At 55.7% G+C, this 115,343-nt stretch carries 109 protein-coding genes and 2 tRNA genes (2 of these 111 cut by a window edge); 37 read left to right on the top strand and 74 right to left on the bottom strand.

Annotated features, from left to right (window positions below; translation table 11 throughout):
• The 5 genes from FHR99_RS02375 to FHR99_RS02355 all read right to left on the bottom strand — a co-directional run.
• Nucleotides 1–509, bottom strand: the 5' portion of a protein-coding gene (locus tag FHR99_RS02375) for an XdhC family protein (protein WP_183408936.1). It extends 445 nt beyond the left edge of the window; only the first 509 of its 954 coding nucleotides appear in the window; the start codon lies at nucleotides 507–509; the stop codon falls past the left edge of the window.
• Nucleotides 510–580: 71 nt separating this feature from the next.
• Nucleotides 581–3,085, bottom strand: a complete 2,505-nt coding sequence (locus tag FHR99_RS02370; RefSeq protein ID WP_183408935.1) for a TonB-dependent receptor — start codon at nucleotides 3,083–3,085, stop codon at nucleotides 581–583.
• 225 nt (nucleotides 3,086–3,310) lie between these two features.
• A complete protein-coding gene (locus tag FHR99_RS02365) occupies nucleotides 3,311–5,800 on the bottom strand; it encodes a TonB-dependent receptor (protein WP_183408934.1) in 2,490 nt (829 codons plus the stop codon).
• 69 nt (nucleotides 5,801–5,869) lie between these two features.
• Nucleotides 5,870–8,371 carry a TonB-dependent receptor gene (locus tag FHR99_RS02360; RefSeq protein ID WP_183408933.1) on the bottom strand — a complete coding sequence of 834 codons (2,502 nt, stop codon included), beginning with the start codon at nucleotides 8,369–8,371 and terminating at the stop codon, nucleotides 5,870–5,872.
• Between the two features lie 151 nt (nucleotides 8,372–8,522).
• On the bottom strand, nucleotides 8,523–8,981 hold the full coding sequence (locus FHR99_RS02355; protein WP_343067338.1) for a flavodoxin family protein: 459 nt from the start codon (nucleotides 8,979–8,981) through the stop codon (nucleotides 8,523–8,525).
• 112 nt (nucleotides 8,982–9,093) lie between these two features.
• Here FHR99_RS02355 and FHR99_RS02350 point away from each other — a divergent pair, with 112 nt between their 5' ends.
• Nucleotides 9,094–9,525, top strand: coding sequence for a nuclear transport factor 2 family protein (locus tag FHR99_RS02350; RefSeq protein WP_183408931.1), 432 nt, complete (start codon nucleotides 9,094–9,096; stop codon nucleotides 9,523–9,525).
• Here FHR99_RS02350 and FHR99_RS02345 read toward each other — a convergent pair.
• On the bottom strand, nucleotides 9,522–10,661 hold the full coding sequence (locus FHR99_RS02345; protein ID WP_183408930.1) for a CaiB/BaiF CoA transferase family protein: 1,140 nt from the start codon (nucleotides 10,659–10,661) through the stop codon (nucleotides 9,522–9,524). The two genes, FHR99_RS02350 and FHR99_RS02345, sit on opposite strands and share 4 nt — an antisense overlap.
• A 145-nt stretch (nucleotides 10,662–10,806) precedes the next feature.
• Here FHR99_RS02345 and FHR99_RS02340 point away from each other — a divergent pair, with 145 nt between their 5' ends.
• The 4 genes from FHR99_RS02340 to FHR99_RS02325 all read left to right on the top strand — a co-directional run bounded on the left by FHR99_RS02340 (nucleotide 10,807) and on the right by FHR99_RS02325 (nucleotide 18,577).
• Entirely contained in the window at nucleotides 10,807–11,832 is a 1,026-nt protein-coding gene (locus FHR99_RS02340; RefSeq protein WP_183408929.1) for an NADP-dependent oxidoreductase, read from the top strand.
• A gap of 58 nt (nucleotides 11,833–11,890) precedes the next feature.
• Entirely contained in the window at nucleotides 11,891–12,331 is a 441-nt protein-coding gene (gloA, locus tag FHR99_RS02335; protein ID WP_183408928.1) for a lactoylglutathione lyase, read from the top strand.
• A 155-nt stretch (nucleotides 12,332–12,486) separates the two neighbouring features.
• Nucleotides 12,487–13,704, top strand: a complete 1,218-nt coding sequence (locus tag FHR99_RS02330) for a cytochrome P450 (RefSeq protein WP_183408927.1) — start codon at nucleotides 12,487–12,489, stop codon at nucleotides 13,702–13,704.
• 85 nt (nucleotides 13,705–13,789) lie between these two features.
• The gene (locus FHR99_RS02325; RefSeq protein WP_183408926.1) at nucleotides 13,790–18,577 is read left to right on the top strand and encodes an NAD-glutamate dehydrogenase; all 4,788 of its coding nucleotides are present in this window, start codon (nucleotides 13,790–13,792) and stop codon (nucleotides 18,575–18,577) included.
• Nucleotides 18,578–18,584: 7 nt separating this feature from the next.
• Here the strand turns inward: FHR99_RS02325 and FHR99_RS02320 are convergent, their stop codons facing one another.
• Both FHR99_RS02320 and katG read right to left on the bottom strand, forming a co-directional pair.
• A complete protein-coding gene (locus FHR99_RS02320; RefSeq protein ID WP_183410092.1) occupies nucleotides 18,585–19,184 on the bottom strand; it encodes a DUF924 family protein in 600 nt (199 codons plus the stop codon).
• A gap of 115 nt (nucleotides 19,185–19,299) precedes the next feature.
• Nucleotides 19,300–21,477: a catalase/peroxidase HPI gene (gene katG / locus FHR99_RS02315; protein ID WP_183408925.1), complete on the bottom strand. Its 2,178-nt coding sequence runs from the start codon at nucleotides 21,475–21,477 to the stop codon at nucleotides 19,300–19,302.
• 235 nt (nucleotides 21,478–21,712) lie between these two features.
• On the opposite strand from katG, the gene FHR99_RS02310 reads away from it, so the two are divergent.
• Entirely contained in the window at nucleotides 21,713–22,066 is a 354-nt protein-coding gene (locus FHR99_RS02310; RefSeq protein ID WP_183408924.1) for a nuclear transport factor 2 family protein, read from the top strand.
• Nucleotides 22,067–22,071: 5 nt separating this feature from the next.
• On the opposite strand, the gene FHR99_RS02305 is transcribed toward FHR99_RS02310, so the two are convergent.
• From FHR99_RS02305 to ttcA, 26 genes are all read right to left on the bottom strand, one after another.
• Nucleotides 22,072–22,359: a hypothetical protein gene (locus FHR99_RS02305; protein WP_183408923.1), complete on the bottom strand. Its 288-nt coding sequence runs from the start codon at nucleotides 22,357–22,359 to the stop codon at nucleotides 22,072–22,074.
• Between the two features lie 19 nt (nucleotides 22,360–22,378).
• On the bottom strand, nucleotides 22,379–23,626 hold the full coding sequence (locus tag FHR99_RS02300) for a sulfotransferase family protein (RefSeq protein WP_183408922.1): 1,248 nt from the start codon (nucleotides 23,624–23,626) through the stop codon (nucleotides 22,379–22,381).
• 25 nt (nucleotides 23,627–23,651) lie between these two features.
• Complete coding sequence (locus FHR99_RS02295; RefSeq protein ID WP_183408921.1) at nucleotides 23,652–24,854, bottom strand: DUF1214 domain-containing protein; 1,203 nt, start codon at nucleotides 24,852–24,854, stop codon at nucleotides 23,652–23,654.
• A 78-nt stretch (nucleotides 24,855–24,932) separates the two neighbouring features.
• Nucleotides 24,933–25,985: a 2-oxoacid:ferredoxin oxidoreductase subunit beta gene (locus tag FHR99_RS02290; RefSeq protein WP_183408920.1), complete on the bottom strand. Its 1,053-nt coding sequence runs from the start codon at nucleotides 25,983–25,985 to the stop codon at nucleotides 24,933–24,935.
• 5 nt (nucleotides 25,986–25,990) lie between these two features.
• Nucleotides 25,991–27,835: a 2-oxoacid:acceptor oxidoreductase subunit alpha gene (locus FHR99_RS02285; protein ID WP_183408919.1), complete on the bottom strand. Its 1,845-nt coding sequence runs from the start codon at nucleotides 27,833–27,835 to the stop codon at nucleotides 25,991–25,993.
• Between the two features lie 9 nt (nucleotides 27,836–27,844).
• The gene (locus tag FHR99_RS02280; protein ID WP_183408918.1) at nucleotides 27,845–29,620 is read right to left on the bottom strand and encodes an FAD-dependent oxidoreductase; all 1,776 of its coding nucleotides are present in this window, start codon (nucleotides 29,618–29,620) and stop codon (nucleotides 27,845–27,847) included.
• A 251-nt stretch (nucleotides 29,621–29,871) separates the two neighbouring features.
• A complete protein-coding gene (locus FHR99_RS02275) occupies nucleotides 29,872–30,477 on the bottom strand; it encodes a transglycosylase SLT domain-containing protein (RefSeq protein ID WP_183408917.1) in 606 nt (201 codons plus the stop codon).
• Nucleotides 30,474–32,498 (bottom strand): NAD-dependent DNA ligase LigA, encoded by a 2,025-nt coding sequence (gene ligA, locus FHR99_RS02270; protein WP_183408916.1) that lies wholly within the window; start codon nucleotides 32,496–32,498, stop codon nucleotides 30,474–30,476. Before ligA ends, FHR99_RS02275 begins: the two co-directional genes overlap by 4 nt.
• Nucleotides 32,499–32,528: 30 nt before the next feature.
• Nucleotides 32,529–33,605 (bottom strand): cell division protein ZipA, encoded by a 1,077-nt coding sequence (gene zipA / locus FHR99_RS02265; RefSeq protein WP_183408915.1) that lies wholly within the window; start codon nucleotides 33,603–33,605, stop codon nucleotides 32,529–32,531.
• 147 nt (nucleotides 33,606–33,752) lie between these two features.
• Nucleotides 33,753–37,244: a chromosome segregation protein SMC gene (gene smc, locus FHR99_RS02260; protein WP_183408914.1), complete on the bottom strand. Its 3,492-nt coding sequence runs from the start codon at nucleotides 37,242–37,244 to the stop codon at nucleotides 33,753–33,755.
• Nucleotides 37,245–37,443: 199 nt separating this feature from the next.
• Nucleotides 37,444–38,631, bottom strand: coding sequence for a c-type cytochrome biogenesis protein CcmI (gene ccmI / locus FHR99_RS02255; RefSeq protein WP_183408913.1), 1,188 nt, complete (start codon nucleotides 38,629–38,631; stop codon nucleotides 37,444–37,446).
• A complete protein-coding gene (locus tag FHR99_RS02250; RefSeq protein ID WP_183408912.1) occupies nucleotides 38,624–39,091 on the bottom strand; it encodes a cytochrome c-type biogenesis protein in 468 nt (155 codons plus the stop codon). Before FHR99_RS02250 ends, ccmI begins: the two co-directional genes overlap by 8 nt.
• Nucleotides 39,091–39,648: a DsbE family thiol:disulfide interchange protein gene (locus tag FHR99_RS02245; RefSeq protein ID WP_183408911.1), complete on the bottom strand. Its 558-nt coding sequence runs from the start codon at nucleotides 39,646–39,648 to the stop codon at nucleotides 39,091–39,093. Before FHR99_RS02245 ends, FHR99_RS02250 begins: the two co-directional genes overlap by 1 nt.
• A gap of 1 nt (nucleotide 39,649) precedes the next feature.
• Nucleotides 39,650–41,593, bottom strand: coding sequence for a heme lyase CcmF/NrfE family subunit (locus tag FHR99_RS02240; RefSeq protein WP_183408910.1), 1,944 nt, complete (start codon nucleotides 41,591–41,593; stop codon nucleotides 39,650–39,652).
• Nucleotides 41,594–41,611: 18 nt separating this feature from the next.
• Nucleotides 41,612–42,073, bottom strand: coding sequence for a cytochrome c maturation protein CcmE (ccmE, locus tag FHR99_RS02235; protein WP_183408909.1), 462 nt, complete (start codon nucleotides 42,071–42,073; stop codon nucleotides 41,612–41,614).
• Nucleotides 42,073–42,249: a heme exporter protein CcmD gene (gene ccmD, locus FHR99_RS02230; RefSeq protein ID WP_183408908.1), complete on the bottom strand. Its 177-nt coding sequence runs from the start codon at nucleotides 42,247–42,249 to the stop codon at nucleotides 42,073–42,075. The genes ccmE and ccmD overlap by 1 nt, the downstream gene beginning before the upstream one ends.
• A gap of 3 nt (nucleotides 42,250–42,252) precedes the next feature.
• On the bottom strand, nucleotides 42,253–42,990 hold the full coding sequence (locus FHR99_RS02225; protein ID WP_183408907.1) for a heme ABC transporter permease: 738 nt from the start codon (nucleotides 42,988–42,990) through the stop codon (nucleotides 42,253–42,255).
• A gap of 105 nt (nucleotides 42,991–43,095) precedes the next feature.
• Complete coding sequence (gene ccmB / locus FHR99_RS02220) at nucleotides 43,096–43,776, bottom strand: heme exporter protein CcmB (RefSeq protein WP_183408906.1); 681 nt, start codon at nucleotides 43,774–43,776, stop codon at nucleotides 43,096–43,098.
• The gene (ccmA, locus tag FHR99_RS02215) at nucleotides 43,773–44,402 is read right to left on the bottom strand and encodes a cytochrome c biogenesis heme-transporting ATPase CcmA (protein ID WP_183408905.1); all 630 of its coding nucleotides are present in this window, start codon (nucleotides 44,400–44,402) and stop codon (nucleotides 43,773–43,775) included. Before ccmA ends, ccmB begins: the two co-directional genes overlap by 4 nt.
• A gap of 109 nt (nucleotides 44,403–44,511) precedes the next feature.
• Nucleotides 44,512–45,000 (bottom strand): hypothetical protein, encoded by a 489-nt coding sequence (locus FHR99_RS02210; RefSeq protein ID WP_183408904.1) that lies wholly within the window; start codon nucleotides 44,998–45,000, stop codon nucleotides 44,512–44,514.
• Entirely contained in the window at nucleotides 44,997–45,398 is a 402-nt protein-coding gene (locus tag FHR99_RS02205; RefSeq protein WP_183408903.1) for a chemotaxis response regulator CheY, read from the bottom strand. The genes FHR99_RS02210 and FHR99_RS02205 overlap by 4 nt, the downstream gene beginning before the upstream one ends.
• 228 nt (nucleotides 45,399–45,626) lie before the next feature.
• Nucleotides 45,627–46,127 (bottom strand): hypothetical protein, encoded by a 501-nt coding sequence (locus FHR99_RS02200; protein WP_183408902.1) that lies wholly within the window; start codon nucleotides 46,125–46,127, stop codon nucleotides 45,627–45,629.
• A gap of 224 nt (nucleotides 46,128–46,351) precedes the next feature.
• Nucleotides 46,352–46,726: a flagellar motor switch protein FliN gene (gene fliN, locus FHR99_RS02195; protein ID WP_183408901.1), complete on the bottom strand. Its 375-nt coding sequence runs from the start codon at nucleotides 46,724–46,726 to the stop codon at nucleotides 46,352–46,354.
• The gene (fliM, locus tag FHR99_RS02190) at nucleotides 46,719–47,699 is read right to left on the bottom strand and encodes a flagellar motor switch protein FliM (protein WP_183408900.1); all 981 of its coding nucleotides are present in this window, start codon (nucleotides 47,697–47,699) and stop codon (nucleotides 46,719–46,721) included. The genes fliN and fliM overlap by 8 nt, the downstream gene beginning before the upstream one ends.
• A complete protein-coding gene (locus FHR99_RS02185; protein ID WP_183408899.1) occupies nucleotides 47,696–49,333 on the bottom strand; it encodes a FliG C-terminal domain-containing protein in 1,638 nt (545 codons plus the stop codon). Before FHR99_RS02185 ends, fliM begins: the two co-directional genes overlap by 4 nt.
• Nucleotides 49,334–49,431: 98 nt before the next feature.
• Nucleotides 49,432–50,274 (bottom strand): tRNA 2-thiocytidine(32) synthetase TtcA, encoded by an 843-nt coding sequence (gene ttcA / locus FHR99_RS02180; RefSeq protein ID WP_343067334.1) that lies wholly within the window; start codon nucleotides 50,272–50,274, stop codon nucleotides 49,432–49,434.
• A 223-nt stretch (nucleotides 50,275–50,497) separates the two neighbouring features.
• On the opposite strand from ttcA, the gene FHR99_RS02175 reads away from it, so the two are divergent.
• The gene (locus tag FHR99_RS02175; RefSeq protein ID WP_183408898.1) at nucleotides 50,498–51,820 is read left to right on the top strand and encodes a sialidase family protein; all 1,323 of its coding nucleotides are present in this window, start codon (nucleotides 50,498–50,500) and stop codon (nucleotides 51,818–51,820) included.
• Between the two features lie 548 nt (nucleotides 51,821–52,368).
• Here FHR99_RS02175 and FHR99_RS02170 read toward each other — a convergent pair.
• Both FHR99_RS02170 and FHR99_RS02165 read right to left on the bottom strand, forming a co-directional pair.
• Complete coding sequence (locus FHR99_RS02170) at nucleotides 52,369–53,886, bottom strand: sodium:solute symporter family transporter (RefSeq protein WP_183408897.1); 1,518 nt, start codon at nucleotides 53,884–53,886, stop codon at nucleotides 52,369–52,371.
• Nucleotides 53,883–55,931 (bottom strand): LTA synthase family protein, encoded by a 2,049-nt coding sequence (locus FHR99_RS02165; protein WP_183408896.1) that lies wholly within the window; start codon nucleotides 55,929–55,931, stop codon nucleotides 53,883–53,885. Before FHR99_RS02165 ends, FHR99_RS02170 begins: the two co-directional genes overlap by 4 nt.
• Nucleotides 55,932–56,190: 259 nt before the next feature.
• On the opposite strand from FHR99_RS02165, the gene FHR99_RS02160 reads away from it, so the two are divergent.
• Nucleotides 56,191–57,171: a malate dehydrogenase gene (locus FHR99_RS02160; RefSeq protein WP_183408895.1), complete on the top strand. Its 981-nt coding sequence runs from the start codon at nucleotides 56,191–56,193 to the stop codon at nucleotides 57,169–57,171.
• 86 nt (nucleotides 57,172–57,257) lie between these two features.
• Here the strand turns inward: FHR99_RS02160 and FHR99_RS02155 are convergent, their stop codons facing one another.
• Nucleotides 57,258–58,031: an SDR family oxidoreductase gene (locus tag FHR99_RS02155; RefSeq protein WP_183408894.1), complete on the bottom strand. Its 774-nt coding sequence runs from the start codon at nucleotides 58,029–58,031 to the stop codon at nucleotides 57,258–57,260.
• A gap of 237 nt (nucleotides 58,032–58,268) precedes the next feature.
• Here FHR99_RS02155 and FHR99_RS02150 point away from each other — a divergent pair, with 237 nt between their 5' ends.
• On the top strand, nucleotides 58,269–58,886 hold the full coding sequence (locus FHR99_RS02150; RefSeq protein ID WP_183408893.1) for a TetR/AcrR family transcriptional regulator: 618 nt from the start codon (nucleotides 58,269–58,271) through the stop codon (nucleotides 58,884–58,886).
• A gap of 21 nt (nucleotides 58,887–58,907) precedes the next feature.
• Here the strand turns inward: FHR99_RS02150 and FHR99_RS02145 are convergent, their stop codons facing one another.
• Together FHR99_RS02145 and FHR99_RS02140 are read right to left on the bottom strand one after the other, a co-directional pair.
• Nucleotides 58,908–61,379, bottom strand: coding sequence for an ABC transporter permease (locus FHR99_RS02145; RefSeq protein WP_183408892.1), 2,472 nt, complete (start codon nucleotides 61,377–61,379; stop codon nucleotides 58,908–58,910).
• Nucleotides 61,376–62,059 carry an ABC transporter ATP-binding protein gene (locus tag FHR99_RS02140; protein ID WP_183408891.1) on the bottom strand — a complete coding sequence of 228 codons (684 nt, stop codon included), beginning with the start codon at nucleotides 62,057–62,059 and terminating at the stop codon, nucleotides 61,376–61,378. The genes FHR99_RS02145 and FHR99_RS02140 overlap by 4 nt, the downstream gene beginning before the upstream one ends.
• Between FHR99_RS02140 and FHR99_RS02135 the strand changes: the two genes are divergently transcribed.
• A complete protein-coding gene (locus FHR99_RS02135; protein ID WP_183408890.1) occupies nucleotides 62,058–62,690 on the top strand; it encodes an arylesterase in 633 nt (210 codons plus the stop codon). The genes FHR99_RS02140 and FHR99_RS02135 overlap by 2 nt on opposite strands.
• Before the next feature lie 26 nt (nucleotides 62,691–62,716).
• Here the strand turns inward: FHR99_RS02135 and FHR99_RS02130 are convergent, their stop codons facing one another.
• Nucleotides 62,717–63,163 carry a TM2 domain-containing protein gene (locus tag FHR99_RS02130; RefSeq protein WP_183408889.1) on the bottom strand — a complete coding sequence of 149 codons (447 nt, stop codon included), beginning with the start codon at nucleotides 63,161–63,163 and terminating at the stop codon, nucleotides 62,717–62,719.
• Nucleotides 63,164–63,351: 188 nt separating this feature from the next.
• On the opposite strand from FHR99_RS02130, the gene FHR99_RS02125 reads away from it, so the two are divergent.
• On the top strand, nucleotides 63,352–65,997 hold the full coding sequence (locus FHR99_RS02125; RefSeq protein WP_183408888.1) for a TonB-dependent receptor: 2,646 nt from the start codon (nucleotides 63,352–63,354) through the stop codon (nucleotides 65,995–65,997).
• Nucleotides 65,998–66,008: 11 nt separating this feature from the next.
• On the opposite strand, the gene FHR99_RS02120 is transcribed toward FHR99_RS02125, so the two are convergent.
• Nucleotides 66,009–67,028 (bottom strand): AraC family transcriptional regulator, encoded by a 1,020-nt coding sequence (locus FHR99_RS02120; protein ID WP_183408887.1) that lies wholly within the window; start codon nucleotides 67,026–67,028, stop codon nucleotides 66,009–66,011.
• Nucleotides 67,029–67,100: 72 nt separating this feature from the next.
• On the opposite strand from FHR99_RS02120, the gene FHR99_RS02115 reads away from it, so the two are divergent.
• Nucleotides 67,101–68,021, top strand: a complete 921-nt coding sequence (locus tag FHR99_RS02115) for a sterol desaturase family protein (protein WP_183408886.1) — start codon at nucleotides 67,101–67,103, stop codon at nucleotides 68,019–68,021.
• Nucleotides 68,022–68,049: 28 nt separating this feature from the next.
• Nucleotides 68,050–68,808 carry an SDR family oxidoreductase gene (locus FHR99_RS02110; RefSeq protein WP_183408885.1) on the top strand — a complete coding sequence of 253 codons (759 nt, stop codon included), beginning with the start codon at nucleotides 68,050–68,052 and terminating at the stop codon, nucleotides 68,806–68,808.
• Between the two features lie 25 nt (nucleotides 68,809–68,833).
• Here the strand turns inward: FHR99_RS02110 and FHR99_RS02105 are convergent, their stop codons facing one another.
• Nucleotides 68,834–69,085, bottom strand: a complete 252-nt coding sequence (locus FHR99_RS02105; protein WP_183408884.1) for a hypothetical protein — start codon at nucleotides 69,083–69,085, stop codon at nucleotides 68,834–68,836.
• Nucleotides 69,086–69,252: 167 nt separating this feature from the next.
• On the opposite strand from FHR99_RS02105, the gene bioA reads away from it, so the two are divergent.
• The 8 genes from bioA to FHR99_RS02065 all read left to right on the top strand — a co-directional run bounded on the left by bioA (nucleotide 69,253) and on the right by FHR99_RS02065 (nucleotide 77,422).
• On the top strand, nucleotides 69,253–70,542 hold the full coding sequence (gene bioA / locus FHR99_RS02100) for an adenosylmethionine--8-amino-7-oxononanoate transaminase (RefSeq protein ID WP_183408883.1): 1,290 nt from the start codon (nucleotides 69,253–69,255) through the stop codon (nucleotides 70,540–70,542).
• The gene (locus FHR99_RS02095) at nucleotides 70,539–71,351 is read left to right on the top strand and encodes an ion transporter (protein ID WP_183408882.1); all 813 of its coding nucleotides are present in this window, start codon (nucleotides 70,539–70,541) and stop codon (nucleotides 71,349–71,351) included. The genes bioA and FHR99_RS02095 overlap by 4 nt, the downstream gene beginning before the upstream one ends.
• A gap of 7 nt (nucleotides 71,352–71,358) precedes the next feature.
• Complete coding sequence (gene ygiD / locus FHR99_RS02090; protein WP_183408881.1) at nucleotides 71,359–72,183, top strand: 4,5-DOPA-extradiol-dioxygenase; 825 nt, start codon at nucleotides 71,359–71,361, stop codon at nucleotides 72,181–72,183.
• A 149-nt stretch (nucleotides 72,184–72,332) separates the two neighbouring features.
• Entirely contained in the window at nucleotides 72,333–72,740 is a 408-nt protein-coding gene (locus FHR99_RS02085) for a secondary thiamine-phosphate synthase enzyme YjbQ (RefSeq protein ID WP_183408880.1), read from the top strand.
• A 115-nt stretch (nucleotides 72,741–72,855) separates the two neighbouring features.
• On the top strand, nucleotides 72,856–73,419 hold the full coding sequence (locus FHR99_RS02080) for a YtfJ family protein (protein WP_183408879.1): 564 nt from the start codon (nucleotides 72,856–72,858) through the stop codon (nucleotides 73,417–73,419).
• A 180-nt stretch (nucleotides 73,420–73,599) separates the two neighbouring features.
• A complete protein-coding gene (locus tag FHR99_RS02075) occupies nucleotides 73,600–75,195 on the top strand; it encodes a GMC family oxidoreductase (protein WP_183408878.1) in 1,596 nt (531 codons plus the stop codon).
• 3 nt (nucleotides 75,196–75,198) lie between these two features.
• The gene (locus FHR99_RS02070) at nucleotides 75,199–76,647 is read left to right on the top strand and encodes a coniferyl aldehyde dehydrogenase (RefSeq protein WP_183408877.1); all 1,449 of its coding nucleotides are present in this window, start codon (nucleotides 75,199–75,201) and stop codon (nucleotides 76,645–76,647) included.
• Between the two features lie 205 nt (nucleotides 76,648–76,852).
• On the top strand, nucleotides 76,853–77,422 hold the full coding sequence (locus FHR99_RS02065; RefSeq protein ID WP_183408876.1) for an outer membrane beta-barrel protein: 570 nt from the start codon (nucleotides 76,853–76,855) through the stop codon (nucleotides 77,420–77,422).
• Between the two features lie 22 nt (nucleotides 77,423–77,444).
• Here the strand turns inward: FHR99_RS02065 and FHR99_RS02060 are convergent, their stop codons facing one another.
• A complete protein-coding gene (locus FHR99_RS02060; RefSeq protein WP_183408875.1) occupies nucleotides 77,445–78,464 on the bottom strand; it encodes a TIGR03617 family F420-dependent LLM class oxidoreductase in 1,020 nt (339 codons plus the stop codon).
• A gap of 108 nt (nucleotides 78,465–78,572) precedes the next feature.
• Between FHR99_RS02060 and FHR99_RS02055 the strand changes: the two genes are divergently transcribed.
• On the top strand, nucleotides 78,573–79,202 hold the full coding sequence (locus FHR99_RS02055; RefSeq protein WP_183408874.1) for a TetR family transcriptional regulator: 630 nt from the start codon (nucleotides 78,573–78,575) through the stop codon (nucleotides 79,200–79,202).
• Here the strand turns inward: FHR99_RS02055 and FHR99_RS02050 are convergent.
• Nucleotides 79,199–79,975: an alpha/beta fold hydrolase gene (locus FHR99_RS02050; RefSeq protein ID WP_183408873.1), complete on the bottom strand. Its 777-nt coding sequence runs from the start codon at nucleotides 79,973–79,975 to the stop codon at nucleotides 79,199–79,201. The genes FHR99_RS02055 and FHR99_RS02050 overlap by 4 nt on opposite strands.
• Before the next feature lie 95 nt (nucleotides 79,976–80,070).
• On the opposite strand from FHR99_RS02050, the gene FHR99_RS02045 reads away from it, so the two are divergent.
• On the top strand, nucleotides 80,071–80,865 hold the full coding sequence (locus FHR99_RS02045; protein WP_183408872.1) for a hypothetical protein: 795 nt from the start codon (nucleotides 80,071–80,073) through the stop codon (nucleotides 80,863–80,865).
• Here FHR99_RS02045 and FHR99_RS02040 read toward each other — a convergent pair.
• From FHR99_RS02040 to FHR99_RS02030, 3 genes are read right to left on the bottom strand one after another with little or no spacing between them, the layout of a single operon-like run.
• Entirely contained in the window at nucleotides 80,839–81,828 is a 990-nt protein-coding gene (locus FHR99_RS02040) for a HupE/UreJ family protein (protein ID WP_183408871.1), read from the bottom strand. The two genes, FHR99_RS02045 and FHR99_RS02040, sit on opposite strands and share 27 nt — an antisense overlap.
• Nucleotides 81,825–82,751, bottom strand: a complete 927-nt coding sequence (locus tag FHR99_RS02035) for a peptidyl-prolyl cis-trans isomerase (RefSeq protein ID WP_183408870.1) — start codon at nucleotides 82,749–82,751, stop codon at nucleotides 81,825–81,827. The genes FHR99_RS02040 and FHR99_RS02035 overlap by 4 nt, the downstream gene beginning before the upstream one ends.
• 6 nt (nucleotides 82,752–82,757) lie before the next feature.
• Nucleotides 82,758–84,665 carry a DUF3604 domain-containing protein gene (locus FHR99_RS02030; protein WP_183408869.1) on the bottom strand — a complete coding sequence of 636 codons (1,908 nt, stop codon included), beginning with the start codon at nucleotides 84,663–84,665 and terminating at the stop codon, nucleotides 82,758–82,760.
• Nucleotides 84,666–84,875: 210 nt separating this feature from the next.
• On the opposite strand from FHR99_RS02030, the gene FHR99_RS02025 reads away from it, so the two are divergent.
• Entirely contained in the window at nucleotides 84,876–85,253 is a 378-nt protein-coding gene (locus FHR99_RS02025) for a hypothetical protein (RefSeq protein WP_183408868.1), read from the top strand.
• Between the two features lie 105 nt (nucleotides 85,254–85,358).
• On the opposite strand, the gene FHR99_RS02020 is transcribed toward FHR99_RS02025, so the two are convergent.
• Complete coding sequence (locus FHR99_RS02020) at nucleotides 85,359–85,982, bottom strand: glutathione S-transferase family protein (protein WP_183408867.1); 624 nt, start codon at nucleotides 85,980–85,982, stop codon at nucleotides 85,359–85,361.
• Nucleotides 85,983–86,123: 141 nt separating this feature from the next.
• On the opposite strand from FHR99_RS02020, the gene FHR99_RS02015 reads away from it, so the two are divergent.
• Genes FHR99_RS02015 through FHR99_RS02000 form a run of 4 tightly spaced genes read left to right on the top strand, consistent with a single transcriptional unit; the run spans nucleotide 86,124 to nucleotide 88,952 of the window.
• The gene (locus tag FHR99_RS02015) at nucleotides 86,124–86,615 is read left to right on the top strand and encodes a glycine zipper 2TM domain-containing protein (protein WP_183408866.1); all 492 of its coding nucleotides are present in this window, start codon (nucleotides 86,124–86,126) and stop codon (nucleotides 86,613–86,615) included.
• Nucleotides 86,616–86,621: 6 nt separating this feature from the next.
• The gene (locus tag FHR99_RS02010) at nucleotides 86,622–86,918 is read left to right on the top strand and encodes a PepSY domain-containing protein (protein WP_183408865.1); all 297 of its coding nucleotides are present in this window, start codon (nucleotides 86,622–86,624) and stop codon (nucleotides 86,916–86,918) included.
• A gap of 19 nt (nucleotides 86,919–86,937) precedes the next feature.
• On the top strand, nucleotides 86,938–87,618 hold the full coding sequence (locus FHR99_RS02005) for a response regulator transcription factor (protein ID WP_183408864.1): 681 nt from the start codon (nucleotides 86,938–86,940) through the stop codon (nucleotides 87,616–87,618).
• Nucleotides 87,615–88,952: an ATP-binding protein gene (locus FHR99_RS02000; protein WP_183408863.1), complete on the top strand. Its 1,338-nt coding sequence runs from the start codon at nucleotides 87,615–87,617 to the stop codon at nucleotides 88,950–88,952. Before FHR99_RS02005 ends, FHR99_RS02000 begins: the two co-directional genes overlap by 4 nt.
• A 9-nt stretch (nucleotides 88,953–88,961) precedes the next feature.
• Here the strand turns inward: FHR99_RS02000 and FHR99_RS01995 are convergent, their stop codons facing one another.
• Complete coding sequence (locus FHR99_RS01995; RefSeq protein ID WP_183408862.1) at nucleotides 88,962–89,822, bottom strand: hypothetical protein; 861 nt, start codon at nucleotides 89,820–89,822, stop codon at nucleotides 88,962–88,964.
• 197 nt (nucleotides 89,823–90,019) lie between these two features.
• Between FHR99_RS01995 and FHR99_RS01990 the strand changes: the two genes are divergently transcribed.
• Nucleotides 90,020–91,078, top strand: coding sequence for a GGDEF domain-containing protein (locus tag FHR99_RS01990; RefSeq protein WP_183408861.1), 1,059 nt, complete (start codon nucleotides 90,020–90,022; stop codon nucleotides 91,076–91,078).
• Here FHR99_RS01990 and FHR99_RS01985 read toward each other — a convergent pair.
• On the bottom strand, nucleotides 91,075–92,217 hold the full coding sequence (locus FHR99_RS01985; RefSeq protein WP_183408860.1) for a PilT/PilU family type 4a pilus ATPase: 1,143 nt from the start codon (nucleotides 92,215–92,217) through the stop codon (nucleotides 91,075–91,077). The two genes, FHR99_RS01990 and FHR99_RS01985, sit on opposite strands and share 4 nt — an antisense overlap.
• Nucleotides 92,218–92,349: 132 nt before the next feature.
• Here FHR99_RS01985 and FHR99_RS01980 point away from each other — a divergent pair, with 132 nt between their 5' ends.
• Both FHR99_RS01980 and FHR99_RS01975 read left to right on the top strand, forming a co-directional pair.
• The gene (locus FHR99_RS01980; protein WP_183408859.1) at nucleotides 92,350–93,774 is read left to right on the top strand and encodes a glutamate-cysteine ligase family protein; all 1,425 of its coding nucleotides are present in this window, start codon (nucleotides 92,350–92,352) and stop codon (nucleotides 93,772–93,774) included.
• On the top strand, nucleotides 93,768–94,793 hold the full coding sequence (locus FHR99_RS01975; RefSeq protein WP_183408858.1) for a M14 family metallopeptidase: 1,026 nt from the start codon (nucleotides 93,768–93,770) through the stop codon (nucleotides 94,791–94,793). The genes FHR99_RS01980 and FHR99_RS01975 overlap by 7 nt, the downstream gene beginning before the upstream one ends.
• Nucleotides 94,794–94,812: 19 nt before the next feature.
• Here the strand turns inward: FHR99_RS01975 and FHR99_RS01970 are convergent, their stop codons facing one another.
• From FHR99_RS01970 to FHR99_RS01955, 4 genes are read right to left on the bottom strand one after another with little or no spacing between them, the layout of a single operon-like run.
• Nucleotides 94,813–95,991, bottom strand: a complete 1,179-nt coding sequence (locus tag FHR99_RS01970; RefSeq protein ID WP_246386440.1) for a pyridoxal-phosphate-dependent aminotransferase family protein — start codon at nucleotides 95,989–95,991, stop codon at nucleotides 94,813–94,815.
• Between the two features lie 22 nt (nucleotides 95,992–96,013).
• The gene (gene queF / locus FHR99_RS01965; protein WP_183408857.1) at nucleotides 96,014–96,832 is read right to left on the bottom strand and encodes an NADPH-dependent 7-cyano-7-deazaguanine reductase QueF; all 819 of its coding nucleotides are present in this window, start codon (nucleotides 96,830–96,832) and stop codon (nucleotides 96,014–96,016) included.
• The gene (locus FHR99_RS01960; RefSeq protein WP_183408856.1) at nucleotides 96,832–97,605 is read right to left on the bottom strand and encodes an ABC transporter permease; all 774 of its coding nucleotides are present in this window, start codon (nucleotides 97,603–97,605) and stop codon (nucleotides 96,832–96,834) included. Before FHR99_RS01960 ends, queF begins: the two co-directional genes overlap by 1 nt.
• Nucleotides 97,602–98,528 (bottom strand): ABC transporter ATP-binding protein, encoded by a 927-nt coding sequence (locus FHR99_RS01955; protein ID WP_183408855.1) that lies wholly within the window; start codon nucleotides 98,526–98,528, stop codon nucleotides 97,602–97,604. Before FHR99_RS01955 ends, FHR99_RS01960 begins: the two co-directional genes overlap by 4 nt.
• A 122-nt stretch (nucleotides 98,529–98,650) precedes the next feature.
• Between FHR99_RS01955 and FHR99_RS01950 the strand changes: the two genes are divergently transcribed.
• Nucleotides 98,651–99,034, top strand: a complete 384-nt coding sequence (locus FHR99_RS01950) for a PA2817 family protein (protein WP_183408854.1) — start codon at nucleotides 98,651–98,653, stop codon at nucleotides 99,032–99,034.
• Nucleotides 99,035–99,169: 135 nt separating this feature from the next.
• On the opposite strand, the gene FHR99_RS01945 is transcribed toward FHR99_RS01950, so the two are convergent.
• The 3 genes from FHR99_RS01945 to msrB all read right to left on the bottom strand — a co-directional run bounded on the left by FHR99_RS01945 (nucleotide 99,170) and on the right by msrB (nucleotide 99,907).
• A tRNA-Gly gene (locus tag FHR99_RS01945) sits at nucleotides 99,170–99,245 on the bottom strand.
• A 9-nt stretch (nucleotides 99,246–99,254) separates the two neighbouring features.
• Nucleotides 99,255–99,330, bottom strand: a tRNA-Glu gene (locus tag FHR99_RS01940).
• Between the two features lie 154 nt (nucleotides 99,331–99,484).
• Nucleotides 99,485–99,907 (bottom strand): peptide-methionine (R)-S-oxide reductase MsrB, encoded by a 423-nt coding sequence (gene msrB / locus FHR99_RS01935; protein WP_221200382.1) that lies wholly within the window; start codon nucleotides 99,905–99,907, stop codon nucleotides 99,485–99,487.
• 56 nt (nucleotides 99,908–99,963) lie between these two features.
• Between msrB and FHR99_RS01930 the strand changes: the two genes are divergently transcribed.
• Nucleotides 99,964–101,181, top strand: coding sequence for a pyridoxal phosphate-dependent aminotransferase (locus FHR99_RS01930; protein WP_183408852.1), 1,218 nt, complete (start codon nucleotides 99,964–99,966; stop codon nucleotides 101,179–101,181).
• A 7-nt stretch (nucleotides 101,182–101,188) separates the two neighbouring features.
• On the opposite strand, the gene FHR99_RS01925 is transcribed toward FHR99_RS01930, so the two are convergent.
• Both FHR99_RS01925 and FHR99_RS01920 read right to left on the bottom strand, forming a co-directional pair.
• Nucleotides 101,189–102,094, bottom strand: a complete 906-nt coding sequence (locus FHR99_RS01925; RefSeq protein ID WP_183408851.1) for a class I SAM-dependent methyltransferase — start codon at nucleotides 102,092–102,094, stop codon at nucleotides 101,189–101,191.
• Nucleotides 102,087–103,208 carry an ATP-NAD kinase family protein gene (locus FHR99_RS01920; RefSeq protein WP_183408850.1) on the bottom strand — a complete coding sequence of 374 codons (1,122 nt, stop codon included), beginning with the start codon at nucleotides 103,206–103,208 and terminating at the stop codon, nucleotides 102,087–102,089. The genes FHR99_RS01925 and FHR99_RS01920 overlap by 8 nt, the downstream gene beginning before the upstream one ends.
• Nucleotides 103,209–103,388: 180 nt before the next feature.
• On the opposite strand from FHR99_RS01920, the gene FHR99_RS01915 reads away from it, so the two are divergent.
• Nucleotides 103,389–103,586, top strand: coding sequence for a PA1571 family protein (locus tag FHR99_RS01915; RefSeq protein ID WP_246386646.1), 198 nt, complete (start codon nucleotides 103,389–103,391; stop codon nucleotides 103,584–103,586).
• Here the strand turns inward: FHR99_RS01915 and FHR99_RS01910 are convergent.
• The 4 genes from FHR99_RS01910 to FHR99_RS01895 are packed head-to-tail and all read right to left on the bottom strand — an operon-like array spanning nucleotide 103,551 to nucleotide 106,630.
• Nucleotides 103,551–104,669, bottom strand: coding sequence for a 4-phosphoerythronate dehydrogenase (locus tag FHR99_RS01910; RefSeq protein WP_183408849.1), 1,119 nt, complete (start codon nucleotides 104,667–104,669; stop codon nucleotides 103,551–103,553). The two genes, FHR99_RS01915 and FHR99_RS01910, sit on opposite strands and share 36 nt — an antisense overlap.
• A complete protein-coding gene (locus FHR99_RS16535; protein WP_183408848.1) occupies nucleotides 104,660–105,559 on the bottom strand; it encodes a 5'-3' exonuclease H3TH domain-containing protein in 900 nt (299 codons plus the stop codon). The genes FHR99_RS01910 and FHR99_RS16535 overlap by 10 nt, the downstream gene beginning before the upstream one ends.
• Nucleotides 105,556–106,143, bottom strand: a complete 588-nt coding sequence (locus FHR99_RS01900) for an elongation factor P hydroxylase (RefSeq protein WP_183408847.1) — start codon at nucleotides 106,141–106,143, stop codon at nucleotides 105,556–105,558. Before FHR99_RS01900 ends, FHR99_RS16535 begins: the two co-directional genes overlap by 4 nt.
• Nucleotides 106,136–106,630, bottom strand: a complete 495-nt coding sequence (locus FHR99_RS01895) for a gamma-glutamylcyclotransferase family protein (RefSeq protein ID WP_183408846.1) — start codon at nucleotides 106,628–106,630, stop codon at nucleotides 106,136–106,138. The genes FHR99_RS01900 and FHR99_RS01895 overlap by 8 nt, the downstream gene beginning before the upstream one ends.
• A gap of 114 nt (nucleotides 106,631–106,744) precedes the next feature.
• Between FHR99_RS01895 and FHR99_RS01890 the strand changes: the two genes are divergently transcribed.
• On the top strand, nucleotides 106,745–107,428 hold the full coding sequence (locus FHR99_RS01890) for a hypothetical protein (protein ID WP_221200381.1): 684 nt from the start codon (nucleotides 106,745–106,747) through the stop codon (nucleotides 107,426–107,428).
• Between the two features lie 23 nt (nucleotides 107,429–107,451).
• Here FHR99_RS01890 and tusA read toward each other — a convergent pair whose 3' ends face one another.
• The 4 genes from tusA to FHR99_RS01870 are packed head-to-tail and all read right to left on the bottom strand — an operon-like array spanning nucleotide 107,452 to nucleotide 109,063.
• Nucleotides 107,452–107,691 (bottom strand): sulfurtransferase TusA, encoded by a 240-nt coding sequence (gene tusA / locus FHR99_RS01885; RefSeq protein ID WP_246386439.1) that lies wholly within the window; start codon nucleotides 107,689–107,691, stop codon nucleotides 107,452–107,454.
• A 2-nt stretch (nucleotides 107,692–107,693) separates the two neighbouring features.
• Nucleotides 107,694–107,924, bottom strand: a complete 231-nt coding sequence (locus FHR99_RS01880) for a YheU family protein (RefSeq protein WP_183408844.1) — start codon at nucleotides 107,922–107,924, stop codon at nucleotides 107,694–107,696.
• Nucleotides 107,917–108,762 carry a methyltransferase gene (locus tag FHR99_RS01875; protein WP_221200380.1) on the bottom strand — a complete coding sequence of 282 codons (846 nt, stop codon included), beginning with the start codon at nucleotides 108,760–108,762 and terminating at the stop codon, nucleotides 107,917–107,919. Before FHR99_RS01875 ends, FHR99_RS01880 begins: the two co-directional genes overlap by 8 nt.
• Complete coding sequence (locus FHR99_RS01870; RefSeq protein ID WP_183408843.1) at nucleotides 108,755–109,063, bottom strand: MTH1187 family thiamine-binding protein; 309 nt, start codon at nucleotides 109,061–109,063, stop codon at nucleotides 108,755–108,757. Before FHR99_RS01870 ends, FHR99_RS01875 begins: the two co-directional genes overlap by 8 nt.
• 91 nt (nucleotides 109,064–109,154) lie before the next feature.
• On the opposite strand from FHR99_RS01870, the gene FHR99_RS01865 reads away from it, so the two are divergent.
• Nucleotides 109,155–109,664, top strand: a complete 510-nt coding sequence (locus FHR99_RS01865) for an ACT domain-containing protein (RefSeq protein ID WP_183408842.1) — start codon at nucleotides 109,155–109,157, stop codon at nucleotides 109,662–109,664.
• A 3-nt stretch (nucleotides 109,665–109,667) separates the two neighbouring features.
• On the opposite strand, the gene FHR99_RS01860 is transcribed toward FHR99_RS01865, so the two are convergent.
• From FHR99_RS01860 to prmB, 5 genes are all read right to left on the bottom strand, one after another.
• Nucleotides 109,668–109,883 carry a hypothetical protein gene (locus FHR99_RS01860; protein WP_183408841.1) on the bottom strand — a complete coding sequence of 72 codons (216 nt, stop codon included), beginning with the start codon at nucleotides 109,881–109,883 and terminating at the stop codon, nucleotides 109,668–109,670.
• A gap of 11 nt (nucleotides 109,884–109,894) precedes the next feature.
• Entirely contained in the window at nucleotides 109,895–110,314 is a 420-nt protein-coding gene (locus FHR99_RS01855; RefSeq protein ID WP_183408840.1) for a hypothetical protein, read from the bottom strand.
• A gap of 86 nt (nucleotides 110,315–110,400) precedes the next feature.
• On the bottom strand, nucleotides 110,401–111,546 hold the full coding sequence (locus tag FHR99_RS01850) for an MFS transporter (protein ID WP_183408839.1): 1,146 nt from the start codon (nucleotides 111,544–111,546) through the stop codon (nucleotides 110,401–110,403).
• A 3-nt stretch (nucleotides 111,547–111,549) separates the two neighbouring features.
• Nucleotides 111,550–112,662, bottom strand: coding sequence for a chorismate synthase (gene aroC / locus FHR99_RS01845; protein ID WP_183408838.1), 1,113 nt, complete (start codon nucleotides 112,660–112,662; stop codon nucleotides 111,550–111,552).
• A gap of 55 nt (nucleotides 112,663–112,717) precedes the next feature.
• On the bottom strand, nucleotides 112,718–113,602 hold the full coding sequence (gene prmB / locus FHR99_RS01840) for a 50S ribosomal protein L3 N(5)-glutamine methyltransferase (protein ID WP_183408837.1): 885 nt from the start codon (nucleotides 113,600–113,602) through the stop codon (nucleotides 112,718–112,720).
• Between the two features lie 142 nt (nucleotides 113,603–113,744).
• Here prmB and folE point away from each other — a divergent pair, with 142 nt between their 5' ends.
• Entirely contained in the window at nucleotides 113,745–114,293 is a 549-nt protein-coding gene (gene folE / locus FHR99_RS01835; protein ID WP_343067329.1) for a GTP cyclohydrolase I FolE, read from the top strand.
• Here the strand turns inward: folE and FHR99_RS01830 are convergent.
• Nucleotides 114,290–115,126 (bottom strand): alpha/beta fold hydrolase, encoded by an 837-nt coding sequence (locus FHR99_RS01830; RefSeq protein ID WP_183408835.1) that lies wholly within the window; start codon nucleotides 115,124–115,126, stop codon nucleotides 114,290–114,292. The two genes, folE and FHR99_RS01830, sit on opposite strands and share 4 nt — an antisense overlap.
• Nucleotides 115,123–115,343 carry the final stretch of a phosphohistidine phosphatase SixA gene (gene sixA, locus FHR99_RS01825; RefSeq protein WP_183408834.1) on the bottom strand. The gene runs 259 nt beyond the window's last position, so 221 of the gene's 480 nt are visible here — the last part of the coding sequence; its start codon lies off the right edge, out of view — the gene reads right to left on this strand; its stop codon occupies nucleotides 115,123–115,125. Before sixA ends, FHR99_RS01830 begins: the two co-directional genes overlap by 4 nt.

Below are 115,343 nucleotides of genomic sequence, written 5' to 3'. Positions count from 1 at the left end.
ACCAGCAACAGGTGCAGGCGCGGGCCGAAATCCTGCCGCACGCCACTGTCTTTTTTCTCAAGGGGTTCGGTCCGGTCGATTGACGATACCTGCCACCCCCCCTTATCAAGATCAACGACACGGCGAGTGCAACGCCGCTCCTGCAGCGCAGAAACAATACGTCCAATCGCTTCGCGATGACGCTCAAACAGAGGTTCAATCAAAACCTCAAGCCGACCGCCGCAGGGCAAACCCAGGCGCTCGTTTTCTTCCGGGGTGACGCCATAGGGGTGAACCAGCACCTGATCCGACGCTAGGTCTCCGGCCCTGACCCGCTGCAGTAGATCATCTTCAATACAGCCACCAGACAGCGAGCCAATCAACTCTCCCTCCGCCGAAACCCCCATCAGTGAGCCCAGCGGTCTGGGTGAAGCACCAACGGTTTTAACGATTGTGCACAGCCAGCAGCGCTCTCCGACGGCCAACCAGTCCAGAACCTTGCTTAACACAATTTCGTCTACTGTCTTCACAACACAACCTTCAGCTTTTTACAGGCAAAAAAAAACGCCGCATGAAGCGGCGTTATAGTGTAGCTGAGAACTCAGTACCAGCGGTAAACCGCTTGCAGGCCTATGCTGCGAGGACGAGCAACGAAGCCGTAGTGGTTAACCGAACCGAAGATACTGTTGGCCAGCGGGGTGTCGTTGGCATAGTTAACGACTTCCTCGTCAGTCAGGTTCTTACCGACCAGCGCCAGCTCCCAACCATCTTCGAAGTCAGACAGCGCAAGACGACCATTGATCATCGCGTAGCCATCCTGCTCCTGAGTCGGATCCAGGTTCTGGGTGGGGTTGTAGTCGTCAGTGAATACGATGTCCAGACCGCCACGGAACTCGAGGCTATCAGCAACCGGAGTGGTGTACACCAGACCGATGTTGCCCGAGAAATCAGCTACGTACTGGTTGGTTTCGCCGGTGAAGTCACACAGGCGGTCACCGTCAGGATCCTGACCGTTACGCACTTGAACGTGGTTACACTGACCGTTTTTAAAGTCGGTGAATTCGAAGTCGAGGAAGGCCAGCGCGCCGGTCATCATCAACTTCTCAGTGATCGCCAGACGACCATCCAGTTCCAGACCCATGGTCTCAGCTGCACCGGCGTTACCCACGTTAAAGCCCAGAGTACCGTCGAAGATACTGATTTGCAGATCGTCGAACTCGGTATAGAACATGGCGATATTCAGCTCAGCCGCGCCATCCAGCAACGTCGTCTTAGCACCGATTTCATAGCTAGTAGACTTTTCCTCTTCGTAGGCAAAGCTACCAATGATCGTCGGTGGGTTTTGTACGTTGCCCGGATCTGGGTTGTTTGCAGCCGGAGAACCGTTGGAGCGCGCATCAAAACCACCGGACTTGAAGCCCTTGCTCCAAGTAAAGTAGCTCATGCCCCAGTCGGAGAAATCCCACTGCAGGTTAACCGATGGCGAGAAATTGCTCTCGTCACGCTTGCCTTCCAAGTTATGGCGCTCAGCGGAGAAGTTTATGGCAACAACGCTGTCAACCTCACCGTTCGGCAGACGCTCTCCGGTTTTGTTGTTTTCAAAATCTAAGCTTCGACTACCCTCTTTGGTCTCACTTGAGTAACGACCACCTACATTCAAGCGCAAAGTGTCACTTAGATTGAACGTCAGCTGCAGGAAGGTTGACCAGAGCTCTGTATCAGTCGTGAACTCTCTAGGCGTACCGAGGTCGCGAATTTCATCACCCGCATCTCCAGCACCATCCTGAATACGCCCACGCGAACCGGGCGGCGGACCAATAGCATCCGCAAAGTTAATCAGGTCAGGCAATACATTGCTCGTCACCAGAATGGAGTCGTAGAAGTCTAGCTCGCTCTTGTGAAGATACAAACCACCAATGTATTCCACAAAATTACCGACTGGCGACGCAATGCGGAACTCCTGGCTGATCTGGGTGTATTCTTCCTCGAACTCTACTTTGAACAGTTCTGCGCCGGTGAAGTCACAGTCACACAACTCTTCGTACTCATAGGACATGATGCCTGTGATTGCTGTAAGGGTATGCTCGCCCCAAGCGTAATCCAGATTCATCGTGAAATTTTGAGTATCGTTGTTGCTGAAATCACCATTTGAAGAGCGCTTATAGTCCAACTCATTGTTTAATACAGATGAATCAGACGAGATGCTAACTCCAACACCGGGAGCAAGCGCAGCGTTAGTGTTGAAAAGAATTTCACTGTAATTCCGACCGCCATCACCATTCACATCCGGGCCGAATGCTGAATTACCGAACACTGGGCTGGTGGAGTTCTGGTCATTGATGATCTCAATCTGACGACCGGTAACATCAAACTTGCCGACCTCGAACTTGAACATGGCTTGCAGGTCATCGGTCGCTGCCCAGTCCAGGATCAAGCGCGCAGTGCCTTCGTCACGCTCAGGCTCATCCTGATCCAGGGTCAGGTTTTCGATGTAGCCATCCATGTCACGCTTACGGATCGCCAGACGGGCACCCAAGCGATCGGTGAGCGGGCCAGACAGTACAACGTCAATAGTACGTTCGCCATGGGTCGGCTCGTAAAGACCGGAGACCATGCCTTCGAATTCCATACCCGGACGCTGGGAGTGGAGACTCAAAGCACCGGCTACGGAGTTCTTACCGAACAGGATATTCTGCGGTCCACGCAGAACTTCCACCCGGGCAAGGTCAAGGAAAGGAGCACGGGACAGCTGTGCACGACCATAGCTGACGCCGTCAAAGTACATACCAACCGACTGCTCAAAACCCTGATTGATACCAGAACCAATACCACGCACGTAAATATTAGTACCGATACCGGTCTCAGACATGGTCAGGTTGGGAACGTAGGCCTGCAGATCTTCGATCTTATCGATGCCGGCTTCCATCATTTTCTCACCGGACACCGCGTTAACCGACACAGGTACATCCTGCAGGCTCTCGGCACGCAGTGTGGCCGTGACTATCACCTCTTCGAGCACCGCTGCGGCCTGAACGCTGCCAGCGGCAATACCCGCTACCAGCGGCAACAGGGCTACGCCGTGCCGAAACCTCGGTTTATTTCTCATTGCTTCCTCCCGGACTCACTCGTTATGAGCAGTTTTATTGAGTGTTACTTTGTAATTCGGTGGTCGTGCTACTGATAGTTAGACTATTAGCTGAGTTTAGACAATTTTTTACAGTTTTCATGTACATAAAGCCAATATGGAATATTTATGTGGACTATTGCCTTCACAAATAGGTGTTAACCCCTACTAGCGCTGCAAAACTGGTCACGAAATCACCAAAACACATTACCAGCGGTAGCCAAATTGCAGGGCGACACTGCGCGGCGCCTCTAAAAATCCATAATGGCCCTTGTTGCCGAAAATCGTATAGGCCGTGGGTGTATCACTGGCGTACATGACAATTACTTCGTCGGTCAGGTTTTTGCCCACCAGGGCCAACTCCCAGGTCTTGTCGATGGCTGCGATCCCTACCCGACCGTTAAACTTCACGTAGCCATCCTGCTGCACGATCGGATCGAGATTTTGCGCCGGGTTATAGTCATCCGTAAATATCGCGTCCAGCGACAAGCCAATACCCACCTCCGTGCTGATGGGGCGAATATAGGTCAGCACCAGATTTCCTGCAAAATCGGCGACGTATTGGTTGGTTTTGCCGGTGTAGTCGCAGTTTATCCCGTCCGGTGCCGTAGGCTCCTGCCCCGCCAGACACTGGCCATTTTGAAAATCATCAAACTCGAAATCAAGAAAAGCCAAGGCACCCGCCAGCATCAGGTATTCGCTAAGCTGAATCCGGCCATCCAGTTCCAAGCCTTGGGTCGTGGCGCTCGCGGCATTGCCCACATTAAAACCCAGCGTCCCGTCAAAAATACTGACTTGCAGGTTATCGAACTCAGTACGAAACAAAGCCGCGTTTAGTTCAGCTGCCCCGTCGAGTAAAGTGGACTTAAAGCCCAGCTCCAGACTGGTCGCTTCTTCTTCCTCGTACTCGAACGTACCAATCAACACCGGCCGTCCTTCCGGCCTCGCAGGGTTGGGCGCCGCACCGGGCGGCAGAGGGACGGGCTCCGCAGACGGAGACGCATTGGAGCGCGCGTCATAACCACCCGACTTGTAGCCGCGACTCAAGGTGGCGTAAGCCATCACATCGTCAGTGGCATCCCACTGAAGATTGATCAGCGGCGAGAATTGCGACTCATCGCGACTGCCCTTCAGGTTATGTCGCTCGGCAGCAAAGCTGACGGCAGCCACCGTATCGGTTTCGCTGAAAGGCCGCACGTTGTAATTCAAATCGCCGAATTCAAAATGCCGCGAGCCCTCCTTACTCTCAATGGAATAACGGCCACCCAAGGTCACTCGAACCGTATCCGTCGCATTCCAGGTAGATTGCAGAAACACCGAGTACAGTTCGGAGTCGCTGCTGAAATATCGCGGTGAGGTCAAATTGGCAATCGCATTACCCGCGTCGCCAATACCCGCCACTTCTTCCGGCGAGCCACCCAGCGGGTTCGGGTCATTGTCGCCGCGGGCACCGCCTTCTGTCGCGTCAGCGGCATTTAACAACTGAACAATCAGGTTGGAGTCGACGATGATGCTGTCAAAAAATTCCAGTTCGCTTTTTTGATAATAAAAGCCGCCAATAAACTCAAAATCTTCGCCCGCAGGTGAAATCCAGCGCAGTTCCTGGCTGATCTGGCGATAGTCTTCCACCAGCGACACCTTAAAGCCCTCGGCACCAGTGAAGTCGCAGTCACACAGGTCATCGTAGTCATAGGCCATATACCCGGTGATCGAGGTAAAGGTGTGATCACCGCGAACCCAGTCAGCGTTAATCGTCAGGTTTTCCGTATTGTTGATACTGAAGTCACCGTTAGAGGAGCGCTTGTAGTCCTGAAAGTTATTCAACACCGAGGAATCCGCATCGATATTGATCACCTGCCCCGAGGGGTCACGAGTGTTATCCAGAATCTGGCCATGGGTCCGGCCTTCAAACAGCGGATTGGTACTGTCCGAGGGGAAATCATCGATAATTTCAGCCTGTCGCCCGGTAACATCAAAGCTACCCAACTCCCCTTTTACGCTGACAGTCAGCGCATCCGTTGCATCCCACTGCAATTTGAGGCGATAGGTTGCCTCGTCATAGGCTGGCTCATCCCGATCCAGTGTCAGGTTTTCCATAAACCCGCCGTAGTTTCGAAGGCGAGCCGAAAAGCGATACCCCAGCGTGTCACTGATGGGGCCGGACAAAATCAAATCGAGAATTTCTTCTTCAAAACGCGGTTCGTAAGTGGCCGACACCGAGCCTTCAAACTCCTCACTAGGACGCGAGGTGACAATACTGATGGCACCGGCAATGCTGTTTTTGCCGTAGAGAATATTCTGCGGACCACGCAGCACTTCTACCCGCGCCAGATCCAGAAACGGCGCTCGCGCTAACTGTGCACGACCGTAGTAGATGCCATCCACATACATGCCGACGGACTGCTCAAAACCCTGATTAATGCCAGAACCAATACCGCGAATGTAAATCGACGTGCCGATGCCGTTTTCAGTCATCGTCAGGTTGGGAATATAGGCCTGCAGGTCTTCAATTTTATTCAGGCCTGCAGACATCAGCTTTTCACCGGAAATCGCACTGACCGATACCGGCACATCCTGTAGGGATTGCTCGCGCAACTGGGCCGTGACAATGACCTCCTCCAATACGGCCCGGCGCTCCTGAGCACCGGCCGCAGCCGCAACGAATAGCAGCGACGCCACCCAACGTCCTTTTTTCATACCGCCTCTCCGAACTTTGTCATTATTGTGTGGAGCACAGTGTAGAACGATAGTATGGAAGCCCTCCGGTTACCAGCGGTAGCTGAACTGAAGGGCTACAGTTCGCGGCGGATTCACAAAACCGTGATGCGTCGCCGCCTCAGTAATGGTGTACGCGGTAGGCGCATCAACACCGTAGACAATAATGACTTCATCACTAAGATTTTTACCGAGCAGCGCCACTTCCCAATCACCGGCTATATCGGACAGTGCCAGTCGTGCGTTGTACACCACATAACCATCTTGCTTGATCCGGTCATCAAGGTTAGGCGACGGGTGATACTCGTCAGTAAAAATCGCATCGACATTGGCACGCACTATCAGGCTATCCAGCACCGGACGCTCATAGGCCAGCAGTATGTTACCGGAGTAATCGGCAACGTACTGATTGGTTTTGCCACTGTAATCACAGTTGATGCCATTGGGACTATTAGGGGTCTGCCCCTGAATACAGGTACCGGCCAGATGGTCGACGAATTCGAAGTCCAGAAACGCCAGACCGGCCATCAGCATCAGGTTTTCGGTCAGCCCCACTCGACCATCGAGTTCCAGACCTTGAGAAATTGCGCTCGCGGCATTGCCCACGTTAAAGCCCAGTGTTCCGTCAAACACACTCACTTGCAGGTCATCAAATTCGGTTCGAAAAAGCGCTGCATTCAGTTCGGCAACCCCGCCAAACAGAGTCGACTTCACCCCCAGCTCATAACTGGTGGCCTCTTCTTCTTCGTACTCAAAGGTACCGATTAGCACCACCTGATTGGGAGTCGCTGCATTCGGGTTGCGCGGTGTTGGTTCGGCACTCGGCGACGCATTGGAACGCGCATCAAAACCGCCGGATTTAAAGCCGCGACTGGCGGTAAAGTACGCCATGGCATCATCAGAGAAATCCCACTGCACATTGATTAGTGGTGCAAACTGGGTCTCTATCCGCTTGCCTTCGAGATCGTGTCGCTCCGCTGCAAAACTGACCGCCGCTGCGGTATCGGATTCACCGATGGGGCGAATACTGAAATCCGGGAAGGCAAATTCCAGCTTGCGACTGCCCTCTTTCTTCTCCCAGGTTAGGCGTCCGCCAAAGGTCAGTCGTACATCCTGAACCACGTTCCAGGTCGCCTGCATAAAGGCTGAGGCCATGGTGGAATCACTGTGGAAGTCACGCGGTGAGCGGAAGTTGCGAATGGCGTTACCCGCATCACCGATACCAGCGACTTCTTCCGGACCACCGATGCCGCCCGGATCGAAATCACCGCGAGCACCGCCTTCCGTTGCATCCGCCGCGTTCACTAGATCGGGGATGATATCCGAGTCCACACGAATGGAGTCGTAGAAATACAGTTCGCTGTAGTGCAGATAGGCGCCCGCAATATACTCCCAGGATTCGCCAACCGGTGAGATCCAGCGAAACTCCTGACTGAACTGCTTGTAGTCCTCAAGCAAATCGAGTTGAAACAGCTCGCCACCGGTAAAGTCACAGTCGCAATACTCGTCGTAGTCGTAGGCCATGTAACCGGTGATAAACGAGAACTGACTCCCGTCGCGGTACCAGTCAACGTTCAAGGTAATGTTCTGTGTATTGTTATCGCTGGTATCGCCATTGGAATGTCGCTTGTAGTCAGCCTCGACATTCAGCACGCCCGGGTGAGAATCAATCGTGACAACTCCGGGCACATTGGTATCGTTAAGGATCTCGCCATAGGTACGCCCGCTAAAAAACGGCACGTCTGACACAGAAGGCGAATCGAAGATAATTTCCGAGTGACGCCCTACAACGTCAAAACTGCCATGTTCCAGCTTGAGTGAGGCGACGACGTCATCACTCGCATCCCACAGGAACTTCAGTCGGTAGGTGCGCTCTTCACGGTTGGGCTCATCGCGATTACCCAGCACAAGATTTTCTATATGACCATCGTAGTCTCTAATCCGTGTGGCAAAGCGGTAGGCGAAGGTATCTGTGATTGGCCCAGACAAAACGCCATCAAGAATTCGCTCGCCGACTTTACCTTCCCAGGTCGCTTGCAAATACCCCTCGAATTCCTGCGTTGGCTTGGCGGTCGAGATGTTGATCGCCCCGGCAATACTGTTTTTACCAAGCAGAATATTCTGGGGGCCGCGCAGTACTTCTACCCGGGAAAGATCAAGAAAAGGAGCCCGAGCCAACTGGGCGCGACCGTAGGAAATACCGTCGACATACATGCCCACTGACTGCTCAAAGCCCTGATTTTCGCCGGAGCCGATACCGCGAATATAGATATCCGTACCAATACCGGACTCAGACATGGTGAAATTGGGGACATACGCTTGAAGGTCTTCGATGCGAGACAGGCCGGCTTCCATCATCTTGTCGCCGCTGATGGCACTCACGGAGACCGGCACATCCTGTAGACTCTGTTCACGAAGTTGGGCCGTAACCACCACCTCTTCGAGAACGGCGGCGGCAAAAGAGGCCGAAGATGCTGCAGAAAGACAACCAAAGATAACCAGCTTTGCCAGTCGGTTCGCCCGCACTGGCGCTACGCTGCGCAGTTCTCGCATGTTCTACCCTTATTATTATCGGCTGCGGCTGAGCTCAACCGTTTGCAACCCGTAACCTATGCTGAATCGCCCATGTGGACGCCGAAAACATCCGGATGATGCTGGTTTTCGAGGGTGAATTCAAGCTTTTACGGTCAGAATGGCAGACCGATTAGAAAATCCCCATGCCCAAACCCGCAGCAAAGCTCAAGCCCAGATCACTCGCCGCCTCAAGGTGCTCCGCCGAGGGCTCACCGCGAACAATCAGAGGCTCTGCCGCCGCCTTTAAAGGATAGCCTTTGACGATGCGCTCAAGCTGCCTCACCGCACCGCTGCCGTCGTTTCCACAACTGACGATCAACATATAGGGCCGTGCCAGCGAGCCCGGATCACAGGGGTAGTAGGTGCGGTCAAAAAAATCCTTCATACCGCCGGACAGATAGCCGAAATTTTCCGGCGTGACAAACAACACGCCATCGCACGCGCGAAGGTCATTGGCATCGGCCTCCATAGCGCGCTTCAGCTCAACAGTAACCCCCTCTTCGGCTGCTGCACCGCTGGCCGCAGCCTCCGCGAGCGCCTGAGAGCTGCCAGATTGGGTGTGGTAGACAATGAGTAAGGCTTTCAACACGTATCCCCGTTCAGGCTCCATTCGGACGATTTCACCAAGGTGCAGTTGCGCCGTATACTGACCGACCTCATATTTCCACTAATAAAAATCGACGACACTGCAAGGTATTCTGATGTCTGCCACCCACGATATTCAAGCCAACAAAGCCCTGCTAACTGAGTTTCAGAAAACGCTGGCGCAGCGCCTTCGCGGTGAGCCTGCGGACATACGGGCCTATTTTCATAACGATATCGCGTGGCATTTCCCCAAGTCGACCGCCGAAGCCGCGAGTGGCAGCGATCATTACGGAATAGATGCGGTCATGGCTATGTTCGGTGACGACGTGGGGCAGTTCTACCAGCAGGACACCATGACCTTTCACTACCACGCCATAACCGCCGAGGAAGATCGCGTACATCTGCACTTCAGCCTGGAGGCAAAAACCGCGACCGGCGAAGATTACTACAATGACTACCAGAGTCTGTTTCGCATGGCCGACGGCAAGATTATCGAAGTCTGGGAATACTTCGATACCGCCTACCTGTTCAGCCTCTTTACCCTCTAGCCAGCGGTGCTGACAACGCCATTGGCAATCAGCTCTCGCTGATCCTGCTCACTGTAGCCCAATTCAGTCAACACCTCGCCACTGTTGGCACCGACAGCGACGGCATCCCCTGGCTCACCGCCATCCGTGCGACTGAAGCGCGGCGCCGTGCGCGGCTGCCAAACCCCGTTGCGCTGAACAATCGAATTGCGCGCCCGGTGGTGCGGATGATCCTTTAACTCGCCTGCGGCCAACACCGGCGTGACACAGGCGTCACAGTCCGCAAACAGCTCTGCCCACTCGTCGCGAGTGCGTGTGGCGAAAACCTCGGCAAAACGCTCTTTCATCGCCGGCCACTGTTCCATGTCGTATTGATTCGGTAGCGAGTCGGCCAGCCCTAAGCGCTCAACCAGCACCTGATAGAACTGGGACTCCAACGCGCCCACGGCGAGGTACTTGCCGTCTGAGGTCTCGTAAACCTCATAAAAAGGCGCTCCCCCGTCAATCATGTTGGTGCCCCGCTCACCCCAGTAGCCCGTCTGATAGGCGGAGAACAGACTCGTCATTAAGAGTGACGCCCCATCAACCATCGCGGCATCGACGACCTGCCCTTTACCCGAGGTTTTCGCTTCGAGCAGCGCGCAAACCATGCCGAAGGCAAGCAACATACCGCCGCCACCAAAATCGCCGACGAGATTAAGCGGAATGGCGGGTTTTTCACCGGCCCGGCCCATCGGCTCAAGGGCACCGGCCAACGCAATGTAGTTGATATCGTGACCAGCTCGATTGGCCATCGGCCCTTCCTGCCCCCAGCCAGTCATGCGCCCGTAAACCAGCTTCTGGTTGAGCGCGAGACAGTCATCGGGGCCAAGGCCATATTTTTCCAGCACACCTGGGCGAAAACCTTCAAGAAAGCCATCAGCTCTGGCGACCAGTTTTTCCACCAGGGCCACCGCGCCCTCTTTTTTGAGATCAATGCAGATGCTGCGCTTGCCACGGTTGAGAAAATCCAATTCCGTCTGATTGGCAAACATCGGGGTTTCGGGCCGGTCGATCCGTATAACATCGGCCCCCATATCCGCCAGCAACATAGCGGCAAAAGGTCCGGGGCCAATACCGGCAATTTCCAGTATCCGAATTCCTGAGAGTGGTCCCATCCACAAGACTCCTGTGACTAAAAACGTAAAACGCGCGTCGGGCAAACACCTTACCTGACGGAAATGTTATTTGAATAATGGCCGTGCTAGTGTTTCTGGCAATTCATACCCCAGTATTATCGAAAAAGCCTACGGAATAAAAACAATGAGTGAAAAAAACCGCCAATGGATTTTTAACGAACGCCCAAAAGGTTTCGTCAGTGACAGCACCTTTCGCTATCAGGAAGCCCCGGTCCCGCAGCCGAACCTCGAAGCCGGAGAAGTTCTGGTTAAAACTCTCTACCTGAGTTTCGACCCCGCCATGCGCGGCTGGATGGACGACAAGCCAAGCTACTTGCCGCCGGTCGAACTCGGCACACCGATGCGTGCATCTGGTATTGGTCAGGTGGTTGCGTCACAGCGCGACGATTTGCCAGAAGGCACGTTGGTGATGGGCTTTATGAACTGGCAGGACTACTCCCTCTACGACGCCAATAGCGCAGGTAGCCTCAGCGCCCTGCCAGCGGGCACCCCGCCGGCTATGGCCCTGTCTGCCTTTGGTGGCACCAGCATGACGGCCTACTTCGGTCTACTCGATGTCGGCCAGCCCAAAGCCGGAGAAACAGTGCTCGTTTCCGGCGCAGCCGGCGCTACCGGTTCGGTTGTCTGCCAGCTGGCCAAGCTCAAAGGTTGCCGTGTCATTGGCATCGCCGGCGGCAAGGAAAAATGCGATTGGCTGAAAGCCGAATGCGGCGTCGATGACACCATTGATTACCGCAGCGAAGACGTTGGCGAGCGACTGGCTGCACTGGCTCCCATGAGCATTGATCTCTTTTTTGACAATGTGGGCGGCGAGATTCTGGAAGCGGCTCTGGACCAAATGGCAGATCACAGCCGCATTGTGCTGTGCGGTGCCATTGCCGGCTACAACGACAGCGAGCCGAGCCCCGGCCCCCGCAACCTGATGAACATTATTGCCCGCCGTATACGGATGGAAGGCTTTATCATGCTCGACTATCTGCATCGCATTGAAGAGTTTCAGAGCGAGTTTGGAACCTGGGTTCTGGAAGGCAAAATCAAAACCCGCGAAGACATTCAGGAAGGCTTCGAAAATATCCCCGCAACACTCCACCGCCTCTTCGAGGGCCGCAATCAAGGCAAACAATTGCTAAAACTGGCTGATCCGGTTTGACACTCGGGAAGGCTGGCACTAGTTTTCCAGCTTTCCACCGAATCACGCCGAGGCCAACATGAAGTATCTGCACACCATGGTTCGCGTCAGCGATATCGACGCGAGCCTGAATTTCTACTGCGATCTGCTGGGGATGAAGGAAATCTCCCGCTACGATAACGACAAGGGCCGCTTTACTCTGATTTTCCTCGCCGCACCGGATGATGAAGAGCAGGCCCAGAAAGAAAAACGCCCCACCCTCGAACTGACCTACAACTGGGATCCGGAGAGCTATTCCGGGGGCCGAAACTTTGGCCACCTAGCCTTTCTGGTCGAGGATATTTACGCACTCTGCGACAAACTCCAAAAAGGCGGCGTCACCATCAACCGTCCACCGCGTGATGGCCATATGGCTTTTGTGCGCTCGCCCGACAACATCTCCATTGAGCTGTTGCAGAAAGGCGACGCCCTGCCCCCTAAAGAACCCTGGCAGTCGATGCCCAATAGCGGTGAGTGGTAGCGAGGCTTTCCGGCAGCATCAGCATTAAGAAAATTTCATGGGCAAAACGGTTTCTGGGCTGACTTTCTGGACCGGCGGGATTGCAAAACTAATGGTCATTAGTCAGTATCAAGGCAGCACTAAAACCAATAACACCTGCCTGCACGGAGACCGCCATGAGCTGCCCGCACCTGAACCTCCTTGACCCCGACACCTACAAAGACGGGATACCGCACGAGCACTTTGCCCAGTTGCGAAACGAGCGCCCGGTTTACTGGCAGGAAGACCCCATCACTAACGTGGGCTACTGGGTGGTCAGCAAATACGACGATCTGCAGTATATTTCGAAGCACCCTGAGATATTCTCGTCCGCGGCTCGCACGGCGCTGTCCAATGAAATGACCGACGAAGAAGTGGCCATGCAATCCATGATGATTCTGAACATGGATCCGCCTGATCATCTGAAATACCGCCGCATCGTTAACAAGGCGTTTATTCCTCGCGTGGTCGAGGCCAAATTGACCCATATCCGCGAAATGGCGAAAGCCATCATCGACAAAGTCGCACAACGGGGCGAGTGCGAATTTGTCTCTGAAGTCGCCGCCGAACTGCCCCTGCAGGTGATCTGCGAGTTGATGGGCGTGGCCCAGGAAGATCGTCATATGATCTTCCATAACACCAACGTGATGATCGGCGCCGATGACCCGGACCTGTCTACCTCGGCCGAGGAAGGCATGGCAGCCGCCGCCGAAATTTACACCTATGGCTACAAGATTCTCGAAAACCACCGCGCCAACCCCGGCGACAACCTGGTAGATATGCTGGTAACAGGCACCGTCGACGGTGAACAGTTAACTGACGATGAATTTGCCCAGTTCTTCCTGATGCTGCTGGTAGCCGGCAATGAAACGACCCGTACGGTCACCGCCAACGGCATGAAACTGCTGATCGAGCACCCGGACCAGCTGCAGGAACTGGTGGAAAACCCCTCACTGATTCCCAATGCCGTGGAGGAGTTTCTTCGCTACGAACCGGCAGTCATGCAATTCCGTCGCACGGTCATGCACGATGTCGAGCTTGGCGGCCAGCAAATGCGCAAAGGCGACAAGGTTGTGATGTACTACACCTCAGCCAACCGCGACGAAGATTATTTTAGCGACCCCAACCGCTTTGATATTCACCGCAGCAATGCCAAGGAACATCGATCCTTCGGCATTGGCGAACATTTCTGCCTAGGCTCTCACCTTGCCAGGCTGGAATTGAATGTGATGTTTGAGGAATTGATTCCACGATTGCGCAACCCCCGCTTTGCTGACAAGCCAAACTACATGCGCTCCAGCTTTCTCAACAGCATGAAGACCCTGCACATCACCTTTGACCCAGAGCCCGCCTAAGCGCGGGCCCTGCCTCACCAAATGAGGTTGAAATCGCGGCGTCTTCTACTAAGCTCATGCTGTGGAAGACATTTTTGGGCACGCGATGAAATCACCTCTGAGCAAGCTGCACACCTATATCCGCAAAACTGTCTCCTCAAAAAGGGAACAGCAACAGCTCATCCGGATCGCCGACCGGTATTGGGATGTTATCGACCAACAGGAGCTGAAGCGGCGCACCGGCGCTGAGCTGTTTCAGATTACCCAGCACCACCTCGATCTCGCTGCCACCCGGCGCAATAACAGTGTAAAACTTGAGATCACGGAAGATGAAAGCCGTGGCACCCTATTATTTGAAATGGTCGCCACAGACACTCCTTTTATCTTCGATTCCATCTCAAATCTGGTTTACGACTGCGGCTACAACCTCCTCCAATCCAACCACCCCATACTCTGGGTCAAGCGCGATGGCCGCGGGCGGCTACAGAGCATTACGGCGTTGGATAAAAAAGATCAGGGGAAAACCGACTATCAAGCGGAATCCTTTGTCCGCTACGAATTGGAACCCACCGCAAACGCCCTACCGCCAAACAAACTCAAACAACGGGTTAAGGAAACTCTGGCTAATATTCAGGTGGTTGTGGACCATTGGCAGCCGATGCGTGAAAAAACCCACGAGCTCCGCGAGTATTATCAGAACAGCAAAGCGCCTTTGAAACCCCGCGCCCGTCGTCAGGTCACCAATTTTCTGGGCTGGATAGCCGAAAACAATATTACCTTTATCGGCTATGTGAAATTGAATTTGCTGGAGCGCGACGGCAAACCGTTTCTGCAAGCGGTTCCCCAATCCCGTCTCGGCCTGAAACTCGACACCGCCCCTTGGGAACATATCCGTGATAGCGAAGAACGACAGCAGACGCTGGAGCGTTATCTCAACAGCAGCCGCGTGCTCACCATTACAAAATCCACCGATATCTCGCCCGTGCGCCGCTTTGTGCCCATGGATTACATTGCCATCAAGGACTACGACGAACAGGGCAAGCTGATCGGCGAACACCGTTTCTTTGGGCTGATGACACGCGCTGCGTACAACAGTCGCGCACTGGATATTCCGCTGCTGGCAGATCGCATCAAAGCGGTCATGGATATGGCGCATTTTCCTGCGGGCAGTCACAACGCCAAAATGCTGCTGCAGATTCTGGAAACCTTTCCTCGGGACGAGCTGTTCCAGAGCAGCACCAAAGGGCTCTACCGCACGTCGATGGGCATACTGGCGATTGAAGAACATAATCGTGTGCGAGTATTCAGTCGCGCCGATCCCTTCCAGCGCTACTACTCCATTCTGGTCTATATCCCGAGAGAACATTACAGTCAGCAGGTCCGCGAGCGCATTCAGAATGTGGTGTCCACCGCACTGAACGCCGCCAGCTGTGAATTCAATATTTTCTTCACTGATTCGCGGATGGCGCGCCTGCAATTAATCGCCCGTCTGCAACCGGATTCACCCTTGCGCGTTGACAGCGAATCACTAGAATCGCTCGTCGCCGGGATCACAGAAAGCTGGCACAGCCGCCTTAAAACTCTGATCTACGAGCGCTACGATCGCAAGCAGGCGCAAGCCATTTACCGTTATTACGCTGACGGTTTTTCCGCGGCCTATACCGCCAAAACGCACCCGGAAAAAGCACTCTCTGACATCGAACATCTGGAGAAACTACATCGCGCCGAAGAACCCGTTTCCGTTCGCCTTTACCGGGATATTTCACGACTCGAAAACCGTGTCGAGCTGCGCTGTTACTTTAAAAGTCAGCCCCTGCCGCTGTCTGATGTTCAGCCACGGCTAAACAATCTTGGCTTGCGACTGTTATTGGAAGACCTCTATCCCGTCGCCGCAGCCGATGGCACCTGTTACTGGGTGCAGGACTTCCGCGCCCAGATGGCGGTAAATGTGAATCAGGTGTTCTGGAATGATTCCAGCCACTTTGAGGAAGCCTTTGTTGCCATTCACCAGGACTACTGCGACGACGATGAGTTCAACCGCCTGCTCGTTAGCGCAGACGTTAACTGGCGTGAGGCCGCCCTGCTCCGCGCTTATTGTCGGTATCTGAAACAGCTGGGCAACAACTTCGAACAACAATATTTGAGTCGCCTGCTCGTGGAAAACGGTAGTCTCGCACGGCTGCTAATTGACCTGTTTCATGCCCGCTTTTCACCTCAGGTAAAAGACCGCGACACTCGCTGTCAAAAGCTGATAGAGCAGTTGCATATCGGTTTGGAAAGCGTACAGAGTCTGGATGCCGATCGCCTTATCCGGTCTATCAAGCATCTGATACTGGCGACCTTGCGGAGCAACTTTTTTCTGGAGGATCAACAATCCGTTTACGTGTTTAAATTTTCCCCGCGCGATATTCCGGAAGCCCCAGCCCCGCGCCCACGCTACGAAATCTGGGTCCATTCACCCAAGGTCGAAGCGGTTCATCTGCGCGGAGACAAGGTTGCACGCGGTGGCTTGCGTTGGTCAGATAGGCCGGAGGATTTCCGCACCGAAGTGCTCGGGCTTGTGAAATCGCAGATGGTAAAAAATGCGGTAATCGTGCCTGTCGGCGCCAAGGGTGGTTTTGTCTGCCGTGACCTGCCGGCGCAGGGAGATCGCCAGGCGATTCAGGACGAAGTGATCGAGTGCTATAAAACCTTTATTCGCGCCATGCTGTCCATCACCGATAATCTGGTGAAAAATAAGGTCACCCGCCCAGACAAGCTGGTCTGTCACGACGATGATGACCCCTATCTGGTCGTTGCCGCCGACAAAGGCACTGCCACCTTCTCCGATATAGCCAATAGCATTTCAGCGGAATTTGATTTCTGGATTGGCGATGCCTTCGCGTCCGGCGGTTCCAACGGCTATGACCACAAGAAAATGGGCATAACCGCTAAAGGTGCCTGGGAAGCCGTCAAACGGCACTTCCGCGAACTCGGCAAGGACATCCAGCGCGAGGATTTCAGCGTACTTGGTATCGGTGATATGGCGGGCGATGTATTTGGCAACGGCATGTTGCTGTCCAAGCATATCTGTCTGAAAGCAGCCTTTAATCACCTGCATATATTTATCGATCCCAACCCGAACCCCGAGACGACCTGGAAAGAACGGGAGCGCCTGTTCAAATTGCCCCGCTCCAGCTGGGAGGATTACGACAAGCGCCTGTTGTCTAAAGGCGGCGCGCTGTATTCACGCAAAGAAAAAAGCATTTCCCCCAGCCCCGAAGCCTGTGAATCACTCGGCCTGGAACCCGGCAATTACACCCCGGATGAGCTGATTCATGCGCTGCTCAAGGCACAGGTCGACCTGTTATGGAATGGCGGTATCGGCACCTACGTCAAAGCGGAGACGGAAACTCACCAGCAAGTCGGCGACCGCGCGAATGACGCCATTCGCGTCAACGGCAGCGAACTGCAATGCGCCGTTGTCGGCGAAGGCGGCAATCTCGGTCTAACCCAAGCCGGTCGCATCGAATACTGTCGACACGGCGGACGCTGCAACTCTGACTTTATCGACAACTCCGCGGGCGTCGATTCCTCGGATAACGAAGTTAACATCAAAATTCTGCTTAACCAGATTGTCGCTGAGGGCAGACTCAAACAGAAAGAGCGCAATCAATTGCTGCGCCGCATGACCTCGGCCGTTGAACACAATGTGCTGCGCAACAATTACTTGCAGACACAGGCCATCAGTATGCTGTCCATGCAGGCCCCGGAGCGGCTCGGCGAACAATCTGAACTGATTCGTATACTGGAGCGCGACGCAGGGCTCGACCGCAAGCTGGAAAACCTGCCCGACGAAAAAGGCCTGCAAACAAGGCGCTCTGCGGGGGAAGGTCTTACCCGGCCGGAACTGGCTTGCCTGATGTCCTACGCAAAAATCCACATCAACAAGCTGCTGCTGAATTCCTCGGTACCGGAAGATCCCTACCTTGCTCAGGAATTAGTGCACTATTTCCCGCCGCTACTGGTGGAAAAGTTCGAAAAGCAGATTCCGAAACACCGACTGTGGCGGGAAATCATCTGCACGGTCATTACCAACAGCCTGGTAAATCGCATGGGCAATGCCTTTGCCCACCGGCTCAACGATGAACTGGGCAACAGCTTTGAGGATATGGCCCGAGCCTACACCATCGCTAGGGATCTATTCGGTTTGCGCGATCTCTGGAAGGAACTGGAAACTCTGGATAACCAGATCGACGCAAGTTTGCAGCTGAAAATGATGCTGGAAACTCGCCGTCTGATCAAACATGTCACCCTCTGGTTGCTGAACAGCAAGCTGCCGCTGACCGATATTCGTTCACTGATCGACCGTTACCAGCCGGAAGTTCAGCTGCTGGCAGATAACATTGATCGCTACCTGAGCCGAGATGAGGTCAACCTGCTCAACGATAAACTTCAGCATTACCAAAGCGAGGGGGTTCCGGAATCATTGGCCCGTCGAGTCGTTACGCTCAAGGCCCTTTACGCCGCCCCGGACATTACCTGGCTCAAGGAGCAGACTCAGGCGGATGCTGAGCTGGCGGCCACCCTGTATTTTCAGCTGGCAGATTCACTGGAAATCACGTGGGTACGACGCCAAATTGAACAGCTTGAGGCGGAAACCCGGTGGCACGCCCTCGCCCGCAATGCCTTGCGCGACGATCTGTATCAACGACACCGCGATTTGTGTGCGCGCGTGGCAGGCGAGATCAAACGCAAGGGCGACCCGGTGAAAGAAATTCAGGGCTGGGTGGAACAACACAGCGTGCAAACCGACTATCTGCGAGACTTGATCGCCGAAGTGCGCAGTGGTCAACAGGCAGACTATATGAGTCTATCCGTTATTCTGCGTCAACTTGGACGTCTGGCTGCCTGATCTGAAGTCAGAAAGACGAACCCGGTTGCCGCAGAAAGGCAATTTCTTCTGGCGTCGAATCGCGGCCGAGAACGGCATTGCGATGGGGAAAGCGTCCAAAGCGCGCGATGATGTCGTAGTGACGACGCGCAAAGTCATAAAAATTATCAAACAACGGGCGCAAAGGCGGGGCTGATTCATCTCGCAGGCGCGCGAATTGGCGCATGGACTCCTCCTGATCACTGATCGACTCAGAGTGCTCCAACGGCAAATAAAAAAACACCCGCTCTATCGGCCTCAACAATGAATCCACGTTCTGCGCCAAACCTTCTCGACACCAGCGTAAGGCTAGAGAGTCCTCCGCAAAGGCCTCGGGCTTGTCGCGATAGATATTGCGCCGGAACTGGTCAATCAGAATAATTGCGGCCAAGCGCCCTTCCGGTTGTTCCAGCCAGTGTGTCAGGCTACCCGCACTGGCTTGCTCAACCCGATGGGAAAACTTGGCCCAGATCAGATGGTCGTTGTCCTCAGATTTTCCCCACCACAGCTGGCTGAATTCGGCCGCCACCTGACCATCATCAGCTGACTCGCCAAACCAGAAACTGAGTACATATTGCCAGTCATCTATCAGGTCGTTCACTGTCGAACAGCCCTCACAGGGAAAACCGCAGTATAGCGCGTTCCCGCGACCGGAATTGAGCGACAGCGCTCAACCCGCTCGGTTTCCCCGGTAAGACAGGCGTTCAGGCAATATCGAAGCGATCCAGATTCATCACCTTGTCCCAGGCGGCAACAAAGTCTTTAACAAACTTCTGATTCGCGTCCGAACTGGCGTACACCTCCGCCAAAGCTCGCAACTGAGAATTGGAACCGAACACCAAATCCACCCGGCTGGCTCTATATTTCACCTTGCCGGTTTTACGATCGACACCTTCATATTCCGTGCGTTCCTCTGAGGTCGGCTTCCATTCCGTACTCATATCCAGCAGCTTCACGAAAAACGTATTGTTCAGCACACCGGTCTTGGATGAAAACACGCCGAGCTTTTTATCACCGGCGTTGGTACCGAGAGCCCGCATACCGCCAACCAGCACAGTCATTTCCGGCGCAGTCAGGGTCAGCAATTGCGCCCGATCAACCAGCAGCGCTTCCGCTTTGGCCGCGTAGCGACCGCTTTCATAATTACGGAAGCCATCAGCGATGGGTTCTAACACCTCGAAGGCCTCTACATCCGTCTGCTCCTGGCTCGCATCCATACGCCCGGGCGTAAACGGCACAGTGACTTTCACACCCGCCTTGAGAGCAGCCTCTTCTACGGCAGCGCACCCACCGAGCACGATCAGGTCCGCCAGCGAAATCTTTTTGCCACCTTTGGCCTTTTTGTTGAAGTCGACCTGAATCCCTTCCAGCACTTTCAGGACTTTCTTCAGTTGAGCGGGTTTGTTCACCGCCCAATCTTTCTGGGGCGCCAGTCGAATTCGCGCGCCATTGGCACCACCCCGCTTATCGGAACCGCGAAAGGTCGAGGCTGAAGCCCATGCCGTTGACACCAGCTGGCTTACGGTCAGCTTGGAATCGAGAATGGTTTTCTTCAGCTCTGCGATATCTTTTTTCGTGACCAGCTTGTGGTCTAGCGCCGGAATCGGGTCTTGCCAGATCAACTCCTCCTTCGGCACTTCAGGACCGAGGTAGCGAGCGCGCGGCCCCATATCCCGGTGGGTCAACTTGAACCAGGCACGGGCAAAGGCTTCCTCAAACGCTTTCGGGTTTTCCAGGAAGTGTCTCGAGATCTTTTCAAACCCTGGATCAAAACGCAGGGTGAGATCCGTCGTCAGCATGGTGGGCTTGTGCTTTTTCGAGGGGTCGTGGGCATCGGGAATAATCGCGGGAGCATCTTTAGCCACCCACTGCTTGGCACCTGCAGGCGAGGTGGTCTGCTCCCACTCGTAGTTGAACAGGTTTTCTAGGTAGTTGTTGCTCCACTGCGCAGGCGTGGTCGTCCAGGTGACTTCGAGACCGCTGGAAATGGTATCGGTGCCGTGTCCGCTGCCGTAATTACTGGCCCAGCCGAAACCCTGCTGCTCCAGATCCGCGCCCTCTGGCTCAGGCCCCTTATGGGCCTCGGGCGCTGCACCGTGACATTTACCGAAGGTATGGCCACCGGCGATTAGCGCGACTGTTTCTTCGTCGTTCATGGCCATGCGACCAAAGGTATCCCGAATATCCTTGGCGGCAGCCATATAGTCACCACTGCCATTGGGGCCTTCCGGGTTTACGTAAATCAGCCCCATATGGGTGGCACCAAACGGTTGCTTGAGGTCGCGGTCACCGCTAAATCGCTGATCATCGTCCAACCAGCCCATTTCTGAACCCCAGTTCACATCCTCATCGGGCTCCCAGACATCCGCCCGACCGCCTGCAAAGCCGAAGGTCTTGAAGCCCATTGACTCCAGCGCCACATTGCCCGCGAGAATCATGAGGTCAGCCCAGGAAATTTTATTGCCGTACTTCTGCTTGATCGGCCACAACAAACGACGTGATTTATCGATGTTCACATTGTCTGGCCAGCTGTTGAGCGGGGCAAAACGCTGCTGGCCACGGCCACCACCACCCCGACCATCGGCGATACGATAAGTCCCGGCGGCATGCCAGGCCATACGAATAAACTGCGGGCCGTAGTGACCGAAATCTGCCGGCCACCAGGGCTGGGAATCCGTCATCAGGGCAGTGAGATCTTTTTTGAGTGCCTTGTAGTTCAGGCTCTTGAAGGCCTTGGCGTAGTTGAAGGAGTCCCCCATGGGATCGGATTTGTTCGAGTGTTGATGCAAGAGCTCCAGTCGTAGCTGATTGGGCCACCAGTCACGGTTGGTCTGGCCCACTCCGGCGGTATGATTGAACGGACATTTGCTTTGCTCTGCCATCGTATCTCTCCATGGGTCATTGTTGTCTGTCTCTGCCTGATGCTTTGGTCTACTCACAGACAAATGCTGCGCGCAGCCGCATTTATTTCGAGTCTAGTAAAAAACTTTTACCGTCGCTGTGTGCAGATTTCGCCAAACCTGAGCTTGCATACGTGCCAGTCAGGCTGGCCGATTTCGCTATTTTGGTGAATTGGAGGCGTCTCTATACTGAAGTGAACCATCAGAGGAAGAAGACATGGAAAATACCGATAAGATTGCTGCCGTACACCGCTACGTCGAGGCTTTTGCCAGCGGTGATATGAATATTATTCGAGATTTGTATGCCGAAGATGCAACGGTCGAAGACCCGGTAGGCTCTGACATCCACAAGGGCATGGAGGCAATTGTTAAGTTCTACGAGCCCAGCCTTGGCAAAATCAAGCTGAACCTGTCAGGCGACCCGCGTTGCGCCGGCGATGAGGTAGCTTTCCCCTTTCAGGTCGATGCCTCCGGTATGACCATTGATGTCATTGACGTGTTCAAATTCAACGCCGACGGCAAGGTCTGTTCAATGCGAGCCTTCTGGGGCCCTGAGAATATGAAGTCCTGAGCGCGCTAGCGCGGTACAGCCTCGTACACAGTATTAAAAAACAGGGCGCCGCGCTTAACCAAAACATTTATGGTCTCACTGCCCTGGCAATCTGCCAGCTTGGCGATTAAATATTGTCCATTCTCGGTGCGAACCGTCGTGTGATAGACAGTATCCGTTGCCCCAGCCAACTGCTCACACCGAACAATCGTGCCAAGCTGGGATTGCAATACTTCACCCGTTTTCATGTAGCACAACACGCCGTAGGCAATCAGAATCAGCATGCTGCCTATCAGTGAGTAACGTAAGCTCATCGCCTCATTTATTCCGTCATCAAACTTCGTCTGGCACCCGATAACAGGCTTGATAGCGCTTAAACAAAACGCGCTCACTGCTTCGAGACTCGTCAACAGTATAACTGTGCTGACCGAACTTGCCTTTAGGCTTACGCTCGAGATAGCTCAACATGCGCTGCTCTGTTTCTGGCTCAAGCGCCAGACCAAAATGTTTATAGATGCCTCGAATACACGCCATCGGCTGATCCATCAGATCTTGATAACGAGAGTCCGTGATATTTTTTGCAAGCACGATGCCTTGCTCACGCTGATCCATCACGTTTTCGAGCCGCTTCGCCGTCGCCTCACCCATAATGATATTTTCAAACACAGCCGCATTGAAGACTTGATCACTGCGCATGTAATACAGCGTACCCATGAGGCTGGTCGTGGACGCCATGCACTTGATGGGGTCACGGTGAGTTTGCACAATTCTCGCGTCGGGATACACCTTCAGCAAGGTCTGCAAATGGACCTGATGTTCGGGCGCCTTGAGCAGCCAACGCTTGCGGGGGTTGCGATACTGCAAAATCTGCAAAACGGTTTTGTGGTAGCGGTAAACGGGTTCCATATCAGCTTGGGTGCACCAGGCGGCATAAGACGGCGTCTGGTGTAGCGACGCAATATGATCGCTAATAAAAGTGCCCGCCATAATCAGCCCGCACTCAGCGGGTATATGACCGCGCATTTCGTGCATGGTATTGAACTCCGGCGCCACCCTGCCCCACTGAGTCACCAATCGATCGGCGACATCAATACGCGGGTCGGTGCGATAAGTCGCTGCTTCTGGCGGAGGGCACGGCTGCATAGCCTCCCATATCAACGGTACTCCGACATCCGGGTCCTGCGACAAAAGTTCGAACAGAATGGAGGTACCCGATCGCGGCAAACCGACAATAAACATGGGTGCTTCAACCGGCTGCTCCAGTATGTCGGGGTGCCGTTTCAGTATCTTAACAACCTGTAAGCGAGCTGACAGCCAGCAAATAATATCGCTGCGTGCCATCAACCTCCCCATCAAGGTCAGCTCCGCCTCACCCTCCAGCGAATCGAGTAAGACGCCGAAGGGCTCTCGCCAGGCTTCGTCACCAAAATCCCTTAACCCGGTTTTGCTACAGGCTGCGCTTAGAAGTGAAGCCTGATCCAACGGCACAACAGAAGGTAAATCAAAGCAATCCCCTTCACGATTTATCTGTTCCACCCAATCCGGGTGTGGCGGCGGAGTCCAGTCTGGTTTATTGCCCATGACACAAGCCTTTTGAACGGAGGTTTCAGTAGCCGAAGCGGCGAATGACGCCCAGTCTGCGCTCGCGAAGCTGTTGCGCTCTCATCTCGGCGTTTACGGTTTTACAACCCTTTGGCAGTGCTCGCTGCAATGCGTTTTGCTTCACTACCTCTAAAGTAGGACGGGGGTAACTGTCGGCGCCCACCCAACGAAAGGTGATATAGCCTTCGCGATAAGCGCTTCGATCGAGCCAATTCGGCACGCCGGGATCCTGGTCTGCAATCACCAAAATCAACTCACCCGAGGATTCCAATACCGCGTGATGGCAATTCGTGCTGCACAGCCGGTAACGATAATCCATGCTTTCCCACCAGAAATTACCAAACTCCACGGCCCAGTATTGTGCCTGCGGAGGGGTCACCCGCACGATCGCGACTTCATCACTGGCCAAGCGCCAGTTGGCAATAAGCGGTAAGCCACCGGGCGTCGCGTCGATGGTATTGTTATCCAGTTCGTTGTAGGCGAAAAACGCGTTGGGCTGCGCTCGCCATTTATTGATCTGTTCTACCCAATACGAGACTGACCAACGCAGCCATTGAATCGCTTTTTGCAAACGTTCGCTCTGCAGCTCACTCTTCGGAGGCTCTGGGGGTGCGCTTACACTAAGGCAGTCAATTACCGCCTGCATTGGCTCTTCGTTAAGCCAATCTGCGAAGAACTGACGGATGGTAAGCCGATAGGTCCGGTGGGTGGTTTGAATCCAGTTCCCCTGGAAGTCCTCGGGTTTCGGCTCCGGACTCAAGTGCAACTCAAAAAAGCCCTCGGAATCTGTCGCGATATCATCGCGAAAAAGGCTGGCAATAACCTTACCACCCCAAGGAGTCTCCCCCTCTTCAAGGACGGTAATCGCAATAAAGCGGGCACTGCCCAGAATGCCGTGCAGACGGTAAGTTTCCACGCCGTTAACTGGCGCACCGAGATACAAGGCATCCGGATTATCTCCGCCCTGCTTGCGCAGAGGATCGAAGTAATGGAGTAACTCAGGGTGTCGGGGATCGTTGTTTTCCGACTCGAATTGCAGGGCAAGGGCTATATTGCGGGACAACAATCGCATACCCGTCGTACGGGTGATTTCGTCGTCAGGGACGGCGTCCGTAAACAGCAGCTCACCCGCGCTTTTCAGCTCCTCGCAGAAACGGTCCCAGCCCGCCTTCAAGGTATGGTTATACTCAGCAGGATGGTCAGCCATCGGGTCAGCCCTTTAAGCCGGTTTCGAACAAAAGAGCATTCGCACAGCACAAACGCTCTTCTGTGACAGAAAATGCTGCTAGCGCAAACTCTCGTTCAGGTTATCCAAAACCTTTTGCCCCGGGCACAAATCACTTTCATTCAGTGAACGCAGCGGTTTGTTGCTGGTACCGATTATCTCGTGGAGATCTCGGGAATCTTCATCCATAAACAGCAGGCCCGTGAGAATCTGATCCTTGGCTTTGTAGTCCTTGATCAGCCTCAGAGCCGAGCGACGGCTATTGATATCCAGTTCCGGATCAGCTTTTTGCAAGTGAACCACAGAACCGTCGTGCAGCGTCACTTCCTGAGATTCCCCTTCCGGGTAGCTGGTTGTGATTTCCTGTTTTACCGGAACAAAGTCCACGGTACCGGTCGCTGCCAGGTGGTCACGCACATGCTCATAGCCCTTGGTAGAGGCCGGATTATTGTTGAAGGTGACGCAGGGCGAAATCACATCAATAAATGCAAAGCCCCGATGAGAAATTGCGGCCTTGATCAACGGCACCAGCTGGGCGCGGTCGCCCGAAAAGCTCCTCGCGACAAAGGTCGCCCCGAGCTGGAGCGCAACACTGGCCAGATCGATGGGTTCGAAGGGGTTAGGCTCACCTTTCTTGCTGGCAGAGCCCACATCAGCCGTCGCCGAATCCTGACCTTTGGTCAGGCCGTAGCAACCGTTGTTCTCCACCACGTACATCATGTTCAGGTTGCGACGCACCGCATGGGTAAATTGCCCCATACCGATAGAGGCCGTGTCGCCATCACCTGAAACGCCCACATAAATCATTTCGCGATTGGCCAGATTGGCACCGGTTGCGACCGACGGCATACGGCCGTGTACCGAGTTAAAACCGTGGGAGTTCCCGAGAAAATAGGTTGGCGTTTTTGAAGAACAACCAATACCGGATAATTTTGCGACCTTGTGCGGCTCAATCGACATCTCAAAACAGGCCTGCACGATGGCGGCACTGATGGAGTCATGGCCACAACCGGCACACAGGGTCGATAGCGCGCCTTCGTAATCCTTTCGGGTATAACCCAGCTCATTAACCGGCAGGTTGGGATGACGAAAATTCGGACGTTGATAAGTCATCGAGTTTACTCCTTGTTACCGGCTTTTTTATGTAGTGGTGTGACATTGTCACCCCGTACAACGGCGACGATACGCTCGTGGATTTTGCGCGCGGTAATCGGCATGCCGTCGTAATTCAGAATCGAGATAAGATCTTTCGGTGAGACCTCGCATTCGTTCACCAAAAGGGATTTCATCTGGGCATCGCGATTCTGTTCAATCACAAATACAGTGTCGTGACTGGCAATAAAGTCGTCGACGGCTTTGTTAAACGGAAAGGCCTTGAGTCGCAAGCTGTCGACCTTGATGCCCTCTTCCGCCAGATAGTCGATAGCCTCCATGGTGGAGTCGGCACTGGTGCCGAAATGGATGACACCCACCGAATTGCCCGTGCCGATAATTTCCGGTGCCGGCACGGTGTCTTTTGCGGTTTCCCATTTTTTCAGCAGGCGCTGCATGTTCTTTTCATACTCGGCACCGTCCTCGGTGTACACCGCGTACTCGTCCCGTGAGGTTCCACGGGTGAAAAAGGCGCCCTTGGTTGGGTGGGTACCGGGGTAAGTGCGATAGGGAATGCCGTCGCCGTCACTGTCGAGATAACGCCCGAAGCGTTCGCTCATATTTTCCAACTGCTCTTCGTTGAGCACTTTGCCACGCTTGTACTGGCGACCATCTTCCCAGGTCAGTGGCTCAGACATATTGTCGTTCATGCCGAGATCCAGATCGGTGAGCATGATGATCGGGGTTTGCAGCGTTTCCGCCAGATCAAATGCTTCTGCGGTCATATCGAAGCACTCTTTCGGCGTCGACGGGAACAACAACACCTGCTTGGTATCACCGTGTGACGCATAAGCGCAGGCCAGCACGTCGGATTGCTGTGTGCGCGTTGGCATACCGGTCGACGGGCCGGCGCGCTGCACATCGATCAGTACCGTCGGGATTTCCGCAAAATAGGCCAGACCGAGAAATTCACTCATCAGCGAAATACCCGGACCACTGGTTGCGGTAAAGGCACGCGCGCCATTCCAGCTCGCACCAATCACCATACCAATGGCGGCCAGTTCATCTTCGGCCTGCACGATGGCGTAGTTTTTGTTGCCACTGCCCGGGTCGATCCGCAGGCGCTTGCAGTACTTGTCGAAGCCATCGACCACGGAGGTTGATGGGGTAATTGGATACCAGGCCGCTACGGTCGCACCGCCATAGATCGCACCCAGCGACGCTGCAGTATTGCCATCGATGAGTATTTTGTCGCCCACTTCATTGCGGCGCTCAACGCGAATACCAATCGGGCACTCGTAGTTTTCACGGGCGTAGTGATAGCCGAGTTCAAGTGCGTGAACGTTCGGCACCACCAGCTTTTCCTTGCCGCGAAACTGATCGGACACAATGCCAGTCAGTACGTCGAATTCGATATCCAGCAAAGCCGCCAGTGCACCGACATAGATAATATTTCGAAACAGCTGGCGCTGACGCGGATCAGCGTATTCGCGGGTACAAATATCTGTCAGCGGCACGCCAATCATATTGATATCACTGCGCACCATGCGGATATCCAGCGGTTTACTGGAGTCGTAGAGGAAGTAGCCACCGGGCTCTACCTCACGGATATCCTTGGCCATACTTTGCGGATTAACGCAGACCATGATGTCTACACCGCCACGACGGCCGAGGTAGCCCTTTTCATTCACCCGCACTTCAAACCAGGTTGGCAGGCCCTGAATATTCGAGGGGAAGATGTTCTTCGGGCTGACCGGCAGGCCCATGCGAAACAAGGCCTTGGCAAACATGTTATTGGCACTGGCAGAACCGGTGCCGTTGACGTTAGCGAATTTAATAACGAAGTCGTTAACTGCTTGGATTCTGTTCATGATTCTGCCCTATTTCCCCGCCTTGGTAACGGAGTAGTAAAACTTCTGCATATCCCAGGCGGCTGTCGGGCAGCGCTCGGCACACAGGCCGCAGTGCAGGCAGACGTTCTCATCCTTGATCATCGCGCGCCCCGTGGGCAGATCTTCAGACACGTACAGGTCTTGTGCCAGATTGTTCGCTGGCATTTTCAGTTTCTGACGAATCTGTTCTTCTTCACCGTCATTCACCTCAAAGGTCAGGCAGTCAGTGGGGCAAATATCGATACAGGCATCGCATTCAATACAGCGATCTTCCGCAAAGACCGTCTGCACGTCGCAGTTCAGACAGCGCTGGGCTTCGCGGAAAGCGGTCTGCGCATCAAAGCCCAACTCCACTTCCAGCTTTCTATCGGACAAGGTCTGTTTCAGCTCGGCCTGTGGCACGATGTAGCGCTTGTCGTCTTCAACCGCGTTGTCGTAACTCCACTCATGGATACCCATTTTCTGGCTGACCAGATTCACGCCCGGTGCCGGCCGGGTGTCGACACTCTCACCGCGGCAAAACAGGTCAATGGAAATAGCCGCCTGATGGCCGTGCGCCACGGCGGTAATAACGTTCTCCGGACCAAAGGCTGCATCGCCACCGAAAAACACCTTTGGATTTGAGGACTGGAAGGTCACTTCGTTGACGACCGGCATGTCCCATTTGCCGAACTCAACGCCGATATCGCGTTCAATCCAGGGGAAGGCATTTTCCTGACCGATCGCCATCAGCACATCATCGCACTCGATCAGTACCGAATCTTCACCGGTTGGCACTAGCGTGCGCTTGCCCTTGTCGTCGTACTGGGCTTCAACTTTCTCGAAAACCACACCTTTGAGCTTGCCGTTCTCGACCACAAATTCCTGGGGCACGTGATTGTCGAGAATGGGGATACCCTCGTGCATAGCATCTTCTTTTTCCCAGGGAGACGCTTTCATATCGTCAAAGGGGCTGCGCACGACGACTTTCACGTCCTCACCGCCGAGGCGACGAGCTGTGCGGCAACAGTCCATCGCCGTATTCCCACCACCCATCACGACGACCCGCTTGCCAACCGTCGAGGTGTGACCAAAGGCGACACTGGACAGCCAATCGATACCAATATGGATGTTATCGTCGGCCTCCTTGCGCCCCGGCAGATCGAGGTCACGCCCGCGCGGCGCACCGGTTCCGACAAAGACCGCATCGTAGCCTTTATCAAGAATGCTCTTGAGGCTATCGACATAGGTGTTGAACTGGGTCAGAACCCCCATATCGAGGATCATGTTGACCTCTTCGTTCAGCACTTCTTCCGGCAGACGAAAGGCGGGAATCTGGCTGCGCATAAAGCCGCCACCGGCGGGCTGATCATCGTAAAGATCAATCGAATAACCCAGTGGCATGAGGTCCCGGGCAACGGTCAGTGACGCGGGGCCACCGCCAAGAAGGGCAATTTTCTTGCCGTTCTTTTCCTTGGGAATGGCCGGCAATCGATCCGCCACATTGGATTTGTTATCGGCGGCCACCCGTTTCAATCGGCAGATCGCAACGGGCTCTTCTTCGATGCGACTGCGGCGACAGGCAGGCTCACAGGGCCGGTCGCAGGTTCGCCCCAGCACACCGGGAAACACGTTGGATTCCCAGTTGATCATGTAGGCGTCGGTGTAGCGCTGGGCGGCAATCAGGCGAATATATTCGGGGACAGGGGTGTGGGCCGGGCAAGCATATTGGCAGTCAACCACCTTGTGGAAGTATTCCGGGTCTTTTACGTCTGTGGGTTTCAATGCTCTTTCCGTTATGTATTTTCAGAGTATTTACACCACCGTATGCGGGGCGTCAGAGGCGCTGCACACGGTAAAACAGAAAGATTACATCACACTGATAGTCAAAATTCAGCAAATAAATGAGTCGATCGTCAGCAAAATCCCGAAATAAATCATTGGTATAAGTAGCCAGCCATTCTGTAATAAAACAACAGAACGAGCCGATATTATGGAATTAATTTTCGTAGGAAGGAGTCGCCTGAGACGGGGCGTCAGAACCAGCCGAAGAACCAGCCGCCCCGCTCCAGCTCCTCACGGCAGGCCGCGAGCTGACGGGTGTAATTCTGCGAGCGGGCCGATACCTTGTGCGCGACACGCTTCAGCCACTCTTTATTTTTAAAGGTGCGACGGTTAAAGCCGCCGTGGCCCTCATGGTAGGCCAGATAGAGGTGGTAGGTGTCGGCGGGATTAATCTGACACATACGCGCTGACTGATTGTTGTACCAGCCGATAAAATCGATGGCATCACCAAAATCATCGCGATCGGCGCCCCAGCGCCCGCCTTTCTTCTTGTACCAATCCCAGGTTGCATCCTTGGCCTGGGGATAGCCATAGGCATCCGATATCCGGCCGGCGGGAATGATCCAGAGAAAGTATTTACGCGGTGGTTTGGCCTTGGCCCGGAACCGGGATTCCTGGTGCATGATGGCCATCATGGTGGGTATGGGCGAGCCCCAGCGCTCCGAGGCCTTCTGGGCATCCCCATACCAATCATCCTTTTCACGGAAGATCTCGCAGATATTATCGAGGTTTTTGGGCGGCGTAGCGCAGCCGGTCATCAGCACGGCGAGGCTCAGAACGGCCAGCCAGCGCTTCATCCTTCCCACTCCGCCAGTTTGGCCAAAAAGGCTTCTTCGTCGATGACCTCGACCCCGAGCTTTTCGGCCTTCGCCAATTTGGAGCCGGCACCGGGCCCGGCGATCAGGCAGTGGGTTTTGGCCGACACACTGCCCGCCACCTTCGCTCCCAGCGCCTGCAAGCGTTTTTTCGCCTCGTCTCGCGTCATGGCGTCGAGGGTCCCGGTGACGACCCAGGTCTTATCAGTCAGAGGCAGCTCCGAGGGATCTTTAACTTCAATATCCGGCCAAGTCACTCCGGCCTCACGCAGGGCCTCGATTACCGTGCGATTATGATCCTCGGCAAAAAAGTTCTGAATGTGGGAGGCGACGATCGGGCCCACGTCGTTCACGGCCAGCAGCGCTTCGTGGTCGGCCTCCATAAGCGCGTCCAGCGAACCGAAATGGGTGGCGAGATTCAGTGCCGTGGCCTCGCCTACCTCGCGAATACCCAGCGCGTAGATAAAGGCCGGCAAGGTGGTCTGCTTGCTCTTTTCCAGCGCATCGAGCAGGTTCTGAGCAGACTTCTGCCCCATCCGATCCAGTCCAGCCAAGGTTTCAAGGCTGAGCCGATATAAATCGCCCGGGTGCTTAATCAGCTCTTTTTCAACCAGTGTTTCCACCAGCTTGTCGCCGAGACCTTCGACATCCATGGCCTTGCGCGAGGCAAAGTGCTTGATCGCCTCGCTGCGCTGTGCGCCACATACCAAACCACCGGTGCAGCGCGTTACTGCCTCGCCCTCGACTCGCTCAGCCTCGCTGCCACAGACCGGACAGTGTGAGGGCATCAGAATCTCACGGGCGTCGTCCGGGCGACGCTCTATCACCACCTGAACCACCTGCGGGATCACGTCGCCAGCGCGGCGGACAACCACCGTGTCACCAATGCGGGCATCCAGTCGCTGGATTTCATCAAAGTTGTGCAAGGTCGCATTGCTGACAGTCACACCACCGACAAAGACCGGCTCCAGCCGCGCCACCGGGGTGATGGCGCCAGTGCGGCCGACCTGAAATTCCACATCACGCAGTACAGTGATTTCTTCCTGGGCCGGAAACTTATGCGCTACCGCCCAGCGCGGCGCGCGCGATACAAACCCGAGCTTCTTCTGCAGGTGAATGCTATCGACTTTAAAGACAATTCCATCGATATCGTAAGGCAGGGAATCCCGCTTTTTCAGCAAATAGTCGTAGTAGGCCAGACAGCCCTCTGCGCCCTCTTCCGTGCGCAATTCCGGACTAACCCGAAACCCCCATTCACCGAGCAGCGCCAGATTTTCGCTGTGCAAATCGCAAGGGCTTTGGTCGCCGCGCAGTGCCACACCGTAAACGCCCAATTCCAGCGGGCGCGACGCGGTGATTTTACTATCGAGCTGACGCAAGCTGCCGGCAGCGGCGTTACGCGGGTTCACAAAAACCTTCTCACCCTTCTCCCGTGCGGCTTCATTCATGCGCTCGAAACCATCACGCGGCATATAAATTTCGCCCCGCACTTCCAGCTCTTCGGGCCAACCACTGCCACGCAACTTCAGGGGCACAGAGGCGATGGTTTTGACGTTGGCGGTGATATCCTCGCCACGCTTGCCGTCACCTCGTGTGGCGGCGCGCACCAATACGCCCTTTTCATAGAGCAAACTGATAGCGATACCGTCCAGCTTTGGCTCACAGGCAAACACCACCGGTTCACTGGAATCGAGGCGACTTTTTATACGTTGCTCAAACTCACGCAGCCCAGTTTCGTCAAATACGTTGTCCAGCGACAGCATCGGCACCACGTGTTCGACTTCGTTAAACGCACTGAGCACGTCTCCGCCAACACGCTGCGTGGGCGAATCGGGCGTTTTCAGTTCCGGGTGTTCAGCTTCAAGGGCGACCAGTTCTTGAAACAGACGGTCGTATTCCACATCGGGAATGGTGGGCGCATCCAGCACGTAATAATAGTGGTTGTGCTCTGTGAGCGTTGCGCGCAAAGCCTCGGCTCGGGCGCGCACGTCGGTATCGGTCATTACAGCGTCTTATTAGGTGTCAGTTGAACTTCACACCAGCGTTAGCTGGCGACGCTCGAAATCACGAATGCGCTGACGCAGGTGTTCGAGGGTCTGGGTGGTGCACACACTGTGGACCTCGTCGTGCAATTCGCCCTTGAGATTTTTCACCACCACTTGGGCGGTTTCGACCATGCAATCAAAAGCTTTGATGGCATCCTTAGGCCCCGGCAGGCTCATGAAAAAGCTGATGCCGGGCGTGGTAAAATTTTCCATTTCATCCAGATCAAAAGTGCCGGGTGAAACCATATTCACCACACTGAATTGCTCTGCGCCTTCGCCACCGGCCTCTTCATAGCGGTGAAAAATATTCATACGGCCATAGCGCACATCGCAGGCCAGCAGAATCTGCAGCAGCGGCGCACCGGGCAGCGAGCCCCCTTGGGGCGCAACCACATGCAATACAATAATTTCTTCCGGAGGTGATTTTTTGTCGGCACCTTTTTTATCACCGACAGGCTTATCGCTGGCTGGCTTTTCACGAGCCGGCTTGGCATCGCCGGCCACATCGCGCTTGCTGACAGCACTGTCTTTTCCCTTACCCTCATCAGGCTGGCGGGGTTTGGGTTCAGGCGTGGTCTGCAGCGGTTCGTTGTGGGTAACCTTGGATGGTGACGATTTCAGGTTTTCCCGGGTGGGAGTGTCTGCCAGCTCGCCAAGCGATTCCCGAGCGCTCTTCGCGGGCTCGGACTTAGCACTGCTTACCTCGGCGGCGGGCTCAGGTTCTTGTGCGGGGCTATCGACGGGCAGTTCATCGGTGGGCAGTTCATCCGCCGGCTCCGGGTCAACTGAATCCAGCAGAACAGGAACCGGGCCATCCGTATCCAGACGGCTGTCGTCGTCCTGCACTTCATAGCTGGGGACCGCTTTCGTGCGGGACACAACACGAGCACCGCCACTGGGAAGCTCAGGGTTATTTAGCTCAAGGTCGTCATCGTCGCGCTGCTTGGCCGCCATACGCAGCTTGTCACTGTAACCTGAACGCACCCGGCGGTAGGCGTCGAGCACGAAGCCCGCAGCAACCAGGCCACCCAGAATGATCAACCAGTCTCTGACATTCAGTTCCATCGACTTCCTGTGCTCTCCCCTAAGTGACTGAAAGTGTTGTGACTGTCCGACGTTTACAGTTGGTTGGATATTCTGTCACTGCTTGCCGCGACATACCAGAGGACAATTTACCAAGCGCAGAACACCCTCTAACGCAATTAATAGCTTTTACATAGCCGCCATTTCGGCCGCTTCTTCCAGATCCACCGATACCAAGCGCGACACCCCCGGCTCGTGCATGGTGACACCCATCAGCTGTTCAGCCATCTCCATCGCGATCTTGTTGTGGGTGATGAAAATAAACTGAACCTGATCTGACATCTCCTGCACCATACGCGCATAACGACCAACGTTAGCATCGTCCAGCGGCGCGTCCACCTCATCCAGCATACAGAACGGGGCCGGATTCAGACGGAAGATAGAGAACACCAGTGCGATGGCCGTCAGCGCCTTTTCGCCCCCTGACAGCAAGTGGATGGTGCTGTTTTTCTTGCCCGGCGGGCGCGCCATGATCGCGATACCGGTATCGAGCAGGTCATCGCCGGTCATTTCGAGATAAGCACTGCCGCCGCCGAATACCCGGGGGAACAGCTCCTGCAAGCCGCCGTTAACCTGATCGAAGGTCTCCTTGAAGCGGTTGCGCGTTTCCCGATCGATACGACGAATCGCCGCTTCCAGAGTTTCAAGCGCCTCGATCAAGTCGTCATTCTGAGCATCCAGATAGCGCTTGCGCTCTGACTGGGACTGATATTCATCAATCGCCGCGAGGTTAATAGCGCCCAGGCGTTCGATTCGGCGGGCGATCTGTTCCAGCTGGGTCTGCCACTCAGCTTCAGTTGCTTCCTCCGGCAAGCTCTGCAGCACCTCATCAAGATCATGCTGGGCTTCTGCCAGCTGCTCCTGCAAAGTGCGACGGCGAACCTGTAACTCCTGATTTTCCAGGCGCGCTTGTTCCAGCTTGCTGCGCGCGGCCTGCAGGCGGGTTTCCACTTCGTTTCGCTTGCGATCCAACTCGCGCATGATGTGGTCGACACCATCCACCTTGCGGCGCGCTTCCTGCAACTCTTCTTCAACTACCAGTCGTTGTTCAAGGCGCTCTTCCAATTCCAGGCGCATCTCTTCGATGGGATCACCGCTCTGGGACAGGGCCTCTTTGATCTCTTCCCGGCGTTTTTCCAGCAGCGCAACCTGATCATTGGCTCGGGCAATGGCCTGGGCCACGGACTCAAGCTGGGCGCTAAGGCTCTGTGAGCGCATCGCCAGTTGGTGGGCGTGATCCTTATCGTGGCGGGCCTTCTGCCGCGCCGAATCCAGCGTCGCGCGCAACTCGTCGCGCTCGCGCATCAGTTCTTCACGGCGACCGGAGTCTGTTTCCATCGCCTCGATCGCCTCGGCCAGTACAGCGCGGGCCTCACTCAGGGTTTCCTGCTCCTGACGATACTGGCTACGCTGTTCCTCAAGTTCACTGCGCAGCCGCTCACGGCGAGTATTAATCTGCTCAATGCGAGCCTGCTGCGCGCTCAAACGGGAGTTCAGTTCCCCATGCTGGCGGCTGTGCTGTTGAATCTCTCGCTGCAACTGGTCGCGCTGGGCTTCCATATCGCGGATGGCATCGCGTCGCGTCTGCAGCTCTCCATCGATACGCTGCAGCCGCTCTTCTGCCTCGGCGATGCGATCGGTCAGTTCCTGCAGTTCCTGCTGGCGCTTGATTACACCCTGTTCGTTATCGTCCGGGCGAGCCACGCGAACCCAGTTTGGGCCAACCCACACCCCTTCCCGGGTAATCAGGGATTCACCGGCCTGAAGTTGCGAACGACGGGAAAGCGCATCGGCCAGACTGTCGGCGGTGAGTACGCTGCTCAGCATGGGGGCCAAGGTCTGCTCGCCCTGTAATTTGCTGGCAAGACTGCCCTCGCGGCTTGCGGTATTGGCGGAATCCACCAGCGTCAACTGACCCTTGCTCAGACTAGACAGGGATTCTGCCAACTGATCAATGGCCGCAACAGAGACCGCCTGCAGGCGATCGCCCAATACCGTTTCAACCGCTTGCTCCCAGCCGCTTTCGACGTCGAGCTGCTCCGCGGCCAGCGGTGCGTTTTTCAGGTCGTGTCCAGCCAACCAGGTTTCGACACTCTCGCCCTGCCCCATCGCTGCCTGTTGCAGTGCTTCCAGTGACGCGCGACGACCCTTCATGGTTTGCAGGTCGCTGCGCACGGTATTCTGTTCGTCATTCAGGCTTTGCAGGGTGTCCTTGGCTTCGGCAATACCCGGCAGCAAATCGTCCAGTTGCTGCTGGCGTTCTTCGCCCTGCATTTCCATTTCAGCCAGCTGCTCGCGCAGAACATCCAGCTCGCCGTCATCGTCACCGGCGACAAGGGTTTCACCCTCGGCTTCGGTTTTCTGAATCTTGTCCTGCAAGCGCTGCAGGGTCAGCTCCAGATGCTGAATCCGCGACTGCTGGACTTCGGCCTGCTGGCGTGGTGCCGCTGCGGTCTGGTTGAATTCGTCCCAGCGCTGCTGCCAGTCGCCGTGAGCTTCTTCCGCTTCGGTAAGCGCGGTCAGTGATTCTTCTTCCTGCGCCTGCGCCAGTTCCAGTTCCGGGGTAATACCTTCGAGTTCTTCCTGCCAGCGCTCAACTTTCTCGCTGTCGCTGCTCAGGTGGGATTTGGCTTCCTCGAAATCGCGATTTACCCGATCCAGATCGTCTGCCAGTTGGCGACCGCGATCCTGCTGATGCTTGATGCTCTGCTCGATACGGCTAACTTCGGCGCCGAGACTGTAGTAGCGGCCCTGAACCTGATTCAACGCGTCGTTAAGTTGGGTCAGGCTGTCGCGCTGCTTCTCGCTGTTGGTTTCAATGGACTGGCGCTCGGTGACCACCGATTCGACTTCAACTTCCAGATCGCGAATATGCGCACCGCGCCGCTCGACCTTATCGTTGATGCCGCGCCACTGCAGGGCCTGCAGCTGTGCTTTAAGCTGGCGCTCTTCAGCCTTGAATTCCTTGTACTTTTCCGCAGATTTCGCCTGGCGTTCCAGATGCTGCAGCTGGCGCTCCATCTCATCGCGCAGGTCGGTCAGGCGCTCAAGGTTTTCGCGGGTACGCCGCATCCGGTTTTCGGTTTCCCGGCGCCGTTCCTTGTATTTGGAGATACCGGCGGCCTCTTCGATAAACACCCGCAGGTCTTCCGGCTTGGCTTCGATCAGGCGGGAAATCATGCCCTGCTCGATAATCGCGTAACTGCGCGGGCCGAGGCCGGTGCCGAGAAAGATATCGGTGATGTCGCGGCGGCGACATTTGGTGCCGTTCAGAAAATATTCGGAGGTGCCTTCGCGGGTAACCTTGCGCTTGATCGCAATCTCACTGAAGCTGGCGTACTCGCCGCCAAGTTTGCCTTCGCTGTTGTCGAACACCAGTTCAATGGAGGCCTGACCGACTTCCTTGCGATTGACCGAGCCATTAAAAATAACGTCCGTCATCGACTCACCGCGCAGGTTCTTGGCGGAGCTTTCCCCCATCACCCAGCGCACGGCGTCGATAATATTAGACTTGCCGCATCCGTTCGGCCCAACCACAGCCGCCAGATTACTGGGAAAGGAAACGGTGGTCGGATCGACAAAGGATTTGAAGCCCGCCAGCTTTATGCATTTCAAGCGCATAGAATTAACTACCAGTAATTAGAGTATCTAATTGATTTTATTGTTCAAACTGCTTGATTTCGAAACAGGGCAGGAAGCGACAGCGACCCTGTGCAAAGTTTGCGCTAGTTTAACGAGTATTGCCCGGACGCTCTACGCCGGGCACCGTTTTTTTTGGCAATGGAGGATTATTTCCAGAAACCCGCGCTAACCGGCGAGCTCAGGGAATACGGGTATCGAGCACCAGACGCACCGGCTCGCTTTGTTCACGCCAGCGCAGCGGGCCAGACTCACCCTGAATATCACCGCTACTGGCAACAACGGCACCGGACAGTGACAGGCGCGCGGTAAGCTGAACTTCCTCGTGCTGAACCAGCGACAAATCGGGCCGCATGGCGTCAGCCACGGTCAAGATGACACGTTTTGGCCACTCGCCCGAGGGGCTCTGACGAACCACAGCCAGAGGGACGCTGCTACCGCCCACCGCCCTGGCAAACACATATAAAACCCCCTGCTGCGGGAGATCTTCAGGCGCATCCACAATCACTTCGATACCCGGAAGTTCACCGCTCTCCAGCGCCAACTGTTTGGCCCGCGCCTGAGCCTGCCGGATAATCTCCGCCTGCGGTGATTGAGGGTGAAGATTGTTCAGCAAAGTCGACCAGAAACCCACCGCAGCCGGGTAATCAGCGCGCTCGAAGGCATCCATCCCGAGCATACCCAGAGCCGTGGTTTGATTGGGTTCCAGCTCTACTGCCCGCTGGATCAGCGCGCGAGCTTCTGGCGTCAAACGCCGCTGCGATTGCAGGAACATAGCCTGAGCCAACTGCGCCATCAAAGCCGGGTTGTCCGGGGCCTGCTCCAGCAGCCTGCGATAATTCTCGACGGCGGCATTAAAATCGCCTTGCTCTACCGCGAGTTGGGCATACCAATAGCGCAGTTCAACATTGTCGGGACGAAAACTGAGACTGGTTTCGATGGCGCTTGAGAGCTCGGCAATGTCTTCCGGAGTAAACCGGCGCTTGCCCCCAAGGGATTGCTGCAGTTCACGCACTTCCAATTCCGGCCAGGCACCGATCTGGCGGTAGACACCCAAACCAACCCCTAGCGTCACCACAGCCAAGCCGACGATGACCGGCCAACTCAGGCCGTCGCGCTGCGGCGCCCGGTCTTGTGCGCTGCTCTCTTCCAGTAACTGGCGCTCAAGATCGGTTTTCAATTGCTCAAACAGGGCTTCATCCAACGCACCGCGCTCACACTCGGTTTCCAGTTCCTGCAGGCGTTGACGGAAAACCTCACTGCCCGCCGTCGGCTTCGGGGTGCGCTCACTGCGAACTGACAGTGCCCACCACAGGGCTAGCGCAAAAAGAACTGCAAGGAGGCCCAAGGGGGCGAACAGCTCAGTCATCTCGCTGCTCCAACAAGGCCTTCAGCCGCGCCTGTTCTGTTTCGCTTAGATTCTCGCTTTCTACCGCTTCGGACTTCTCAACGCCACGCGACAAACGCCACCAGATCAGGCCGCCAATGGCGACCAGCAGCAAGGGGCCGAGCCAGAGTGCCAGTGTCTCCAGCGTCAAACGCGGTCGGTACAACACAAAATCGCCGTACCGTCGGTGCATGAAATTCAGAATTTCCTGATCGCTGTCACCCGCCTGAATCATGCGGTAGACCTCGCTGCGCAAATCCTGCGCGATTGGCGCATCGGAACCCGCCAGGTTCTGGTTCTGGCATTTCGGGCAGCGCAACTCGTCGATCAGCGCATTGTAGCGCCGGCGATCCGCCTCCGAATCAAACTGGTAAGCGTCAACCACCGCCTGCGCCGCCGGTGGCAGCAAGGTCATCCAAAGCAAGAAAAACCCGAGGCGCATCAGAGCGTTTCCTCAGCGGCGATCTGCTCCAGCAAGGGCACAAAGCGGCGCTGCCAGATTGTTTCATCGAGACCACCCTGATAACGCATGCGAACAATGCCGGCTTTATCCACAACAAAGGTTTCCGGCGCCCCGGTCACGCCCAGATCGAGCCCCAGCTTGCCGCTCTCATCGACAATATTCACCGCGAAGGGATTACCTTTCGCTGCCAGCCATTCGCGAGCCTTGTCCGGGTTGTCCTTATAATTAATTCCAAATACGACCACCTCGCCGCGCTCGGAAAGATCGACCAGAAACGGGTGTTCAAACAGGCAGGTCGGGCACCATGTTGCCCACACATTAACGATGCTGACCTTGCCTTTGAGCAGGCTTTCATCAACCGGATCTTCGCGCAGCAGGGCTGGCAGCGTAAAAGCCGGAAACGGTTGCCCGATAAGAGCTGAGGGAAGCGCTTTCGGATCGTACTCGCCTTCGCTCACCTCGGTTTCCACGGCAAAAAACAGCCCCGCCAGCACCAGAAAAACAAACAGGGGAATAAATAGCTTCAACCGCCCCACTTCATACCTCCTCTTGCAAGCGCTGCAGACGGTAGCGCTTGTCCATTACCGCCAGCAAGGCTCCCAAAGCGACCAGGGCCCCGCCCAGCCAGATCCAGCGCACCAGCGGCTTGTAGTGCACTCGCACGGCCCAAGCCGAATCGCCGAGGGGCTCGCCCAATGCGACATACATATCTCTCAGAAAGCCGGCATCGATGCCCGCTTCCGTCATAATCTGATCGCCCCGGGCGTGATAGCGGCGTTTTTCCGGCAGCAACTGCGCGACTTCCCGTCCACCTCGCAGCAAGCGAATATCGCCCTGGGTTCCAGCATAGTTGGGGCCAGTCACCGGCGCAGTGCCGCGAAACTCCACACGATAACTACCCACATCCAGGGCATCACCGGCAGCCATGCGCAGATCTCGCTCCGACGAATAGAGGCTGACCACTGTTACCCCCATTACCGCGACACCAAAACCAATATGGGCGCAGATCATCCCCAGATAGGAAAGTTTCAAACGCTTGAGGCCGCTGAGTCGCGTCGCCGCGTTGCGGGTTTGATGCACCACACTGCGCACGCTGGCAAAGATCAGCCACAAGCCAAAAAACAGTCCCAATGAGGCGAGCCACTGCCACTCACCCCAGGCAAAGGGCAACACCAGAGCTGTGATCAAGGCCAGCACCAGTGGCTCACGCACCAGAGTTTTCAGATCTCTAGTGCGCTTCCACTGACTGAACATACCCAGCCCGGTCAGCAGCGCCAGACCACAGGCGAGCGGCACAAACATGGCGTTGAAGTACGGAGGGCCAACGGAATATTTGCCCAGATCGAGATAGTCCATGATCAGCGGAAACAGCGTGCCCAACAGCACCACAAGCGCCGCACAGACCAGTAGAATATTGTTGGCCAGCAGCAGGGATTCCCGCGATATTTTGGCAAAGGTTGGTCGGAACGCAGATTCCGGCGCCCGCAGCGCGTAGAGGGTCAAGGAACCGCCAATCACGATAAACAGAAAACCGAGGATATACAGGCCGCGCGTTGGGTCTGCCGCAAATGAATGCACCGAAGTCAGCACCCCGGAGCGCACCAGAAAGGTCCCCAGCAGACTTAGGGAAAAGGCAAAAATCGCCAGCAACAAGGTCCAGTTTTTAAAGGCGCCCCGCTTCTCGGTGACCGCCAGTGAATGCACCAGCGCGGCACCCACCAGCCACGGCATAAACGAGGCGTTTTCCACCGGATCCCAAAACCACCAGCCACCCCAGCCAAGTTCATAGTAGGCCCACCAACTACCCAGAGTGATACCAACGGTCAGGAAGGCCCATGCAATATTGGTCCAAGGCCTCGCCCAGCGCGCCCAGCTGGCATCCAGTCGCCCTCGCACCAGCGCCGCAATGGCAAACGCAAACGCTACAGAAAAGCCGACATAGCCGAAGTACAGCATCGGCGGGTGAATCACCATGCCCGGATCCTGCAACAGTGGATTGAGATCCTGACCATCCGCTGGCGTAGCAATCAGCTCGCGCTCAAAGGGATTGGAGGTAAACAGCATAAAGCTCAGAAAGCCCACGGACACGGCGCCCATGGTCGACAGCACCACCGCTTTGACGGCGATGGGAATATGCTTGCCCGTCAGTGCAACCGCGGCAGTCCACCCGGCCAGAATCAGCACCCACAGCAGCAGCGAGCCTTCATGGCCGCCCCACAAGGCGGTGAATTTATAGTGCGCCGGCAGTTGTGTATTGGACTGCAGCGCGACGATGGAGACGCTGAAATCGTCACGCAGAAAGGCGGCCGCCAGACAAACAAAGGAAACGGTAACCAGCGCCATCTGCAGCAGGGCAAACCGGTTGGCACTCGCCAGCAGGGTGTGATGCCCGAGGGCATAACCCAGCGCTGGCACGCCCGCCAGCAACAGGGAGCTACAAAACGCGAGTACCAGGGCGAAATGGCCGATCTCGGGAATCAAGGATTGCCTCTCACATCATCAATAGGGCTTGGACGGTTCCGGAGCGCCAGACTGGGACTTGGCCTTTTCCAGCGCATCGGTCACTTCCGGCGGCATGTAGTTTTCGTCGTGCTTGGCCAGTACCTGGTCAGCATGGAAAAGGCCTTCGGCGTCGAGCTGCCCCAAAACCACCACACCTTCTCCCTCACTGAACAGATCCGGCAGAATGCCGGTATAGGTCACCGGCACATTAGCCTGATAATCCGTCACGATAAAACTGACCTGCAAACTGTCGCTGGCGCGCTTCACACTGCCTTCCAGTACCATCCCGCCGGCACGGATATCCCGTCCCACGGGTGCTTTGCCGGCCACGATATCGGACGGTGGATAGAACAGATTTATATTTTCCCGCAGGGCATACCCCAGCAGCGCGGCAGCCGCCGCCGTACCGGCGATAATCAGCAAGACAATGGCCAGACGCTGGCGTCGCAGAGGGTGCATTACGCGCCCTCCGTACGGCGCAGAAAGCCGCGCAGTTCACGCAGTTGCCGGCGTTTTGCCACCAAGGGCTGCGCCACCAGCCAAACCAGCGTCGCAAAGGTGATCCCGTAGGCTGCCCAGACATAGGGCCCGTGCCCGTCCATGGCCAGCAATTCAGCGACCGTCTCGAAATACATGCCTTACCTCGACAAAATCAGATCCCGCACCCAGCGCGTGCTGCGCTCGCGATGCAGAATTTCGTTGCGTACCTTTAGCAAAAGCACCCAACCGAAAAAACAGTAAAAACCGGTGATGGTCAGCAATAGCGGCCGCAGCATCTGTGGATGAATCGATGATTCGCCGGTAAAACTGATGCTGGCCGGTTGGTGCAGGCTATACCACCACTCTACCGACCAATAAATAATGGGAATGTTCACTGCGCCGACCAAGGCCAGAATCGCACTGGCACGGCCAGCCGCCTCCTTGTTGTCGAAGGCCTCGTACAACGCGATGATGCCTATGTAGAGGAAAAACAACACCAACACCGAGGTAATACGCGCATCCCAGACCCACCAGGTTCCCCAGGTGGGCTTACCCCAGATAGCGCCAGTCACCAGTGCCAAAAACGTTAAGGCCGCACCGATGGGCGCGGCGCATTTGAGCACCATATCAGCAAGCTTGATGCGCCAGATCAAACTGATCGCACCGGCCGTCGCCATCAACAGATAGCCCGCCATGGCCACAGCCGCGGCCGGCACATGAATATAGATAATCCGGAAACTGTTGCCCTGCTTGTAATCAGGTGGCACAAACATCAGGCCCCAGGCCACACCGACAATCAAGGCCGCCAAGCTGATCACCGCCAGCCAGGGCAGCAAGGTACCGCTCAGCTGGTAGAACCAGCGCGGCGAACTCCATTTATGAAACCAGGCCCACATAACATCTCTTCACATTCACGCCCCGAAATGGCGCGCCAGTATACCGTATGCCCCGCCAGATTCCCTCCGCCGGAGCTGTTTTCACTCGTGCCACCCTAGCGAACTTTACTGGTCGTGGCTTACCCGCAGAGCCCCGGCGATGGCAAGTGGCGCCACCAGAACAAACATAATGGCCATGGCACCGAGCAATGCCAGTGGCGCCGAACTGTCCATCCCCAGCACCGCACGCTGCACCGCCGCGCTGCCGAAAATCAGCGCTGGCACAAACAAGGGCAGCACCAGTAGCGACAGCAACACCCCGCCCCGCTTCAAGCCCACCGTGAGCGCAGCACCAATGGCAGCAATAAAACTCAGTACCAGAGTGCCGAGCGCCAGACTGGCGAGCAGCGCCGGGATACCCTGCGGCGGCATCTGCAGCATCATTGCCAGCAAGGGTGACAGCAGGGTCAAGGGCAAGCCGCTTAACAGCCAGTGCGCCAGAACTTTGACCAGACTGGTCACGTAGAGGGGGACAGGGCTTAGCAGCACCTGCTCCAGCGTGCCGTCGTCATAGTCCGAGCGAAATAAGCCGTCGCTGGCCATCAGCACCGCCAGCAGCGCCACTATCCACAGGATGCCCGGCGCCATACCCGCCAGCAACGCGGGTGAAGGCCCCAGGCCCAGCGGGAACAGAGCGCAGACAATCAGGAAAAAGAACAGCGGATTGGCAATTTCACTGCGCCGTCGCAGGCTGACCAGCAATTCCCGGCGCAGCAACACATTCCAGATAATGCGCGGATCACTCATGATCCACCCAGCGTCAGGGAGCGCAGCCCCTGCAGTTGGCCAAGTGCATGGTGGGTGGTTAACACCACCGCCCCGCCGCTAGCAGCGAATTCACCTATCCAGCCTTCCAATTCTGCCACCGCCTGGCGATCGAGCGCAGTAAAGGGCTCATCCAGCAACCATAAACCGGCGGACACAAGAAACAGGCGAGCCAAGGTAACCCGCCTTTGCTGGCCGGCAGACAGCTGCCGGCAGGGAACGTCTTCATACCCTTTTAGGCCGACCTTGGCGAGCGCGTTTTCAACCGCATCGAGTCCAACCGACTGACCATTCAGCGCGGCCAGCCAGTTCAAGTTTTCCAGCGGGGTCAGACTGAGTTTGAGTGCAGATTGATGGCCGAGAAAATGACTCTCGCTACGCATCGCCAAACGGCCTCGACCGCGCAGGGACTCGCCGCGATAGCGCAGCTCACCTTCGTAGTTGGTATAGAGCCCCGCGAGAATCCGCAACAAGGTGGTTTTGCCCGAGCCATTCGGGCCCTCTACCCGCAGAATGTCGCCGGCCTCAAGCTGGAACGACAGATCGCGCGCCAGATCGCGGTGATCGCGGGCGTAGCTCAGACCTTGAATGTCCAGCAATGGCGGCAAGCGGCCGTGCTCCTTGTAAAACGACAGCGTTGTGACGGTAAGTAGCGGCGGTAAAGCGCGGGATTATAAACGACTTGGGCGATTTGTGCGGCAGAGATCAGGGCTGAGCTCAGTTTGCTGCCCGAAATTGGCGCAGCGGCTCTTCCAGTGAAACCGGTGCCTGAGCGCCATCCAGGCTAGCGTCTATGCCGACCAGCTTATCCTGACAATACATCAGAGCCATCACCAGCTGATTGGGCAAGAGGGGCAAGCGTGGCTCCATCGCATGTTCCGCCAGCAAATCCTGAATCGCTGCGGCCGCTTCATCTAGCAGGGTCAGGACTTCGGGATTGGCGGCAATAACGCCCTGCTCCAGCGCGGTCGCGAGTGTTTCCGACAGCCGGGTAAACGATTCCAAGCTGTCGCAGCCCGGCAGGCTCATAGCAGCGCCTTTCAGATTATGAAAGCCCCGACGGACGCTCTCAAGCCCTCCTTCCGTTGCCTCACCGCGCAACATGGACGCAAGAATTTCCCGAACCTCAACCAAAAGTTCCGTCGCATCCTCAGCAAAAAATTCGCGGAGTTCAGCGTCTTCCTCAGACAGAAATGACTGGCTCACGGGCGGTTACTCTCCCTAGTAGCAGTGCTGCTCTTGCCGCTGAAAATCTGTTCTATCTTTTCCTGCAAAACAGCTGCAGTGAAAGGCTTGACCACATACCCGTTAACGCCGGCCTGTGCTGCCTCCACAATCTGCTCACGGTTGGCATCAGCGGTCACAACGAGCACGGGCAGACTGCTTAGACTCGCATCATTGCGCACCGCCTTCAGCAATTCGAGCCCGGACATTCCCGGCATATTCAGGTCCGTGATCAGAAAATCATAACCGCCGCCGTGCAGCATCGGCAGGGCTTTGGCACCATCTTCAGCTTCATCCACCTGTTCATAACCCAACTTGCGCAGCAGGTTTTTTATGATTCTGCGCATGGTCGAAAAATCGTCTACAACCAGTATTTTCATCGCTCGCCCAGAGACTTCAGGGTTTAATCGCCCACTGTTCCATAAATTGTGCGGCGGCGCTACTACCCGCGACATTTTACCGCGCTTTGCGGCAACACCAATCTTTCGTTACCCGATAAAAAAAAGGCCGCCCAAAGGGCGGCCCACTTCACACATGAACGCCAACTGGCGTCAACCTGGACGGAGCGCCTGCCGATGGGCAGTGCTGCGTACCACTTCTTCAGTCAATCAGATCAAGGCCGGAACCAGAGCGCGACTCTCTCCAGCTGGCTCGATGGGCAGATGCGCCAGAAGTCTGCGAACCGCAGACTCGTCGAGCGCGGTGACGTCGACAATAAGCAGAAACTTCCCCTCCACAAGGTCCTCGTGAAAGTGTCGAATCAAAGCGTTGTCCCGCGACCAGCCAAAAGCGCACCCCACGGCCAAGCCCCCGGAGACACCTAATAACAGCCAATTTAGCGCGCTGGCGGGCAACTCGGCGAAGAACCAGAACCACACCAGTAGCAGGACCGAAAATGCCCCACCCAATAACGCGCCATATTCCGCGCCGCGCAGGAAATCTTTCTGCAAGCATGACGCGGGCACCGGCAGACACCGCTCGTAAAGCGCATTCAGGTCTTTACCAATGACATGCAAGCGCCGGGGTGAGAACCCGGGCACTCTCACTAATTGTTTGGCCACCTGGCCCGCAAAATCTGCGGATTCCGTCAGGTAAAACAGACGCTTCATGTTTGCCTCTCCGTACCCCATCGAAAACGGGGCTCGTTATTATCTGGAAGGCAGCACCGACGCCTCAGGTACTGAAAAACGCGTTAATGACTAGACTACTGACAGTACGTGCGTAGGAAATCGCTGTAACTTACAGGCAGTATAGATGAGGAAGGTGGCACTTCATTGGCAGGATTACCATGCGTTAGATCGTTTATGAATAAGCAATACGCGGCCTTATGTAATCACTCTTCCTTGCTAAGAGCTCGGGCGCGATCGGCCGGCGACACAAGTTCCGTCAACCGAATACCCAACTGATCGTTAACTACAACTACCTCGCCACGCGCAACCAGGGAACCATTGACCAGCACATCCAGTGGTTCACCCGCCTGGCGCTCAAGCTCAACAACCGCGCCCTGCCTCAAATCGAGCAAATCGCGGACCGAAATCTCCGCGCTGCCGACTTCCATGCTGATTCGCACCGGGATATCCATTACCCGCTCCAGACTCGCACGACTGCTCGCTACCGGCGTATCCCCGGAGCGCTCGGCATCGCGTTGCGTCGACGACAGCGTCACGCCCTGCTGCGACTGCTCACCCAGAGTTTTGAAATCACTCATTGTCGGCTCCTGATTTGCCTACATCTGTATTCACAATTTTTACTGCCCAGTGGCCGCCGAAAGTCCCGGCTTGAACGCGATGTATCGGCACGCCCGCCACAGTGAGCTCAGATCCCCGGCGCAGATTCAAAGGTAGAAAATCACCTATCTCCAGCGCGTCAAGCTCCCTAAGGCTCAACTCCATCTCTGCCACCCGACAGCGGGCACTGACCACAACCTGACTTAGCTGCTGCTCGATGGAATGGCGCCATTGGCGTTCCGATTCCGTTGACAAGTGGCGTGAACCAGCTTCGAGACTGTCGCGCACAGGTTCCAGCATGGCTTCCGGAAGCACCAGATGAACCTCGCCGCCACCGCCTGCGATCTGAACGCGAAACCCACACACCACAACGTTGTCATTTAAACCGGCAATAGCGGCAGAGGCCGGGTTGTATTCGACCCCTTGAGGCTCACACCGCAAATCGATAACGCTGTGCCAAACGTCAGCAATATCCCGGTAAAAGCGCTGCAGAATACCGTCAATCACATGACGTTCCGTCTCGGTAAATTCACGCCCCTCAACTTTGGTATGGCGCCCGGAACCACCAAAGAAAAAGTCCACAATACGAAACACCAGCCGGGAATCGACCATCACCAGCGCAGTGCCACTGAGTGGTTTCATCTCTAATAAGTTGAGGCTGCTGGGCAAATAGAGCCCATGCACGTAATCGCTGTATTTTCTGATCGAGACGGGCATGGGCTCGACATCGACTTCCTGCCGTACGGTGGGCGCAGCAGCGGCGCGCAAGCGCGCAGCCAGCCGCTGGTTCAACACTTCGAGCCCACTGAGCCGCCCCCGGACGATGTGCTGCTGCGCGCTCAGGTCGTAACTGCGAACGCCGGGAGCGACAGTGACAGGCCGGGGCTCACCTTCGCCGGTAGCGACCTGCTCCAACAGCGCATCAATTTCCGCCTGCGACATCATATCGCTCATGATTCACCTGCCGTTGCCGGGCTCGCCAGCCGCAATTCTCCACTCAACACAATATCGCCTGAAGCCGCCATGCGACGCACCATCAGCAAAACGTCATTGGCCGACTGCTGAATAAGTTCGGCGCCGAGACCCGCATATTGCTTCAGAAGCGGGCGTAATGACCGTGCACGGCCACGCGGGAGACGCTGCAAAAACCCTTCTCGCGTATCCGGTCGGCAGCTCAATAGCGCACGCGCCAGCAGATCATCCGGTAATTGTTGCTCCACTTTCTGCCAGTCAGCGCTCGTCAGACCCAGCAGGTCATCCATGGTAAACATGTGTTCCTGCAGCTGGGCGGCTAGCCGGTGATCACGCCGATAAACTTCCTGTAGTAATACCTCCGACCAGTCCGCCGTCACGGACTTCAGTATTGCCGCTGCCTGGCGCTGTCCCGGCGGCGTGCGATTGGGCTGACTGGTCATGCTTTCGAGTCGGGATTCAATCAGTTTCGATACCGCCTCCGCTGCAGCCGGCTGCAACTTGTCGATCTCCGCGACGCGCAACAGAACATCCGCCCGGGTGGATTCGGGCAGGGATTCCAGAGTGCGGGTCGCTTTTTCCGTGTCGAGACTGGCCACGACGATGGCCTGGATCTGGGGGTGTTCGCCGGCGATCATTTCAGCGATGGTGTCCGCTTCGAGCCAGCGCAGATTTTCCAGCAAGGGTATATGACTTTGCAGTTCCGGCGCGCCGGCAATCAATTGCGCTCGCTGTTCGCCCAGCGCATTCTCCAGCAGACTTCGGTAATCCGCCTCGGATTTCACCCCAAAGCCCGTCGCTTCCTGTACGTCTTCAAAGAACTGCTTGACTGCATAGCGCAGGACCGTTCGCCTCACTCTGGCGATTCTGACCATGATGTCGCCGATCGCCTGTAATTCCCGGGGCAATAACGGGCGCAATACGGAGGCTGCCGTGGCTTTTGGCAGGCTTAGCACAATAATGGCCGCCAGCTCGCGCGCCGTCATTCCTCCACTTTCAGCGCTGGTTGCCGCCGCCGGCCGCAGCCAGAGTCGCAATACTTGCGCGACCCGCGAAGGGTCTTCCTCTGCCAGTTTGTGCAGGGCTTCAAGCTGGGCATCCAGCTGATCGCGGTAGGGGCTGCGCTGACGCCGGGCCAATAACCAACCACCCGCCGCGCCCAAACCCGCCATGGTTAATCCGACCAGAGCCATCAGCGAAAACGACACTGTGTCGGTTTCCACTACCGGGGACTGCGCCGAGGCCATGGGCAGTGACGACAAGGTCAGTTGATCCGGGCCATTGAAATTGAGACCTGCGACGCTGGCAATCAGGGAGCGCAGCTCGGCTTCTGCATATTCCCCGCGAAAACGACTGTCGACCACCAACACCAGCTGATGGCCTTTGTTTTTGCCACTACCAATAGTGGCCAGCTCCAGATGATAGGCAGAACGGCCGAACACCATATCGAGCAAGCCGCTGACTTTTTCGCGAATAAAGGTGAGTTCACGCTGTTCAGCGCTGCCGGTGGGTACACCCGGTTGCGCCAGGCTTTGGGAAGCCGGCCCAAGCCAAAAGCCCAGCGAAGCGCTGGCGCACAAGGCGACTATCTGGAAGTGGCGTCGGAAATTGGCCATGAACGCGGCTGCTGTTTGCGAAAAATACCTTATTTACCGATAGTTTGGCGTATTTATCAAGCAAGCATTCGACAATCGAGGAAAAACTGAGAAGCCCGTCAGCCAAGGTTGATGGCGCGGATTTTCTCCAGGCTTGGACGTTCCAGCTTAAGGGTTCTGAAATCGAACAGCTCGCCGTCAGTCAACTGGGAGGGCGCGACGTTGCCGATCGCGGTAAAAATCGAGTCCAGCCGGCCGGGAAATTGCTTCTCCCAGTCCTGCAGCATCTGTTTGATGTTCTGGCGCTGGAGGTTTTCCTGGGAACCGCAAAGATTGCAGGGAATAATTGGGAAGCCCTTAATCTCCGCATAGGCCGCCAGATCTGCTTCTTTACAGTAGGCCATCGGTCGAATCACGATATTCTGCTTGTCGTCACTCAGCAGCTTCGGCGGCATGGCCTTGAGCTTGCCCGCAAAGAACATATTCAGGAACAGGGTTTCGATAATATCGTCCCGGTGATGCCCGAGCGCGATCTTGGTGGCGCCAATCTGTTCAGCAAAACCGTAAAGGGAGCCCCGACGCAGGCGCGAGCACAGGCCACAGGTGGTCTTACCCTCGGGCACAACGGATTTAACGATACTGTAGGTGTCTTTTTCGAGGATATGATACTCAACATCGAGTGAAGACAAGTACTTAGGAAGAACTTCTTCAGGAAATCCTGGCTGCTTTTGATCCAGATTGACCGCGACAAGCTCAAAATTGATCGGCGCGCTCTGGCGCAGATTCATCAGGATATCGAGCATTCCGTAGGAATCCTTGCCCCCGGACAGGCAAACCATAACCCGGTCGCCCTCCTCGATCATGTTGTAGTCTTCGATCGCCTTGCCCACATGCCGTCGCAACCGCTTTTGCAGCTTGTTGAACTCGGTTTTCTGCTTTTTCGACAATTCAGCGACAGTCACGGTGCTCTCTAACCTGTGGCAATTACGGATTCTGGACCTGATTCAGGCCGCGTATTGTACCGGTTCAGACTAAAAAATGCCCAGTGTTTTCGGGGGATATGTGCGAATCCATGTGCTCACAAGACTTAACAGAGCTGTCACACTCCGCTACAATCGCTCTGTACAATAAATGCGCGATTACAAGCGCGCCTGTAAGTCTATTCTTTCTGGATCGTATTCAATCATGCCAAGCCGTTACAGCTTAATCGGGCTGCTTTTACTCGTTGTCGCAGCCAGCATCACGATTCGCGGCACTGGCAGCCTAGAGCAGCCTGTTTTCGACGATACCGCCCTGCCCCAGCACCGCAATGAAACACCCGCCGACTTGCCCGTGCTAGAGGATACCCCGGCGCAGGTCTATATCGGTGCCCCCAATATTGTTTCACGCCGAAATGCCACTGACATGGTGCATTCCGCTTCGGTGGCCGAATTGGCCGATGGCCGACTGCTGGCTAGCTGGTTCGGTGGCAGCCGCGAAGGCGCAAAAGACGTTGCCATCTATGGGGCCTGGTTTGATCCCGCGACCAACGAGTGGAGTGAAGTTCGCCCGCTGATTACCCGGGAATTCACCCAGCGGGAACTCGGCCGCTATATCAAGAAGCTCGGCAATCCGGTCATCACCCGCCTCAAGAATGATCGCCTGGCCCTGTACTACGTTTCCGTTTCGCTGGGCGGCTGGGCCACCAGCCAGCTGAATGTGGCTTTCTCAGATGATCACGGCGAGAGCTGGCATTCGGTAGAACGTCTGGTTACCTCGCCCTTCTTCAACCTCAGCACGCTGGTAAAGGGAACGCCCCACCTCTACGAAGACGGCACCATCGCCCTGCCCGTCTACCATGAAATGGCCGGCAAATTTGGTGAGCTGCTGCGTCTTTCTCCGGACGGCCGGGTACTCGATAAAACCCGCTTAACCACTGGTCGTGAAGCCATTCAGCCGGTCATTCTGCCGGTGGACGACAACGAAGCACTGGCGCTGCTCCGTGACACCGGAGACGATGCACCGTTTACTGCGGTCATGACCTCCAGCGACTCCAGCGGCCAAGTCTGGAGTGAGCCGGAAAACGCGAGCTTCTTTAACCCGAATTCAGCACTGGCCGCTGTGGTGCTCGACTGCGGCCGGATACTGACCGTAGCCAATGACACGGAAGAAGAGCGCAATCGCCTTACCCTGCTGGTTTCTGAAGACCGCGGCCAGACCTGGAATGCCATCATGCGGGTAGAAGACAATAGCGACAATGGCAACGCCCCGCGCCGTGTACCCCACGAACAATTCGCAAAAGATCTCAACGACTCCATGCTCAAGGAAGGTTTGACGGATAGCTTGCGCGAACAGTATCTGGCCTCAGCCAGCGATGCCTTGTGCAGCGATAGCGGCTGTCGCTATCGCTACGACTACCCCTACCTAATCAAAGCTTCAGACGGAACTATTCATCTCGTGTACACCTGGAACAAAGCCTATATCAAGCACCGCGCATTTTCTCAGGAGTGGCTGAGCCAATGGATATGACACCCGGCCTGATAATCTCTGCCCTACACTGGGCCGCCCTGCTCAGCCTGCTGCTGTGCCGCCGTCCCGCTCTGTCTTCGCGCCTGATGATGGTCTACGGCTTGTCGCTATTATTTTTGTGCATTCCGATTGCCGGACTGGCACCGGTGTTTTACCTGCGCGGCGTGTTTGGCGAGTTTAGTCTGACATCTACGCTGGTATTAATTGGGCTGGCTTTCTGCCGGGTTACCCGCAGCGAATCAATACACCTGCCGCAGAGTGAACTGAAGTGGCTGGCGGGACTGATGGCACTCGTCGCTCTCTGGTTCTACCCCATGAGTCTGGGCGCCGGCATTGTCGACCCCTATCAATGGGGTTACCAACCCAATCTGCTGGCCATAGCAGCGATTGCTGTTGGCGTGCTGGCCTGGGCAAAAGGCCACAATCTGATTGTAGCCGTGCTCAGTCTGGATCTGATCGCCTTCCAGTTTGGCCTGCTGGAGTCGAACAATCTCTGGGATTACCTGATCGACCCCTTCGCTGCCATCACCGCACTGGTTTATGCCACATCAACCCTGCGCGCGCAGTGGCGAGCGGCGGCTGGCCAGCCACAGCACCACAAACATCAGCCCATTGCCGATGATGGCCGTGTAGTACAGATCAAAGGGCATATTCTCAGCCGAGAACAACACGTTGTTGCGGGCGAGAATAACCCAGCCGGTGAAAAGCATGGTTACGGCTATACCGAGCCAGGCGTGCTTGGCGCCACCGCGACGGCAAAAAAAGCCAAATAGGTAAAGACTCAACAGACCTCCACCCAGCAAGGCCACAATGATCGTCAGTGCGTCTTGCAGGGTCTTGGTGTCAGCGTAATAGAAGACGATGGCACCCCCTATCATCAGCCCGCTGACCGCCAGCGCCACACCGCGCGCCACTCTAAGATAATGCCGTTCATCGGCTTCTTTATTCAGATGACGGCGATAGATATCCACCACGGACACCGCCGAGATCGCGTTAATACTGGAATCCAGCGACGACATGGCTGCTGCCAATGCCGCCGCCAGTACCAGCCCCACCAAGCCGGCGGGCAACTCACTCAGAATAAAAAACGGTAAAATCTGCTCGGCCTTGCGCTCACCACTAAGCATTTCAGCGGCTTCAGGTACGGGGAATTGCAGGTAAAACACATACAAGGCCGTTCCCAGAAACATGTAGAAGGCCCAGATCGGCAAGCTGCTCAGAGCACAGACCCACATGCCCCGCCGCGCTTCCTGTTCGGTTTTAGCCGCACAGTAGCGCTGGACTGTATTCTGGTTACTGCTGTACTCGGTCAGCCAGTTCACCAACCCCAGCACCAGCATCATGGTGCCGGTTTTGCTCAGCAGGCTAAGATCCCAGCTAACGGGTTCCAGCTCACCGTTACGCCATTCGGAAAAACCCAGCTTACCGTGCTCGCTGGCGGTACTGAGCACCTGCCCGAGACCACCCGGCAGCAAATCGACGATGACCCACAAACAGGCAATCCCGCCAAACAGCAGCACCAGTGTTTGTATAACGTCCGTCCAGATAACCGCTTCTATGCCACCGGCAACGGTATAGAAGGCGACAAAAACCCCGGCCAGAACAATACACCACACAGGATCGAGACCACTGATCTCGAACAATAGGAGGCTGATCAGGTAAAGAATGGTGCTCACGCGAACCAGCTGGGCAATCATGAATGACGCCGCACCGTACACCCGCACCGAGGGCCCGAAGCGATCCTCAAGAAACTCATAGGCGGTAATGGTATTGCCCCGCCGGAAAAACGGCAGGAAATAGCGCGCGGCAAAAAAAATGGCTACTGGCAACATCAGGTTCGGTAGATAACGCAGCCAGGCGGTTTTGTAGGCGTCTGCCGGGTAGGCCAGAAAGGTCACGGAACTGATTGAGGTTCCGACCAGACTGAGGCCAATCACCCAGCCGCGGTAATTGCGCCCCCCGACAAAGTAATCATCGGTGGAGTGCGTTTTGCGCGAGAAAAAGACCCCGAGCAATAAAATAGCGAGCAGATAACCCGCCAGAACAACAACATCCGTCAGACTCACTGGCCCGTCCCCGCCGCGGATTCCTCAACATTGTGATAGTGCAAATAGTGGCTGCTTTCATAAAGCCCTTTGGCCAGCTTTTGCAGGTGCTGCGCCTTACCGGGATTAGCCGCGCTGTGATCTGCAGTGGAGTCCTCACTGTAAAGCTTGTGAAGTTTGGCCTTGTCGCCGCTTGACTGCATGCGCAGCATCCAATCCTTGCTGATCACACCGATCACCGGATGGCGCTTGTCGGCCGTCTGGGTAAACACATAGCGCTCCTCGCCCTCCGGGTGTTTGGTGTAATCGCGTCCCAACCCAGCGTACTCATAGGGCACACCAAACAGACCGGCAACCGTTGGCAATACATCAACCAGACTAACCGCGTCTTCAACCTTTTTCGGCGGAAGCAGTTTGGGCGCATAAATCATGTGTGGAACATGCAGGCCGTCCAGATCGAGCTTCTCATAAAAATCGGCCATATGCGGCGTAATGGTGATGCGGTTATTGTGGTCGCCATAGAACACAAATACCGTGTTATCAAAGTAGCCACCTTCCTTGGCCATTTTGAAAAACTCGCCGACGTTATAGTCAAGAAAGCGGACCGCGTTGTACTGCTCGGCGCTTTTGAAACCCGCCTGATACAGCGTTTCATCGTCTGGACGGTCTGGTTCAAAATCGCCCATATCGTCCGGCAAGGTAAAGGGCCGGTGGTTGGCTGCCGTCTGAACAATGGCAAAGAAAGGCTTTTCCTTGGGGATGTCACGCAGGACTTTATCCGCCTCACGGAACAGACTCAGATCGGAAATCCCCCATACATCGACTCGTGGCTCGGTGTAAGAACCCTCTTCGTAGAGATGCAGATCATCGATGCTGGCCTTGATCAGGGCACGCATATTGGCCCAGCCGGCGCTGCCACCAAGAAAATAGTATTTCTCGTGATCGGTAAAGGCATTAACGATCGTGCGCTGGTGAGCAATGAGCGGATTGCGGGTCGCGGTCTTTACCGTCGAAGTGTCCGGCAGACCGGTAATGCTGGCCCAAACGGTTTTGGCGGTACCTGACACCGGCACGTAAAAGTGCTCAAAGAACCAGCCATTGTCCGCAATATCGTCGAGCACCGGGGTGGTTTTCAGGGGGTTACCGTAAGCACTGACGCGGCTCGCGCCCAGCGACTCCAGCATGATAAAGACGATATTCGGCGGGCGTTCCATGCCGGCAAAAGGCGCTTGCTTATCGGCTTCAACCCGACGCAGGAAATTGAGTCTTTCACTATTGCGTTCGCTATCGCTGAGACCAAGGTACTCGGCGACGGTATCGTAGTGCGCCTGCACCTGCGCGATGTCGTAGCGAGCCTCACTGAAGTCCATGGTTTCGTAAAAGTACAAAACCGAATTTAGCCCCAGCGCACCTATTTCCGGGTCGCCGGTAAAAAAGGCGTTGTTCCAGCGCAATGGCACGTCAGACAGGCGCCCGATCGAAGTCCAAAAGGCCACCATAAACACCAGAAAGCAGCGCCAGGTTACGGCCCATTTGCCCAGTTTTTCGCCGGGCGCGGAAAAGATTTGGCTTATTGCCCCTTTGCCGAAGCGGTAGACCAGCATACACAGCACGATCACTCCCAGCGTAATCCATACCACCGGATAACTTTCCCAGATCATGCTGGTTGAGATAGCGATATCGTCGAAGAAGCGGACAACGGTGGAATCCATGCGGATGCCAAGGTAGGCGTAGTGACCGAGATCAAACACGTTGAATAACGTCAGCAGCAAGGCCACCAGCAGGACATAGCCCACGGCAATGCGCTGGGGCCAGGCCTTTTCCAGCAGGTGGAAGCGCGGCACCATCAATAGCAGCAGCGGCATGGTGAGGAGAATCGAAAGGCGAGCGTCAAAGCGAAGGCCAATCCCCCAGGCCTTGGCCAAAGCGCCAAAGGTCGCCGCTTCATTGTCACTAAAATCAGCAAAACCGAAAAAGAAAATCAGCCGAAATACGAGCTGCACAGCAAACAGCAGAAGCGCCACGGCTAGCAACAGGCTGAGCCGCCGCGATTGTAATAGACGCATGAACCGTTCTCTCCCCCGGAAACAAAGCGCGCAATTGTAGCAGGGGCGCGGCTGGGGAATAAGGCCACTGCCTCAACGATATGGCAATTTACGGCTCAGATGACTATCATATGCCCCGCTTCAGGCAGCACGGACTTGGTTTGTGCTGCGGCCAAATCCCGGCCAGGGTGGCTCAGGCCTGTGTGATCCGCAGCCTGCAGGTGGCCCGCTTCAAACCCGTTTTCACCAAAGTAAACACCACAAACAGGAATCTTTACTCATGAAACAACCCGTTCGTGTCACCGTTACAGGTGCTGCCGGTCAAATCGGCTACGCTCTGCTGTTCCGCATCGCTTCCGGTGCCATGCTGGGCGACGATCAGCCCGTTATCCTGCAGCTGCTCGACATCACCCCCGCCATGGACGCCCTGCAAGGCGTAAAAATGGAGCTGGACGATTGCGCCTTCCCGCTGCTGGCCGACATCGTAACCACTGACGACCCGAACGTTGCTTTCAAAGACACTGACTACGCCCTGCTGGTTGGTGCCCGTCCGCGTGGCCCCGGCATGGAGCGCAAAGACCTGCTGGAAGCCAACGCCGCCATCTTCTCGGTACAAGGCAAGGCGATCAACGACAACGCCAGCAAAAATATCAAGGTTCTGGTTGTCGGCAACCCCGCCAACACCAACGCCCTGATCACTCAGCGCAACGCGCCGGACATCGACCCGCGCAACTTCACTGCCATGACGCGTCTGGATCACAACCGCGCCATGACTCAGATTGCCCAGAAAACCGGCAAAACTGTTAATGACGTGAAGAACATGACCATCTGGGGCAACCACTCTGCTACCCAGTACCCCGATCTGTTCAACACCAAAGTTGACGGTAAAAAAGCGACTGATCTGGTTGATCAGGAATGGTATGAGAACGACTTCATCCCGACTGTTCAACAGCGCGGCGCAGCTATCATCAAGGCTCGCGGTGCGTCTTCTGCAGCCTCTGCAGCCAATGCGGCTATCGACCACATGCGCAGCTGGGCGCTGGGCACTGACGGTGACGATTGGGTCAGCATGGGCGTATACAGCGACGGCAGCTACGGCATTGCCGAAGGCCTGATCTACTCATTCCCCTGCCGCTGCAAAGACGGCGACTGGGAAATCGTTCAGGGTGTTGAAGTCGGCGATTTCAGCCGCGCCAAAATGGAAGCGACTGAGCAAGAGCTGGCCGAAGAGCGCGACGCCGTTAAGCATCTGCTGCCCTAATCAGCGCCTCGCACTGCCTATCGAAAGCCACCCCTAGGGTGGCTTTTTTATGGCTGATTGATTTTGGCTCCAGTCTGACTGCCCGCTCAGAACAGGGTTTTCATCGTGCCACCGTCAACCGTGACTGTTTCGCCGTTGATATAACTCGCCGCCGGCGACAGCAGGAAGGCCGCGGTGCGGGCAAATTCTTCCGGTCGACCGAAACGCCCCATCGGCACCTGAGCTTCCATCGCCGCACGCTGATCTTCTGGTGTGATCGCCTTGGCTTTTGCCTGATTCGAAACCAACGCCTTGATCCGATCAGTTTCTACGATCCCCGGCACAATGCAGTTAACGCGCAAGCCCTCTACCGCCAGCGAGCGGGATAGACTTTTCGCCAGACTGGCGACGCCCGAGCGCATGACATTCGACAACAGCAGAAAATCGATGGGCTCTTTTACCGAGGACGAGGTCATAAACAGGATATTGCCCTGCCGTTTGACCAGTGAGGGTAACGCCGCCCTGACCAGCCTTACCGCACTAAGCAAAGTTAATTCAAAGGCGCCCTGCCAGGCGGCATCATCAAAATCCCGAAAGCCACCGGGCGGCGGCCCACCGGCATTGACCACCAAGGCGTCAATACCACCAAAGCGCGCCTCGGTCTGGGCCACCCAGTCTTCTATCTCGGCTGGATTACGCACGTCACAGCGCTGGGCGTGACAACCCGGCAGTGCCTCTGCGGCACTGGCGATGGCTTTCTCGTCACTGCTACTGATGCTGAGGTTGGCGCCCTCATCCTGCAGACATTGCGCAATCGCAAAGCCCAAACCGCGGCTGGCCCCCGCCACCATCACGGTTTTACCCGCTAAACCCAAATTCATAGGACTCTCCCCTGTTAATGTTGACACTTTGCCCGTTAATGTTGACACATGGCTTGCCTTGTTCCGGCTTTTCCATAAAAATGTCGCCTTGTTGTCCGATCCTGCCGCAATATGGCTCCAAACGTGCCTCCAGCAGCAGTCTGCGTTGTTTTTTCACCCCTCGCAGCAGACACATTTCCATTGAGTGCATATACTCATTGAAAACATAAACTATCAGTCCATAACAGACAGCCGACTATGAGCAACCAGAGTACATCCAGCTACCACCACGGTAACCTGCGAGAAGAATTGATTACCCATGCCGAGAAACACCTGCTGGAAGGCGGCATAAACGAACTCAGCTTGCGCGCACTGGCGCGTGAGATTGGCGTTTCCCAGACGGCGCCCTACCGTCACTTTAAAGACAAAAACGCCCTGCTCGCAGCGCTGGCGACCGAAGGCTTTAGTCGCCTGTTAACGCAGCTCAACGAGCATTCCAGTGGCGAAGATCCCATTCAGGACCTGATCGCCCTGGGTATGGACTATGTTCACTTCGCTCAGGAAAATACCGAAATCTTCCGCCTGATGTTTGGCCCGGTTCTACTGCCACGCAAACAGTACACCGAGCTGTTCGCTGCCGGTCGCGAAGCGTTTTACCACGTTCAGCGCATTATTGAGCGCGGTGCTGAACAGGGTATTTTCGGCAAGGACGATATTCCCAGCATGGCCCATACAGCCTGGGCCGGCGTACACGGTGTGGCGACGCTGATTCTCGACCATGGCGACAGTTTCGGCTATTACCACGACCTCGACAGTCAGGCGCAGAAATCCCTGAAAATCATGGTCGAAGGCCTCAAGACCCACGCCGCAGCCTGACCGCGTGCAGCAACACCTCCGCTACAGGCGCCTTAGCACTTGTAGCGGTGGCGCAACAATCACCTCTCGACAAAACCACCAGCCTGACACCGCCACCAAACTCGCTGCACCGATCGGTGCCGCCAACCAGAACATCGGGTGCCATGAAGGCTCCATATCCAGCAATCGGGTTTGAATCAGGTAGAGGCAAATTTCTGCACCAACCCCTGCCAACAAACCGGCCAGCAAGCCAATCAATGCAAATTCCGCCAACAGGCAAGTTCGAATAAGTTGCCGCGAGGCTCCCAGTGTCCGCAGAATCGCGTTTTCATGCAGGCGGCTGTCGAGACTGGCCTGCAAGTTGGCAATGCCCACCAACAAGGCGCAGGCAATTATCAGCACCAGCACCAGTTCCAGTGCCGCCGACACCTGATCAACCACAGTGCGAGCCTGCCGAATAACCGCATCCATTTCGATCAGGGTAATCGTGGGAAAACGACTCAGCAGATCATTCAGCAGTACCTTGTCGTTCGCGTCGAGATAAAAACTGGTTATGGACGAGGACGGATAAGCCTCTAACACCCCCGGCTCGAACAGCAGGAAAAAGTTCGGGCGCATACTGTCCCAGCTCAGGCTGCGCAGGCTGCTGACTTCTGCCTCCAAGGGCAGGCCGCCAATGCGAAAACCGAGTCGCGTGCCCACGCTGATACCCAGTCGCTCGGCAAACTCCTCCTCAACTGACACCTGCGCCATAGCGTCATTACTATCCGTCCACCAATGGCCGGAGGTCAGTTTATTGTCTTCCGGCAGCTGCTCACTCCAGCTCAGATTGATTTCCCGGTTAACGCTGCCCCGATTGGCTTCGATTTCAGGGATTTCATACACATCCTGCCCGTCGATCGTCACCAGCCGCCCGCGCACCATCGGGTACAGGCCAGCACTGCGAATGTCGTGTTGGTCGAGCCAGGCATCCACCGGTGCGACCTGGTCCGGTGCGATATTGACCAGAAAATGATTCGGCGTATCGGTCGGCAACTGGAGCTGCCATTCCTTCATCAGACTGGAGCGCGCCGCAATAATGCAGAGCAGGACCATCAAGGCCAGCGCCAGACTGACCACCTGAAAGGCATTCGCCTGTCGCCGCCGAACCATGGCCGACAGGGCAAGTTTCATCACACCGCCGGCGCCCTGCGCCCACCGTCGCAGGCTGGTAAACAGACGCAGCACCAAAATACCGGCTAGGCCCAATATCACAGCGACGCCGACCAATACTGCCAACACCAGCTCAACTGAGCCGGTGTACCAGAGCATTAGCAAAAACAGCCCGGCAATCCCGGCGCCAGCGCTGACGCCGGAACTTAAGGATTCGTTGCCCAGATCCCGCCGCAGAACACGCAGTGGCGGCACACTGCGCAGACGCAAGACCGGCGGCAGGGCAAAACTGGCAACACACAGCAGCGCCGTAATGGCCCCCGCCAACAGCGGGCGCAAGGTTCCGGCGGGCGGGGTAAAACCGACCAGATCACGAATCATGGCAAACAGCGCGGTCTGCACTCCTAGGCCCAGAGCCCAGCCGAGCAGTGCCGAGACCAGCGCCAACAGCAAAATATTCCCCACATAAAGGCGCGTTATCTGAGAACTGCCGGCACCGAGCGCCTTCATAACCGCAACAGTATCAAGATGTCGCTGGCTGTAGCGCCGCGCGGCCAGGGCGACCGCAACACCTGCCAGCGCCACACCGAAGCTTCCCGCCAGCAGCAGAAACCGCTCTGCCCGCTCCAGGGTTCTGGCAATCTGCGGTTGGCTATCGTCGAGACTCTGCCACCGATCACTGACCGTCAGCTGCGGCTGCAATGCGGTTTGCACCTGCGCCAAGGGCTCCGACGCCCCGGCAAACAGATATCGGTAATCCACCAGACTGCCGGCCTGCACGACGCCGCTACGCGCCACATCCTGCTCGTTAATCAGAACCCGTGGCCCCATGCCGTAAAAGCTGGTGCCGCGGTCCGGCTCGGTAATTAGCGCCTGCTCCGCGCGCAGACTCACATCACCCAGTTGCAGTGCATCGCCAATCTCAATCCCCAACAGAGGGAACAATCGTGAATCGAGCCAAGCTGTCCCGGCCGGCGGAATCTCACGACTTGCAAGGGGAAGGCCAAAAGGCTCGTCGCTGATTGTCAGCTCACCCTTGAGGGGATAGCGCTCCGATACTGCCTTAATCGAGGCCAGTTCCATCGCCTCACCAGCCACAACCATCGAGCGAAATTCAATCACGCGGGCGGTTTCGACCCCGTCTGGCAATTCAGCAAACGCCTCAGCTGGCAGAGCTCTGGGCGTTTTCAACACCAGATCGGCGGCCAGAAACTGATGGCTCTCCCCTACAATGCCCCGCTGCAAGCGCTCGGCAAAACCCGCCACACCGCTGACGATGGTGACTGCCAATAACAACGACACCAACAAGAGCGCCAGTTCACCGCCGCGCCATTCCCGCATTAACCAGCGCAGATGACTCATGCGGGCAAGGCCTCACCGGTGTCTTCCATAATTTCGCCCGCCGCCAGTGTAATCCGGCGCGCACAGCGTTTTGCCAATATCGGCTCATGGGTAACCAAAACCAGAGTTGTGCTGCTCTGAGCGTTTAGGCTAAACAGCAGGTCATTGACGCTGGCTCCCGTGTCGGCATCGAGATTACCTGTAGGTTCATCCGCAAACAGGATATCGGGCTGCGGCGCAAAGGCCCGCGCCAGTGCCACCCGTTGTTGCTCACCGCCTGACAGCTGGCGTGGGTAATGATCGAGCCGATGTCCCAAGCCAACCCGATTCAGATAGTCCTTGGCGACTTCTGCAGCGCTTCGGTCACCGCGCAATTCCAGCGGCAACATCACATTTTCCTGAGCAGTCAGGCCGGGCAGTAATTGAAAAGACTGAAAGACAAAACCCACCAGCCGGGCCCGCAGCGCGGCTCGGCCATCTTCGTCCAGCGCATTAAGATGTTCGCCCGCGAGCCAGATATCGCCGTCGGTCGGCTCATCCAAACCGGCCAGCAAACCGAGCAGTGTCGATTTGCCGGAACCCGAAGGGCCGATGATCGCCACCGATTCACCGCGCTTGATTTCGAGGGAGGTCCCTTTCAATATGCACAACTCGCTATCGGCGACCTGCACCCTTTTACTCACATTCTTTGCGTGAATCATGAATTCTGGATCTGCTCCCTCTAAAAACACTCTATTACGTACCAGACGCCTGATTGGTGCCCTGTGCTGGGCATTTTTTCTCGCCAGCGCCACTCAGGCGCAGGTGCTTGTGGTCGGCGACAGTATTGGCGCTGGCTACGGCGTTCCCGAGCAGCGCAACTGGGTGTCGCTGCTTGATGCTGAGCTCAAGGATACCCGAGTTATCAATGCCAGTATCAGCGGTGACACCAGTAGCGGGGCAAAATCCCGTTTACCTGCCCTGCTGAACCACTTTTCGCCTAAGTTGGTGATCATTGAAATTGGCGGCAATGACGGGCTCCGTGGTCAGCCGGTGAAGATACTGAAGCAAAACCTGACCGACATGATCGCCATGACACGCGACAGCGGTGCAAAGGCCATTCTGTTGGGTATGCGCATCCCGCCAAATTACGGCAAGGCCTACACCGACGCCTTCCATGACACCTACCACAAAGTTGCGCAGGAGCAGAATGTTCCCTTGCTGCCTTTTTTGCTAGAGGGTATCGCTCTGAACCCGGCGCTCATGCAGGCTGATCGCATTCATCCCAACGAAAAAGCCCAAGTGAAAATACTACAGAATGTTCTGCCGCTGGTGCAGCAAAGTCTGCATTAAGAATTTTTCAGGGTATGCCAGAAAAGCTAGAACCAGTCGCGATTACCGTGGATGTAGACCCGATCGAAATTTTCATCCGAACTGGTGACGTAAATAATAAACTCGATAAACCCCACCATCATCATGATCAGTGTCGGTATCGCGAACAACAACAGCCCCCCGAGTGACACACACAGCATGATGGCCGCTGGCTGCCGGTGGCCCAGATAAAACTTGTGTACGCCCAGCCAACCAAAAAAGAAGGCCAGCAGGGCCGCTGTGATCCGTTCTTTTTCCGGGTGCTTTACGTAGCAAGGGTCGAGATAGATATTTTCGGCTGAGGTCTCTGCCGCCTCAAAATCAACATGCATACCACTACCGGGATAGCGCTCTGACAGCCAGTTGATCCCGGCAAACTCATAACGACGTCCGTCATCGGCGGCAATGACACCGCGACTGGTATCCTCGTTAAAATCCAAAACAACGCCCTTCATACACTATCCTTCCAGCTCGCCCCATTCGGGTGCATGTTGCTCTGTTAAGCATAGTCCAAAATTCAGCGCTCCCCACTCCTCCTGAATTTTCCTGAAGATGAAGGGAATGTAACCCAGCGAAGGTAGGCAACCTACGTACACTCAGTGCCGAAATTCAACGCTACGATACTCATAAGACCATAACCTTCATGATCAAAAGCAAACTGAATACACGCAAAAAACCCGTTTCTTTGTTTCTAACCGCCGCAGGCTTGACCTTGCTTTCCGGCAGCACCCTCGCCCAGCCCAGCGAATCCAAAGCGACCAAGGTCGTTACCAAACGCGCGGCTCTCGAGGAAGTTGTGGTGACCGCCCGTCGCCGTGAGGAGAGCATGCAGGAGGCACCTGTCGCAGTATCCGCGATGTCCGGAGATGCGATGCGCCAACGCGGTATCGCCAATACCAGCGAGCTGACCAAGAGTGTGCCCAGTCTGGAAATCAGTCAGGGGCGTGCCAGCCAGATCTATATCCGCGGTGTCGGTCAGCGTTCGGGTTTTGCCCGGGTTGATCCGACCGTCGGTGTCTATCTGGATGACCTGTTTATCCCGCGCTCCGACAGCCAATTGCTGGATACGGTTGATATTGAAAATGTACAGGTCCTGCGCGGCCCACAAGGCACCCTGTTCGGCAAGAACACCACCGGTGGTGCCATGGTACTAACCCTGGCCAAGCCCGGCGATACACAAGAAGGCTATGTGGACGTAACGCTCGGCAGCTTGGGAGCCCAAACCGTTCGCGCTGCCTGGACACAGCCAATCAGTGACGACCTTTCCATGCGCGTGGCAGTCAACAACCGCCGCCGGGATGGCTTTACTGAAGACGTTGTCTCCGGCCAAAAAGGCGGCTCCGTCGATCGTATAGCCGCCCTGCTGCAAACCCGCTGGGATGCCAGCGACAGTATTTCCGTCAACACCCTGCTGTTTTTGAGCGATCGGGATGACACCCTTGAGCACAATAACTGCCGCATCAATAATCAGCAGGCGTTGTTTCTCGAAGGCCTGTATCTGGCGTGGCCGGGCGACACGGACCCCGCTCAGCCAACCGCCTACCGTGAAAACTGTGAGTCCAACTCCCGTGAGCGTCTGGGCGACCTGAAAAGCAACACCGGTCCTCACCCCAACCTGAATTGGGACCAGCAACAGGCTCTGTTCGGCACCACCGTAGAGTGGCTGTACAGCGACGACCATCAACTTAAAGGTGTGCTTGGTGCCCGCAAAGCCGAAAAAGGCGAACTGGTTACCAGCGACCAGGATGGCGGCCCCGGCAACTGGTCCGAGTCACACAACCACGGTACATCTGAACAGAAGTCGTTCAGTGCCGAGCTGCAGTTCAGCGGCGGCTTTGCCGACGACCGACTGCGCTATACCGGCGGTCTGTTCTATATGCTTGAAGAAAACTTTGAGCCCTTTACGCTGGTCTCCGGCTTCGGCGGACTGGATTCCCAGACCATCGCCGAGCTCGGTGCTGGCCAGGAACCCACTCGCCCGACATCCACGGGTGGCGTTGTCAGCATCCCCGGTATTGGCGGCGTCGCTCCCGGCACGCCCTTTGTAGGCGCCGTAACAGGCAATCCGATTCAGCAGAATGAATTCGATCTGAAGAATACGACGCTGGCGGCCTACGTGCAGACGTCCTATGACCTGACCGAAGATCTCGAACTGACACTGGGTATTCGCTGGACCTCGGAAAAGCGCGAATCCAACCTGATACTGACTCAGGCCGACACCACGGCCATTGAAAACCGTATGCGGGCGGCTGGGCTCGTGGGCGCCTGTCTCGGCCCGGCGCTGCCCGCCGTGTGTCAATCCAATGTGCCCTGGGCAGCCGATCCGGTCGGCTTGGTCGCGGCTTTGTTCCCCGATCTTAATGGCGACGGCATTGACGACTTCCCAATGAACACCACGCCGTTCAAAGACGAGAGCAAGGAAAAAACCTTCAGCAAGGTTACTCCGATGGCTTCTCTGTCCTACACCATTCCGGGTTTGGGCGACGGCTTTCTGTCCAGTGCGACGCTTTATGCCACCTATAGTGATGGCTTCAAGTCCGGTTTCTTCGAACCCCGCGTTCAGGATGGTTTGCAACAGGTTGAACCGGAAGAAGTCAAAAACTTTGAGCTTGGCTACAAGCTGGAAGCTCTGGAGCGCTCGCTGCGAATCAACGGCGCGATCTATACCATGGAGTTCACCAACCAGCAGTTGATTCAGGTGCAGACGGATTCTGCCGGTAATCTGGCGGTCGTGTTCGACAACGCAGGTAACTCCGACATCAAAGGTACCGAGCTGGAAATCCAGTGGATGCCTTCGGCCAATATGCTGGTGAATTTCTCAGCCAGCTACAACGACTATTCGTTCACCGAATTCAGCGATCGCGATCTGCTGCAAGCCTCACTGGGCAATACCGTTGTCGTTGACCGTACTGACGAGCCCTTCCCCGTATCGCCAGAAGAGACCTACTCGGTCGGCGTGCAGTACACATGGGAAACCTCGGTGGGTGCGTTTACCCCGCGAATTGATGCGTCTTACAAGAGCGAGATTTATCTGGGTCTCGACCGGGGATCTTTTGAAGCCTATGAACGCGACAAAGAGCTTGCGGGCGACCCGGCCAAAACACTGGTGGATTTGCGCTTCAGCTGGTCCAGTCTCGACTACCGCACATCCGTTGCTGCCTTCGTGAAGAACGCCACTGACGAGCGCTATCAGCCTGGCGCAGCCTCTGTCGGCTCATCACTCGGCACATTCTTCAGCTTCTACGGTGAGCCGCGCACTTACGGTTTAGAGCTTCGCTACGAGTACTGAGGCCTCGCGCCTCAGCTGGCGAGCCGCATCTGCCGGAATCTCCGTGGCGAAATTCCGGTCCAGCGGCGAAACGCGTGGTTGAAGGCGCTCTGCTCTGAGTAGCCCAGCATTTGTGCCACCTCAGTTAACTGCAGGTGGCCTTCCTGCAGATAATCCTTGGCCAGCGTCAAGCGAGTCTCATCCAACAAAATCTGAAAACTCAAACCCCGCGCCTGCAGTTTGCGCTGCAGACTCCTGCCCGACATTTTCATATCCGATGCCACCCGCTCGAGCGACGGCGCGCCATTGCGACAGTGCCGGGAAATCGCCAGGCGAACCTTCTGATCAAAGCCATCGCCTTGAGGCAACTCGGCGAGCAGCTTGTCGGCCTGTGCCTCAAGAATACTGAGCAGAGCCGGGTCGGCCTGACGCAGTGGCAGATCGAGCTGATCAATGGGAAAGCGCACAATGGTGCTGCGCTGATTGAAGGCCACCGGACAACCGAAGTAGTCCTCATAGACGCTCACGTCGGCCGGCGCATCATGCAAAAAACACACGTATTCAGGGGTCAGCGGACGCTGGGTGATATTGCGCGCAAACTGAACCAGTGCCGTAATGGCGACTTCGTCAACCAGTTGGCCGGGTTGCACACAGGTTTCGCCCCACTCCAGCTCCATACTGCTACCACTGAAATGGGTATCCATCGGGCCGTGATCGTAGACTAGGCGCACATAGCGTTCCAACCGCGACAGGGCCTGAGCGAGATTGGCGCAGGCCAGCAAAGCGTAGCCGAGAATGCCGATATGAGCCGGCGTGATCAGCCGCCCGATCTCGATTCCCATGGCCGGCACCTGCAATACGCTGTCGGCTCGCTCCAGCAAGCGCTTCCACTCGGACATAGGAAAGCGTCCAAGCGGGTCACTGGAGGTATCGGGCCATGGCTCACCGAGCAAGGCTTCAGGGTCGAGATCGCGCCCTTTCAGGTACTCGAAAAGCAGGCCGACATAAGCGGTAGAGATATAGGCTTCACGCTGCATGTCGCCAATTATCAAAAAACTGTCCGTGGCGGTCAATTAGTCCGTTCACGTTTTCGTCATGATGAAGTCCACACTAGGGGGGGATCTATGACTGCGTGGATTGACTACTACATTGCTCTAACCGGGCATTCGCCTGAGCCGAAGCAGATGCTGCTGATGTCGCTGACCCCGATTTTTATCCTTGCGCTGGCGGTGGAATACGGCGTTATGCGACGCCGCTCACGCACCCAGAACTTTCAGCTGGGTGACATTGCCACCAATTTCGGCCTCGGCGCCAGCTACCAACTGGTTGAGCTGCTCTACCACGCACTGTTTCTCGGATTGGCCATGGCCCTACTGTGGGAATTCCGCCTGACAACCATTGAGATGACACTGCCCATGTGGGGCGTGCTGCTGTTTGCCCAGGAATTTTTCTACTACTGGTTTCACCGCGCCTCCCACCGCATACGCTGGTTCTGGTGCGCTCATGTTGTTCACCACTCTGGCGAGCACATGAACCTGAGTACTGCCATGCGCCAGAGCATGACCTACTCCCTCAACTTCAGCCAGATTTTCTGGGTACCGCTGATTCTGGCAGGTTTCCCGCCTGCGGCGGTCATGGTGGCCTACTCCATCAATCTAGCCTACCAGTATTTTGTGCACACCGAGGCGGTCGGCCGCATGTCGCCACTGGTGGAGTTTATTTTTAATACGCCCAGCCACCATCGCGCCCACCACGGTCGCAACGATCTGTACATCGACAAGAACTATGGTGGCATTGTGATTTTCTGGGATCGTATATTCGGCACCTTTCAGGCGGAACAGGACGACGAGCCCGTGGACTACGGCATTCCCCGCCAGATCAAAAGCCGTAACCTGATTGCCCTGAACTTTCACGAATGGCGAGATATGTTTAACGACATGCGCGCGCCCGGCCCGCTATTGCAACGGCTGGCGCATCTCTGGAAGCCACCGGAGTGGCAGCGCCCCTCACAGAACCAACCGACTTCTTCACTAGATGTGGCTTAATCACGTATTGCAGACACGGAGCACTACCATGAAAACCATCATTATCACCGGCGCCGCCTCCGGCATTGGCCGAGCCACCTCGGAACTGCTCGCCCGCGAAGGCTGGCACATCGGTTTGCTCGACATCAATCGTGAAGCCTTGGACAACCTGCAGAAAGATCTGGGCACCGACAAGTGCAGCGTACATGTCTGCAATGTCACCCAGTCCGACGAACTGAAAGGAGCGATCGACGCCTATGTGGCGTCGGTGGGTCATCTGGATGCGATATTCAACTGCGCCGGCATCATGGATATTTCACCTTTTGAGCAAATTCCGCTGGAGCGCCATCATCTAGCAATCGACATTAATATTCGCGGCGTGCTGGATGGTTTTTATTTCGCCTTTGAACACCTGAAAAAACGTGAGAAGTCCTGGGCGGTAACCATGTCTTCTGCGTCATCCGTTTACGGCATACCCAGTCTGGCCAACTATTCTGCAACCAAGTTCTGGGTCAAGGGAATGACAGAAGCACTGAATATTGAGTGGAAACAGCACGGCATTCATGTCACTGCAGTAGAGCCGTCGTTTGTGCGAACGCCGCTGTTGCATGGCAACGAGAGCAAGATTATCGACAGTATGGGAGTCGATCTGAAAGCTGAAGATATTGCGCAGGTCGTGTTGAAATCACTCAACAGCTCGCGCATTCATCATGTGGTGGGATTCAAGTACGGAACGATGCGCTTTTTGCGCAAAATATTGCCGAATGCGCTGGCGGCGTGGTTGATTAGCGCACTGGCGGGCTACTAACTAAAAGTCTTCTCTGGTGCTGCGGTCAGAACCGCAGCGCCACTTCCACATTGCGGTTCAGGCTGCCGTCCATTTCCAGCACCGCGTAGGTGCCCATATCCTGATGCATCAAAATCGGGACGGGCTCCATAAACAGCGGACGGCGAACGTACTTCAGCGCCCAGCCGAAATGCTCCACCTGATGCAGCGTTGCGATCTGTGAAGCGTTGAGATAAGCCTCAAGACTGTCGGGTACACAATCCACCCCTATGCGTCGCTCTCTCTGACTTGCCTGCATGGAAACCCCACCTGTATCATCCGGGAATCAAGGCCTTGCGGCCGATCTGGCAAAATCGGCCAGTGCATTAAAAGTAGCAGCACCCGGCGTCTGTCTGAATACGTAATTTCCACTGCTGGCGCGGCCTGCGCCCTCATCAACCGAACCTCAGGTAGCCTCGATCTGTCATGCTTGCCCAATGGACTCCAAACCTTGCTGACTGGGACCGTAACCATGTCTGGCACCCCTACTCCTCTTTTGAAAATCCGCCGCCCGTATTTCCCGTCGTCAGCGCAAACGGGGTACGTCTGAAACTCGCCGACGGCCGAGAAATTATCGACGGCATGGCCTCATGGTGGTCAGCCATTCACGGTTATAACCACCCGGTATTGAATCAGGCGGCGACCGAACAGCTTCAGTCCATGTCGCACGTCATGTTTGGCGGTCTGACGCACGCACCCGCTGTAAGCCTATGCCAAAAGCTGGTCGATATGACGCCCGACGGCCTTAATCGTGTGTTTATCGCAGATTCCGGCTCAGTGGCGATGGAAGTGGCCATCAAAATGTCCCTGCAATACTGGGCGTCAAAAGGTCAGCCGCAAAAACATCGACTAATGGCACTGCGCAATGGCTATCACGGTGACACCTTCGGCGCGATGGCGGTCTGCGACCCCGTTACCGGCATGCACCACCTGTTTAGCGAGATTCTGCCCAAGCACTTATTCGCGCCGGCACCGCAGGCCGCGTTCGACGAGGAGCCCTCAGCGGAGGATGTTGCCGCTCTGGAGCAACTCTTTGCAGAGCATCATCAGGAACTGGCGGCGCTGCTCGTCGAACCCGTCGTTCAGGGCGCTGGCGGAATGCGCTTTTATTCGCCCGGTTACCTGAAGGTCTTTCGCGAGCTGTGCGATCGCTATCAAGTGCTGCTGGTTTTCGATGAGATAGCCACCGGCTTCGGTCGCAGTGGCAAGCTGTTCGCGGCGGAACATGCCAATCTTTGCCCGGACATTCTGGCCGTTGGCAAGGCGCTGACCGGCGGCTACCTGTCACTCGCGGCCACACTCTGCATCGACGAGGTCAGCGACGTGATCAGCCGCGGCGAAGCCGGTGCCTTTATGCACGGCCCTACCTTTATGGGCAATCCTTTGGCCTGCGCTATCGCCAATGCGAGTATTGATGTATTGCTAGCTCAGGATTGGCAGAGTGAGATTCAACGCATTGAGCGAGGTTTGAACAAAGGGCTGGCGCCAGCCCGCGAACTCGATAATGTGGCCGACGTGAGAGTGCTCGGCGCGATCGGTGTTATCGAGTTGAAGGAAGCGCTTGATCTGCGCACACATCAGCAGCGCTTCGTCGACAACGGCGTGTGGGTACGCCCCTTCGGCAAACTGGTCTATACCATGCCGCCCTACATTATGTCGGATGAGGATTTGGCGACACTGACGGCGGCCATGATCAAGAGCGTCCAACATCAATGACCTTGAAAGAGCGCCTGTACGACACGATTTTCGGCACCGACAGTCGCGCCGGCCAGACCTTTGATCTGTTGCTGATCGCGGCAATCCTGTGCAGTGTCGCGGTGTTGCTACTCAATACCGTTGAGCCCTTGCATCGCCAATACGGCAGCCTTTTCTTCGGCATCGAATGGTTTTTTACCGTGGTCTTTACGCTGGAGTTTCTGACCAGACTGTATTGCTCACCCAATCGACGCGCTTACCTTTTTAGCTTTTACGGTATTGTCGATCTGCTATCGATATTACCAACCTATCTCGCACTAATGTTTCCGGGCGCCCAGCAATTACTGGTTATACGCCTGCTGCGGGTCTTGCGCATCTTCAGAATCCTGAAGCTACTGCGCTATCTCGCTGATGCCAATCTGCTCTTTCGCACCCTGGCAGCGGCGCGGCGCAAAATTGTGATCTTCGGTTTCAGCGTTATTACCGTGATCGTTATTTTCGGCTCACTGATGTACGTAATCGAAGGGCCACAATCGGGCTTTACCAGCCTGCCCAAAAGCATCTACTGGGCGATTGTCACCATCACTACCGTGGGCTACGGCGATATTACGCCCCAAACCTCGCTCGGACAGTTTGTGGCCGCGCTGGCGATGTTCACCAGCTACGCCATTATCGCCATCCCTACCGGCATCTTCAGCGCTGAATTGATTCAGGAAAGCCAACGCCAGCGTCGCCCCATTCAATGCAGCAATTGTGAACGCGGCAGTCACGAGCAGGATTCATCCTACTGTCGCTTTTGTGGCGCGGAATTACCAAAGCCCTTGGAATGACGTTTAGATGAACGATGGAATGATTCAGCCCGCCCTCTTTCTCGCGCACGGCAACCCGCTCAATGCGCTGAACAATACGCCCTTCGTTAATGACTGGCGCTCATTTCTACCCAAGGAAAAACCGCTTGCAATTCTCTGCGTCTCTGCCCACTGGGAAACGCTGGGCACTTTTGTCACCGCCAATGTAGCGCCAAAAACGATCCATGATTTTTCGGGCTTTCCTCCGGCGCTTTATAACATTCAATACCCCTGCCCCGGCGCACCTGAGCTGGCAGCTAACATCTGCGAGCGCAGCCCGGAGATTCAACCAACGCTGGATTGGGGGCTGGACCACGGTAGCTGGTCGCTACTGCTACATCTTTATCCGGACGCCGACATTCCGGTCTTGCAAATGAGCCTTGATCGTCAGCGCAGCCCACAGCAGATTTTCGAACTTGGGCGGTCCTTAGCCTGTTTACGCGATGAGGGTGTCTTGCTCATGGGTAGCGGCAATATTGTTCACAATATCCGGCAGTGGCTACAGAATCCGAATGGCGCCTTCGACTGGGCAGAATCGTTTGATCGCGCCGTCAGTACAGCGCTAATGCAGGGCGATATTGAATCGCTCATAAACTACCAATCCCTCCCTGAGGCCGACATGGCGGTACCCAGTGCCGAGCACTATCTTCCACTGCTATTTGTACTCGGCGCAGCGCGGGAGGGAGATCAGCTAAACACGACCGACTACCCGCCGCTTTCAATTGAACACTGCAGCATGAGATCACTCGGTTTTTGCACAGAAAGTACTACATGCGACCAAACTGGCACGCTATTTCTTGTTCAAAAGCGATAAAGCACTTCGCCGATTTTTGATAATGTTGGCCTTTAGCGCACAAAATAATATTCCAGAAAAACGAGAGAGCGATGCCAAGCTCGGAACACGGATACTAAAGCTGCTGGCGTGTACGACAATAGTGACCAAAGCAACCATTATTACTACTTATGATCAAAACACTACTCATCCCCGTCCAGAAACAGGGCCTACACGCCTTCACCCGCGAGGTTGAACAGGTCGTCGCTGATGCCTCACTCCCCGAAGGCCTCTGCACGCTCTTTATCCAACACACCTCAGCCAGCCTGCTGATTCAGGAAAACTACGACCCATCTGCTCAGGCCGATCTGGAAAACTGGCTAAACCAGCTGGTGCCGGAAAACGACCCGCTCTACACTCACACCCTCGAAGGCCCGGATGACATGCCGGCCCATATCAAGGCGGCCCTAACCGCCACCAGCCTGTCGATTCCCATACTCAACGGGCGTCTTGCTTTGGGCCAATGGCAAGGCATCTACCTCTGGGAGCACCGCCGTTTTAGCGGTCAACGACGGGTGATCGTCCATATCGGGAATTAAGGAACGTTAAGCTTTCGTTCACACCATGGCACTAGAATGGCAATCTGCTGTCGAAGCTGTGCTAATCTCTTGCTCGCCCCACACTGAATGGCGACCGATAACAAAGGAAGACACCATGCCACGTATTTTTGCCCTGCTGTTAGCCACTCTGCTGCCCCTGTCGGCGGCCGCCCTGCAGAAAGGCGACGCCCTGCCTGAGCTTTACCTCGCCGATAAAGGCGAACTGACACTGGATGCCAAACAGGAAATCGTCTACGTACCCTGGAGCACTGAGAATCTGGATACCCAAGGCCAGGTTCAGATTATCCAGTATATGGCCGCCCGCCCCTCGGCGGAAAAAGCCATCCGCCCCTTCACCGACAAGCTGGAAGAAACCGCCTATCCGGTTGAACTCCACCACGTGACAACCGTGGTCAATCTGGACGACGTAACCTTTGGCGCCTCTGGCTGGGCCCTGTCGGAGCTGGAGAAAAACAAGCGCGAATACGCCATGTCGACCATGGTGGCGGATATGGAAGGCAAAGGCCTCAAGACCTGGGGTTTTGAGCCCAAGGGTTCCGCGCTGATTATTCTCGATGAAGCCGGCAAGGTGCTGTACGTCAAAGACGGCAAGCTGAACAAAAAGGAAATCGACGCTGCAATTGCGCTGATTGGCGAGGAAGTCGCCAAACGCCGCTAAGCCACCTTGTTCGCTATGCCAAAGGCCCGCTCTGCGGGCCTTTTTCGTTTACCTTGCAAAAAATTAACACGCCCGGCCACTACCTTGACCCGTTTTCACTTTACAACCGTATAGTATTTGACGACCATAATGCACCGGCCCGCGCGGCTGACTTTTTCACTTGCCTGTACGGAATCCGTGATGACAGAGACCTACGACTACATCATTGTTGGCGCTGGCTCAGCCGGCTGTGCGCTGGCCAATCGCCTCAGCCGGGAAGCCTCGCGCCGGGTGTTGCTGCTGGAGGCTGGCGGCAAGGACAGCAACCCCATGCTGCACATTCCGCTCGGTTTTGCCTTCACCATGAAAGACCCCAAAGCCAGCTGGTGCTACAAAACCGAACCGGAGCCCATGCTGAATCACCGCGAGCTCGATTGGCCGCGAGGCAAAGTGCTGGGCGGCTCAAGCGCTATTAATGGCATGGTCTATATCCGCGGCCAACGCGAGGATTACGACGCTTGGGCTGCGGCGGGTAACCGCGGCTGGGGTTACGACGATCTGCTGCCCTACTTCCGTCGCTCCGAACACAATGTGCGTGGCCAGAACGAATACCACGGCGTCGGCGGCGGTTTGTGGGTGGACGAGCCCGCCGACAAAATGGAACTCGCCCAGCTCTACATACAGGCGGGCATTGAAAGCGGGATTCCCTACAACGAAGACTTTAACGGCGAACGTCAGGAAGGTATCGGCTACTACCAGCTGAATATCAAAGATGGCATGCGCCAGAGCACCGCTAAAACCTTTTTGAAACCCGTCGCCGACCGCCCCAACCTGAATGTTCAGACTGGCGCGTTGAGCACGCGCATTGAATTTGAAGGCAAAAAGGCCGTCGCCCTGCGTTATCGCCAAAAAGGTCAGGAAAAACGTGCGCTCTGCCGGGGTGAAATTATTCTCTGTGGCGGCACCATCAACTCGCCTCAGCTGCTGGAGCTCTCCGGTGTGGGCGACGGCGAATTCCTGCAAAAGATGAGCATTGAAACCGTCCATCACTTACCGGGCGTCGGTGAAAACCTGCAGGACCATTTGACGGTGAATACACAGTGCTCGTTGGCTGAAGTACCGACCTTCCACGACGAGCTTAAACCTCTGAGCATGGTGAAAAACCTTGCCAAGCTTGCGTTCAAGCGCAAGGGCTTGCTGATTCACCCGGCCTCTCAGGTAGGCGCCTTCTTCCGAAGCTCGGATGACGTTGAACGGCCCGATGCGCAGATTCACTTTACCCCGGCAGCCGGCGAGCCCGACGAAAAAGGCCGTATCAATCCGCTACCGGGCACCACCGCAACGGTTTGCTACCTGCGCCCGACCAGCCGCGGCTCTGTTCACCTGCGCGCGCGTAATCCGGAAACCCATCCGATTATCCGCGCCAATTATCTGAGCACCGACCACGACATTCAAAAGACCATTGAGGTTGTGCAAAAAACCCGCGAAATCTTCAAGGCGCCGAGCCTGAAAAAATACTACCGCGGCGAACTGCAGCCGGGTCCCGACGCCGACACTGACGAGAAAGTGCTCGAGCACATAAAACGCGTTGCGGAGTCGGTGTACCACCCTGTTGGCACTTGCAAAATGGGGAATGACGACATGGCCGTTGTCGACGACCGCCTCAAAGTGCGCGGCCTCGAAAACGTACGCGTTGCCGATGGCTCTATCATGCCCACCATTCTATCCGGCAATACCAATGCCACCTGTGTACTGATCGGCGAACGCTGCGCCGACTTTATTCTGAACAAGGAGTAAACCATGAGCTCGCAACCGTCTATCGATTCGGTACTTGCCCCCCTACAGAATACGCTGGATCTGCAGCGTGAAGCTTTTATCCGCGAAGGCGAAGTGGCACTGGAAACGCGCATTGACCGCCTGAATCGCTGCATCGCCATGCTGGTAGACCACCAGAAAGATATTTGCGCCGCCGTTAATGAGGATTTTGGTTGTCGTTCGCGCCACGTGACGCTGATGACCGATATTTTCACCTCAGTCGGCTCCCTCAAGTTTGTGCGTAAAAACCTGAAAAAATGGATGAAGGGCGAAAAGCGCAGCGCGCCTGTCCCTATGAATTTGTTCGGTGCTCGCGCCCGCATCCAGTATCAACCCAAAGGGGTGATTGGCATCATGACGCCGTGGAATGTACCGGTGAACATGATCTTCAGCCCGCTGGCTGACGCCATTGGCGCCGGTAACCGGGTGATGATCAAACCCTCGGAATTTACCCCGAAAACCTCGGAGCTGATGCAGAAGCTGTTCCGCGAATACTTCGAAGACAGTGAAATTTCCATTGTGACCGGCGGTGCCGAAGTTGGTGCTGCGTTTAGCAGTCTTAAATTCGACCATCTGATTTTTACCGGTGCCACTTCCATCGGTAAATTAGTGATGAAAGCCGCGGCCGAAAACCTGACGCCCGTGACGCTGGAACTGGGCGGAAAGTCTCCGGTGATTGTCTCCGACTCCGGCAACATCGAAGAGCACGCCGAGAAAATTATTGCCGGTAAAGGCATGAACTCCGGTCAACTCTGTATTTCGCCGGATTACTGCTTTGTGCCCGCCAGCCGCCTGGAAGCCTTTATCAGTGCTTGCAAGGCCACCATCAACACCCTCTACCCCACGATTATGGATAACCCGGACTACGTTGCCGTGATCAACGAGCGTCACTATGACCGGGTCAAAGGGTATATCGATGAGGCCAAAGAAAAAGGCGTTCGTGTTGAGGCGCTTAACCCGGCCGGCGAAGACTGGAGCGATCGCAGCAAGCACAAAATTCCGCTGCATTTGATTGTTGATCCAAGCGACGAACTGAAATGCATGCAGGATGAAATCTTCGGCCCCATCCTCAATATCAAACCCTATCGCACCATTGAAGAGTGCTTGAGCTTTATCAATCAGCGCGAGCGTCCGCTGGCCATGTATTACTTCGGCACCGATAAAATCGAGCGCGAACACGTTCTGGCCAACTCCATCGCCGGCGGCGTTACCGTTAACGATATTGCCATGCATGTTTCCTGTGATGATCTGCCCTTTGGCGGCGTCGGTCACAGCGGTATGGGCAACTACCGTGGCTTTGAGGGTTTCCGCACCTTCAGTCACGCGAAATCAGTGTATACACAGGGTTTTGTGAATCTTGCCAAGCTGGCCGGCACCCTGCCGCCCTATAGCGAGAAGGTCGACAATATGATGGCCCAGCAAATCAAGAAATAACTCGCCTAGCGCCGCGCGCAAACGCGCGGCGCACTTTGTTTGTATATCCCGACAGGTGTGAATATTTCCCGAGACCTGCCTCTCAAACGCTCTTTTTCGTCTCTCTGACGCTATAACCCTGCCGACTTTTTGCGACGCAGCGCAAAGTTCATGTTGTTTTCCGATAGCTAGCATTCGCCGACGGTTATCAACAGGAGTGCTACGCATGAAAAAGACACTGCTCGTTATGTTTACCTTGGCTTTCTGCACATCGGCTTTTGCCAAAGAAGGTCTGGTTATTGGTCTCGGCGCCGGTAAAGGCGAGTTAAAGCTTGATGAGGGCAGTAACTTTTCCAACGCCGACAAAGACGACGAGGACAACACTCGAAACGCACTAATTGGCTATCGTGTCGGCGATGCCCTGTCCTTTGAGCTCGGCTATCACGATCTGGGCGAATTCGAAATCAGCAACGGCCTGAGCACGCTCAGTGGTGAAACCGAGTCTGTATCACTATCAGCACTGCTGGGACTGCCTCTCACCCGGCATTTCAGTATTTTCGGTCGTGCCGGTTTTCACCACTGGACCGTGGATACCGCGAGCAATGCCTTTGGCCCGCGCGAGCGCGACGAGGCTGATGGCACCGATGTTATGTACGGGGCCGGTGTTCGAGGGGAGCTAACCGAATCCTTCGCCATACGCCTTCAGTACGACAAGCTGAAGCTGTCTGATGAAGAAGATGACGCCGATATCGGTGATTACGATGTGGCGTCAGTGGTTTTCGAAATGACGCTGTAACCGTGTCAGGTCGGGAGTGGGCTTAACGCCCACTCAAACGCTTCAGTTCTGAAATAATGGACGGCCACACTTCGGGTGAGGCTTGGTAAGGCGCATAGATGCTCAAGCGATCTGCGTCCTGACCGTATTTTTCATAGAGCTGTGCCGCGATGGTATCGGGCTCTCCAACCACCGCAAAATGATTGAGAAATTCATCGTCAATCAGGTCTGTCATGACATCCCATCGCCCTTCTTTTGACAGACGATTCAATTCCTCGTGTAAATCATCAACGCCCACGGCTTTCATGGGCGGCACATAGGCCGGGGTAGAACCGTAAAACGCCAGCAGTCCCTTTACCGTCTGTTTGGCGGCCTCAAATTCGGCCTCATTTGCTCCCGTGACGCAGATCGCTGCAATCTGCATGAGAAAATCCTCGCGCGTGCGCCCGGACTTTTCCAGGCCTTTGGCTACAGCGGGATACTGACGCTCTTTAAGGAAAGGGAGTGTATTAAAGGGGTGAACGATCAAACCGTCCGCAACTTCGCCGGCAACCTCAGTCATCTTCGGGCCCAGCGCACCTAACAGAATCGGTGGCACTCCATGTTCTAGCGGACCGGGATTAAACATCGGTGTCATCAGGGTGTGGCGGTAGAATCGACCCTCAAAATTCAATCGCGTGCCATTTTGCCAGCAATCAAAAAACGCCTTCACCGCCTGAATATATTCGCGCATACGCGGTGCCGGTGGATCGAAGTCTAAACCAAAGCGTTTCTCTATATGGGTTTTGATCTGGGGCCCAATACCGAGCAGAAACTTACCTTTGGAAAAACGCTGCAGATCGAACGCTTGGTAAGCGATATGCGAAGGGTTCCGCGGAAACGCCACCGCAATACCGGTGGCAATGTCCAATTCGGGCCGGGCCTGGGAAGCCAGCACCAGTGGGAAGAACGGGTCGCGACTGCCCTCCAGCGTATAGACGCCATCGTAACCGGCTTCGGCAAGCCGCGCTGCCTCAGCGGCAGCGGTTTCCATATCAGCGTAAAATGGCCCGTCGATCTTCATTATTATTCCACTGTAAGAAATTCGATAGGCGGATCGTTTCACTATGCGATCGTATTGTCAAATTAAGAAATTGTCAGTACAGTTCAGGCTGACGCAAGAGGAAACGTTGTGACCAACAGTCTGAACCGCAGAGCGCTGCGGCGTGAAGAAACCCGGGAAAAAATTCTCCGTGCTGCCGTGCGCATATTCGCTGAGCTCGGATTTGAAGCAGCGTCCATGGGCAGCATCGCGGCTCGTGCCGATCTCAAAAAAGCGCTGGTTCAATACCACTTTGAGACCAAGCTGAATCTCTGGCAGGAAGCCGTCAACTTTCTCTGGAGCGAGCTGCATACGCTGGAAGACGGCCTGCCCCGCCTTAGCGATTTCAGCTCGCACGACGATGAACGGGAGATTCTGCGTCAGGTGTTACGGGCCATCATTCGCTTCGCCAAGTCACACCCGGATTGGGTAGGCATTATGTTTCGGGAAGCATCGTCACCCGGTCCAAGGCTCGACTGGCTAGTGGAAAATCATCTGAAGCGAGACATCGAAGATGGCACCGCATTTATCGCCACAGCACAGAGCCACGGTTTGCTACCGGAAGGACCACCACTGCAGATCCTGAACATTATTTCCGGTGCACTCACCTACCCTTTGCTGGTAGCTCCGCTGACCAAACGCGCCACTGGCATCAATATGGCGAGTGACGAGTCACTGGATGCTACCGTGGATATTCTCTTGAATATGCTCAAGCCTTAGCCTGGAACGGTCTTTGCCAGAAAAGTAGCGGCTATTTCATTAAATGCCGCTGGTTTTTCCGCGTGCAGCCAATGGCCCGTATCTGGAATCACCTCGAGCTCAGCCTTGGGAAACAGCCGGAAGATATCGCCGCGGTGCTTGTCCTGAATGTAGGCGGATAACTCCCCCTTGATAAACAGGGTCGGCCCCTCAAATGCCTCACCTTCAGGGGCCAAACGCAGCTCGTCGTAGCAGGCATCTATGCCCTGCAGGTTGAGCTTCCAGCGCCAGCCGCCGTTACTGTCCCGAGCGAGATTTTTCAGCAAAAACTGACGCACACCCAGTTCGCTTTCCGCCTTCTGTAAAATCTGATCGGCCTCACTGCGGCTCTTCAGCGCCCTCAGGTCTATTTCGCAAAGCGCAGCCAGAGTTTCGTTGTGATGTGGCTTGTAGGCCACCGGTGAAATATCGGCGACAACCAGTTTTTCTACGCGCTCTGGGTGCTCCAGTGCAAACTGCATCGCGACTTTGCCCCCCAGCGAATGTCCGAGAAGACTGAATTTATCAACCTGTAGATGATCTGCCAGCCGCCGGATATCAGCGGCCATTTCAGACAGACTCATAGTCTCGATATGAAACGAATCGCCGTGGTTGCGAAGGTCCACCCGAAACACCCGATAGTCTGCTTCTAGCGACCTGGCCACGGACGTCAAGTTGCTGGCTGAGCCAAACAGGCCATGCAACAGAAAGATAGCCTTCTCACCGCTGCCTGATTCCAGATAATTCAATTGCACTGCGTGTCTCCTTCGAGTCTCCAATCCCTGCCTTGCCTTCTCACAGCCCGGCGCGGTTGATAGAATCCCGTCAGCAAATAATTCTGGGGGTTCCCGTGCGTTTTTTCTGGCTGATGTGTTCTGTATTTGTGGTGGCGTGCTCCACGGTGTCCTACAACCCGACCGTGTTCAACTACCACCTTGACGAGGCTGCCGTGGCCGAAAAACAGCCGAAAAAACTGCTGTTGGCCAGTGTTAATGTCAGTGGTGAACCTACCCTGTCTATGTTACGGAAAGCGGCGCCCAAAATCGACGAGCTTGTGGTAGAGCGTCTGGAAGACGCCGGTTATGAGTTTGCTCCCGGCCACCTGTTCGACAACGCCTGGAATCAGGCCATTTACACCTATGGCGATTTCTATGACCCGACCTCTGGCAAGGTTGACCGGCGCAACTGGCAGGCAGTTATGGCCAGCACCCTCAGCAGCCTGAAAGACTCAGGCGTTGATGCGGTCGTGTTTACCGACCTGATCGCCCATGATGCCCAACACAGCGGCGGCATGAACCACTATGCCCGCTGGTATGGCGTTACCCGCAAGCCTGCCACACAGGGTGCCGGCTCAGGTGTACCGGTGGACTTCAACTGGAGCCAGACCATCAAGGCAGCCAGCCTGATCGTGACTATTTATGATCTGGATGGTCGTCCGCTGTTTGCCAGCCGCGGCGGGCTAGATACCCTCTCGGCAATTGATATGCGCAAGCCACATCTCGGTTTTGTACGCCGCGACAAGATTCTGAAGAACAACAGCTTTAACGAAGAAGGGGTGCAACTGGCCCTGCACCCCTTTGTGGTTATGCCCCGCTATCCGGGCCAGGTTGAAGAAGACTCAGAAGAAATAGAAGCTACTGAGTAACAAGCCTTCGGCGCGTTCCAGACACCAGAACACCGCCATTCCACCCATAACGTAAACGGCTGCGCCGCGAGCTACTGGCGCAGCCTGTTGGGACACTTTCACCAACAGCGCGAACAGCAAGGCCAGCGTCGCGACGAATAGCAGCTGCCCTACCTCAATCCCGACATTAAAGGCCACCAAGCCGGCGAGGATATCGTTCTGGGGCAAACCCAGTTCGTCGAGCACACTGGCAAACCCGAGACCGTGGATCAATCCAAATATCGCGATCACCGGCCATCGAACACGGCCGCTATGGCGCGCCAAGCGTTGATAACTCAATTCAATGGCCAGATAGAGAATGGTCGCCGCGATGGCTAACTCAACCCACGACGCAACCTCTGGAATCACCCCGAGACTGACACAGGCCAGCGTGACACTGTGCCCTACCGTAAAGGCTGTCACGGTCACCAGAAGCTGCTTCCAGGAGGCCGCCAGCAAAAGCAGGCCAGTGACAAACAGCAGATGATCGAGACCAATCAGAATATGCTCGATGCCCAGCACAAAATACTGCCAAACAACCGCCAGCGTGCCGGACTCTTTGGGGAGCGTATAGCTTTGACCATCGCGTCGCAGTAGCTGGCTGTAACTGCGCCCATCGGCAAGCTCGATTTTTAACAAGGCAGCGGTGCGGCTGGCGGTTAGTCCCATCACTTTGAAGGTTTTGCCTTCCAGCCCCTCCGGGCAGGTCATCGCCCAGTGCCACTCCATTGAGGTGCCGACGGCCTGCTGACGCGGCTCCCCCAATTGACAGTCTGCGGGAAATACCGGCTCAGGGCTGACCGCCCCACTAACGGCTGGCGTTCGCCACAGGACGTCAAACGTCTGAGCAGTCGAGCCCTCGATTTCAAGCAGTGAGGGCGCGAGTTTATGAGCAAATGCCGGACTGGCCAGCAAGGCGATCAGTAAAACAAATACTTTCTTCATGAGTCACGCCCCTCCACGACAACGTAGCGCTTTCGCAGTTCCGCCAGATAGTTCTGTAACTGTATTCTTTGCTCCTGCTCACGCCAGATCGCCACGAGTTTGGGCTTCACCTCATCAAAAGAACGCTGCCGCGCCGGCTGCACGTCCTCGACCCGAACCAAATGCGCGCCATAGGCCGAGGGCACTGGTCCAAACCACTCGCCTAGCGGCGGCCCAGCTGCATCCATAGCATCGCTGAAGGCGGCACCAAACATGTAGGTCATATCCTGCAATGAGCGCGCGGCAAACTGCCGGCCATGCAGAAAGGGATCGCCGGCTTCTGTTACATCCGCTTCACCGCGCAATTCCGTGAGGTGACGTTCCGCTCGTTGCTCGGGAAAGCCATCGCGATCGGCACTGAAAAAAACCTGCTGAAAGGTATATCGCGCCGGTACTAACCAACGAGCCTGCTCTTCCTCATAAAGTTTTTTTAATTCATTGTCAGTGGGAGCGTCGGTGGATGTCTGAGCATGCTTTTCCATGCGCTGAATCATACGCCGACGAATTACCTCATCTGATTCATGTACACCCAGCTCAATAGCCGCGCGAATTTTTTCCTCGTCATTCCCCTCCAGACCGAGAAAATCAGCGTCGCGCAGCAAGCGTTGCAGAACTACCTGATCATCGCGATGGAAATTCCGTCGCAGAGCTTCTGCGTACAGCATGCGGCTGTCCAGCTCTTGCCGAATGAGTAGCTCCATGTGCTCCGGCGTGGGTAGCCGCCCGGTTTGTCGAATAAAATCGTCCTGTAGCCGCTGTACGGTGTCGCTGTCGAGCGCCTCCATTTCGCGCAGGGCGTTTTCTTCCCGGTAGCCCTGATAGAAAAACAGAAAAAGGCCAATCAGAATAAAATGCAGTGCCGGCTGACGGATCAGGGCTTTCATAAAAACTCAGGACTCCTTGGGGGTATACCAGATGGGAGAGGTCCAGGCGCGTTCCTGTATATCGGGGCGGTGTTCGTCGCTACAGCAGATTTCCAACCCTTCCGGCACCGTCCCCGGATTTGAACAGTTCACACCGTTGGCAACACAAATCTGCTGACTCCAACGACAGCTTGGATTCTCGACCACGCGCGCATAGTAGTAGGCATTGTGGGACGGATCAAAACTCGGATCACTCCATACGCGGCAGAGATGTTTGTAACCCTCGCCAGATTGACGGCAATTCATCGGGTTAACCGTCGCGCCGTTGTCGGGATTACCGGCAATTTCATAAACGCGCTGATGCTTCTCACCCGCGGCATCAACCCAGCCTTTGATAATCTGGATACGTTGCAGGGGCGTACCCGGTGAATCCATTGTGCCGGGGTCCATCAACGCCGATACCAGAAAACGGGGGTACTCGCCCTCAGCCATTTCGGCCAGTTCTGAACCCATCGGCACGCCCTTCTGATAGGCCTGTTCTACAAAGTCGGGACTAACGCAGAGTTCGCGCTGCAGGTCAGCCCCCCCAAAAAAGCGCACCGTCATTCGCGGACCACTGGTGCCATAGGTCTCCCGTCGCTGCATACCTTCGAAAATCGCGTCACGACTATTCTCTTCGGCCCAAACCACCGCCAGGCCGCCCGGATTGAATTCGAGATCATCAGGCAAGCCTTTCGTTGATTCCACGCTCGCCGGTTCGCCGGCCCCACCATGCCCCGGAAAGTTACTTTCTTCGACTGCGCCGGGCGCGCCGAGGTGGGTATCCGTGCTGGCAATAAAGCCCATTTTATAGGGGTTGATACCTTTACTCTGTTGCAGCAACAAACCATCGTTGAGCACGTCTCTCAGAAAACCGTCATTCGGCTCCGGCTCGGAGCTCGTCAGTTTCATGAACTTGCCGGAAAATTTGTCGTAGGGAAGTTGCTCAAAGGCACAGAGCTCGTCTTCCATCTGCCCCGGCCCAAAGAAGCATTCCGAGCTGCCTTTGTGCTGCATGACTTCCACCAGTCGTTCAAGGCGGCTGCGTTTCGCCAGATCAGCGTCTGTTAACGCCACACCATCCGCATCAGTCAGGTTGAACATATAGCCATCCGACAAATTGGAGTTGTGGGGAATAACGAGTGCGTCACAGCCATTGTCTTGGTCGAGACAGTCCCGTTCCAACGCATTCCACAAGCCTCGCGCCGTCGGGTCATCCACAAAACTGAAAGGCAAAGCGGGAACGCTGGCATTGCGGAAAATCACATTGCGATGAAGGTTAGCCAGGTTTTCTGAAGCGCCGGTCCATTCATAACCGATAAAACTGGTGAACTCGCAACGCTCCGAGCGATCGTAGGACGATTCGGCAGCTTGCTGCATTTCCTGCCACGGGCCCGCAGCGGCAGCCTTGCAATGCTGCCCATCATCCCCGCAGAGTCCCAGCCGCCCGCCGGCAGACGATTTGGTATTGAATAGAAAGAAAGCCGCCCGTGGCCAACGCCGATATAGGCGGCACTGCCAGCTCGAATACCCCTCCAGCTCCGGGTTCTGACACATTGCCACTTCGCCGAGGAGTTCCGCGTGATCAGTCACGACCGCAAAATCCAGCGGCCGATTCAGTTTCAGCTCACGCAGCGGTTTGCCCTCGTCCGTCCAAGGCTGAATGCCAATGCGGGCACCGCGAGCAAATTCATAGGCCTGCCGGGGTGTGGTGCGAGTATCCTGAGTGCTGGCGTCCAGCGAATAGCGGGTATGCACATGTGTGTCACCAAACAGGGGCATTTTAGTTGGAACGACCCGTTTGCAGGGCTCTCTCGACTCCGTGCGCTCAATGGCCTGCAGCGGCCCGATCAAACAAACCAGCAGCAGACTTACCACCCCACGATAGCGACACATCACAACCTTCCCTCCCAACCCGAAAGCCGATAAAAACACATGTTTTAATTCTGCCCTGAATGATAGAGAGCGCAACCTCACCTGTCACCCTCCATCAGGATGAGTGCTGATTCAGCCAGTGGCAAATTTCACATCTTGGCTTTCAGCTTTTGTTCAGTTTGGCTGTGCGAGAATGCAACTGTCACTGGGAAGAACCCATCGGAGAACGTCATGAAAACATGGATACTTGCTGGCAGTCTGTTGGCTTTTGGCTTTGGCGCGAGTCAGGCGCTGGCTGGCCCCCGACACCATGATCACCACGGTCACGGCCATCACAACCACGGCCACACAGAATATGTATGCCATGAAACTGGCCGCCACTATCATGGCGACCGTCGTTATCACGGACACCATCATGGATACCATCACGGCCAAAAACATCACACCAGCCATGTGACCTACACGTATCATAGCCGGCCGCACTACGGTTACAGCTACCACTACTACGAGCGGCCGAAGTACAAATACCACCGCAAGCACCACTATGAGCGCAGCACGCGGGTGCATGTACGCGAAGGTGTCAGAGGCAACCTCAATATTCGCTTCTGAACTCATTTCTGAAAAGAAGCCTGATTTATCGTCTCCCTGACTCGTCGTTATGACGACGTCTTGTGCCCCGCCCGGCCAGTGGCGGGGCTTTTTTTACGTTTTGAATCAGCCCGCGAGCTGAGCTCGCACCCGCTCGAGGTAGGCATGCAGGTTGGTGCAGCTTTCCGGCACGCTGACTTTAACCCAGCCGGCAAATTCACAGACGGCCAGCAGGTCAATATCCGCTTGAGTCAACGCATCACCTACAAGGTAGTCCTGCTCGGCACACACTTCTTCCATGCGGGCAAAAAACTGATCCAGTCGAATACGACCACGCTCTACCAGCTCGGGAATCTGCTTGAGATTACCGGGCCCTGGCAGCGCCCGATCCTTGAACATATCGCCCTGGTTGCGAAGCATATCGGCAATGGCCATCAAACCACTTGTAAACAGCCGGTGCATCCAGCCGACGACCTGTGCACGTTCCAGATCGCTTTTGCCAAACAGGGGCTTTTCCGGGTGAAGACTTTCCAGATACAGACAAATGGAGACCACGTCCACCAGCGCTATGCCATCATCCAGTTCCAACGCCGGCACCGAGCAGTCGGGGTTGATCGCCCGGAAGCTGTCACTGAATTGCTCCAGTTTACCCAAATCAATCTGCTGGGTGTCGATCTCGATGCCCTTGTACTGAAGAAACATGGTCAAACGTCGCGGATTGGGTGCGATATCAAAGGTATAGAGTTTCATAGCGGTCCCCCGAAAAATGAGCCCACAGTTATAAAGCCCGACACCGGTGAAATCAATCTCAAGCTACTCTTGTCTGCCTTAAGCTTTCATTCAGGCTGACGCGGGTAAGATATCGACCTAAAGGCTGTTGAGATCTTCGCCATGAAACGATTTCTATCCCTACTGTTGCTCGCTAGCGCCAGCGCCCACGCCGATCATGAGCGCAGCGACTATGCAAAAGTGACCTCTGCGGTCCCCGTTTACGAGCAAGTGAGTCGCGAGGTGCCCAGCCGGCACTGCTGGGAAGAAACGGTGCACTATGAATCCCGGCGAAGTACCGCAGCACCCTTGGTAGGCGCTATTATCGGTGGCCTGATCGGCCATCACGTCTCGGCCCATGATGATGCACCACTTGGCACGTTTCTCGGAGCTGGAGTCGGTGCAGCCATAGGCAGCCACACCCAGCGCGAGCGTCGTGGGGATCACTACCACGTGGAAGAACGCTGTGAGACCACCTATGAAACCCAGTGGCACGAGGAGATTGTTGGCTACGACGTGACTTATCGATACCATGGGAGAAACTATAAAACCCGCCTGCCCTACGATCCGGGCAAGCGAATCCGAATTAACGTGTCGGTAACACCAGCCGGTTAATGCACTATGAAGTTCACTTTATTCGCTAGACACACGATCCGACTGATCGCACTGCTGTTCGTGTTTGCAGCACCGCTACATGCCTTGCCGGGCCTCGATCGGGCACCGGGTCTGCGCCTGCCGGACAATCGGCAGCACCTGCGCAACGACTTATCGGCATCGCCCGAACGCGCCGTGGAGATTGCCGAACGGCGCTACCAGGGTCGAGCGGTTGGTGCACGGCACATAGGCGACGGCGTCTATCGGGTGCGGATACTTCAAGATAACGGCAAGGTTAAAACCGTCACGGTTCGCCCCGAATAGCCCCTTCAGGAATCCCTGCATGCGCGTATTGATCGTAGAAGACGAACCAGATCTGCTCGACTATCTGGCCAAATCCTTTGAATCCGAGGACTTTGCCTGCGATCGCAGCGCCGATGGCGAAGATGCCCTCTTCCTTGGTGAAGAATATGACTACGACCTGGCCGTTGTGGATATTGGTCTACCCAAACTCGACGGCATACAGGTGGTTAGCCGCTGGCGGAAAAACAATCGCAACTTTCCGGTGCTGATTCTGACCGCCCGCGGACGCTGGCAGGACAAAGTCGAAGGCCTGGAAGCTGGCGCCGATGACTATGTGGTCAAACCCTTTCAGATTGAAGAAATTCTGGCGCGAGCCAATGCCCTGATCCGCCGCTCCGCCGGGCATGCCAGCCCGGAGCTGCGCTATGGACCAATTGTTATCGATACCCGGGCAAAGTCAGTGCTAGTCGGCGAAAAACGCCTTGAACTCACCACCTACGAATACAATGCGCTGGAGTATCTGGCTCACCGCAGCGGCCAGACCGTGTCAAAGTCCGAGCTAACCGAACACCTCTACGATCAGGATTTCGATCGCGACAGCAATGTAATCGAAGTTTTTATTGCCCGGCTACGCAAAAAGCTCGACCCGGACAGCACACTCAAACCCATCACTACCGTGCGCGGCCGCGGTTATCGTTTTGATCTGAAAGCCGAGCAATGAAAGCTCGAGGCTCCATTATCCGGCGACTGCTTGGAGCCTCTATTCTGGCACTGCCACTGTTTCTGGGCATTACCGGTTATGCCATTGACCAGGCCCACACCCGAAGCCTGATCGCCGCTCAGGAATCACAGTTGCAATTGCAGTTCTACGGCATTCTCGGGGTCATGGAATGGAGCAACACCCAGCCCATTTCGGTTGATCGCCTGCGTGAACCGCGTTTCTGGCAGTTTCGCTCCGGGCTTTACGCGTTTATTCACACCCGCAATGGCACCCTGCAATGGCAATCCTCATCGGCTAATTCCCTCGAAGTTCTGCAGGAAGCCTTCTCACCGACAGCCGCCGGCGAAGAGGTTTTCGATGAAATCACGTTAAAAGACACCGCCTATTTCCGCTACCGCTATCACGTGATTTGGGAAGACGAAACGGGCGTTGAATACCCGTTGATCTTTACCTTGCTCGAACATCAGGACGCCTTCCGTCAGGAGCTGCTCAGTTTCCGGAAAAATATTGCACTCTGGCTTGGCCTCGCCGCCGTTGTACTGTTGGTGATGCAAGTGCTTGTGCTGCGCTGGGGGCTGAGACCATTGCGCGATATGAGCCGCGAATTGCGAGCGCTGGAGGCGGGAGAGCGAGAATCGCTGGGCGGCACCTATCCGCTGGAGCTGACCGGCGTGACTCATAACCTCAACCGCCTGCTAGAGAAAGAGCAGCAGCAGCGCGAGCGCTATCGCAATACGCTGGGCAATCTGGCCCACAGCCTGAAAACGCCGCTCAGTGTGATGCGCTCCGCCACAAACAGCGAAACCGATCCGCAGATTACCGAGCAGCTGGACAAGATGAACAATATTATTGACTACCAGCTGCAACGCGCTGTGAGTGCCGGGCCTCGTCGCCTCGGTACGAAAACACCCCTGAAGCCCATGCTGGAAAGGCTTTGCCAGACCCTGACCAAGGTCTACCGCGACAGTAATCTGGACTTTGCTATCGACTGCGCCGACACCCAGGCATTGGCTATGGATGAGCAGGATTTGATGGAGCTGCTCGGCAATCTGATCGATAACGCCTGCAAGGCTGCCGAGAGCCGGGTAGCGATCAATGTCAGCCCTCTCAATGGATCGAAACTGGAGGTTTCAGTAGAAGACGACGGGCCGGGCTTTCCCGAAGACAAAATTGATGCCTTGATGGAACGCGGCAATCGGGGAGACCAGTACGGCAGCGGTCAGGGGCTTGGTTTAGCCGTTGCCGTCGACATCCTCAATGCCTATGAGGCCGGCATGGACATTGAGCGCTCTGTGCTGGGTGGCGCCAAGGTCAGACTCGCCCTGCCCGCCTGACGGTCTGACTTAGCTGAACTTTACCCCAAACTTTAGCAACTGGCGCGGCATCACATCGTCGAGCTGATCAATGTCTTCCGGGTGCAGTTCAATCGCGTGCCAAGCGTGTTTCTTGTAGAGCTCCGCCCGCCGCATCTGGGCCTTGAGTTGTGTGGGCGTTGCATCTGCGGCCCAGAAGTCGATAAACACCTGATTCAAGGGCAGGAAAAAATCAGCTTTTAGTGGTTCTTCCACTGGCAACTGCCGAGCGGTGGCGTGCAGGACACCCGCCAGATACAACCACTGACAAATCTGCTGCCGTTCGCGCGAATCGTGCTGGTGGCCGTCGATACTCGTGAAAAGTTCACTGCCGGCAAATAGATCCCCCGACGGAGCCTCGCCATTACTTGAGCTTACTTCGCGCAAACGCTGTATCAAGACCGCATTATCGGCGACGGCTTCCGGCCATAACACATAGAGCATGTCGCTCTGACGGTTTTCCAGCTGCACCCCGCCCTGCTGTTGACCGCGGGAGTTCAGCATCCAACCGTGGGACTCGCGCTTCTGCCAACCCAACTCGGCGAGAATCCGGTTAACGGCGCGGCCACTCAAGCCGTAGGGCTGACCGATGGCCGCAGCCCCCAGCATTTTGTTGTCTTCCAGCGCCCGCAGCATGGCATGCTGTTCAAGGCTGACTGGCCAGACAATATAGCGGCCGTAGCGCTTGCTATTGTGGTATTCGCCGCCCTCAAACTCCCCTTTGGGTGTCAAGGCCCAGCCATCCGCGACTTTTCGGATCCAGTCGTAATCCTTAAGCGTGGCAAAGAGTTGCTGAACCGGAACCTCCAGCAGTTTGGCCAATGCTGTCGTTGAAATTTTGTCGTCGCTCATTGCTCTATCCGGGGTTTCGCCATGCCGGGAAGAGTATCCTGAAACAGCACTTACTGTACAGATATACACAACCTCGTATTCGGAAGTCCATGTTTTTTCTCTTTTGAACTAGGAGAACTACCTATTGTCGCAAGGCCAACATCGTCGTAGCGTCTGGGTTACCACGGCTAAATCGCCGGGCTGGGAGGCATGGGGAAATGGCTTTTGGTTGCAATCACAACCTGGCCAATGCGAAGGAACTGGTGCACTCTGACCACTTTCAGGTGTTGCGCATTTGCTTGATTCTGACCGGCGTTGTCTGCGCCGGGATGGCGGCGCTGTTTTCATTTCAATCCGTTTGGCTCAGTCTGAGCGTGGCAACCGCCAGCGCTGTTGCTCTTATTTTGTTTATTGCACTGCAGCGCGATTGGCTAAAGTTTTTACCGGCCTCAATCTCTCTTCTGATTACGGTCTACTCTGTAATCCACTTGCTAGCCCTTGCTGACCTATCTGAACCGGTAGGCGCGGCTTACTACTTTTGTACAATACTAGGTGCTTTTTTCTTTCTCGGTATAACCGGAGGATTGATTTACAGCGCCGCCTGCGTGCTTGCCGTGCTTTTGCTCTATCTCCCCCCGGCACTGCAGTCGGCTGCGGCAATGAATGAATTTTATGTTCTGCTGACCGCCATTTTCTGCACAAGCATTATCGCCTACTACTATGAACATGCCGTGGAAAAACGCACCTACGCCTTGAGTTCGTCGCTTTCACAACTGGACTACCTGGCAAATGTGGATTATCTGACCGGCATCGCCAATCGACGCTACTTTTTCAGCGAGGGCAGAAAGCAGTTTAGCGAGCCGGGGGCTATTAGCCTGATTACGCTAGATATCGACGACTTCAAAAAGATTAATGATACCTACGGACACGCGACCGGAGATCAGGTGTTGATCAGTGTTACCCGCCTGATGAAATGTCGGCTTAGAAAAGGTGCATTGCTCGGTCGCACCGGCGGCGAAGAGTTCTGTATTTTATTGAAAGTTGATAGGAAGACAGCCCAGGCCCGCGCGGAAGCCCTGCGCAGCGATATCGCCAAGCTTAACCACCGCGTGGGCGACAAAAAAATTGCGGTCACGATCAGTTTGGGCCTTGCTACGCGAGGCCCTGGGGACAAATCGCTGGAGGATCTGCTTTCACGAGCGGACAAGGCCTTGTACGACATAAAACACCACGGAAAAAATGGTGTTGCCATAGCAAAACCCCAGTCAGCTATCTAGCGCATTCCTTCATCCTCATCCGGAATTTCCTCAAGCGACAACCCGCCACTGCCAGCCTCTCCGCCACCACTGGCGGCAACACCGGAATCGAGTTTGATTTTCAGGCGCAGGTTATTGGCGGAATCGGCATTTTTAATAGCCTCATCCAGAGAAACCCGCCCCTCTTTGTAGAGCTTGAACAAGGCCGAATCGAAAGTCTGCATACCCAGCCGCTCGGATTTCTCCATAATCTCTTTAATGCCATCCAGCTCGCCGCGCAAAATCAGCTCCTGAATGGTCGCCGTTCCCAGCAGCACTTCAACGGCTGCCGCGCGTTTGCCATCAACCGTGCGCACCAGTCGCTGGGAGACAAAGGCGCGCAGATTCATACCGAGATCGGTCAGCAGCTGATTGCGTCGCTCCTCAGGGAAGAAGTTGATAATCCGATCCAGAGCCTGATTGGCGTTGTTTGCGTGCAGGGTCGAAATCGCCAGATGGCCGGTTTCTGCAAAGGCCAGCGCATGCTCCATGGTTTCACGGTCCCGAATCTCACCAATCAGGATGACATCCGGCGCCTGGCGGAGGGTGTTTTTCAGCGCAGCGGCGAAGGAGCGGGTATCCACGCCAACTTCGCGTTGGTTAATAATAGATTTCTTATGCTTATGCACAAACTCGATGGGATCTTCAATGGTGATGATATGACCACCGCTGTTGCTGTTTCGGTGATCGATCAGCGCGGCCAGTGAGGTAGATTTACCGCTACCGGTACCCCCCACAAACAGGATCAGACCCCGCTTGGTCATGATCACTTCCTTCAGGATCTCAGGCAGTTTCAGATCGTCGAATTTGGGAATTTCCGTGACGATATTTCGCGCAACAATCGACACCTCATTGCGCTGTTTAAAGATATTGATTCGAAAGCGACCGACCCGCGGAACAGAAATCGCGAGATTCATCTCCAGCTCATGGTCAAAAATCTCACGCTGCTCATCATCCATGATGCTGTCAGCAATCTGCTTGATCTGGCCGGAACCCAGAGCTTCCTTCGACAACGGTTTCAGGACCCCCTGAAACTTCGCACAGGGAGGCGCACCGGTACTCAGATAGAGGTCCGAGCCATCATTTTTGGCGAGAATGCGCAGATAATCCGTGAATTCCATGAGCTAACCTTTACCGCTTTATTATTACCGGCATTTTCACCTGATTTGCCCCGTGATACCAGCCTTGAGCGCTGACGGAAAGCGCTGCCGTGACTACACTTGCCTGTAGCACATGCAAACATGAGGCAGCTTGTGGGGCAGGAAATACAGCATAGCGAATTCAGCGATGCGGACTTTCACGTGTTTGCGGAACAGCTGAGCCAGGAAACCCAACGGCTGGCGGACTACCTCCGCGATGACTGCGTGGAAGCCGACACCGGCACCTGCGGGCTCGAGCTGGAAGCCTGCTTGATCGATAGCAGCTTGCGCCCTGCCCCCGACAACGAGGCCTTTATTGCCCTGCTCGACGACCCGCTGGTGGTTCCCGAGTTGGCGAAGTTCAATTTTGAATTGAACACCCCGCCCTTTCCCGTCGCGCCGAACCTGCTAAGTGCAGTGCACAGCTACATGAAAGACCAATGGCAACGCTGCCAACAGGCGGCCCACCAAATGAATCTTGATATTTGTCAGGTCGGCATACTGCCCAGTCTCCGCGATGACGATCTAAACCTGAACAATGTTTCTGCGCGCCAGCGTTACATTGCGCTCAACCACCAGATTCTGAAAGGTCGACAATTCAGGCCACTGGATATCGCCATTGAGGGGGCTGTGGACCACCTTCGCCTGGAGCACAATGATGTTATGACGGAAGCCGCCACCACCTCACTGCAGATACACCTGCAGGTTGCCCCCTCCGACTTTGCGCGCTACTACAATGCCAGTCTGCTCGCCTCGGCCCTGCTGGTTGCCGCCGGGGCCAATGCACCGCTGGTGTTTGAGCAGGACCTATGGGATGAAAGCCGGGTGCCCCTGTTTGAGCAATCTGTTGCCCTGCCCTGTTTTATTAGCGGCAGCGGAACCGTAGTACACCGCGTTACCTTTGGCAGCGGCTACTGCAAACACTCAGCGGCAGAGTTGTTTCAGGAAAATCTGCAGGCCTTTCCCGTGCTGCTGCCGATCCTGGACGACGAGCGGGATGCGCTGGCGCATCTGCAACTCCACAATGGCACAATCTGGCGCTGGAACCGGCCGCTGGTTCATATCAATACCAATGGGCAGCTCCAGTTGCGACTGGAGCACCGCTCTCTTCCCGCAGGCCCCACCACCACCGACAGTGTTGCCAATATCGCGCTGTTTTATGGCTTGGTGGCGTGGCTGTCAAATAATCTCTACGAGCTAAACCCGCCGAATTTCGAGTACGTAAGGCAGAATTTTTACACGGCGGCGCGATGGGGACTGGATGCAGAACTGGACTGGCTGGATGGCCGCAGGGCATCGGCCGCGGATATCCTGCTTCATCAGGGCCTGCCTGCCGCTATCCAGTCACTGACCACACTGGGGTTTGATGGAGCAGAAGTGGACTACTTCCTGAGCGAAGTGATGCGTGAGCGCATTGCACGACGCCGCACCGGTGCCCACTGGCAGCGCGAGTTCTTTCTCAACAATCATCGCGACACCCGCGCGCTGATGGAAGCCTATCAATACCAATGCACTCAAGGAGCTGTGCACACGTGGTAGAACTGCGCGTCAGAAAATCTCTGCCCGAGGGCTTTCTCTACTGTCGCGCCAGCGAGCTTTACAGGCTCGTCGGTGAACCCTGCCTGATTCATCTGCGCGGTCGCAGCGACAAAGCCCTGATAGTTTCCATTTTGCTACACGGCAATGAAACAACAGGCTTGAGCGCACTGCAGCAATTACTAAAAAGAAACCCAGAATTACCGCGAGATCTGGTGATCTTTGTTGGCAATACCCGCGCCGCTGCCGAAGGGCTTCGGCGACTCGACGGTCAACCGGACTTCAACCGTATCTGGGCCGGTGGTGAACTGAAAGAACACGCGCTGGCGCAAGAAGTGCTGGATTATGTTGCCAGCTGCCAGCCAATTGCGGCTATCGATATTCACAACAACACCGGGCGCAACCCGCTCTATGCCTGCATCAATCATGTTGACCGGCGCTTTCTGACACTGGCTCGCAGGTTTAGCGAAACCATTGTCTTTTTTACCGAACCTCATCAAATATTCGCGAACAATATGGCGCGTTACTGCCCAGCGGTTACGCTGGAATGCGGCCAACCGGGTGAACAGGCAGGCATTGAGCAGGCCAGCCAAACCCTCGAATTCGCGCTGACAAACGATTTCGCTGAGTCGCAATTAACCAGCACCAATGAGATCGAGCTGTTCCACACGGTAGCCAGAATGACGGTACCGCCCGACAGCCGCATTGCTTTTGACAATGACATCGCCAATTCGGCCACAACAGCCGATTTCACATTCCCGCAGGCCTTTGACGCCTGGAATTTTCAAGTGCTACCCGAAGGCACACCTTTTGCCAAAGTTAACCTGAACAATGACCAGGCGCGAACGCTATGCGTGCGCAATGATGCGGGACGGAATATTACCGACAAGTATTTCCGTCTTGAGAAGGCGTGTTTAGTCACTCGGAAGGCATTTTCGCCCACCATGCTGACGCTGGACGAGCGGGTTATTCGACAGGATTGTGTGGGCTATATCATGGAGCGCTACCCGCTGAGCGGGTAGCGCTGGGGATCAAACGCGATCAGGAAAGTACGGCTGCAGCGACGGCCTTACTGGCAGCGCCTTTTTCAATATTCTGCCCCATCTCAATCAGCACAGTCTCGAGGGCATTCAAACACAGTGCGACGTTTTCCGCGTTGGCACTGTGGCCCATCAGACCGATACGCCATACCTTACCCGCCAGCGCACCCAGGCCCGCACCAATTTCAAGATCGTAGTCCTGCAACAACTTGCCGCGAACTGCAGCGTCGTCAATCCCCTCGGGAATGGTGACCGCATTCAACTGCGGCAGACGGTAATCACTTTTCACGACAAAACCAATACCCAGAGCATCCAAACCAGCAGCCAGCGAGGCATGCATTTTCGCGTGACGCGCCCAGGCATTTTCCAACCCCTCTTCCTGCAGAATGACCAGCGACTCATGCAGGCCGTAGAGGGCATTGATTGGCGCAGTATGGTGATAAGCGCGCTTGGCACCGCCGCCCCAGTAACCCATCACCAGGTTCATATCGAGGAACCAGCTCTGTACCGGCGCCTTGCGATTGCGAATCACCTCAGCGGCTTTTTCAGAGAAGGTCACGGGAGACAGACCCGGCGTACAGGACAAACACTTCTGGGTACCGGAATACACAGCATCCAACCCCCATTCATCGACTTTCAGCTCTACGCCGCCCAGCGAAGTGACGGTATCAACGATGGTCAGACAATCGTGTTGTTGCGCCAGCCCTGCCAGGGTTTTGGCATCAGAGCGGGCACCAGTAGAAGTTTCAGCGTGAACGAAGCACAGCACTTTGGCGTCCGGATTGGCTTGCAAAGCGGCTTCCACTTTATTCGGATCAACCGGCTTACCCCAATCATCTTCCACCGTCACCGCCGTGGCGCCACAGCGCTTCACGTTTTCGACCATGCGGTTACCGAATACGCCATTGATGCAGACAATGGCCTTATCGCCCGGCTCCAGCAGATTGACGAAACAGGCTTCCATTCCGGCAGAACCCGGCGCTGAAACCGGCAGGGTCAGCTCATTCTTGGTTTGAAAGGCGTACTGCAGCAGCTGTTTGATCTGATCCATCATCTCGATAAATTGGGGATCGAGATGACCAATAGTTGTGCGACCCAGCGCTTCAAGAATGCGCGGGTTTACATCCGAGGGGCCGGGCCCCATCAGAGTACGAGCGCGGGGTTTAAATGATGCGATCATGTTTTCTCCTCAATACGATGCCTTACTGCCGCGCTAGCCTCTGAAAAGGTCTTGCCCTTTCAAAGCTCGACCGCAGCGGGTTGATATCCAATCCGCCACGCCGGGTATAGCGCGCATAAACAGTCAGTGATTCCAGCGACAGTTGCTGCGACAGGTCACAGAAAATGCGCTCGACACACTGCTCATGAAATTCGTTGTTCTGCCGGAAGCTGGTGAGATAAGCCAACAGCGATTCTCCCTCCGGCAGTTCGCCCTTCAACTCAATCTCAACGCTCGCCCAATCCGGTTGTCCGGTTACCGGGCAACAAGAGCGAAACAGATTACTAAAGTAGCGCTTCTCGCCATTACGGCCTGCTGAACGAATCAGCTCCGCAGTTGGCTGCTCACTCAGCACAAGCAAAGGCAATTCATCCAGCGACTCGCCCTGTGGCGAGTTCACTGCAAAATACTCAGCCCACTGCTCCGGCAACACCAGCTCGACCTTGACTCTGGCGCCCGCAACGCGACTGAGATCTTCCGTCAGAATAATCCGCAGTCGTTCGGGGCTTTCAAATCGCGCCTGATTCAACGAGTTCAGATAGAGCTTGAACGACTTCGACTCCACCATGTTCGGCGAGTCTGCAGGAAATTCAAACTGGGCACAGGCCACCTGCGGCTTTCCGTTGGCATCCAGCCAGGACAGCTCGTAGGCATTCCACAGATCACTACCGACCATCGACAGACGCGCCGGAAGCAGGCTGGAACGACCCTGTGCTCTGGCAATCGGGCGCATCTGTCCGGGATCATATTGATCCGGGTAATCCGTGTGTTTACCGAGTGGCAGGTCGTGGTAGTCGCTCATTACTGTCGGAGCCGTTTGCTGTTCGCCAGCAGATACATGCAATAGGCGTAGGCTGCAGCGGTGAAGCACAATATCATGGCAAAGGCCCAGCCCACATTCACATCAGAAACCCCCAGAATGCCGTAGCGAAATGCATTTACGATGTAGAGCATGGGGTTCAATTGCGACACGCCCTGCCAGAACGGCGACAGCATATCCATGGAATAAAACACACCACCAAGATAGGTCAACGGGGTCAAAACAAACACGGGAACGATGGACACATCATCAAAGCTGTTGGCAAAAACTGCATTGATAAAGCCCGCCATGGAAAAGAACACCGAGGTCAGCGCCACAATAGCAATCATCACCCACAGATTGTGAATGTGCAGCTCAGTGAAAAACAGCGACAACAAAGTCACAATCAGGCCCACCAGCAGACCGCGCGCAACGCCGCCCACAATATAGCCCCACAGCACAATGCTGTTAGACATGGGCGAAACCAGTATTTCTTCGATAAAGCGCTGGAACTTGGCGCCATAGAAAGAGGACACCACGTTGGCGTAGGAATTGGTCACCACCGACATCATCACCAGCCCCGGCACCACAAACTGGATATAGCTAAAGCCGCCCATATCCCCGATACGCGATCCGATCAGAGTGCCGAAGATCACGAAATACAGTGTCATGGTGATGGCCGGCGGCAGCAGCGTCTGCATCCAGATACGCATAAAGCGACGCACTTCCTTGCGCACGATGGTCAGAAAGGCGATCCATTTTTCGTTAAAGCTCATGCCTTGGCTCCTCCCTGATTCAGCAGACCGACAAACAACTCTTCAAGGCGATTGGCCTTATTGCGCATACTGGTAATCTCCAGCCCCGCCTGACTGAGTCGTTCAAAGACGGTATTGAGGCTTACCGACTTATCGATGGTCAGCTCAAAGGAATGCTCATCTACCCGATGGGCATCGAAGCCCTCGACCTTAATCTCGTCAGGCAGCTCGCCTACCACATCAAAGATAAACACCTCTTTCTGCAGGCGCTTGAGCAACACCTTCATATTGGTGTCTTCGATAATCTGGCCCTGATCGATAATGCCGATATGTCGACACAGGCTTTCCGCCTCTTCCAGATAATGAGTCGTCAAAATGATGGTAATGCCCTGCCCGTTAATCTCGCGCAGAAAATCCCACATAGAGCGACGCAGTTCGATATCGACGCCCGCAGTGGGCTCGTCGAGAATCAACAGCTTGGGCTCATGCACCAGTGCCCGCGCAATCATCAGCCGACGCTTCATACCCCCCGACAGCATTCGCGCGGCGTTGTGGCGCTTTTCCCACAGGCCCAGTTTTTTCAGGTATTTTTCGGTGCGCTCTTCCGCCAGTTTTTTCGGCAGACCGTAGTAACCCGCCTGATTGCGTACGATGTCCCACAGGGATTCAAAGTTCGAAAAGTTGAATTCCTGCGGCACCAAGCCGATAAACTTCTTGGCTTCGGCGGGCTCTTCGGAAATGGACTTGCCGAAGACGTGTACATCACCCGCTGTTTTCTTTACCAGCGAGCAGATAATACTGATGGTGGTCGACTTACCAGCGCCGTTAGGCCCCAGCAGCGCGTAAAAGTCACCCTGCGACACTTCCAGATCGATGCCTTTCAGCGCTTCAAACCCATTGTCATAGGTTTTGCGAAGACCGCGAATGGATAAGGCTTTAGTCATGGACTCACATCCGTTGTCGATAAATGTCCCGGGATGCAATTACCCGGTCAGTAAAGCCGGCTATTTTGCCACGCTAGCCCCCGGTTCGATACACTGCGCAACCGCAGAACCGAGGTGCACACGTGAAAGACCGCTTTGAATACCACTGGCAGCTGTTCCAGAATTTTGACGCAACACTTGAGGCGTTTCTGAAACAGACACCGGATCACGACCCGCAGAGCTGCGCGGAAACGCTAAGCCTGCTGGAGGAAACCCGTGAAGCGATGACGGCTCGCGCCCATTACCCGGAAAAAGGCCAGATGCTGCTGAGCCGCATGGTAGCGCACTTTCCCGCCTTCACACCGCATGTTCAGCGCGACCTGTTCTGGTTTTTCGGCGGTGACTGTCTGCATTTTCTTGCCGACGACGAGATTGAAAAATTTCAGGTGCTAGAAGAACGCTACTATGACAGTGGCGAGCAAGCAGATTATGGCGATCTGCGGGCGCAGGTCTTTGGCATGCACTAAAAGTTCGGATGCATGGATAAAGCACGAGGCCTGCGGGCCTCTAGCCACCAGATTCACCGCTTAAAAGCCGGGCAAAAACGCCAGGCGAAAAAAAAAGGCGCTTCTCAGCACCTTTTCTTCTGGCCTAACTTTTTTTGGAGCGGGAAACCGGGTTCGAACCGGCGACCTCAACCTTGGCAAGGTTGCGCTCTACCAACTGAGCTATTCCCGCCAAAAATAATGGCGTCCCCTAGGGGACTCGAACCCCTGTTACTGCCGTGAAAGGGCAGTGTCCTAGGCCACTAGACGAAGGGGACGCCGCAGCACTTGGGTTGCAAGCAGTTGCTTATCAACCGAAGTGGCGCGCATATTACCAGCTTCCGAAAAACCGTCAAGCGCAATTTCAAAAAAAATTCATTTTTTTCATTGGCTTGGTTACTCTCTGCGCAAGTTGTGCAGTTTCCACGCAAATCAGCGCTCTTCGAGGTCTAACGACGCAGAATTGATGCAATAACGCAGACCTGTAGGCTGAGGACCATCCGGGAAAACATGGCCCAGATGAGAGCCACAGCGAGCACAGGTGACCTCCGTTCGTATCATGCCGTGAGTGGTATCGCGGTGCTCGTCGACCACCTCACCCGCCACGGGCTGGTAAAAGCTGGGCCAGCCAGAGCCGGAATCATACTTGGTGTCCGAATCAAACAGGGGCTCACCACAACAGCGACATTTATAGGTACCATCAGTTTTGGTATCCCAGTAGCGCCCGGTAAAAGCCCGCTCGGTGCCCTTCTGCCGGCAGATATAAAATTCCTCATCACTGAGTCCAGCTTCATCTTTCCATTCGGCATCAGATTTTTTGACGTCTACCACGCTAAACCCCTCACTTGACTGCATTTTGATGACTATAATAGGCCGCTTTTCCGCTGACAACGAACCCTTGGGCAATAATCATGAAGTCCTACGTAAAATCCAAAAAGCTGGCTGACGTGTGCTACGACATTCGAGGTCCCGTGCTGCGTCAGGCCCAGATGATGGAAGAGGAAGGTCACCGCATTCTGAAACTGAATATCGGCAATCCCGCGCCCTGGGGTTTTGAAGCGCCGGAAGAGATCATTCAGGATGTGATTCGTCAGCTGCCTGACAGCCAGAGCCAGGGCTATAGCGATTCCAAGGGCTTGTTCTCGGCCCGCAAGGCCGTCATGCATGAAACCCAGCGTCTGGGCATTCCCAATGTCGAGATGGAAGACATCTATCTGGGCAATGGCGTCAGCGAGCTGATTCAAATGGCCACTTCAGCCCTGCTGAATAACGGCGACGAGGTGTTGATTCCAGCCCCCGACTACCCGCTCTGGACTGCCTCCGTCTCACTGGCGGGTGGCACGCCGGTGCACTACCTCTGCGACGAGGAAGACGAATGGCAACCGGATATCGCGGATATTCGCAGTAAAATCACGCCTAACACCCGCGCTATTGTGGTGATCAACCCCAACAACCCGACCGGCGCCGTCTATTCAGAAGCTATTTTGAAAGAACTTGTAGCCGTCGCACGCGAATTCAATCTGGTGCTGTTCGCCGACGAGATCTACGACAAGATTCTCTACGATGAGGCCCAGCATATTCCGCTGGCGCGCCTCGCCACCGGCGTGCTGTGCATTACCTTTAATGGCTTGTCTAAAACCTACCGGCTGGCGGGTTTCCGCAGTGGCTGGATGGTCATTACCGGCGACAAATACCGTGCGGAGGACTACATAGAGGGCATTAATATCCTGACCTCCATGCGACTGTGCGCCAACGTCCCCGCCCAGCAGGCAATCCAGACTGCGCTCGGCGGCTACCAGAGCATTCATGAACTGATTCGCCCCGGTGGCCGGCTGCGCGAACAGCGCGATATAGCCTGGGAAATGCTCAATGAGATTCCCGGCGTCAGCTGCGTCAAACCCAAGGGCGCGCTCTATATGTTTCCCCGCCTCGACCCGGAGATGTATCCAATCGAGGATGACGAGCAGTTAATTCTGGATTTGCTGCGCGAAGAGAAGATTCTGGTGGTTCAGGGAACCGCCTTTAACTGGCCCAATACCGACCACCTGCGCATTGTCACCCTGCCCCGGGCAGACGATCTGCGCATGGCGATTGAACGCCTGGGTAACTTCCTCGCCCGGCGCCGCTAAAACGGATCTAGATCCGGCAATGCAGCATTTTCAGGGCGGGTTCACTGGCTTCCGGGAAGTCAGCGCGTCCGTCCAGAAACCCCTCAACCTCAACTGAGGGCAGCTCACTGGTCACAAGCTCAAGAAAGTATTCACGACTGAGATAAGGTGCGTTGAGACACAAGAGCAACTCAGCCTTACCCTCGGTCAGCTCCGGTATCCTTCGCAAAATCCGCGCGTAGTCCTTGCGGGCGTCAAAGCTCCCCTTTTGAAAAGAGGGCGGATCAACCACCAGCACATCGTAGGGCCCGAGCGAGCGAATGCGCTTCCAGGATCGAAAAATGTCGTAGCCGAGAAACTCGACCCCCTGCATGGATTGCCCATTCAAGCGATGATTGTCGCGCCCGGTACGCAGCGCCGCCTTGGCCATATCCACATTCACAACGCGCTCAGCACCCGCCGCGCGGGCAGCAACGGAAAAGGCACAGGTGTAAGAAAACAGATTGAGCACACTACGCCCCTCACAACGCGAGCGCAGCCAATCCCGCCCCGGCTGGGCATCCATAAAGTAGCCGGTATTCTGGCGACCGCCGAGTTGAAGTGCGAACTCCAACTCCCCTTCCCTAGCCACCGGCGGTTCAGGCGCCTCACCCCAGATCCATTCACAGCGAACAGGCCGTTCATAGCGGTGCTGAATGCAGGCGTAGCCGCGCAATGGCCGAATCGGCGCCAGAGTTTCGATCAGGGACTGCCATTGCTCCGGCTCGGGTTCACGGAACAACACGATCCACAGGCCGTCGCCGAAGTCATCGACAGTCATCCACTCCAGCCCGGGATAGCAGCCACCGCGGCCGTGAAAAACCCGTCGAGCCTGCCCGTCGTCAAACGCAGACGCCTCAGCCAAGACATCGCGCAGTGCGTCAAAATTAGTCACCGCTACAACTCACCCGATACAACACCGAATTGCGGTAACCGGTAATCACCCGCACATAGCCTTCCAGCGCCAGATCCAGCTCCCGGTCGTTGGTATCCACCAGCAAGGGGCGGCTGTCCAGCTCGGTTAATTTGGTTTTGGTCGCGACCACCCAGAGATTCTGTGGCCCGGCTCGCCGTATCACCGCCGGTGTAATCTGCTGATTGCCGCGACCAAGGATATGGCCCTGACCACCGATGGCGGTGACGATAATGACCACCTCCCCGGGATGATCCGCGCACAGCGCTTCCAAGGCATGCGCACTCAAATCCTTGCCCAGCTGCTGACCGTGGCAAACCGCATCAATACCCAGCAAGGTATTGTCCAGCCCCAGCTCCTCCATAATGCCCGCGGTGGTCGAACCGGGGCCGATGATATAGAGCGTTTCTTCATCCATCAGCTCCAGCACTTCGGCGGCAATATCGGCGACAGCCAGTTCTTCGACCTCGCGACCAGAGACTTTGGTGGCCTGCAGGTAGCGGCCGAGCTGAGGTACCAGCAGCTCTCCGTAAAACCGGGTGCTGACCCGCCCTTCGCGAAAGGCCACTTCGTCAATGTCTCGCACCTCTTCGGTATCCACATCGACCCACTCACCCCGCACCATCGCCGCCACAATTTCAGCCGCACTTTCCGGCGACACGGCATAGACCCCGGAATGCATCTTCACACCGGCTGGAACCCCGAGAACGGGGACGCTCTCTCCCAGAGCGCGGTATATATCGCGGGCAGTGCCATCGCCTCCGGCGAACAGAATCAAATCGCAGCCTGCCTCTTTCAATGCCTGTGCGGCCGCGACAGAATCCTCCGCCGTACTCGGTTCCGTGCGGGCCTTGCCAACAATCGTTAACTCCCAATCAGTGGCCAGCTCAGCGCCCATAGGGCCGTCAAAAGCAAACACGTGAATACGCTCTTTCAGAGGCTCCAGCACGCTCAGCGCGCGCTGCATTCGGGGCCCGGAACGCTGCTCGAAACCGGCCGACAGCGCGCTAGCCGCCGCTTCTCCGTCACTGCCCTTGAGCGCAGCTGGGCCACCAAGCCCCGCCAGCGGATTTACAACAATTCCCAAATTAAACAAAGCGTTATAAAAACCTTATAAGACTTAATGTGAAGTTCAAACTAGGTAAAAGTCCCAGTTTTGCGCTAACGCAACAATTGCCATACTTTCTTTAACGAAAACCTGTAACAATCTGAACCTATCCTGAACGCAAAGATCAACAGATCAGCTCAGTTAGGCAACAAGAGGCTAAAGCAAAACATGAATGTGATGCACAAGCGAACTGCACCGACAACTGAAGCGGCCATGGAAAATTACTTTCAAGGGGCCATTATTGACGACCAGGGTCGTGAAATTCCCATTACCCGGGAAATGATCAAAGAGGCCTGCGAAGAGCTTGAAAGCAGCCGCCAACACAACGCCCTAGACCACTCGCAACGCCGCAAGCACCTGTCGTGACTCCGAGGGCAACTCGCCCTCTACGCTAACATTTAGCTCTGATATTTCCCGTCGCGCCGGATATGTCCGGCGCAGCTCGTCAAAATCCTTGCCTGCCTGAAATGCTCGCTGCAGCCGATTGTGGTCATCGCGCACATCATAAGCAGCCAACACAGCTTGTCGAATCAGTTCTGACGAGTGCTGTTTCGGCTTCAGCGTAACGCTGGGCGCCGACACCAGAAATTCAGGCTTTACCTGTGGCAGCAATACACCCCATTGGTTTGCCAATGCCTTGGCCACCATTTTCACGCCCAACCACTTTCCATCCTGACTGTAACCCGCAATATGCGGCGTGCCGAGGGTGCAGCGAGCCAGCAGTTCGGTCGATATCGCAGGTTCGTTCTCCCAAACATCCAATACCAGCTGAATATCTGGCCGTTTATCCAATAGCGCCAGCAATAAGTCATTCGGCAGCACTTCGCCGCGCCCGGCATTTAGCAAGACCGCGCCCTGCGGCAAGACGAGCAGATCATCCAGTGACAGCATGCCCGCCGTCGGATGAGGCCCGCTACGGGTCAACGGAGTATGCAGGCACACCAGCGGGCTGTTAAGCACTGCGGGCAATGCCGACGATATCGGGCACTGGGTTTCGTTCAGCAAGGGGTCATAGGCCAGGCAGTCGATACCCAGTGCCGCCAGCCGGTGATGCAGGCGCGAACCAACGTTGCCATAACCCACAATCCCCACCCGGCCACCGCCGAGCAGTTTTTCCAACAGCCCGGGCAGCACGCACACCGCACTTAACACATAATCCACCACCGAATGGGCATTGCTGCCCGGCGCACTGCACCAGTGAATACCGTTTTGTTCTAGCCAGTCGGTATCCAGGTGATCTGTACCGATGGTGGTCGAGCCGACAAATCGCACCCGGCTATCTTCGAGCAAGTCTGAATTAACGCGGGTGACCGAACGCACCAGTAAGGCATCGGCCGGCTTTACGGCCTCGGCCGTCAACTCCCGCCCGCGAAAACGGCGCACCTCGCCGAATCCGGACAGCAGCGCCTCCGCGGCCGGAATATTTTCATCAACCAGTATCAGACCCATGCGTTTTCAAAATCCTTTAGGAGACTGGCGATCCAGCGATCACCACAGCCGATATCGCGCAGACAGGTCTCCAGCTTTGCACCTTTGGGGCGCTGGTAGCGAAAGGCCTTGCAACTGCGAAGTCGCAAAGCCTTGTCATTCAAGCGTGTTAAGGAGCGAGCCAGATAGACCTGTTCCTTATGCTCGAGCAAGGCTTGACGCAGTCGCGCAACGCCTCGGACAGGCGCCTCTTCCAAGCGATCGAGAGAAGCATACAGGCCATCGATATCACCAAACTTCGCCAACAATACCGTCGCCGTTTTTTTGCCAATACCGGGTACTCCGGGTATCGCGTCAATCGTGTCGCCCATCAAGGCCAGCCAGTCGGCAACTTGATCGACTCTCAAACCCTGACCAACTTCCCACTCGGCCTTGCTGATTCGCCGATCCGCCGCGTAATCCCACCACTCGTCATGGTCTGCACACAGAGCCTGCGCGAGATCCTTATCCCGACTGACGACAGTGACTGGCAGCGCTTCGCGTCCGGCCAGGCGCGCGGCCGCCGCGATATAGTCATCGGCCTCAAAACGTTCGCCCGCATAACTGGCGACGCCCATCACTTCCCCCAACTGGCGGCAGGCATGCAACTGAAAGGCCAGCGCGTCGTCGGGCAAGACGCGATTGCTTTTGTAGTCGGGGTAAAGCTCGTGCCGATACCCACTGCCCAGACTTTCATCATAGGCGGCCATAAGGTATTCCGGCCGGGTTTCACGGATAAAGTTAACCAAAAAGCGAGCGTAGCCGTAGACCGCATTCAAACTGTAACCGTCTTCATTGAACCAGCGGTCAGGCATGGAAAAGTAAGCCCGAAAGATATAGATCGAGGCGTCGATGCAGTAAAGCCGACTCACAGCCCCTGGCCTCGCAGCACCGCCAGTGAAACGGGCGGAACCGGCGCGTCAAATTCCTTGCGCAAGGCGCGGTAAAAACGCTCCGCTCGCTTAGGCAAGCCCACACGATGGTAATACCTCGCCTGTTGCCAGACTGCCAGTTCAAAACCGAAGGGGTCGATCGTCTCACCATTGAGGTTGTCGATACTGACGCGAAAGTTCAGCCCCACCGCCCGGCTCAAGGCCCATTCAATCGCCTGCGGCTTGACCTCTACCCGCTGAAACGCCCGCTGCTGCTCTGCGTTGCGCCCATCCTGAGCGTACCAATAGCCGAAATCCACTTGCTGGCGACGTGCCTTACCAGCAATGCACCAGTGAGCAACTTCGTGCAGGGCACTGGCGGGAAAGTCTTCACGGCTGAAAATCCGCGCCCCCTGCAAATCATCTGCCGGCAAATAGAGCGGCTCCGCAGCCCCGGGACAAAGCGTCGTATTAAGTTCGGTGAACTCGCTATTAAATACCCTGACGATACGCACCAGCGTGGCGGTGTCATCACCGACAGGGGCTGAGGCTGAGGTGGGTATTTTGGCGAGCGCTTCAGACATTAAAGCGCAACCCGGTTTCCCGATCCTGCGGCGCGGTGCTCGCGAGTACCGGAGCTAACTGCGCCAGCTGTTGTCGGTAAGCCTCACTCAGCAACTCACCCGCACTCAGCAGGTGATTGAGGTAGTTTTCTTCAACGCTCAGCGCGTCAGCGATATACGCCGGGTTTGCGACATAGACCCATGCCCAGGTCACTCCCACCGCTGTTTCAATTGCAAACAGCTCGCGACTGTAGCGCACCGGCGTGCCCTCGAAGGGGTCCATCACCTGAATATCGCCTTCCAGCTGGTAAAGCACGCCCTCCACCAAGCCGTCTGGATCCCGGGAGATATTGGCGTAGGCAATGCCGGTCTTGTTGTGCGCGCGCTTATTAAAACTGAGGCGGAAACCGCTCAGCCGCCCGGCCTCAAACCGGGTAAACGCCAGACCCCGAGCCCGCATCCGCTCAGGGTTCATGTTAGAGCCATAGGCAAAGTAATAATCGCTCATACCGGGCCTGCTTGGAGAGTTGCGGCGCATTCTAACAAAATGCTTTGCCCCCTTGGGGAAATCGGTATACTGAAGACGTCGCTGAAAGGCATTACTGTGAAATCGGGAGGCACTATGGCCCCACGTGAAGCAGCAACACCCTCGGCTAATGTGGTTCCATTCCCGCAGAAAAAGAAAGACCGGGAACTCGAGCGAATCACACGCATTGTCCCGGAGCATGACGGGCTATGCATTCTTTACTCACATCATGCACTTTCAAGGGAAAAACTGTTCGCCGGCAAGATCTTATGCTGGGGAATTCAGAATGATGGTGAAGTCGTCGCCCTGCTGCCTTGGCTGAATGGCGTGGTAAAAAGCACGGCGCTAACCGACCCGGATAGCGGTCGCTTTGAAGGCTATTACGACCCGGTCAGCGAAGTCATTTTTACCGAGCCCCCGGCCCCCAAAATTGCAGAACTGCAAACTGCCCGGGAACACTATCACCGCGAGAATCTCGATCCTAAAACGGTCGTGCAGGAACTTCCCGACACCATCGGCAGCCACGCCGCGTGCATCGTCGCCCAGCATCTGGCGCTATATGAGGTGAGAAGCTGGCAGCTGCTAGCCAATGGCGACTTTCAAGCCATGCTGGCGGACCCCGAAAAACAGACCCATACACCGATTCTGCCCGGTGATAGTTGTCTCTATGCGGCCCAGACCCAACCGGGATTCAGATATTTTTTCCAATACCACATCGCCAATCAGATCAAAGCAGGAGATCCAGTCGCGGTCCGGGCACTGGAACGACTACTGGAATAGATAACAGGGCGGCTTACTGGGAATCAGTCGCCCGCGCCTTTGCGTACGCGGTAGATATAGTGCCCCCCCTCCTCGGCCTGAAAATACAGCTCATGGCCAAGAAAGGTGCAGAATTTGGGAATATCGCGGGTTGTTGCGGGATCCGTTGCTAACACTTCAACCGTTTCGCCCTCAGCCATATCACGGATTCGGCTGTGCAGCATCATTACGGGTTCGGGACAAAACAGGCCAGAGGTATCCAGCCGGGAATCACACTCACTCATCATCAATCCCGCGACTGTACAACCCAACTTTCCGTTTCAGGAGAGAACGCGATGACCGCACGTTTGTCTTCCAGCGCCTTGCGTAAGCGGGCGACTTTCTCGTCCATGCTAAGTTCAACTTCACCGTAATCGGTGCCATCGCGGGTAACGAGTTCTTCTAGCAGCCCCTGCAAGGCCTCTGGCGTGAGTTTCTGCCAGGGAATTTCAACCATGTCAGGCGCATCATCAGCCATTGGCAGGCTTCACGAACTTCAGCGTCATCCGGTCACTTTCGCCAATGGCGAGGTATTTCATGCGATCTTCGTCGCCCAGTCGCAATGAGGGCGGCAAGGTCCAGACACCCTTGGGATAAACTGTATCATCCAACGGGTTGGCGTTGATTTCCGAGCGAGCAAGCAATTTAAAGCCGGCAGCTTCTGCCAATTGTACTACCTTGGCCTCGGTGACATAGCCCGAATCAATCATAGTCTGCAGGTCGGTTCCCGGCTTCGCACGGTGCTCTACCACACCAAATACACCGCCCGGCTTCAGCGCTTCAAAGGCCGAGGCAAATACCTGCTCCGCCGTGCCGGCCTTCAGCCAATTATGCACGTTGCGGAAGGTCAGCACACGATCTGCGGTACCCGGTGAAATCATGCGGGTAAAACTGGGGGGCTGCAGAACCGACAGCACCACCGCATCGTAAATACGGGGATTGTCAGCCAGTTTCTGCTTGTAGTTTTCAAGCGACTTGCGGAAGTAAGGTACGTCGCTCGCGGGGGAGAAATGCGCGGCATGCAGCGTCCCACAAGAGCGCAAAACCGGTGCCAGTATTTCCGTATACCAACCGGCGCCCGGCCAAATTTCAACCACAGTATGACAGGGCTCCACCTCAAAAAAGGCGAGCGTCTCGGTGGGATGACGGTACTCATCACGCATGATGTTGGCGTGGCTGCGGTGTTCCGCCTGCTGCATATCAGACCAGGTTGGCTTGGCGGGCTGAATACAGGCGACAAGACCTGCGACAAGCGCGACAATGATACTGATTTGTATGACAGCTTTATTATTTTGGTATTGTGCTGTGCTATTCACTTAATAACTTCTCGACACTACTAATTTTGTCTTGCATGGTTTGCACCCGATCTATCCGGGTACCAACCTTCAAGGTACTACTGATACGCTGTGCGCCCATCTCGTGAACCCGCATATGACAGCGTTTAACCGCCGCCATCACCGCTTCCCACTCCCCCTCAATATTGGTGCCATAGGCATGAAGCGTGTGATCCAATTTGGAGGCCTCCAGAATGCGCTGGCATTCCGCAATATAGGGAGACAACGACAGGCCGTCTCCGGTTCCCAAGGGGATAATGCAGAAGTCTACAATGACTCGCATGTCCAGTCCTTGTGATGCCTCACAAAAGAGCTTACATATCAATCGCTAAACCTACTATACTCCCACGGAAAATCAAGTTTTGGAGCCAAATGTGAGCCAATCAGTTGTCTTCACCTTTATTGGCCGCGATCAGCCGGGTCTGGTTGAGAAGCTGTCGACCACCGTTGCCGACCATGGTGGCAACTGGCTGGAGAGCCGGATGAGTCAGTTATCCGGACAATTTGCCGGCGTAGTGCGCGTCGCGGTCGCCCCAGAACAACAGGAAAGCCTCCGTCAGGCCCTTGAAGCCCTCTCCTCCCACGGCCTGACCATCGTCAGCCAGGCCAGCGACGAAGACAGCACCACTGATAGCGGCGTATTTCTCCATATCGTCGGCAATGACCGCCCCGGCATCGTCCGCGAAGTCTCTCGCGCCCTCGCTCGCCACCAGATCAACGTGATCGACATGCACACCGAGATCACCTCTGCGCCGATGACCGGCGAAGCACTATTTGAAGCCAGCGCTGAAATTCAGGTACCTGAGGGTGTTGACCGGGATGAACTGGAAGATGCTCTTGAGGCAATCAGCGAACAGCTGAGTGTTGAAATCGATTTGAAGTAAACGCTACTGACGCAGTTTTCTGACAATCCAGCTGGCGCCCAGCGCCAGCACCATGATCACCAATACCCCGCCGACACAAACCGCCAGAAAGCTCAGCACTTCACTGACCGGCACATCAAAGATGTGCACAGTCGACCAAACCAGCAAGGCCGTCGCCAGCACCGCCAGCGCCGGCGTGCTGTACTTCCGCCAACGGCGGTAAAGCTCAGGTAAACTCAAAAATAGCTCGCTTAGAATGACGCTTCGTGGGTCCACTCGCAGCGCATGGACATATTGGAGCTGTTCGGCTCGTGATAGTCGGAATCTGTTTCCCAGACAAAGGTGTGCACGCCGTTGTAGAGGGTTTCAAGGTGCACAGTGGCCGACACCCAGTACATGCCGCGCAACACGTGCTCAAACTGTTTGATCCAGGTATTCCACTCGTGTTCGATGGCCTTGTAGGAACTGCCGAAATGAATCACGTCGGTATGCACATCGTCGAGATCAATCGCAGAGGGAGACGGCGAGAACATTTCACGGGAAAGAAGCGGCCAGCTGTCGGCGCTGGGCAGGCTATTCATCACAGTGCGATTGGTCAATCGGCGCTCTTGCGCCTCATCCCGGCCACCCACCATATCGCGAATGCAGCCGTACACGATTGATTCTGCCATAACGGTCTCTTTTCCTGAGAAATTGTTATGGAAGGCTATGTTACCTGCGGCCCCGGTTCAGGCCAAGCAATTAAACGCTGCAAAGATCACACTGCGAGCTGCCGGTCTTGCAGAAAAACCCAGGCCAGCACAAAAGCGATCAGTGACGCAGCCACCGCCATCAGAAAGGTAATCTCCGCGCCGTAGTCCCACAGCACCCCACTGAGGATGGCGCCAATTGCTCCACCACCACCAAAACTGACGCCACTGTAAAGCGCCATGCCCTGCCCCTGGTAGCCTTTGAAAAAACGCCGGACCAGTTCAACCGCCACCGCATGGGAACTGCCAAAAGTTGCCGCGTGCAGCAACTGGGCGAAAAACAGAATCGCGGCATTGTCCGCGTAATAGCCGATCAGAGCCCAGCGAATCACAGACAACAACAGGCTTACCAGCAGGATATTGCGCAGACTAAAGCCCGCCATCATCCGATGCATCACTAGAAAGAGAACCACTTCCGCCAGCACACCCAGCGACCAGAGCATGCCGGTGATGGTTTTGCTGTAGCCCAAGGCTTCGAGGTGAATACTGAAAAAGGTGTAATACGGCCCGTGAGAAACCTGCAGCAAAGCGCAGATCAGCAGAAAAGCGAGCACCACGGGTGACGACACTATCCGCCACAAACTGTGCTCGCGCTGATCCTCCTGATCGTTGCCGGGCTTTTCCGAAACAGTGAGACTGCTGAACCAAATGCCCGCCAGCAGGGCCACATAGATCCAGGGCAGAAGGTGGATAGAAAACACATCGAGAAAGGCGCCGACACCGGCCACGGTGACAATAAAACCCACCGAACCCCAGACCCGAATCAGACTGTAGCGATGGTACTGCCCTTCCAGATGGGACAGGGTCACCACTTCAAACTGGGCCAGTACCGCATTCCAGAAAAAGCTGTAGCCGATAACAATCGCCATCAGCCACCAGAAATCCGAACGAAAAAATACGCCGAAAAAAATCAGCAGCGCCAGAAAGGAACCAAGACGAATGATGGTAGAGCGGCGACCGGTTCGGTCAGCCAACCAGCCCCAGATGCTCGGCGCAATAACCTTGGTTGCCATAACCGCCGACGACAAGGCGCCAATGGCTACCGCGCTGTGACCCAGCTCCTGAAGGTAGAGCCCCCAGTAAGGTAACCAGGCCCCCAACAGACCAAAGTAGGCAAAATAAAACGCTGACAGTCGGCCGTAGGGAAGTGGCATGCCTCAGCGTGCGGAATCAGGTGTTGCGCCGGGAACGACGGGGGTCGCGACCTGCACATCCGCATTCTGACCGCGATGACGCAGGAAGTGATCCATCAGCACCAGCGCGACCATCGCTTCGGCAATCGGCACCGCACGAATACCGACGCAGGGGTCGTGACGACCGGTGGTAATCACATCCACTGGATTGCCATCAACATCAATGGTTTCACCGGGCACCAGAATGCTGGAAGTCGGTTTGAGGGCGATGGAGGCGACAATATCCTGACCGGAACTTATACCCCCGAGCACACCACCGGCGTTATTGCTCTTGAAGCCCTGCGGCGTAATCTCATCGCGGTGCTCACTACCCCGAGCGACTACCGCATCAAAGCCGGCGCCGATTTCCACGCCTTTTACGGCGTTGATACCCATCAGAGCGTGGGCCAGTTCTGCATCCAGACGGTCGAACACCGGCTCACCCAAACCGGGCGGCACATTGTTGGCAACAATCGTCAAGCGCGCGCCGATGGAATCGCCATCCTTGCGCAATTGCTGCATGAAGCCTTCCATGGATTCGATCTTGCTTTCATCCGGGCAGAAAAACGGATTGGTTTCGACCACGTCCCAGTCCACTTTTTCAATGGCAATGGGGCCAAGCTGCGACAGGTAGCCGCGCACCTCAATACCGCAGCGCTGGCGCAGGTATTTTTTGGCAATGGCGCCCGCCGCCACACGCATGGCGGTTTCACGGGCTGAGGAGCGCCCGCCACCGCGGTAGTCACGTACACCGTATTTATGCGCATAGGTGTAGTCCGCGTGCATCGGCCGGAAACGGTCCTTGATCTTGCTGTAATCCTTGGAGCGCTGATCGGTGTTTTCAATCAGCAAACCAATAGCGGTGCCCGTGGTTTTCCCTTCAAACACGCCAGACAGAATTTTCACTTCATCGTCTTCACGACGCTGGGTGGTATAGCGGGAGGTGCCGGGCTTGCGACGGTTGAGATCGCGTTGCAGATCGGCTTCCGTCAGCTCCAGTCCGGGCGGGCAGCCGTCCACCACAGCGCCCAGCGCCAAGCCGTGGCTCTCGCCAAAGGTGGTTACGGTAAACAGTTTTCCGAAGGTATTGCCGGACATCTCTCACTCACAGCCAATCGCAAAGGGGGAATTATACGTGAAAGCCCTGCCCTCGTCAGACGGCGGGCAGATCTTCTTTGGAAATGACAAACACGCCGTGGCCGCCCTGCTCAAACTCTACCCACGTCAAGGGTAGCTCCGGGAAGGCTTCGTCCAGCGCGCGCCCGCTGTTGCCAACTTCCACCACCAGCAGGCCACCGTCATTCAAATGCCCTGCAGCCTCTCGCAGAATACGCCGGGTAATATCGAGACCATCTTCGCCCGAGCCCAACCCCAAAGGCGGTTCAGCATGATACTCAGCCGGCATGCTCGCCAGATCCTCTGCATCCACATACGGCGGGTTGGATACGATCAGATCAAAACGCTGTTCGGCGAGGTTATCAAATACATTGGATTCAATTGCTCTCACCCGCGCCTTCACGTCATGGCGCGCAATATTGCTGTTAGCCACCTCCAGCGCATCGGGAGACAGATCACTCAAGACCACATCCGCCTCAGGGAAGGCAAAAGCGCAAGCGATGCCAATACAGCCACTACCAGTACACAGGTCGAGAATGCGCTTTGGCTCGACATCACCTAACCAAGGCTGAAAGCCCGCTTCAATCAACTCTCCCAAGGGCGAGCGCGGCACCAGCACACGTTCGTCGACCCAAAAAGGCAAACCGGCAAACCAGGCCTCTCCTACCAAATAAGCTACGGGGATTCGCTCTTGAATGCGGCGTTCAACAAGCTGCTCGACCCGTGTTTTTTCTTCGCCAGTCAGTCGGCCATCCAGCAGACGCCCGTCGAGATCGAAGGGTAATTTCAGGGCACCACAAATCAGGTACCAGGCATCGTCCTGTGCATTGTCGGTCCCGTGCCCGTAAAACAGATCGGCCTCACCAAACCGCGAGATAGTCCAGCGCAGATAATCCCTAACGGTTTCCAGTTCCCAATTCATTGCAGGTTTATCCCAAAGCGAAAGCGAGACATTTTACGCTATTTTGCAGGCCTGAAGGCGATCATCTAACTGCACGGTAATGGTCAGCCCTGTACACTTTTGCTACCATCCCCCTCCCTTTGATCAGACGTCGGACAGTACAGTGGAAAAAGCCTTTGCCGAAATCATCAAGAGCGTTGGAGAAGATCTGGAGCGGGACGGTCTTGTCGACACCCCGAAACGGGCCGCCAAAGCTTTCCAGTTTCTGACCGAAGGCTATCGCCGCAAAGTCGACGATGTCGTCAACGACGCCCTGTTTGAGTCTGACTGCAATGAAATGGTGATTGTGTCCGACATCGAGCTCTATTCCCTGTGCGAACACCATTTGCTGCCTTTTATCGGCAAAGCCCACGTTGCTTACATCCCTTCGGGCAAAGTGCTGGGACTTTCGAAAGTCGCGCGCATTGTCGACCTGTTTGCCCGCCGCCTGCAGATTCAGGAACAGCTGACCACACAGATTGCACAGACCGTTCAGGAAGTGACCAACGCCGCCGGCGTCGGTGTGATTATCGAAGCCAAGCATATGTGCATGATGATGCGCGGTGTCGAAAAACAGAACTCGGTAATGCGAACCTCAGCCATGCTCGGTGAGTTCCAGAGCAATCAGGCAACGCGTCAGGAATTCCTGTCACTTATTGCCGGCAGCCGCTAGCGCCGCAAAAACTCTCTGATCAGTGCAGCAATGTCCGCTGCACTATCTTCCATATGAAAGTGATGTCCTCCGGACAGGGTTTGACGCGTGAATTGCGGAATTAACGCCGTCAGCTCGTCTAGCTCCGGATACTGGGCATAGCCTTTTTCGGCCGCGATTAGCATCACCGGCGGTTCCAGCGCTTTGAGAAAAGCCTCGATATGGGGCTTTGACAGTTTGAAAGCTGAAGCGCCTTTCAGGCGTTGATCCGCACGCCAGATCCACCCCCCTTGCGCAGCCTTGGCGCCACGCTCGGCCAGGACCCGGCTGGCAGCCTCACTCATGCCGGTGGTTTTGCGCCTAAGTTCAATCAGCTCTTCGAGCGTCGAGTAGACTTTATTGGGCTTGTTTGCCAGCAATCTAGCATCTCGCAGAAAATCCCCAAGTTGCTTCGGGGAATCCTCCAGTTCGACCGCACCCGGCACCAGCCCGTCCAGACAAATCAGACGCTGAACTCGCTCCGGGCAACTTGCTGCCAGCAGCATGGACATCATGGCGCCACGGGAGTGGCCCAGCAGGTTGATGTGATCCCACCCCATCTGATCCGCAACTGCCAGCAGCACCGGCAGATCGTCCCAAATGTTGTAGGTGGCGTGCGGGGGGCGATCGTCACTTAGCGCATTGCCCGGCATATCCAGCGCCAGTAGTGTCAGCCCCGATTCTCCAAGCGCATCAAAACTGGCCGCGTTATCCAGCCAGCCGTGTACGGCCAACAAAGGTTCCGTATTTCCCTGCCACCAGCGGGCGTGGATTTTGAGGCCATCGATACCAAAGATTTTTTCTTCGGCAGTCACTGACAACTCGCTATCTGGGAATAGTCGGGGGCATGCCGCAACCAACGCAAGCGGCCGGCATCGCGACAAACAACAGGCAATTCGATCAATGCAAGGCTGGCCGGTGCCATAACTTCGCGCATATCATCACCGCAAAACCAGGAAATGCTATTGCTAAAAAGGGGGTTGTGACCAATCAATAGCAGGCGCTCTACACCGGCATCGTCAATGGCCTGTT

The organism is Litorivivens lipolytica (assembly GCF_014191715.1).
Taxonomy (GTDB): Bacteria; Pseudomonadota; Gammaproteobacteria; order Pseudomonadales; family Spongiibacteraceae; genus Litorivivens; species Litorivivens lipolytica.
The sequence above is the reverse complement of the archived record's forward strand: the minus strand, read 5'-3'. Positions and strand labels throughout refer to the sequence as shown.

Coding starts and splice junctions, on each gene's coding strand:
- FHR99_RS01960 (WP_183408856.1), bottom strand. CDS start 97,605: ATGAGCTTTAACGAAAAATGGATCGCCTTTCTGACCATCGTGCGCAAG.
- FHR99_RS02035 (WP_183408870.1), bottom strand. CDS start 82,751: ATGAAAGCCCTGATCCGTCAGCCGGCACTGCATTTTATTCTGATTGGC.
- FHR99_RS01930 (WP_183408852.1), top strand. CDS start 99,964: ATGAAGTCCTACGTAAAATCCAAAAAGCTGGCTGACGTGTGCTACGAC.
- FHR99_RS02175 (WP_183408898.1), top strand. CDS start 50,498: ATGCCAAGCCGTTACAGCTTAATCGGGCTGCTTTTACTCGTTGTCGCA.
- FHR99_RS01995 (WP_183408862.1), bottom strand. CDS start 89,822: ATGAGCGACGACAAAATTTCAACGACAGCATTGGCCAAACTGCTGGAG.
- FHR99_RS02075 (WP_183408878.1), top strand. CDS start 73,600: ATGACAGAGACCTACGACTACATCATTGTTGGCGCTGGCTCAGCCGGC.
- FHR99_RS02310 (WP_183408924.1), top strand. CDS start 21,713: ATGGAAAATACCGATAAGATTGCTGCCGTACACCGCTACGTCGAGGCT.
- FHR99_RS02290 (WP_183408920.1), bottom strand. CDS start 25,985: ATGACTTATCAACGTCCGAATTTTCGTCATCCCAACCTGCCGGTTAAT.
- FHR99_RS02360 (WP_183408933.1), bottom strand. CDS start 8,371: ATGCGAGAACTGCGCAGCGTAGCGCCAGTGCGGGCGAACCGACTGGCA.
- ccmE (WP_183408909.1), bottom strand. CDS start 42,073: ATGCACCCTCTGCGACGCCAGCGTCTGGCCATTGTCTTGCTGATTATC.
- FHR99_RS02225 (WP_183408907.1), bottom strand. CDS start 42,990: ATGTGGGCCTGGTTTCATAAATGGAGTTCGCCGCGCTGGTTCTACCAG.
- FHR99_RS02185 (WP_183408899.1), bottom strand. CDS start 49,333: ATGGCCAATTTCCGACGCCACTTCCAGATAGTCGCCTTGTGCGCCAGC.
- FHR99_RS01900 (WP_183408847.1), bottom strand. CDS start 106,143: ATGTCTGAAGCGCTCGCCAAAATACCCACCTCAGCCTCAGCCCCTGTC.
- FHR99_RS01855 (WP_183408840.1), bottom strand. CDS start 110,314: ATGGCAGAATCAATCGTGTACGGCTGCATTCGCGATATGGTGGGTGGC.
- FHR99_RS02285 (WP_183408919.1), bottom strand. CDS start 27,835: ATGAACAGAATCCAAGCAGTTAACGACTTCGTTATTAAATTCGCTAAC.
- FHR99_RS02345 (WP_183408930.1), bottom strand. CDS start 10,661: ATGGGACCACTCTCAGGAATTCGGATACTGGAAATTGCCGGTATTGGC.
- FHR99_RS02040 (WP_183408871.1), bottom strand. CDS start 81,828: ATGAAGAAAGTATTTGTTTTACTGATCGCCTTGCTGGCCAGTCCGGCA.
- FHR99_RS02205 (WP_183408903.1), bottom strand. CDS start 45,398: ATGAAAATACTGGTTGTAGACGATTTTTCGACCATGCGCAGAATCATA.
- FHR99_RS02065 (WP_183408876.1), top strand. CDS start 76,853: ATGAAAAAGACACTGCTCGTTATGTTTACCTTGGCTTTCTGCACATCG.
- FHR99_RS02365 (WP_183408934.1), bottom strand. CDS start 5,800: ATGAAAAAAGGACGTTGGGTGGCGTCGCTGCTATTCGTTGCGGCTGCG.
- smc (WP_183408914.1), bottom strand. CDS start 37,244: ATGCGCTTGAAATGCATAAAGCTGGCGGGCTTCAAATCCTTTGTCGAT.
- aroC (WP_183408838.1), bottom strand. CDS start 112,662: ATGTCCGGCAATACCTTCGGAAAACTGTTTACCGTAACCACCTTTGGC.
- FHR99_RS02060 (WP_183408875.1), bottom strand. CDS start 78,464: ATGAAGATCGACGGGCCATTTTACGCTGATATGGAAACCGCTGCCGCT.
- FHR99_RS02160 (WP_183408895.1), top strand. CDS start 56,191: ATGAAACAACCCGTTCGTGTCACCGTTACAGGTGCTGCCGGTCAAATC.
- FHR99_RS02325 (WP_183408926.1), top strand. CDS start 13,790: ATGAAATCACCTCTGAGCAAGCTGCACACCTATATCCGCAAAACTGTC.
- fliM (WP_183408900.1), bottom strand. CDS start 47,699: ATGAGCGATATGATGTCGCAGGCGGAAATTGATGCGCTGTTGGAGCAG.
- FHR99_RS02350 (WP_183408931.1), top strand. CDS start 9,094: ATGTCTGCCACCCACGATATTCAAGCCAACAAAGCCCTGCTAACTGAG.
- FHR99_RS01890 (WP_221200381.1), top strand. CDS start 106,745: ATGGCCCCACGTGAAGCAGCAACACCCTCGGCTAATGTGGTTCCATTC.
- fliN (WP_183408901.1), bottom strand. CDS start 46,726: ATGAGTGATTTCAAAACTCTGGGTGAGCAGTCGCAGCAGGGCGTGACG.
- FHR99_RS02025 (WP_183408868.1), top strand. CDS start 84,876: ATGAAAACATGGATACTTGCTGGCAGTCTGTTGGCTTTTGGCTTTGGC.
- FHR99_RS02030 (WP_183408869.1), bottom strand. CDS start 84,665: ATGTGTCGCTATCGTGGGGTGGTAAGTCTGCTGCTGGTTTGTTTGATC.
- FHR99_RS02370 (WP_183408935.1), bottom strand. CDS start 3,085: ATGAGAAATAAACCGAGGTTTCGGCACGGCGTAGCCCTGTTGCCGCTG.
- FHR99_RS01955 (WP_183408855.1), bottom strand. CDS start 98,528: ATGACTAAAGCCTTATCCATTCGCGGTCTTCGCAAAACCTATGACAAT.
- FHR99_RS02080 (WP_183408879.1), top strand. CDS start 72,856: ATGCCACGTATTTTTGCCCTGCTGTTAGCCACTCTGCTGCCCCTGTCG.
- FHR99_RS02020 (WP_183408867.1), bottom strand. CDS start 85,982: ATGAAACTCTATACCTTTGATATCGCACCCAATCCGCGACGTTTGACC.
- FHR99_RS02305 (WP_183408923.1), bottom strand. CDS start 22,359: ATGAGCTTACGTTACTCACTGATAGGCAGCATGCTGATTCTGATTGCC.
- FHR99_RS02200 (WP_183408902.1), bottom strand. CDS start 46,127: ATGAAGCGTCTGTTTTACCTGACGGAATCCGCAGATTTTGCGGGCCAG.
- FHR99_RS01985 (WP_183408860.1), bottom strand. CDS start 92,217: ATGGAATTCACGGATTATCTGCGCATTCTCGCCAAAAATGATGGCTCG.
- FHR99_RS02015 (WP_183408866.1), top strand. CDS start 86,124: ATGAAACGATTTCTATCCCTACTGTTGCTCGCTAGCGCCAGCGCCCAC.
- FHR99_RS02165 (WP_183408896.1), bottom strand. CDS start 55,931: ATGCGTCTATTACAATCGCGGCGGCTCAGCCTGTTGCTAGCCGTGGCG.
- FHR99_RS02295 (WP_183408921.1), bottom strand. CDS start 24,854: ATGGCTGACCATCCTGCTGAGTATAACCATACCTTGAAGGCGGGCTGG.
- FHR99_RS02145 (WP_183408892.1), bottom strand. CDS start 61,379: ATGAGTCATCTGCGCTGGTTAATGCGGGAATGGCGCGGCGGTGAACTG.
- FHR99_RS01990 (WP_183408861.1), top strand. CDS start 90,020: ATGGCTTTTGGTTGCAATCACAACCTGGCCAATGCGAAGGAACTGGTG.
- FHR99_RS02085 (WP_183408880.1), top strand. CDS start 72,333: ATGATCAAAACACTACTCATCCCCGTCCAGAAACAGGGCCTACACGCC.
- ccmI (WP_183408913.1), bottom strand. CDS start 38,631: ATGACTGAGCTGTTCGCCCCCTTGGGCCTCCTTGCAGTTCTTTTTGCG.
- FHR99_RS01880 (WP_183408844.1), bottom strand. CDS start 107,924: ATGGCTGATGATGCGCCTGACATGGTTGAAATTCCCTGGCAGAAACTC.
- FHR99_RS01850 (WP_183408839.1), bottom strand. CDS start 111,546: ATGCCACTTCCCTACGGCCGACTGTCAGCGTTTTATTTTGCCTACTTT.
- FHR99_RS02330 (WP_183408927.1), top strand. CDS start 12,487: ATGAGCTGCCCGCACCTGAACCTCCTTGACCCCGACACCTACAAAGAC.
- FHR99_RS02250 (WP_183408912.1), bottom strand. CDS start 39,091: ATGCGCCTCGGGTTTTTCTTGCTTTGGATGACCTTGCTGCCACCGGCG.
- ligA (WP_183408916.1), bottom strand. CDS start 32,498: ATGACCGATACCGACGTGCGCGCCCGAGCCGAGGCTTTGCGCGCAACG.
- queF (WP_183408857.1), bottom strand. CDS start 96,832: ATGAGCGACTACCACGACCTGCCACTCGGTAAACACACGGATTACCCG.
- FHR99_RS01970 (WP_246386440.1), bottom strand. CDS start 95,991: ATGATCGCATCATTTAAACCCCGCGCTCGTACTCTGATGGGGCCCGGC.
- FHR99_RS02005 (WP_183408864.1), top strand. CDS start 86,938: ATGCGCGTATTGATCGTAGAAGACGAACCAGATCTGCTCGACTATCTG.
- FHR99_RS01870 (WP_183408843.1), bottom strand. CDS start 109,063: ATGCGAGTCATTGTAGACTTCTGCATTATCCCCTTGGGAACCGGAGAC.
- ccmD (WP_183408908.1), bottom strand. CDS start 42,249: ATGTATTTCGAGACGGTCGCTGAATTGCTGGCCATGGACGGGCACGGG.
- FHR99_RS02300 (WP_183408922.1), bottom strand. CDS start 23,626: ATGGGCAATAAACCAGACTGGACTCCGCCGCCACACCCGGATTGGGTG.
- FHR99_RS02125 (WP_183408888.1), top strand. CDS start 63,352: ATGATCAAAAGCAAACTGAATACACGCAAAAAACCCGTTTCTTTGTTT.
- FHR99_RS02115 (WP_183408886.1), top strand. CDS start 67,101: ATGACTGCGTGGATTGACTACTACATTGCTCTAACCGGGCATTCGCCT.
- msrB (WP_221200382.1), bottom strand. CDS start 99,907: ATGCAGTCAAGTGAGGGGTTTAGCGTGGTAGACGTCAAAAAATCTGAT.
- FHR99_RS02140 (WP_183408891.1), bottom strand. CDS start 62,059: ATGATTCACGCAAAGAATGTGAGTAAAAGGGTGCAGGTCGCCGATAGC.
- FHR99_RS02150 (WP_183408893.1), top strand. CDS start 58,269: ATGAGCAACCAGAGTACATCCAGCTACCACCACGGTAACCTGCGAGAA.
- ccmB (WP_183408906.1), bottom strand. CDS start 43,776: ATGAGTGATCCGCGCATTATCTGGAATGTGTTGCTGCGCCGGGAATTG.
- FHR99_RS02275 (WP_183408917.1), bottom strand. CDS start 30,477: ATGAAGCGCTGGCTGGCCGTTCTGAGCCTCGCCGTGCTGATGACCGGC.
- ygiD (WP_183408881.1), top strand. CDS start 71,359: ATGAACGATGGAATGATTCAGCCCGCCCTCTTTCTCGCGCACGGCAAC.
- FHR99_RS02135 (WP_183408890.1), top strand. CDS start 62,058: ATGAATTCTGGATCTGCTCCCTCTAAAAACACTCTATTACGTACCAGA.
- FHR99_RS01915 (WP_246386646.1), top strand. CDS start 103,389: ATGAATGTGATGCACAAGCGAACTGCACCGACAACTGAAGCGGCCATG.
- FHR99_RS02070 (WP_183408877.1), top strand. CDS start 75,199: ATGAGCTCGCAACCGTCTATCGATTCGGTACTTGCCCCCCTACAGAAT.
- FHR99_RS02130 (WP_183408889.1), bottom strand. CDS start 63,163: ATGAAGGGCGTTGTTTTGGATTTTAACGAGGATACCAGTCGCGGTGTC.
- zipA (WP_183408915.1), bottom strand. CDS start 33,605: ATGGAACTGAATGTCAGAGACTGGTTGATCATTCTGGGTGGCCTGGTT.
- FHR99_RS02000 (WP_183408863.1), top strand. CDS start 87,615: ATGAAAGCTCGAGGCTCCATTATCCGGCGACTGCTTGGAGCCTCTATT.
- FHR99_RS02110 (WP_183408885.1), top strand. CDS start 68,050: ATGAAAACCATCATTATCACCGGCGCCGCCTCCGGCATTGGCCGAGCC.
- FHR99_RS02155 (WP_183408894.1), bottom strand. CDS start 58,031: ATGAATTTGGGTTTAGCGGGTAAAACCGTGATGGTGGCGGGGGCCAGC.
- FHR99_RS02010 (WP_183408865.1), top strand. CDS start 86,622: ATGAAGTTCACTTTATTCGCTAGACACACGATCCGACTGATCGCACTG.
- FHR99_RS02095 (WP_183408882.1), top strand. CDS start 70,539: ATGACCTTGAAAGAGCGCCTGTACGACACGATTTTCGGCACCGACAGT.
- FHR99_RS02105 (WP_183408884.1), bottom strand. CDS start 69,085: ATGCAGGCAAGTCAGAGAGAGCGACGCATAGGGGTGGATTGTGTACCC.
- tusA (WP_246386439.1), bottom strand. CDS start 107,691: ATGAGTGAGTGTGATTCCCGGCTGGATACCTCTGGCCTGTTTTGTCCC.
- katG (WP_183408925.1), bottom strand. CDS start 21,477: ATGGCAGAGCAAAGCAAATGTCCGTTCAATCATACCGCCGGAGTGGGC.
- bioA (WP_183408883.1), top strand. CDS start 69,253: ATGCTTGCCCAATGGACTCCAAACCTTGCTGACTGGGACCGTAACCAT.
- gloA (WP_183408928.1), top strand. CDS start 11,891: ATGAAGTATCTGCACACCATGGTTCGCGTCAGCGATATCGACGCGAGC.
- FHR99_RS01910 (WP_183408849.1), bottom strand. CDS start 104,669: ATGGGTCTGATACTGGTTGATGAAAATATTCCGGCCGCGGAGGCGCTG.
- FHR99_RS02340 (WP_183408929.1), top strand. CDS start 10,807: ATGAGTGAAAAAAACCGCCAATGGATTTTTAACGAACGCCCAAAAGGT.
- prmB (WP_183408837.1), bottom strand. CDS start 113,602: ATGAATTGGGAACTGGAAACCGTTAGGGATTATCTGCGCTGGACTATC.
- FHR99_RS01895 (WP_183408846.1), bottom strand. CDS start 106,630: ATGAGCGATTATTACTTTGCCTATGGCTCTAACATGAACCCTGAGCGG.